The 86,126-nt window shown below is 71.9% G+C and carries 84 protein-coding genes, 1 tRNA gene and 6 pseudogenes; 51 read left to right on the top strand and 40 right to left on the bottom strand.

The genetic code is table 11. The features are described from left to right. Positions 1-149 precede the first annotated feature (149 nt). A complete protein-coding gene (locus ACIBEC_RS34985; RefSeq protein WP_360504361.1) occupies positions 150-707 on the bottom strand; it encodes a hypothetical protein in 558 nt (185 codons plus the stop codon). Positions 708-876: 169 nt separating this feature from the next. Continuing rightward, entirely contained in the window at positions 877-1,824 is a 948-nt protein-coding gene (locus ACIBEC_RS34980; protein WP_360504359.1) for an AraC family transcriptional regulator, read from the bottom strand. A gap of 148 nt (positions 1,825-1,972) precedes the next feature. On the opposite strand from ACIBEC_RS34980, the gene ACIBEC_RS34975 reads away from it, so the two are divergent. Beyond that, the gene (locus ACIBEC_RS34975) at positions 1,973-2,689 is read left to right on the top strand and encodes an SDR family oxidoreductase (protein WP_360504357.1); all 717 of its coding nucleotides are present in this window, start codon (positions 1,973-1,975) and stop codon (positions 2,687-2,689) included. 448 nt (positions 2,690-3,137) lie between these two features. Here the strand turns inward: ACIBEC_RS34975 and ACIBEC_RS34970 are convergent, their stop codons facing one another. Continuing rightward, positions 3,138-3,707, bottom strand: a complete 570-nt coding sequence (locus ACIBEC_RS34970; RefSeq protein WP_360504355.1) for a hypothetical protein — start codon at positions 3,705-3,707, stop codon at positions 3,138-3,140. A gap of 861 nt (positions 3,708-4,568) precedes the next feature. Between ACIBEC_RS34970 and ACIBEC_RS34965 the strand changes: the two genes are divergently transcribed. Continuing rightward, positions 4,569-4,868, top strand: coding sequence for a DUF4193 domain-containing protein (locus tag ACIBEC_RS34965; RefSeq protein WP_360268914.1), 300 nt, complete (start codon positions 4,569-4,571; stop codon positions 4,866-4,868). A gap of 133 nt (positions 4,869-5,001) precedes the next feature. On the opposite strand, the gene ACIBEC_RS34960 is transcribed toward ACIBEC_RS34965, so the two are convergent. Next, complete coding sequence (locus tag ACIBEC_RS34960) at positions 5,002-5,715, bottom strand: hypothetical protein (protein WP_360504353.1); 714 nt, start codon at positions 5,713-5,715, stop codon at positions 5,002-5,004. Positions 5,716-6,088: 373 nt separating this feature from the next. Between ACIBEC_RS34960 and ACIBEC_RS34955 the strand changes: the two genes are divergently transcribed. Beyond that, the gene (locus tag ACIBEC_RS34955) at positions 6,089-6,613 is read left to right on the top strand and encodes a MepB family protein (RefSeq protein ID WP_360504351.1); all 525 of its coding nucleotides are present in this window, start codon (positions 6,089-6,091) and stop codon (positions 6,611-6,613) included. A gap of 200 nt (positions 6,614-6,813) precedes the next feature. Here ACIBEC_RS34955 and ACIBEC_RS34950 read toward each other — a convergent pair. Continuing rightward, positions 6,814-6,890, bottom strand: a tRNA-Met gene (locus ACIBEC_RS34950). Positions 6,891-7,588: 698 nt separating this feature from the next. Between ACIBEC_RS34950 and ACIBEC_RS34945 the strand changes: the two are divergent. From ACIBEC_RS34945 to ACIBEC_RS34935, 3 genes and pseudogenes are all read left to right on the top strand, one after another. Next, positions 7,589-7,786, top strand: a pseudogene (locus ACIBEC_RS34945) (serine hydrolase); the annotation flags it as partial. 43 nt (positions 7,787-7,829) lie between these two features. After that, entirely contained in the window at positions 7,830-8,093 is a 264-nt protein-coding gene (locus ACIBEC_RS34940; RefSeq protein ID WP_360510170.1) for a hypothetical protein, read from the top strand. Positions 8,094-8,737: 644 nt separating this feature from the next. Then, positions 8,738-9,493, top strand: a complete 756-nt coding sequence (locus ACIBEC_RS34935; RefSeq protein WP_360510168.1) for a DUF4232 domain-containing protein — start codon at positions 8,738-8,740, stop codon at positions 9,491-9,493. Between the two features lie 146 nt (positions 9,494-9,639). Here ACIBEC_RS34935 and ACIBEC_RS34930 read toward each other — a convergent pair whose 3' ends face one another. Beyond that, positions 9,640-10,080, bottom strand: a complete 441-nt coding sequence (locus ACIBEC_RS34930; protein ID WP_360510166.1) for a VOC family protein — start codon at positions 10,078-10,080, stop codon at positions 9,640-9,642. A gap of 192 nt (positions 10,081-10,272) precedes the next feature. Here ACIBEC_RS34930 and ACIBEC_RS34925 point away from each other — a divergent pair, with 192 nt between their 5' ends. Continuing rightward, a complete protein-coding gene (locus tag ACIBEC_RS34925) occupies positions 10,273-10,782 on the top strand; it encodes a hypothetical protein (RefSeq protein ID WP_360510164.1) in 510 nt (169 codons plus the stop codon). Positions 10,783-11,053: 271 nt separating this feature from the next. On the opposite strand, the gene ACIBEC_RS34920 is transcribed toward ACIBEC_RS34925, so the two are convergent. After that, positions 11,054-11,698: a dihydrofolate reductase family protein gene (locus ACIBEC_RS34920; protein ID WP_396289737.1), complete on the bottom strand. Its 645-nt coding sequence runs from the start codon at positions 11,696-11,698 to the stop codon at positions 11,054-11,056. 440 nt (positions 11,699-12,138) lie between these two features. Here ACIBEC_RS34920 and ACIBEC_RS34915 point away from each other — a divergent pair, with 440 nt between their 5' ends. Beyond that, complete coding sequence (locus tag ACIBEC_RS34915) at positions 12,139-12,774, top strand: RNA polymerase sigma factor (protein ID WP_396289746.1); 636 nt, start codon at positions 12,139-12,141, stop codon at positions 12,772-12,774. Positions 12,775-15,147: 2,373 nt separating this feature from the next. Continuing rightward, positions 15,148-16,182, top strand: a complete 1,035-nt coding sequence (locus ACIBEC_RS34910; protein WP_360508995.1) for a DNA gyrase subunit B — start codon at positions 15,148-15,150, stop codon at positions 16,180-16,182. 31 nt (positions 16,183-16,213) lie between these two features. Here ACIBEC_RS34910 and ACIBEC_RS34905 read toward each other — a convergent pair whose 3' ends face one another. Then, on the bottom strand, positions 16,214-16,645 hold the full coding sequence (locus tag ACIBEC_RS34905; RefSeq protein WP_360508993.1) for a tautomerase family protein: 432 nt from the start codon (positions 16,643-16,645) through the stop codon (positions 16,214-16,216). Between the two features lie 181 nt (positions 16,646-16,826). Between ACIBEC_RS34905 and ACIBEC_RS34900 the strand changes: the two genes are divergently transcribed. Next, complete coding sequence (locus tag ACIBEC_RS34900; RefSeq protein WP_396289744.1) at positions 16,827-17,750, top strand: LysR family transcriptional regulator; 924 nt, start codon at positions 16,827-16,829, stop codon at positions 17,748-17,750. Between the two features lie 72 nt (positions 17,751-17,822). On the opposite strand, the gene ACIBEC_RS34895 is transcribed toward ACIBEC_RS34900, so the two are convergent. The 5 genes from ACIBEC_RS34895 to ACIBEC_RS34875 form a co-directional block, all read right to left on the bottom strand. Beyond that, on the bottom strand, positions 17,823-18,524 hold the full coding sequence (locus ACIBEC_RS34895; RefSeq protein ID WP_360508989.1) for an alpha/beta fold hydrolase: 702 nt from the start codon (positions 18,522-18,524) through the stop codon (positions 17,823-17,825). Positions 18,525-18,869: 345 nt separating this feature from the next. Beyond that, positions 18,870-19,334 carry a hypothetical protein gene (locus ACIBEC_RS34890; protein WP_360508987.1) on the bottom strand — a complete coding sequence of 155 codons (465 nt, stop codon included), beginning with the start codon at positions 19,332-19,334 and terminating at the stop codon, positions 18,870-18,872. 418 nt (positions 19,335-19,752) lie between these two features. After that, complete coding sequence (locus tag ACIBEC_RS34885; protein WP_360508985.1) at positions 19,753-21,642, bottom strand: sigma factor-like helix-turn-helix DNA-binding protein; 1,890 nt, start codon at positions 21,640-21,642, stop codon at positions 19,753-19,755. A 375-nt stretch (positions 21,643-22,017) separates the two neighbouring features. Next, positions 22,018-22,455: an SMI1/KNR4 family protein gene (locus tag ACIBEC_RS34880; RefSeq protein WP_360508983.1), complete on the bottom strand. Its 438-nt coding sequence runs from the start codon at positions 22,453-22,455 to the stop codon at positions 22,018-22,020. 73 nt (positions 22,456-22,528) lie between these two features. After that, complete coding sequence (locus ACIBEC_RS34875; RefSeq protein WP_360508981.1) at positions 22,529-23,110, bottom strand: TetR family transcriptional regulator; 582 nt, start codon at positions 23,108-23,110, stop codon at positions 22,529-22,531. A 279-nt stretch (positions 23,111-23,389) separates the two neighbouring features. Here ACIBEC_RS34875 and ACIBEC_RS34870 point away from each other — a divergent pair, with 279 nt between their 5' ends. The 3 genes from ACIBEC_RS34870 to thpR all read left to right on the top strand — a co-directional run bounded on the left by ACIBEC_RS34870 (position 23,390) and on the right by thpR (position 26,144). Further along, positions 23,390-24,373, top strand: coding sequence for an amidohydrolase family protein (locus tag ACIBEC_RS34870; RefSeq protein WP_360508979.1), 984 nt, complete (start codon positions 23,390-23,392; stop codon positions 24,371-24,373). Between the two features lie 497 nt (positions 24,374-24,870). Beyond that, entirely contained in the window at positions 24,871-25,233 is a 363-nt protein-coding gene (locus ACIBEC_RS34865; protein ID WP_360508977.1) for a hypothetical protein, read from the top strand. Between the two features lie 293 nt (positions 25,234-25,526). Then, positions 25,527-26,144, top strand: coding sequence for an RNA 2',3'-cyclic phosphodiesterase (thpR, locus tag ACIBEC_RS34860; RefSeq protein ID WP_360508975.1), 618 nt, complete (start codon positions 25,527-25,529; stop codon positions 26,142-26,144). Positions 26,145-26,322: 178 nt separating this feature from the next. On the opposite strand, the gene ACIBEC_RS34855 is transcribed toward thpR, so the two are convergent. Continuing rightward, complete coding sequence (locus ACIBEC_RS34855; RefSeq protein WP_360508973.1) at positions 26,323-26,640, bottom strand: hypothetical protein; 318 nt, start codon at positions 26,638-26,640, stop codon at positions 26,323-26,325. A gap of 275 nt (positions 26,641-26,915) precedes the next feature. Between ACIBEC_RS34855 and ACIBEC_RS34850 the strand changes: the two genes are divergently transcribed. The 5 genes from ACIBEC_RS34850 to ACIBEC_RS34830 all read left to right on the top strand — a co-directional run bounded on the left by ACIBEC_RS34850 (position 26,916) and on the right by ACIBEC_RS34830 (position 31,488). Beyond that, a complete protein-coding gene (locus ACIBEC_RS34850) occupies positions 26,916-27,467 on the top strand; it encodes a YceI family protein (RefSeq protein WP_360508971.1) in 552 nt (183 codons plus the stop codon). A 162-nt stretch (positions 27,468-27,629) separates the two neighbouring features. Continuing rightward, positions 27,630-28,214, top strand: a complete 585-nt coding sequence (locus ACIBEC_RS34845; RefSeq protein WP_360508969.1) for a TetR/AcrR family transcriptional regulator — start codon at positions 27,630-27,632, stop codon at positions 28,212-28,214. 90 nt (positions 28,215-28,304) lie between these two features. Next, entirely contained in the window at positions 28,305-29,285 is a 981-nt protein-coding gene (locus ACIBEC_RS34840) for a zinc-binding dehydrogenase (RefSeq protein ID WP_360508967.1), read from the top strand. A 219-nt stretch (positions 29,286-29,504) separates the two neighbouring features. After that, complete coding sequence (locus ACIBEC_RS34835; protein WP_360508965.1) at positions 29,505-30,734, top strand: hypothetical protein; 1,230 nt, start codon at positions 29,505-29,507, stop codon at positions 30,732-30,734. Beyond that, positions 30,718-31,488: an alpha-ketoglutarate-dependent dioxygenase AlkB gene (locus tag ACIBEC_RS34830; protein ID WP_360509000.1), complete on the top strand. Its 771-nt coding sequence runs from the start codon at positions 30,718-30,720 to the stop codon at positions 31,486-31,488. Before ACIBEC_RS34835 ends, ACIBEC_RS34830 begins: the two co-directional genes overlap by 17 nt. 183 nt (positions 31,489-31,671) lie before the next feature. On the opposite strand, the gene ACIBEC_RS34825 is transcribed toward ACIBEC_RS34830, so the two are convergent. Beyond that, positions 31,672-32,640 (bottom strand): DUF5937 family protein, encoded by a 969-nt coding sequence (locus ACIBEC_RS34825; protein ID WP_360508998.1) that lies wholly within the window; start codon positions 32,638-32,640, stop codon positions 31,672-31,674. A 73-nt stretch (positions 32,641-32,713) separates the two neighbouring features. Here ACIBEC_RS34825 and ACIBEC_RS34820 point away from each other — a divergent pair, with 73 nt between their 5' ends. Continuing rightward, the gene (locus ACIBEC_RS34820; protein WP_360508963.1) at positions 32,714-33,967 is read left to right on the top strand and encodes an MFS transporter; all 1,254 of its coding nucleotides are present in this window, start codon (positions 32,714-32,716) and stop codon (positions 33,965-33,967) included. A 25-nt stretch (positions 33,968-33,992) separates the two neighbouring features. Here the strand turns inward: ACIBEC_RS34820 and ACIBEC_RS34815 are convergent, their stop codons facing one another. Beyond that, positions 33,993-34,838, bottom strand: coding sequence for a DMT family transporter (locus ACIBEC_RS34815; protein ID WP_360508961.1), 846 nt, complete (start codon positions 34,836-34,838; stop codon positions 33,993-33,995). A gap of 336 nt (positions 34,839-35,174) precedes the next feature. On the opposite strand from ACIBEC_RS34815, the gene ACIBEC_RS34810 reads away from it, so the two are divergent. Beyond that, the gene (locus ACIBEC_RS34810) at positions 35,175-35,360 is read left to right on the top strand and encodes a KOW motif-containing protein (RefSeq protein WP_360508959.1); all 186 of its coding nucleotides are present in this window, start codon (positions 35,175-35,177) and stop codon (positions 35,358-35,360) included. A 111-nt stretch (positions 35,361-35,471) separates the two neighbouring features. Here ACIBEC_RS34810 and ACIBEC_RS34805 read toward each other — a convergent pair whose 3' ends face one another. Next, positions 35,472-36,014, bottom strand: coding sequence for a TetR-like C-terminal domain-containing protein (locus tag ACIBEC_RS34805; protein ID WP_360508957.1), 543 nt, complete (start codon positions 36,012-36,014; stop codon positions 35,472-35,474). A 223-nt stretch (positions 36,015-36,237) separates the two neighbouring features. On the opposite strand from ACIBEC_RS34805, the gene ACIBEC_RS34800 reads away from it, so the two are divergent. Beyond that, positions 36,238-37,455: an alpha/beta fold hydrolase gene (locus ACIBEC_RS34800; protein ID WP_360508955.1), complete on the top strand. Its 1,218-nt coding sequence runs from the start codon at positions 36,238-36,240 to the stop codon at positions 37,453-37,455. Here the strand turns inward: ACIBEC_RS34800 and ACIBEC_RS34795 are convergent. After that, on the bottom strand, positions 37,439-37,762 hold the full coding sequence (locus ACIBEC_RS34795) for a cupin domain-containing protein (protein ID WP_360508953.1): 324 nt from the start codon (positions 37,760-37,762) through the stop codon (positions 37,439-37,441). The two genes, ACIBEC_RS34800 and ACIBEC_RS34795, sit on opposite strands and share 17 nt — an antisense overlap. 547 nt (positions 37,763-38,309) lie before the next feature. On the opposite strand from ACIBEC_RS34795, the gene ACIBEC_RS34790 reads away from it, so the two are divergent. Continuing rightward, complete coding sequence (locus ACIBEC_RS34790; protein ID WP_360508951.1) at positions 38,310-38,780, top strand: hypothetical protein; 471 nt, start codon at positions 38,310-38,312, stop codon at positions 38,778-38,780. A gap of 184 nt (positions 38,781-38,964) precedes the next feature. On the opposite strand, the gene ACIBEC_RS34785 is transcribed toward ACIBEC_RS34790, so the two are convergent. Further along, positions 38,965-39,336, bottom strand: a complete 372-nt coding sequence (locus tag ACIBEC_RS34785) for a helix-turn-helix domain-containing protein (protein ID WP_360508949.1) — start codon at positions 39,334-39,336, stop codon at positions 38,965-38,967. A gap of 92 nt (positions 39,337-39,428) precedes the next feature. Between ACIBEC_RS34785 and ACIBEC_RS34780 the strand changes: the two genes are divergently transcribed. Then, complete coding sequence (locus tag ACIBEC_RS34780; protein WP_360508947.1) at positions 39,429-40,268, top strand: NAD(P)H-binding protein; 840 nt, start codon at positions 39,429-39,431, stop codon at positions 40,266-40,268. 6 nt (positions 40,269-40,274) lie between these two features. Here ACIBEC_RS34780 and ACIBEC_RS34775 read toward each other — a convergent pair whose 3' ends face one another. Further along, positions 40,275-40,415 (bottom strand): hypothetical protein, encoded by a 141-nt coding sequence (locus tag ACIBEC_RS34775; protein ID WP_360508945.1) that lies wholly within the window; start codon positions 40,413-40,415, stop codon positions 40,275-40,277. A 148-nt stretch (positions 40,416-40,563) separates the two neighbouring features. Between ACIBEC_RS34775 and ACIBEC_RS34770 the strand changes: the two genes are divergently transcribed. After that, positions 40,564-41,265 (top strand): hypothetical protein, encoded by a 702-nt coding sequence (locus ACIBEC_RS34770; RefSeq protein WP_360508943.1) that lies wholly within the window; start codon positions 40,564-40,566, stop codon positions 41,263-41,265. On the opposite strand, the gene ACIBEC_RS34765 is transcribed toward ACIBEC_RS34770, so the two are convergent. From ACIBEC_RS34765 to ACIBEC_RS34755, 3 genes and pseudogenes are all read right to left on the bottom strand, one after another. After that, on the bottom strand, positions 41,250-41,552 hold the full coding sequence (locus ACIBEC_RS34765) for a hypothetical protein (RefSeq protein WP_360508941.1): 303 nt from the start codon (positions 41,550-41,552) through the stop codon (positions 41,250-41,252). The genes ACIBEC_RS34770 and ACIBEC_RS34765 overlap by 16 nt on opposite strands. 10 nt (positions 41,553-41,562) lie before the next feature. Then, positions 41,563-42,404: pseudogene (locus ACIBEC_RS34760) on the bottom strand (alpha/beta fold hydrolase). A gap of 4 nt (positions 42,405-42,408) precedes the next feature. Then, a complete protein-coding gene (locus tag ACIBEC_RS34755; RefSeq protein ID WP_396289727.1) occupies positions 42,409-43,059 on the bottom strand; it encodes a dihydrofolate reductase family protein in 651 nt (216 codons plus the stop codon). A gap of 574 nt (positions 43,060-43,633) precedes the next feature. Between ACIBEC_RS34755 and ACIBEC_RS34750 the strand changes: the two genes are divergently transcribed. The 8 genes and pseudogenes from ACIBEC_RS34750 to ACIBEC_RS34715 form a co-directional block, all read left to right on the top strand. Next, entirely contained in the window at positions 43,634-44,941 is a 1,308-nt protein-coding gene (locus tag ACIBEC_RS34750) for a hypothetical protein (RefSeq protein ID WP_360506584.1), read from the top strand. 639 nt (positions 44,942-45,580) lie between these two features. Continuing rightward, on the top strand, positions 45,581-48,913 hold the full coding sequence (locus tag ACIBEC_RS34745) for a hypothetical protein (RefSeq protein WP_360506587.1): 3,333 nt from the start codon (positions 45,581-45,583) through the stop codon (positions 48,911-48,913). Positions 48,914-48,943: 30 nt separating this feature from the next. Further along, positions 48,944-49,099, top strand: a pseudogene (locus ACIBEC_RS34740) (IS630 family transposase); the annotation flags it as partial. Between the two features lie 457 nt (positions 49,100-49,556). Continuing rightward, positions 49,557-50,198, top strand: a complete 642-nt coding sequence (locus tag ACIBEC_RS34735) for a DedA family protein (RefSeq protein ID WP_360506590.1) — start codon at positions 49,557-49,559, stop codon at positions 50,196-50,198. Between the two features lie 199 nt (positions 50,199-50,397). Then, positions 50,398-52,689 carry a CRISPR-associated endonuclease Cas3'' gene (locus ACIBEC_RS34730; protein ID WP_360506593.1) on the top strand — a complete coding sequence of 764 codons (2,292 nt, stop codon included), beginning with the start codon at positions 50,398-50,400 and terminating at the stop codon, positions 52,687-52,689. 309 nt (positions 52,690-52,998) lie between these two features. Then, positions 52,999-53,790 carry a hypothetical protein gene (locus ACIBEC_RS34725; protein ID WP_360506596.1) on the top strand — a complete coding sequence of 264 codons (792 nt, stop codon included), beginning with the start codon at positions 52,999-53,001 and terminating at the stop codon, positions 53,788-53,790. 73 nt (positions 53,791-53,863) lie between these two features. Beyond that, the gene (locus ACIBEC_RS34720) at positions 53,864-54,214 is read left to right on the top strand and encodes a transcriptional regulator (RefSeq protein WP_360506599.1); all 351 of its coding nucleotides are present in this window, start codon (positions 53,864-53,866) and stop codon (positions 54,212-54,214) included. A gap of 38 nt (positions 54,215-54,252) precedes the next feature. Then, positions 54,253-54,672 (top strand): annotated as a pseudogene (locus ACIBEC_RS34715) (transposase); the annotation flags it as partial. A 70-nt stretch (positions 54,673-54,742) separates the two neighbouring features. Here the strand turns inward: ACIBEC_RS34715 and ACIBEC_RS34710 are convergent. After that, entirely contained in the window at positions 54,743-55,174 is a 432-nt protein-coding gene (locus ACIBEC_RS34710; protein WP_360506602.1) for a VOC family protein, read from the bottom strand. A gap of 251 nt (positions 55,175-55,425) precedes the next feature. On the opposite strand from ACIBEC_RS34710, the pseudogene ACIBEC_RS34705 reads away from it, so the two are divergent. The 3 genes and pseudogenes from ACIBEC_RS34705 to ACIBEC_RS34695 all read left to right on the top strand — a co-directional run. Further along, a pseudogene (locus ACIBEC_RS34705) lies at positions 55,426-55,589 on the top strand (IS630 family transposase); the annotation flags it as partial. 55 nt (positions 55,590-55,644) lie between these two features. Next, entirely contained in the window at positions 55,645-56,214 is a 570-nt protein-coding gene (locus ACIBEC_RS34700) for a maleylpyruvate isomerase N-terminal domain-containing protein (protein WP_360506605.1), read from the top strand. Positions 56,215-56,802: 588 nt separating this feature from the next. Next, positions 56,803-57,180 carry a nuclear transport factor 2 family protein gene (locus ACIBEC_RS34695; protein ID WP_360506611.1) on the top strand — a complete coding sequence of 126 codons (378 nt, stop codon included), beginning with the start codon at positions 56,803-56,805 and terminating at the stop codon, positions 57,178-57,180. Between the two features lie 314 nt (positions 57,181-57,494). Here the strand turns inward: ACIBEC_RS34695 and ACIBEC_RS34690 are convergent, their stop codons facing one another. Continuing rightward, complete coding sequence (locus ACIBEC_RS34690; protein WP_396289723.1) at positions 57,495-58,016, bottom strand: helix-turn-helix domain-containing protein; 522 nt, start codon at positions 58,014-58,016, stop codon at positions 57,495-57,497. A 48-nt stretch (positions 58,017-58,064) separates the two neighbouring features. Between ACIBEC_RS34690 and ACIBEC_RS34685 the strand changes: the two genes are divergently transcribed. Continuing rightward, positions 58,065-58,394: a hypothetical protein gene (locus ACIBEC_RS34685; protein WP_360506613.1), complete on the top strand. Its 330-nt coding sequence runs from the start codon at positions 58,065-58,067 to the stop codon at positions 58,392-58,394. 82 nt (positions 58,395-58,476) lie between these two features. Here ACIBEC_RS34685 and ACIBEC_RS34680 read toward each other — a convergent pair whose 3' ends face one another. After that, positions 58,477-58,845, bottom strand: coding sequence for a hypothetical protein (locus tag ACIBEC_RS34680; protein ID WP_360506616.1), 369 nt, complete (start codon positions 58,843-58,845; stop codon positions 58,477-58,479). A gap of 97 nt (positions 58,846-58,942) precedes the next feature. On the opposite strand from ACIBEC_RS34680, the gene ACIBEC_RS34675 reads away from it, so the two are divergent. The 3 genes from ACIBEC_RS34675 to ACIBEC_RS34665 all read left to right on the top strand — a co-directional run bounded on the left by ACIBEC_RS34675 (position 58,943) and on the right by ACIBEC_RS34665 (position 62,976). Beyond that, entirely contained in the window at positions 58,943-59,512 is a 570-nt protein-coding gene (locus ACIBEC_RS34675; protein WP_360506755.1) for a transposase, read from the top strand. Positions 59,513-59,522: 10 nt separating this feature from the next. Then, positions 59,523-60,725 (top strand): alpha/beta hydrolase family protein, encoded by a 1,203-nt coding sequence (locus ACIBEC_RS34670; protein ID WP_396289720.1) that lies wholly within the window; start codon positions 59,523-59,525, stop codon positions 60,723-60,725. Between the two features lie 592 nt (positions 60,726-61,317). Then, positions 61,318-62,976: an immunity 49 family protein gene (locus ACIBEC_RS34665; protein WP_360506622.1), complete on the top strand. Its 1,659-nt coding sequence runs from the start codon at positions 61,318-61,320 to the stop codon at positions 62,974-62,976. Positions 62,977-63,087: 111 nt separating this feature from the next. Here ACIBEC_RS34665 and ACIBEC_RS34660 read toward each other — a convergent pair whose 3' ends face one another. The 3 genes from ACIBEC_RS34660 to ACIBEC_RS34650 form a co-directional block, all read right to left on the bottom strand. Beyond that, positions 63,088-63,762: a hypothetical protein gene (locus ACIBEC_RS34660; RefSeq protein WP_396289718.1), complete on the bottom strand. Its 675-nt coding sequence runs from the start codon at positions 63,760-63,762 to the stop codon at positions 63,088-63,090. A gap of 165 nt (positions 63,763-63,927) precedes the next feature. Beyond that, positions 63,928-64,251 (bottom strand): hypothetical protein, encoded by a 324-nt coding sequence (locus tag ACIBEC_RS34655; RefSeq protein ID WP_360506628.1) that lies wholly within the window; start codon positions 64,249-64,251, stop codon positions 63,928-63,930. Positions 64,252-64,508: 257 nt separating this feature from the next. Beyond that, positions 64,509-65,444 (bottom strand): LysR family transcriptional regulator, encoded by a 936-nt coding sequence (locus ACIBEC_RS34650; RefSeq protein ID WP_360506631.1) that lies wholly within the window; start codon positions 65,442-65,444, stop codon positions 64,509-64,511. A 138-nt stretch (positions 65,445-65,582) separates the two neighbouring features. Between ACIBEC_RS34650 and ACIBEC_RS34645 the strand changes: the two genes are divergently transcribed. Next, on the top strand, positions 65,583-66,827 hold the full coding sequence (locus ACIBEC_RS34645; protein ID WP_360506634.1) for an MFS transporter: 1,245 nt from the start codon (positions 65,583-65,585) through the stop codon (positions 66,825-66,827). Between the two features lie 146 nt (positions 66,828-66,973). Continuing rightward, complete coding sequence (locus tag ACIBEC_RS34640; protein WP_360506637.1) at positions 66,974-67,582, top strand: cysteine hydrolase; 609 nt, start codon at positions 66,974-66,976, stop codon at positions 67,580-67,582. Positions 67,583-67,810: 228 nt separating this feature from the next. On the opposite strand, the gene ACIBEC_RS34635 is transcribed toward ACIBEC_RS34640, so the two are convergent. The 4 genes from ACIBEC_RS34635 to ACIBEC_RS34620 form a co-directional block, all read right to left on the bottom strand. Beyond that, the gene (locus ACIBEC_RS34635; protein ID WP_360506640.1) at positions 67,811-68,245 is read right to left on the bottom strand and encodes a hypothetical protein; all 435 of its coding nucleotides are present in this window, start codon (positions 68,243-68,245) and stop codon (positions 67,811-67,813) included. Positions 68,246-68,475: 230 nt separating this feature from the next. Further along, positions 68,476-69,174 carry a VC0807 family protein gene (locus ACIBEC_RS34630; RefSeq protein ID WP_360506643.1) on the bottom strand — a complete coding sequence of 233 codons (699 nt, stop codon included), beginning with the start codon at positions 69,172-69,174 and terminating at the stop codon, positions 68,476-68,478. Then, entirely contained in the window at positions 69,171-69,446 is a 276-nt protein-coding gene (locus tag ACIBEC_RS34625; RefSeq protein ID WP_360506646.1) for a hypothetical protein, read from the bottom strand. The genes ACIBEC_RS34630 and ACIBEC_RS34625 overlap by 4 nt, the downstream gene beginning before the upstream one ends. A 197-nt stretch (positions 69,447-69,643) precedes the next feature. Continuing rightward, entirely contained in the window at positions 69,644-70,864 is a 1,221-nt protein-coding gene (locus tag ACIBEC_RS34620; protein ID WP_360506649.1) for an alpha/beta fold hydrolase, read from the bottom strand. A gap of 101 nt (positions 70,865-70,965) precedes the next feature. Between ACIBEC_RS34620 and ACIBEC_RS34615 the strand changes: the two genes are divergently transcribed. Beyond that, positions 70,966-71,613 carry a TetR/AcrR family transcriptional regulator C-terminal ligand-binding domain-containing protein gene (locus ACIBEC_RS34615; protein ID WP_360506651.1) on the top strand — a complete coding sequence of 216 codons (648 nt, stop codon included), beginning with the start codon at positions 70,966-70,968 and terminating at the stop codon, positions 71,611-71,613. Positions 71,614-71,777: 164 nt separating this feature from the next. Here ACIBEC_RS34615 and ACIBEC_RS34610 read toward each other — a convergent pair whose 3' ends face one another. Then, positions 71,778-72,149, bottom strand: coding sequence for a hypothetical protein (locus tag ACIBEC_RS34610; protein WP_360506653.1), 372 nt, complete (start codon positions 72,147-72,149; stop codon positions 71,778-71,780). A gap of 130 nt (positions 72,150-72,279) precedes the next feature. Continuing rightward, positions 72,280-72,576, bottom strand: a complete 297-nt coding sequence (locus tag ACIBEC_RS34605) for a muconolactone Delta-isomerase family protein (protein WP_360506656.1) — start codon at positions 72,574-72,576, stop codon at positions 72,280-72,282. 194 nt (positions 72,577-72,770) lie between these two features. On the opposite strand from ACIBEC_RS34605, the gene ACIBEC_RS34600 reads away from it, so the two are divergent. From ACIBEC_RS34600 to ACIBEC_RS34590, 3 genes are all read left to right on the top strand, one after another. Next, the gene (locus tag ACIBEC_RS34600; RefSeq protein WP_360506659.1) at positions 72,771-73,175 is read left to right on the top strand and encodes a hypothetical protein; all 405 of its coding nucleotides are present in this window, start codon (positions 72,771-72,773) and stop codon (positions 73,173-73,175) included. A gap of 135 nt (positions 73,176-73,310) precedes the next feature. Further along, on the top strand, positions 73,311-74,963 hold the full coding sequence (locus tag ACIBEC_RS34595) for a hypothetical protein (protein ID WP_360506662.1): 1,653 nt from the start codon (positions 73,311-73,313) through the stop codon (positions 74,961-74,963). Between the two features lie 392 nt (positions 74,964-75,355). Beyond that, on the top strand, positions 75,356-76,183 hold the full coding sequence (locus tag ACIBEC_RS34590) for a hypothetical protein (RefSeq protein WP_360506665.1): 828 nt from the start codon (positions 75,356-75,358) through the stop codon (positions 76,181-76,183). Between the two features lie 220 nt (positions 76,184-76,403). On the opposite strand, the gene ACIBEC_RS34585 is transcribed toward ACIBEC_RS34590, so the two are convergent. Both ACIBEC_RS34585 and ACIBEC_RS34580 read right to left on the bottom strand, forming a co-directional pair. Continuing rightward, positions 76,404-76,898, bottom strand: coding sequence for a PH domain-containing protein (locus tag ACIBEC_RS34585; protein ID WP_360506668.1), 495 nt, complete (start codon positions 76,896-76,898; stop codon positions 76,404-76,406). A gap of 360 nt (positions 76,899-77,258) precedes the next feature. Then, a complete protein-coding gene (locus ACIBEC_RS34580; protein ID WP_360506670.1) occupies positions 77,259-78,503 on the bottom strand; it encodes an Ig-like domain-containing protein in 1,245 nt (414 codons plus the stop codon). A gap of 315 nt (positions 78,504-78,818) precedes the next feature. Here ACIBEC_RS34580 and ACIBEC_RS34575 point away from each other — a divergent pair. Then, a pseudogene (locus ACIBEC_RS34575) lies at positions 78,819-79,034 on the top strand (helix-turn-helix domain-containing protein); the annotation flags it as partial. 345 nt (positions 79,035-79,379) lie between these two features. Continuing rightward, positions 79,380-80,204, top strand: coding sequence for a hypothetical protein (locus ACIBEC_RS34570; protein WP_360506767.1), 825 nt, complete (start codon positions 79,380-79,382; stop codon positions 80,202-80,204). A 180-nt stretch (positions 80,205-80,384) separates the two neighbouring features. Here the strand turns inward: ACIBEC_RS34570 and ACIBEC_RS34565 are convergent, their stop codons facing one another. Further along, on the bottom strand, positions 80,385-81,374 hold the full coding sequence (locus tag ACIBEC_RS34565; RefSeq protein ID WP_360506673.1) for an aldo/keto reductase: 990 nt from the start codon (positions 81,372-81,374) through the stop codon (positions 80,385-80,387). Between the two features lie 263 nt (positions 81,375-81,637). On the opposite strand from ACIBEC_RS34565, the gene ACIBEC_RS34560 reads away from it, so the two are divergent. From ACIBEC_RS34560 to ACIBEC_RS34550, 3 genes are all read left to right on the top strand, one after another. Then, a complete protein-coding gene (locus ACIBEC_RS34560; RefSeq protein ID WP_360506676.1) occupies positions 81,638-82,108 on the top strand; it encodes a DUF6924 domain-containing protein in 471 nt (156 codons plus the stop codon). An 11-nt stretch (positions 82,109-82,119) separates the two neighbouring features. Next, complete coding sequence (locus tag ACIBEC_RS34555; RefSeq protein ID WP_360506679.1) at positions 82,120-82,251, top strand: hypothetical protein; 132 nt, start codon at positions 82,120-82,122, stop codon at positions 82,249-82,251. Positions 82,252-82,392: 141 nt separating this feature from the next. Then, positions 82,393-83,067, top strand: coding sequence for a hypothetical protein (locus tag ACIBEC_RS34550; RefSeq protein WP_360506682.1), 675 nt, complete (start codon positions 82,393-82,395; stop codon positions 83,065-83,067). A gap of 48 nt (positions 83,068-83,115) precedes the next feature. On the opposite strand, the gene ACIBEC_RS34545 is transcribed toward ACIBEC_RS34550, so the two are convergent. Further along, entirely contained in the window at positions 83,116-84,390 is a 1,275-nt protein-coding gene (locus ACIBEC_RS34545; protein ID WP_360506685.1) for a M23 family metallopeptidase, read from the bottom strand. Between the two features lie 384 nt (positions 84,391-84,774). On the opposite strand from ACIBEC_RS34545, the gene ACIBEC_RS34540 reads away from it, so the two are divergent. Beyond that, positions 84,775-85,368, top strand: a complete 594-nt coding sequence (locus tag ACIBEC_RS34540; protein WP_360506688.1) for a DinB family protein — start codon at positions 84,775-84,777, stop codon at positions 85,366-85,368. Between the two features lie 251 nt (positions 85,369-85,619). Here ACIBEC_RS34540 and ACIBEC_RS34535 read toward each other — a convergent pair whose 3' ends face one another. Continuing rightward, positions 85,620-86,069: a DUF1931 family protein gene (locus ACIBEC_RS34535; protein WP_396289714.1), complete on the bottom strand. Its 450-nt coding sequence runs from the start codon at positions 86,067-86,069 to the stop codon at positions 85,620-85,622. Positions 86,070-86,126 lie beyond the last annotated feature (57 nt).

The raw sequence follows: 86,126 nt of genomic DNA, 5'->3' as shown, positions 1-86,126 counted from the left end.
CACCCCCCCACCGTCCCGCCCCCCCCCCCGCGCCCCCCCCCCACCCCCCCCTCGCCCCCCCGGCGGGGCGGGGGTTTGCAAAACCCCCCCCCCCCCGGGGGCGGCCCCCCCCCCGGGGGCCCCCGGCCCCGATTGCGCGCTTGACGCGATCAGCCGAGCGTGACGCCGCGCTCGCGGGCCAGGGCCTCCAGACCGTACCGGGCCACGTGCTCCGGGCTGTTCAGGTCGATCGTCCGGATGCCCGCGGCGGCCAGCCGCTCGTTGATCTCGTCCAGGTGCTGCTGCACGAGCTGCTTCTCGGCGTCGGTGGTGCGGCCCTTGTGCGGCCGGCCGGCGTGCTCCAGGCTCGCGTAGTTGACCCGCTCCCTGGTGCCGGCCGGCGCCGCGGCCTGGCTCGGAATCGTCGGGGCCACCCGCTTGGCGCTGCGCAGTACCTCCGTCATCGGGGTGGCCGAGGCCAGCCGGTTGAACGCCTCGGCCTCCATGACGACCGTCTCCGGTCCGTCGGCGTCCGGGTAGTGCAGCTCGACCGTCACCAGGTCGAGCGCCAGTTCCTCCACCGCGGTCAGCTCACTGCCGAGCGCCTCGATCTCGACCGGGCCGTCCTCCAGGTCGGGGTGCTGGCGCACCACGATGCGCACCAGGTCGTCGTCGTTCTCCACGTGCGTGCCGGTCAGGTCCGAGAACCGGATGATCTTCTGGCCCATCTCTACCTCTCTTGGCGACTGCGATCAGGCGAGAGCCTACGCGGGAGGTGATCATCGCCGGTTGCCTCACCATCGCTCACCGGCAGTGGCCCAGCCATTCGAGAACCGGAGGGGGCGGCGAGCGGCCACCGCTTCCCAATCCGCTGCGGCGATGTCCTGGCCCTCGCCGTCACTCGTATCCGCGTGGTTCGTCGCCTGCCGTCCTGGCCTGCTTGCGGTAGGCCCCCGGCGGCGATCCGTAGTGTCGTTTGAAAGCTTTGGCGAAGGCGAACTCCGATGTGTACCCCGTGTGCTGCGCGATTGTGCTCAGCGGGGCCGGCGACTGGTGCAGCAACCGTGCCGCGGTGGCCATCCGCCAGTTGGTCAGGTAGGTCAACGGCGGCTCGCCGACCACCGAGGCGAAGCGGCGGGCGAACGCCGCGCGGGACAGTCCGGCGCGGGTGCCCAGCGACTCCACGGTCCAGGGATGGCCGGGATCGTCGTGGATCGCCTTCAGGGCCGGGGCGACTGCCGGGTCGGTCAGCGCGGCCGCCCACCCCCGGGTCCGCTCCTTCGGCAGTTCGGCGTACCACGACCGGAGGATGTACAGCAGCAGCAGATCGATGAGCGCCGTGACGACCGCGTCCGAGCCCGGCTGCGACGCGTGGAACTCGGCGCACAGCTGATCGACCGCCGAGCGCAGCACCGGGTGGCGGCCCGGAACCGCGGGGAGGTGGATGACCTCCGGTAGATCACTGAACAGCGGATGCGGGCGGTCAACGTCGATCGCGTACGCGCCGCACACCAGCACCGTGTGCGGCCCCGGTCCGTCCACGGTGACCTGGCCGATCGGCGAGGAACGGTCCACGCGGTCCGGTACGAAGTCCACCGGATCGCGGCCCGGCACATCGCACAGGGTGTGTCCGCTGCCGCGCTGCAGGAACACGATGTCGCCGGGTCCGAGCGCGAGCGGTTGGCCGTGCGGTGGCAGCAGGTAGCAGTGTCCTTCCACCACCACGTGGAAGCCGGCTCCTGAGATGGGTTGGAACTTCAGGGCCCACGGGGCGTGCGCGTCGGTGCGCGTCACCATCGGACGTCCCGTGCGCAGGACTTCGAGTGTGTCGCTCAGGATGTCCACAGCGCCACTCTAGCGCCTGCAGGGCGAGACGATATGACAGGGAATCGAGACTTCAAGGCATTCACCGTCTCGATGTGGAGGCGTACGTTCTTGCCATAGCGGTAGCCGAACCCCGGCACTGCATCGACGAAGGAACGGATCCCATCCCATGTCTCTGGCTGGCAAGAAGATCGTGATCATCGGTGGAACCTCCGGCATCGGCTTCGCGGTGGCCCGACAGGCCGCGGCGGCCGGCGCGGACGTCGTGGTCGCCTCCAGCAATCAGGACCGCGTGGACGCCGCGGCGAAGCGGCTGGGCGAGCCGGCCGAAGGCCGCTGCCTGGACGTCGCCGACGGCAACGCCATCCCCGCATTCTTCGAGCAGGTCGGGGAGTTCGACCACCTCGTCTACACCGCAGGCGAATCTCTGCTGATCAAGCCGTTGGCCGACACCACCCCGCAGGAGGCCAGGGCCGTCTTCGAGCGCCGGTTCTGGGGCGCGTTCCTCTCGGCCAAGTACGCCGCACCGCGACTGCGCGACGGCGGGTCGATCACTTTCAGCTCCGGCGTCCTGGCGATCCGCCCCCTGTCCGGAACCGCGCTCACGGCAGGCATCACCGGCGGCATCGAGGCCCTGTCCCGAGCACTCGCCGTCGAACTCGCCCCTCTGCGCGTCAACGTGATCCAGCCCGGTGTGATCCGCACCGAGCTGTGGGACGGCAGTGTCCCGGACCCGGAGGCTTTCCTCCAGGGCGCCGGGTCCGGGCTGCTCACGCGGCGTGTCGGCACTGCCGAGGAAGCCGCGGCGGCCTATCTCTTCGTCTTGTCCAACGCCTACGTCACCGGCACCACGCTCGCAGTAGACGGCGGCGCGGCGCTGGTGTGACACAGGCGCCACACACAACAGCCAACGGAGCGACGCCGCACCGACGCGAGGCGTTCCTTGCCGCGGCAGTCGACGACGAGAGGCCGACCAGACGTGCGAATCAGAGGGCCTACCGCTGCAAGGACCGCGAGTACCTGCGCGTTGCCCGAGTCGTCGACAGTGAGGATCTGCGCGGCAGGCTGGAGACCGCCGCTCGGCCTGACAACCCATGGGCGCGGCGGCACGCCGGCTATGTTCTTGGGCTCCTCGATCGCCCCGAGGTGCCCAACACCATCCACGTCTGGCAGAACTGGATTGCGGCCGAAGCCAGAGGTGATGCCTCCAACCCGCCCCCTCCGCAGGGCGGTTGCCGACTCGGCGTGCGGGTGGCTGGGGACATGCTCTGCCTGCGGGCGGACGGTGCGGCCCGCGGTCGGCGACCGTGGGCCGCACCGTCCTCGGGGGCGGGTCAGCGGCCGAACAGCCTTCGCAGGCCGCGGCGTTCGGGCTTGTCCCGCGGGGCGGGCGGGGCCGGGTGTGTGGCCGCGACGGGGCCGGGTTCCGACTCGGCCAGGAGTTCCACCACGGCGGTCAGGAAGCCGGACAGATCGGCTGCCGGGCCGGGGCCCAGGTTGAGGTGGCTGCCGTCCGCCCACTCTCCGAGCACCGTGTACGTCTCCCGGGTGAACGGGTTCGCCGCCAGCTCCAGGGTGAAGTACCGGCAGTGGTCGGCGCCGCCCGGCTGGACGACGGCGGTGTAGTACGCCTCCGCCGGTGCGGCGGGCCGTGGCAGTTCGACCACCAGCAACCGGTGCGGGCCCAGCGTGATCAGGTTCGCGTCCAGGCCGTCGCTCGGCAGCCGGTCCGCTGCGGGGAGCCGCTCGCCGAAGTCCTTCCAGAGGGAGACCAGTCCGGGGCCGAAGCCCTGCTCCGGTTCGCCGTCGAGCATCCGCGGCCCGAGGTCCCGGGCGAGGCCGGCGAGCACCTTGTGCGCGAAGCGGTAGTGGTGTGGCCGGGGGTCGTTGTCCACGATGTCCATGCGCGGAAGTATGCCGATCACACCGGGATCGTGGGAATTGCCTTCACGGCGTCAGTTCCGGGACAGCGCCGGTCGACCGGCAGCTTGATAGACAGCCGGGGTGCATAAGACTCCCGAGTTCCCGAGCTGCTCAAGCTGATCGACGAGCGGTCGTCCGTGTTCCGTGCCGTGGTGCAGTCCGCGCCCGATCTCGGCGTGCAGGTGCCGACCTGTCCGGGGTGGACGCTGCTGGATCTGGCCCGGCACCTGGGCGACGGGCGTACGCGTTCGCTCACATGCTGGGGTGTAGTGCGACTTGCAGTAGGGCTCGCCGCCGTGCCGAGCGCGGAAGGGCCGTTCGCATTCCGGGAGGCTGCAGCCGAGATCCGGGACGTCGGCGCTGATCTGATCCATCGAGTGATCGAAGCAGACCGGGTTGAGCCCTCGTGCCCGTTTCCGTGAATTTTTCGGTCCCCAACTCTCCGTGGCCGGCGAGATGCTCGGCTACAACTCCTTCCCACGCCGAGGGACGGCTGTTTATGCCGACCGGAGAGACCTGGAACCGCCAGACCCTCGGATGCTACTCACGGTGACATCTATGCCCACCACGCCGAGGAATACAGGCCAGACGATCACAGACTCCTACCAGTACTGGAGCCGCTGATCCTTCCACCGTGCCGGTTCACGGCCGGGATCCGGTGCAGTGCCTCAGGACGTCGGTGTCCTCCACAAGGCCGGGCGCGCGCCATCCGGCCCCGATAGGTGGGATGGTGGTGCACCACGGGCGGGATCGGAAACAAGCACGCGCCCGGCCCGCACTTCGCGGGCCGGCAGGCGGCACGACCGCCCGCCGGAAGCAACCCTTGAGGAGAAGACACCACCTTGGCAACCGACTACGACGCCCCGCGCGACACCGGCGACGAGAGCAGCGACGACAGCATCGAGGCACTGAAGAGCCAGCGCGACGACAAGCAGAGTTCCGCCGTCGACGTGGAGCCCGAGGCCGTCGAAGGTCTCGAGCTTCCGGGCGCCGACCTGTCCGGGGAGGAACTCACCGTCCGGGTCGTGCCCCTGCAGGCGGACGAGTTCACCTGCATGACCTGCTTCCTGGTCCACCACCGTGCCCAACTCGCGGGTGAGGACAAGAACGGTCAACCCATCTGCCGCGACTGCGCGTCCTGACGGCCGCGGGAGCGGCAGCGCGGCCGCTCCCGATCGGCGCGTGAGCGGGGCGGCCCGAACGGGTTCGAGCCGCCCCCGGCGCGGCGTCCGGACGTGACCCGGCGCCGGCGGTGTGCCCGGGGTGGCCTGCGCGTCAGCCGCCGGCGGCGGAGCGGTACGCCGTCACCGCGGCCGTGAGCACGGTCTCCGTGTCCGACGACGCCGTGTCCACGGCGGCATGCTGCACCATGAGGATCACATCGCCCACGCGGGCGAACGCGGTCACCTTGACGAACGTGGTTCCGTCCTCGGGGAAGGTCGACGTGAGGTGGAGCAGCAGGCTGTCGTCGGTCGGTACCTTGGCCGCCGTGACGGACGCGGTCTCCTGGAGCTGCGTACCGTCCACGAGCGTGCTGGTGTAGGAGGCGCAGCGCCCGGCGGCACCGCGAATGGCGTCCATGACCGCGGCCGCCTGCCCGGGCGCGTACCGGTCGAGCACCTCCTGGCCGAACCAGCCGAGGTCGTCGTCGCCGACCGGTGTCCGTTCCACCCCCACCGCGACATCCTTCGCGGGTGGGGCGTGGGTCGTCATGAAGGAGTCGACACCGAGTTCCTTGCACGGCATCGCCGCGATGGGGACCGTCGACGGGGTGTACGGAGGACGGGTCGTCGTCGAGTTGACCTCCTCGGTGTTCAGCCGGAATCCCTGGGGGAGCCGGTTCTGGGTCAGCAGGCCGTCCCGCAGCCGCTCCAGAGGCACCCGGCCGGAGGCCGCGCTGCCCGGGCGGGGCTGCGGGCCGGTCGAGCAGGCCGACAGGGCGAGAACCGCCAGAACGACCCCAGCCACCGCGCAGTGACGTGTGTGCATTGGTCCACCCCCAGGATTCATGATCGCGTCGTACTCTCCCACACAGGCCCTTCACCCGCTCCGATCCCCCGCTCCGACCGGAAGCGTCGCTCGCCCTCACACCGGGTGGGCCACGCGGGAACGACGTCGACGGCCTCGGACCGGTAACGGGCCGACTGCCGGGCGTCTGGCATCCGCGCCTGCCATCAGCTGCCTGGCCGCAGGTGGTGAGGTAGGCTCCGCGGCGGTGAGGTCGCCCGCACGGTAAAGGACGGGACCCGGGGTGCGGACAGGGTCGTTTGCCTCACCCCCCACGCCCCTCGCGCGAGCCGCCTTCCTGGTCGAGAACCGGCGCGGCGGCTGTGACCTCCGGGTGTGGTGGCAGGATGGGGCAATGGCGACGAACCGGCCGTGGGCGGGGCTTCACGGTGACCTCCTGGCGGCGAAGGCATCGGTGTACGACCCGAGTGGCTTTGCCTGCTCGCAGCCGGTGCCCGAAGCGGAGAGTGCCGAGTACGCGGCGCACGGGTTCACCCTTGACGGCCTCGCGGTTCGGTTCCGTGTGGCGAAGACCACCCCGACGAAGGTCGGCCAGTTCGTCACCGTGTGGCAGCGGTCCGAGGGCGGGCCGATCAGGCCCTTCGACGCCGATGACGGGGTTGACCTTGTCGTCGTCAGCAGCCGCGACAGTGGCCACTTCGGGCAGTTCGTGTTCCCGTGCGAGGTGCTGTGCGAGCGGGGCATCGTGTCCCGGGACCACGTGGGCGGGAAGCGGGGTTTCCGTGTCTACCCGCCGTGGGTGACCACGGCCAACCGTCAGGCACGTGCCACGCAGCTGTGGCAGGTGGGCTACTTCCTGCACCTTGACGGGGACGGGCCTGCCGACATGGCGCGTGCCCAGGCCCTCTACCACCCGTAGCAGCCCATCTCACTGCTCCCTGCCTACCGGCCAGGCCGCGAAGTCGGTCGCCTTGGACGCCCGCGACGCCCTCTTCGAGCCCGGCACCCCGGTCGACGCCGACCAACGGTGAGCACCCGCTCTCGGCAGCCTGGCCAACCGCCAACTGGCCTGACAGAAAAGGCCGGGTCGGCGCACACTGTGCGCCGACCCGGCCTTCGTGGTAGCGGGGACAGGATTTGAACCTGCGACCTCTGGGTTATGAGCCCAGCGAGCTACCGAGCTGCTCCACCCCGCGTCGGTGAACCCGACTCTACGCCATCAAGGTGGCTGAGGAGAAATGCATTGATCCGGGCGGCAGCGGCTGAATTTCTTGTCAGCGGTCTGCAGCCACTGGACAGTGCCGTACGTGGCGGGCCCGAAGGAGCTGTCCTGGTCGAGCTGTGCCGGAGCAGGCGGCCCCGGGTGCGCCGAACCGGCAATGAAGTTGAGCATCTTCTCCTGGACGCACCAGACGGGGGTCCCGTAGGTGACGTGGCCGTATCCGATGTACGCCGCGTTGGAGTTCGCGCGGCGTCAACGGTGGCGCACCCCACCGAATGTCACAGTCCGGGCGCTGGCTTCCGCTCCCGATCCGGCGAGTCGAGGCGGCAGCCTCGGCGGAGCGTTCATCATCATCCCATTGCAATGTAAAGGTAACTGTCATTGCGTTGGATTCAGAATCACTGCAACGATTTAAGCGCTCTGATCTGGGCTGATGTCACTTTTGCGCAATGAGTTGCTTGTTGGAAATTTGAAAGCAACGTAGCTTTTCTGTTGTCGGAAACGCGGAGCGCAAGCGCGGAAGAGGGGCCACGCGTCCCACTACGAGACGGGAATGATCATGAGCGAGTCCCTGCACACCGTCGGGAACAAACCGGTCCTACCGCCCGGAACTGCAGAAGGCCATCGAGGAGTTCGTGGCCGCCGGCTTCGCCGGGGTGCAGATGCGGGTGCATGACGAGCACGGCGAATGGGTCGGCAGCGCCGGGGTGCGCGAGCTGGGCGGGAGCGCCGAGCCGGCGACGGACGTTCTGGGCGGGCAGCGTCGTCAAGACCTTCACAGCGACCGCGGTGCTGCAGCTGGTGGCCGAGGAGAGGATCGGCCTGGACACCCCGGTGGCCGACCACCTGCCCGAGCTCGGGCTGGACGAGCGGATCACGGTGCGGATGCTGCTGCAGCACACCAGCGGGTTGTATGCGCACGCCGCACGGGGAACTCGGCTACGGCCTCGGGCTGTTCGTGCAGGACCTGGGTCCGGACGGCGGCACCGTCTACCACCACAACGGCGGCGCCCCGGGCGGCTACGGGGCACTGATGTACAGCACGCCCGACGGCAGCAGGACCCTGACCGCCGGACTGACCACCGGGGACGCCGAGGTGAACCCCGCGGAGGTGTTCCCGAAGGCGTTGGACGGGCTCGTCAAGGCGGTGCTCGGCAACGGGCGGAGCGCGGTCTGACGACGGGCCCGGACACCGCGGCCCCGGCGCCCCGCCGCCGGGCCGGCCCGGGTTGAGCAGGTCAGGGGGCGGCGACCCGGACGCACTCGACCCGAACGCCACGGCAGACGGCTGAGCCCCCGCAATGGCGCCGCTCATCAGCACGTCGGCGGTTGCACGCCGCCCACGGCTCGGCCATCGCGCGCGCGGCTTCGCGGACCGGGGGACCGCCTCCTGTAGGCGAAGTCGAGGAGGCGGCCATCCGGGTTTCCTCAGGGTGCGGCGAGCGTAACGCGGGGCACTGACAATGGCCCCGGCTCAGCCGTTCCGGAGCCACCGGCACGGGCCCCCGACCGGTCGCGCTCCCGGCGGGACCGGTCGGCCCGGCCCCCGGCCCCGGGCAGCCGACGCTTCCGGGATCCCATGGCCGACCGCGTCCGGATTCGACGGCGAGCCGCCGGCGGGCGGGGCGCGGTGGGATGCGGCGCGGAGGGGTTCAGCGCGAGGTGACGCGATGTCAAGTGCACTGTGTCCCACCGAATGTCACAGTCCGATCCCTGTCATGTCCTGACGATTGTGACGCTCCGGGTGCCACCGAATGCCGTCCGCCGACTGTCCTATGGGGTGTCCGAACAGTCAGCACGCATCGTCATCGGGGAGCCGCCATGTCCGTCCGTCACCGTCGTCGCCCGCTGCTCGTCTCCGTCGTCCTCGTCGTGGGGGCGGGGCTCGCGTTGACCGCGTGCGGGCCCGACAACACCGACTCGGCGGGCGGCTCGACGGCCCCCACAACCGCCGCCCCGGCCCCCGCGTCGGCCACCACGCCCTCGACACCGGGCGCCCCGGCGCCCGCTGCTCCCACGGCGAGCAAACCGGCCACCGCGGGGGCGCCGCACACCGCCACGCACGCGCCGTCCGGCGCGAGCCCGTCGGGCGGCACCCGGCCCGACGGTGGCGGTGCCGGCTCCGACGCCCGCCCGTGCGACATCCAGAACCTCGAGATCAACGCGACCGTACGCGCCGGGGCAGCCAACCAGTGGGTGATCGACGTGCACAACACCGGTACGACCGCCTGCTCCCTGAGTTCCTCCCCGGGGGTCGACCTGGGCAACTCCGTCTCCCCCGACCAGAGCAAGAACATCAAGCCGATCCTCGCCAGCGGCACCTTGCGGTTCCCGGTCCCGGCCGGCCAGCACGCCTACGCGGTGATCGACCTCGACCCGAGCGGCGCCACCACCGGCACCGCCCCCGGCATCGACGAACTCAACGTGCTCGTCGACGACGACGACACCAACATGCCCCTCGCCAACACCCGCAACTTCCCGCTCAACAGCGGTGCACGAGTCCTGAACCCGCAGATGGGCATCTACCGCCCCAGCGTGGCGGAGGCGGTCACCTCCATGAAGGCCGCCGGCAAGTAGCCCCGCACTTCGGCTCCCCGCAGGACGCGTCTGCGGCTGACCTCCAGCACCACCGACGGCCTCGCCCCCTCATGACGGGGGCGAGGCCGTCACGCCGTCCGCCTCCGCCGGCCCGAGCCTGAGCACTCACCCATGCGAGCGCGCCGTCAGCCGAGCTGCTCGGCGAGTCCGACGACGATGCCCTCGGGGCCGCGGACGTAGCAGAGCCGGTAGACGTTCTCGTACTGCACGATCTCGCCGACGAGTTCGGCACCGTGGGCCCGCAGGCGGGCGACGACGTCCTCGATGTCGTCGACGGTGAACATGACGCGACGGAGGCCGAGCGTGTTCGCCGGTGGGTCCTTCGGCTCGGCGGTGATGGCCTTCGGCCGGTGGAACTTCGCCAGCTCCACCCGCCCGTGGCCGTTCGGCACCCGCAGCATGGCGATGTCCTGGCGGACGTCCTCGAGCCCGATGACGCGCTCCGCCCCGCGCCATTCGAGGGGCCCCTTGCCCTCCAGCTCCATGCCGAGTTCGACGAAGAACGCAATGACGGCCTCAAGGTCGTCGACGACGATGAGGACGTTGTCCATTCGCTGGATCGCCATGCCGGGCCTCCTTCGTGGCACGGCCACGGTAGCCGCCTGTGCCCCTGCCTCGCTGTTCCGACCCGCCGCTGACCGCTCTCGCCGCGCACAGGGCGGCGGTCTCGCATGCGTTGACCGTTTGTCTACCCGCGCTGCCTAGCGTCCTTCCCCGTACCCGGCCCGACCCGGGCCGGCATCGAAGGGAGGACTCGCGTGTTACGCAAGACCCGTTCTCTGCTGACCGGTTCGGTCGCCGTCCTGGCCCTCAGCCTCACCTCGACCACCTTCACCGCCAATGCCGCCGGCGACCAGAGCGGCATCGACGCCTGTGCCCGTGAGGCCCAGTTGGCGGGCTTCGCGAAGGACAAGTCCGGCGAGGGCCGCAACGACGACGCGATCTACGCCGTGGCGATCGCCATGGCCGAGTCCGGCTGCAACCGTCTGGCCGTCCACACCAACCTTCCCACCGATCCCGACCCGGGCACCAAGGACCTCGGCGCCTGGCAGATCAACGAGCGCTGGTACCCGGAGGTCCACTATCACGACGCGGAGGTCGTCACTGCCGAGAACTGGCAGGACATGGGCTGGTCGGCCCGCAAGGCCTTCAGGATCGACAACGACGGCACCGGCCGGGGCTGGGCCTCCTGGGCGGCCTGGAACCTGGGCACCTACCAGCAGTACCTCGGCCAGGCGCGCGACGCCGTCTACCGCGTCTGGCAGTGACGCGCCGCCGCAGGTGACCGCCTCGGACGGTCGTGAACGGTCCGCGAACGCGAGCGAGGCCCGGCACCCGAGTGGGTGCCGGGCCTCTCCCGACCGTGGAGCGCCAGGCCCGGGTCGCACGGACTCTTCCTACTGAAAGTAGGACGTGCTCTGGTAGCACCGCTGACGCCTGACGAGGAATCATCTCCCTCGCGACGAGAAGAATATTAGCAGGTCAGCGGCACGGCGTCGAAATTGCTCACCCGTGGTCCTCGCCGTCCGGGGGCGGGTGTCAGCTGTCGTGCCCGAGACCGCGGTCGGGCGCGCTCATGTCGCCCGTGGCGGGTGTGCCGTCGGCGAGCCCGTAGCGCAGGAACACGGTGCCCTGCGGGCCGGCGGCCGGCGGTTGGAGGAGCGTGAGGTTGGTGGGCACCGCGCCCTCATCGAACACCTTCTTTCCGACGCCGAGGGTGATCGGGTGGACCCAGAGGTCGAGTTGGTCGAAGAGCTTGTCGCGCAGGAGGGTCTGGACGAGGTCCAGGCTCCCGACGACCTTCACGTGTTCGTGCCGGTCGCGGAGCTCGCGTACCGCGGCGGGCAGGTCCGGGCCGAGCTGCGTGGACCCGGCCCACGGGAGCTCGGGCGTGCCCCGGGAGGCCACGTACTTGGGGACACGGTTGAAGAGCTCGGCGATCGCGTTGTCCGGCCCGCCCTTCTGGTGCGGCCAGTAGGCGGCGAAGATGTCGTACGTGCGCCTGCCGAGCAGGAGGGCGTCCGTGTCCTCGTACGCGGCGAGGATCTGTGCCCCGGTGACCTGATCGATCAGGGGCGCCTGCCAGCCGCCGTACGGGAACCCGACCGGGTCCTCGTCGGGGCCGCCGGGCGCCTGCCCGACGAGGTCGAGGGTGGTGAACAGTTCGATGTGGATGAGGCCCATGCCTTACTCCAGACTCCTCGCAGAGCACACGCCGACCGGTCGTGAGGCGCGCAGCACGGTGCCCGGCGGACGCCTCCTGGCCGGGACGCCGCACCGGCACTCCCGCTCACGATAGGTCACGGGACCCGTCCGGCCCGGCCGATCGGCCCGCGCCGCGCGTCGGCCGGGCTGTCACAGAATCCTCGGACCGGTTAACGCTTCCGCCTTCTCAGGCCTCCTGGTTGTAGAAGTGTTGAACGAGAGCAGGGGAGTGCGAACGGTGGATCCCGTCGTGGGTTCGGTTGCGGCAGCTGTGCTGGGACTGGTGGGGGCCTTGGCCACTCTCGTGGGGCAGTTACGGTCACGCCAACAGGACCGGCCTCAGTCGTCTCCGCCACCTCTGCCGCCCCAGTCGTCTCCGCCTCCTACGGTCGTGGTCGTCCTGGCGCTGCGTGCGCGCGATGCCGACGACGCCGGCCAGGGGCAGCCGGCACAGCAGGAGAAGCGGGGTCACGACGCGCATGAGTGAAACCGGTCCGGACGGGGAGGCCGCCTCGGCGGCGTCCCTCGGGCACCTGCCGGCCTCCGCCTCCGACAGCGGGAGCGAAACCGGTTCCCGAGACGGGGAGTTCGCGTACTTCTATCGCACGTGCATCCGCAGGCTGGTGGCGTTCCTGATGTGGCAGGGGGCCCCGGCCGCCCTGGCCGCGGACTTGGCCCAGGACACGATGGTCAAGGCGTACGAGCGGTGGGACCGAATCCAGTCGCCGGAAGCGTGGAGCCGAAGAGTTGCGTCCCGGGAGCTGGTGCGGGCCTTCAGCCAGGTCGAGGAGAGCATCGACGAACTCGCGCTCGAACCGACCTCGCTGTTGCCGGTGCCGGACGAGGCCGCCGAATGGGAGGGACAGCAGGAGGTGTTGCACCTGCTGCGTGACCTGCCCGCCCGCCAGCGACAGGTTCTGGCATGGACGCTGGACGGCTACAAACCGACGGAGATCGCGGCCGAGTTGGGGCTCAAGGCGGCGGCAGTCCGGGCCAGCCTGTTCAAGGCGCGCTTGGCCGTGTCCAGCAGGATGACCGATCGAGAGGGGGATTGATGGGCGAGCATTCTGTTCCCGAGCGGCGCACCCGTGAATTCTCGGACTGGCTGACAGCTGTGCAGACGGCGTTCCTGACGGGGCTTGACCGTCACCTGCACGTGGAGGCCGGGCTGCGCGAGGTGATGCTGAGTGCCGACCACAAGGATCTGGCCGAGGGCCTGGACGCGGTGTTGGACGTCGAGGCCGGACTGGTGTCCATCATGTCCCGGACCACGGCCAGGACCGAGTTCGAGGAGACGGCCGCGCCCCTCTACGACGTCGGCCTGATGCACCAGCGCTTCGAGCTGATCGGTCCCGAGCAACGGCTGGAGCTGCGGGAGCATCCGCTGGTCACGTCGGCGATCCTCGCCGATCTCCTGATCCGGACGGTCGTCCTGGCGCAGGACCTCACCTTCGGACTCGGGTTCGGCCGGTATCACGGGATGCCGTTGAAAAGGGCCGTGTTCGCCGCTCAGGGGATTGCCCAGGGTATCGCCCACGGATTGGACGGGCGGGCCGCCCTCGGGTGGGAACTACGGGACATGGCTCACGAAATCGTGGCGCTGCTCGAACCCCATTACCCGGCGATCGACCAGGCGGGCAGGGTCGGACAGGTCCTTGTCCGAGAAATGGCGGGGACGATCGACCAACGCGTGAGAAGCGCGGAGCATCCGGCGATCGCAGAATTCCTGCGGGCCTGCCAGGTGTTCCTGTACGCGGTGCGCGGCGGAGAACTGACCCGTGCCGTACAGGAGGTGGAGTACCTCACCCGGGCGCTGGCCGCGCAGGTCGGAGAACTGCTCGGGCTCGGCGAACCGGAAACCCTCGACCTGGAATTCCTCTCGGAAATCCTGGACGACTTCACCACCGCGGACCTGAGCACCGCCGACCTCACGCACGTCGACCTCGCAGGAGTGCGCTGGTCCGAGCTGCGCACCCGGTGGCCGGCCGAGATCAGCGTCGACCAGCTCCGGGAGGACTCACGGGAGACGCTGCCCGGGTCCGGGATCTACGTCATCCGGCCGGGCACCGGAGCGCGGGACGTGACCAGGGTCTGACCTGCCGGTCCACCGGTTCGCCCTGGTGTCGGACAGCGGTCCGGTCGACGCCGGCGCCGCACTCGCAAGCACTGTCACGTACTTGCAGGCAATGCCAAGCACTGCCGAGCACTTGCAAGCAACGCACGGAGAAAGGCACGAGGAAGGTGTCAGGTGAGGTTTCCCGTCACTGAGCAACTGATCGACTGCACGGCCCTGGGCGACCGGACCCGGTGGGACCGCTCCCTGCCGGCGGTGGCCGTCGAGGGCGCGGCGGCCCTGCGGCGGCACGGGTTCGTCGTCTTCCGGATCGGGGCGCTGCGCTGGGGCGAGGAGGACAGCCGTGACGTGGCGCACCGCCTCGCGGCGCAGCTGCGCGAGCGGCTGGTGCGGGACGGAGCGCCCGAGCAGCTGCGTCCGCTCGCGGCTGCCGCCAAGGAGCTTTTCCCGCTGCTGCGTTTGCTCAGCACGCGGTGCCCCTGCGGGGACTGCGAGGGAGAGGTGCGGTGGGTGTCCTGCCACGTCACGACCCTGGGGGCCGGGCTCAACTGGCGCCGGTTCCGGGAGCGTTACGAGAGCCTGGCGCCCAGCGAGCGCTTCGACCTGCTGATCGGCGACAACCTGACGATGCACCACGGCGGGCTCGCCGGCGGTCCGGGTCCTGGGCATCGAGCACACCCGGACCGGTACACCGGTGCTGGTCTCGGCCTTCGCGGACTCCGACGCCCGGGCGTCGGACTGGTCCGAGGTCGGGGCGCTGTTCGCCGCTCTGCACGCCAAGCCGGTCCCGGACATCGCGCCCGTCGTCCAGTACGGCCCGGCCGGTTGCCGAACTGGTCGCGCAGCGACTGCCCGACCGGTTCGCCCGGCTGCTGGCCCTGCGCCCGGGCCTGGGCGAGCGTCATCCTGACCGCTCGGTTGCCGCCTGGCGGCAACCGAGCGCACGTCACGACACGGGGTGGACGGTTCCGCGCGTCGTTCACGACCGCACCGGGGCGACTCGAAGAATTCCTGAAATTGGTGGCCCCGCGGCCGTCCGGAACACGGCCGCAGGCGGCCTCCGGAGGGCCGCGGCGGCAGTGCGGCGACAGTGCGCACCCCGGACGGCCGGGCGCTCGCGATCGCCCCTCAGGAGCCCGTCCACAGCCTCGCCAAACCGGCTGTGACCTGGTGTTTTCTCGGAATTCCCCTAGGCTGGCGGAGTTCTGTCGGACACCCTCGGAGGGGGCATTATGAGCGAGGAATCCACGGCGTACGTCGCCGGCGCGATCGTGGTTCTGCAGGGCCTGGAGGCCGTTCGCAAGCGGCCCGGGAGGTACATCGGATCGGCGGTGAACGCGGCCTGCACCACCTGGTGTTCGAGGTCGCCGAGCCGGCGCTGGACGAGATCCTCGGCGGCACCGCGAGCCGTGTCGAGATCACCCTCACCGCCGACGGCGGCGTCCGCGTCACCGACGACGGCACGGGCCTGCCGGTCGAGCCCGACGGCCACGGCCACGGCCACGGCCCTCCGCTGGAGACCCGGCTGACCGTGCTCTCCTGCGGGGCACTGCCTGTCAACCGGCGCTCGCTGTTCGGCGGCTACTTCGGCGCGGGGCTGGCCGTCGTCAACGCACTGTCGGACCGTCTCACGGCCGAAGTGCGACGCGACGGCGCCCGCTGGGTATTGGAGTACGAGCGGGGCGTGGCCGTCGCGCCGCCCGCCCGCACCGGACCGGCCGACGGCAGCGGAACCGCGATCACCTTCCGGCCCGATGCCGAGATCTTCGAGACGCTGGAGTCCTCCTTCGACACGCTGGCCGCACGCCTCAGGGAACTGGCCTTCCTGAACCGGGAGTTGGACATCACCCTGACCGATGACCGCGACCCCGCGGCGCCCCGGACCGTCCGCCTGCGCTTCCCGGGCGGCCTGCGGGACCACATCGCGGAGCAGGGCACCCCCCTCCACCCGGACGTGATCGGCTTCGAACGCGAGTACTCCGAGATGGGAGGAACCGTCGAGGTGGCCCTGTGCTGGTGCGACTCCCGCGAGGAGCGGGTCGCGAGCTACGCCAGCAGCCTGCCGACCACCGCCGGCGGCACGCACGAGCTCGGCTTTCGCGACGGCCTGGCGGCCGCGGTCAACGCCTACGCCCGGGAGCAACGGCTGCTCACCCCGTCCGACCCCGACTTCACCCCCACCCAGCTCGGCGCCGGCCTGACGGCGGTCGTGTCGGTGAAGCTCGACCGCCCCGAGTTCGAGGGGGCCACCCGCGACCGACTGGGCAACAAGCCCGTCCGCGCCTGTGTCGCCGAGGCCGTCCGCGAACACCTCACCGCCTGGCTCCACGCCGACCCGGCGCAGGCGACGGCCGTCCTCGCCCGGATCTCGATGCCCGCCCGCCCCTGACAGCGCCACTCGAAGGCGGACCGCGCCGGCCTCAGCTCGTCGCCTCGGCACCTGTGGGGACGTCGTTCATGCGCTCGTCGTAGCCGGTGGTGGGGTTGACGACGCGGCCGGCGGCCCACCAGTTCTCCTTGGCTGTTTCGACGATCGTCATCAGGATGTCCTCCTCGGGGACGTCGGCGAACAGCCGGAGGTTGTTGACGACCGCCTGGAACAGCTCGGCCTTCTGCTCGGCGGTGCGCTGGTTGAAGGACATCTGGATGAACATGGCGCGCTCACTGCGGCGCAGGCCGAACACGACCGGCTGCATCTGGAAGTTGTCGGGCAGGACCTCGTGGAAGACGTGGAACTGGTCGTCCTGGGGGACCTTCAGCACGTCGACCATGGCCTTGTGGAGGCCCAGGGAGACGTTCCGGCGGTACTCGGAGGGGGTCCCCTGGCGCAGGTAGATGTTGATCAGAGGCATGAACTGTCGCCTTCCTTGTCTTTCCCGGGCGTTGAACGGGCCGATGAACCGTCCACCGGACAGGGCGGCCGGGTAGCCGGCCTCCTGTTCATGTCCTCCACGCTAGGAACGCGGAGGGGCATTCCGCCAACGAATGTTCGGCATGGTGGATATGCTGATCGCTCATGGAGACCCCATGGAGATGACGCTGCTCGGGCTGCGGATCCTGCGCGAGGTAGCGGAGCGGGGCACCTTCACGGCCGCGGCAGAAGCGCTCGGGTACACGCAGTCGGCCGTCTCCCGGCAGATGGCCGCGCTGGAACAGGCGACCGGAGCCCGGCTCTTCGACCGCCACCCCGGCGGTGTCCGGCTGACCGGCTCAGGCCGTGCCCTGCTGCGCAACGCCGTCGTCGCCCTGGCCGCCCTTGAGGCTGCCGAACGGGAGTTGCGCGGAGCGGAGAAGGTCGAGGGGGGCCGCGTCCGGCTCGGCTTCTTCCCCACCGCCGGTGCGGTGATCGTGCCCCGAGCCCTCGCGATGCTGTGCCAGGAGCACCCGCACCTCCAGGTGACGACGCGTGAGGGGACCACTCCCTCGCTGGTGCGCGCGCTGCGCGCCGGCACCCTGGACCTCGCCCTCCTCTCCTCCCGGCCACCGCATCGCTCGCCCGACACGGACGATCCGCCCCTGAGCGTCGAGCCGCTGCTGGAAGTGCACCTGGCCGTGGCGGTGCCGGCAGGCGGCCCGTTCGCCGAACGGGGCAGCGTCAGCGTCGAGGAGATCGCGGGCGCACCGTGGATCGCCAGTCCCGGCACCGCGAACGAGCCACTGCTCGGCGTCTGGCCTGGTCTGCCCGGGCGGCCCACGGTCCGCCACACCGCCCGCGACTGGCTGACCAAGCTCCACCTGGTCGCGGCCGGCGCCGGCATCACCACGGCCACGCCGACGCTGCTGCCCGTCGTCCCGCCCGGCGTACGCTTCGTGCCCGTCGAACGCGTCGCGGAGGAGGTACGACGCGTCAGCCTGGTGCGCATGCCGGGTCCCCTCAAGGCACCCGCGCAGGCGCTGGCACGCGCCCTGCGCCGGCAAGCCGCCGACCTCGCGGACGTCGAGGACCTCGAGGACTGACCGTCCCGGACCGCTCGAGGATGGGGCCGGTGTCCGGGACGTGGCCGGCACCTGGTCGCGTTGACGTCGCGGCTACGCGGGCTCCGTGCGCAGCAGCGCGTCGGCCAGCTCCCGGGGGCGGCTGAGGGCGGCCAGGTGGCCGCCGGGGATCTCCTCGATCTCCAGGCCCAGCCGTTCGCGGGCGATCCTGCGCTGGAACTCCAGGGGCAGGAAACGGTCGTCCCGTCCCTGGAGGAACCGGGTCGGCACCTGCGGCCAGTGCGTCAGTGGCCAGGGCTGTGCGAACAGTGCGGAGGGCGGCGGCGAGCCGCCGATGGAGAGCGCCTCCTCGGTCACCTCGGCCGGGACGTCGTGGAAGAAGTCGGCCCGCAGGTCGAACTCGGGATCGGCGCCGCGCCCGGTGGCGGCCGCGTAGTCGGACCGGGCCTTGGCCTGGCCGGTGTTCTCCCACCACTGCCCGGCAGTCTCGCCGGGCGCCGGGACCATGGCGTTGAGCAACACCAGCTCGGCGACGGGCACAGGCAGCCGCCCGCACACCAGCGGGGCCGAGAAACCCGCGAGCGACTGCGCCACCAGCACCAGCGGCCCGGTGAGGTCGGTGCGCTGTTCCACCGCTGCAACGACGGCCTGCGCGAACTCCTCCAGACCCGCGTGATCGTCGCTCGGCAGGTCCATCGTGACCACGTCGTGCCCCCGGGCCCGTAGCTCGGGCACCAGCCGGTGCCAGAACCAGGCCCGACCGTCGGCACCGGGAACGAGCGTGAAGGTCGCCATCCTCGTCCTCCCTCTACGGACTGCCGCCCACGTGGCACCGCGGCTTTCATTCCTCTCCGAAGCTACCGGGTGGCACTGACACTCGGCCGCCGGAAGTCACGGCGCGGCGCCGGGGAAGACCGATTCCCCACGCCCGCGACCCGCGCGGCCTGGTCACGTGGACTACCCGACGCCGAGGAGCGGCTCGCCTCCCTCACCCGGCTGCGCCACCCCGACGCAACCGAGCGGATTCACGCCCTGCCGGCCTGGGCCGGGGTCCCCGCCCGGGAGACCACCGGCGGCCTGAAGAGGCGGTAGGGGTGTCGGGCATACCCGCGCCTCGCGCTCCTGTCGCGGTCCGCCGGCTCAGTAGTGCTGCAGCCAGGTGGCCGTCTCCGCCATGATCCCGGCCGCCTGCGCGCTGGCCGTCTGAGGCCCGGCGGCGGGCTGCGGGCTTGCGATCGTGGCGCCGGTCTGCGGGTCGACGGCGGTGAGACCGGTCTCCTCCGTGACGAGGGCGGCCAGCCGGTAGGCGAGGGCCATGAACGTGTCGGCCTGCTCGCCCTCGTGCCCGTACGGAATCTGCATCGACACGTCCCCGCCGTACACCGACAGCTGGAGGCCGGACCCGGCGTGCCGGATCTCGCGCCACCGCTCGGTCTCCTCGGCCTGCGCCTCCCCGAGTATCTCCAGGGCCCGGGGCACGATGCGCCGCCATGCCCGGGCCAACTCGTCCGGCACTCCCGGATCCTGCACGCCCTCGTGGGCGGTCATCGCCGCCGTCCAGTCCGAGTGGTGGCGCAGGTCGACGAAGAAGATTTCATAGCTCATGCGGGCCACCGTAGGGCCGACCCCTGACACCGGCATCAAGGTGCGCCGGGCCCGGGGCCCTGCCGGCCGCGAACTGCTGACCGGCGTCGTCCTGGCTCGCAAGGGGCCGTGAACGCGGACGAGGTCCGGTACCCGTGTGGGTACCGGACCTCGTCCGACAGTGGAGCGCCAGGCCCGGGTTGCACGGACTCTCCCTACTGAAAGTAGGGCGTGCTCTGGTAGCACCGCTGACGCCTGACGAGGAATCGTCTCCCTCGCGACGAGAAGAATACTAGCAGGTCAGCGGCCCCGGCACCGAAGTCGATCACGACGGTCTCGGGCGCACCGGCCGCCGTGATCGACTTCGGTGCCTCCACCGGTTGTCGAGTGGCGCCGACGCGTAGTCCTGGGCCTGCGGAACGCGGACGCTGACCGGCTGTCAGGTCCGGGCGGAGTGTGCCTGGTCGATCAGCCGCTTCTTCCAGCCCTTGGGGGGAGGCCAGGGCACGCCCCATGCCGCGAGCTGGTCGCGACGCCATCCGCCGGCCGGGGTGCGGGCCGCCTCGATGTCCTCGGCGGTGGGGCGCACCGGCGCTGCCGGGGGTGGCGTTGGGTCGGCTTGCGGCAGCATGGCCTGGCCGGCTTCCACAGCGGCTGTCGCGTCGGGCCCGGGCACGGCCGCGCCGGCGCTCAGCCGGAACGGCCGGGTGCGCCAGTCCCATCCGCGGCTGAGGACCAGGGCCGCGAAGTCCATCCAGTCGGGGCGTTGACCGCCGGCCGCGGACACGACCTGCGGCCACCCCAGGACCGTCCCGTCGTCCAGCAACGGCTCGATGAGGTCGGCGAGTCGGGGGTCGGGCCGGTGTTCCTCCAGCAGGGCGCGGGTGCGGTGCCCGTCGGTGATCAGCAGGCCCCAGCCGCGTTCGCGGCACAGCTGTTCCAGGGCGCGGCACTTGGCGAGGTTGACGGCGGTGGCCATCTCGAAGAGTGCCTTGACCTCGACCAGGACGCAGCGCCCGTCGGTGGTGGCGACGAGCAGGTCGGGGAAGTAGGTGCGGGTGTGCCCGTCGAACTCATAGCCGATGGCCAGTGGCTGTTCCTGGTAGTACGCGATCTGCGGGGCGAACGACAGGAGCTGGATCAGGTGGCGCTCGGTCTCCGACTCGTACGCCACCGGGCGGCCGAGTTTGGGACAGTGCCACGATCCGGAGCGGGGGTCGTCGTCCTCGGCCTCGCGTAGCGCGGTCAGTTCGCCGCGCGGCGGAGCGTTCTCGGGTGTGCCGAACCAGGTGATCCGGTCCGCCAGGCGCTGCCACCTGGCGGTGGCCCGCTCGACGCGGCCCTGCCGGGAGGCCTCGCGGCGCTCCGCGTCCTGGCGCAGCGTACGGATCGTCATGGCCTGCGCGGCGAGGTTGTCGGCGGGCACCTTGCCCACACCGGCGAGGGCGGCGAGCAGGGTCACTGCCTGGCGTGGTGCCACGGCCGGCAGCAGGACCTGGGCCAGGTCGAGCAGCCGCTCGGCGCTGGACGGTCCTTCGTCGCCCGACGGGGAGCCGTCGAGTCGCCCGAGTTCGGACACGAGCGCGCGGAGCCTGCCGGTGGCGGGCGAACCGGCGCGGGCCATCGCGCGCACGGCCCTGTTCTGCAGCTGGCGGATGCGTTCGCGGGAGAGCCCGAAGGCGTCGGCGATCTTCTCCTGGGTCTGTGCGTCATGGTCGCCCACGCCGAACCGGAGGCTCACGATCCGGCGGTCGCGCTCACCGGGTATCTCGTCGACGGCCGCGGCCAGGAGCTCGCGCAGGACCATCGCGGTGTCGTCGTCGCGCTCGGCGATGGCGTTCCACGACGGGGCGAGCGTGCGGGCGCCCGGGCAGCGGCATTCCAGCGCCCAGTCGTCCAGGAGCAGTTGCTGGGTCTCCTGCCACAGGCGCCGTCCCGTGTCCCGGCGTACCGCACAGTCCACGGCGGCGAGCGCGCCGACCGCGGGGCGGGCGAGGAAGACCGGCTGCCGCTCGGCGCCGAGGGTGTGCCCGGTCAGCTGCTGCCAGTCGGCGAGGACACCGGCCGCGCCGGGAGCGGGCGTGGCCGGGGCCGGTGCCGTGGGGGTGTAGCCGGGGTCCGGATCGGGAGCCTCAGCGCCGCCGCCGGGCGGGAGGCAGGACCTCACCCACCGCAGCAGGTCCTCGTCGGTGGCATCGGTGGGGTTGGTGGCGTCGGTGAGCGGAACGTGCCGGGCCAGGCGCACACGGATCGCGCCGACGGAACGGCCGTGCCGGACGGCGAGTTCGTCGAGGCCCAGGTTCTGTCGTACGCCCTCCAGCAGCCGCACGTCCTCGGCGTCGGCCCAAGCCAGACCTGACCTCGGAGCGGACGAATGACCCTGCACAATTCCCCCCACGGTTCGTGACAACAGGGTGGAGTATGCCCGCACCGCGTCACGCGAAGCGGCAGGTCCGTGCCGACCGCACCTGCGGCGGCACCGCCGGCACCCGGAACGGCACCGTGACCGGCGCGACGATCCACCGCCAGGCGGTCACGCCCCACCCCAGCGGAGTCGTTCCCCCACCCCCCATGTCACGGACGCTGACCGGCGGCCCGGTCGGGCCGCTGCCCGGGGTCGTCCGCCGCGCTGCGGTCCGCAGAACGACTCTGGCCGGAGTCCGTGCGAGGCCAGGTCTTCAGCCTGCCGGGCGGGTCGCTTCGGCTACAGCCGGTACCAGTCGTCTCCGCCGACGCGCAGCGAACGGCCGAGGTAGTCGCGCAGGTTGTTGGCCACCCACCTGCGGCTGTCGCTCTCGTGCTCCCAGACGAACACGTCCGGGCGCTGCGGCTTCTGCACGAAGGCGAACTGGTCGCCGCCGCCGTTGTCGCCGAAGAACATGAGGGCATCGAAGGACATGTAGAGCTGGGCGAAGCTTTCGTCGGACCAGAAGAGGAGGTTCCGCTCGACGATCTGATCGATGGTCCAGACCGTGTGCACATGCGTGTGGCCGAGCACCCCGTTGCTCTCCGACAGCAACTGCCTGAGGTCCGTCGGCAGGGCTCGCCCCAGCCGCCTCTCGGCCTCGACGATCTCGGACGCCTCGACCGGCTCCCGAATCCCTGCACCAGGAAAGACTTCCTGCACCGACTGTCTCCACATGACCGCGAGCTTAGCCAGTGGTGACGTCATTCCTGGTGAACGTCCGCAGCACCCGCAAGCTCCGGCGTGAGGCTTACTGGGCCTGGGTGGATGCGGGAGGCGGTGGCGAGGCCGGTTCGATCCCGGTGGTGACCCAGGGTCGGGCCGCGCGGGCGATCTCGGCGTCCGAGGCTGCGGTGAACGCGTCGAGCTTGAGGAAGTGCCGGGCGATGGTGAGCCCGAGGATGCTGCTGACGATCAGTGCGGCCCGCAGCTCGGTGTCCTCGCCGGTCATGTTGCGGCTCAGGTTGGCGATCCGCTCGTTGAGGAACGCGCTCATCTGCTCGGTGGCTTCCGGCGCGGTGAGCATGGACCGGACCAGGGCCCTGGTCTCCGGTGGCAGGTCCGCGAGCCTGACGTTCAGGACGTCGTGCAGGTGGGTCTCGATCTCGTCCTGGTCCGCGTCCTTCATCTGGATGGCGATGGCGAACAGGGCGGCCTTCGAACCGTAGTGCTGCATGACCAGCGACGGATCCACCTGCGCCCGCTGGGCGATGCGGCGGATCGTGGTTGCTTCGAGGCCGCGCTCCCCGAACTCCACCCGCGCGGCGTCAAGGATGCGTTGGGCGGTGGCCGCCCGCTTGGCTGCTCTGCTCGTCGGCTCGCTCTCACTCACAAATACACTCTACCGCTGTTGAGCGAAAGGTGTACGGTTGGCTCACCAAGCGATGAGCGAAGACGGAGGGCCGGATGCCTCGGCCCTCTCCCCGGTTTGGTCGACACGATCGAGGCCCGGACCGGCAAGGGCGCACTGCATGACCCGGACTACCAGGACCCCCCGGACTGCCCGGACCACCCAGAGCACCCGGCCCTGCCCGGACTGCCGCGGCCGGACCAGCGACTGACAGCCCGCCCGAAGTCCACCCCTGACGACTGACAACCCGAAAGGGCCACCATGAAGATCATCGCCATCGAGGAGCACTGGAACAGCGCCGCCATCCGCGAAGCCCTCGACCGCCTGCCCGACGGTGCGCGCGACGAGAGCGTCGCCTTCAACACCATGGGCGACAACCAGGCACGGTTGGAGGACATCGCCCAGGGCCGGATCGAGGCGATGGACGCGGCCGGCATCGACATCGCGATCCTGTCCGTCGTCACCCCCGCCACACAGCCGCTCCCACCCAAGGACGCCGTCGCGCTGGCCAGGGACGCGAACGACGAGGCCACCGCCGCCGTCGCCGCGAATCCGACCCGCTTCCGCGCGTTCGCGACCCTCCCGACCGGCGACCCGCAGGCCGCCGCCGCCGAACTCGAACGCTGCGCCACCCGCCTGGGACACGTCGGCGCCATGGTGCACGGGCGCACCGGCTCCCGCCCACTGGACGACCCCGCCTACGACGAGATGTTCGCCACCGCCGCCCGACTGCGCCAGCCCGTCTTCATCCACCCGCAGATCGCCTCCGACGAACTGCGCGACGCCTCCTACCGGGGCCTGGACCCGCTGGTCGACCTCGGCCTTGCGACGTTCGGCTGGGGCTGGCACCTGGAGGCCGGCCTGTCGGCCCTGCGGCTGATCCTGCGCGGCACCTTCGACCGCCACCCCGACCTCCAACTCGTGCTCGGCCACTGGGGAGAGATGCTGCTGTTCTGGATGGACCGGGTCGACAGCCTTTCCGGCGTCGCCAAGCACCTGGACCGCCGCATCTCGGACTACCTCAAGACCAACATCCACATCACCAGCAGCGGCATGCTCCAGGAGCGCCTGCTCCGCCACACCCTCGACTTCACCAGCCCCGACCAGGTCCTGTTCTCCACCGACTACCCCTTCCACCGGCCCGACGCGGCAGCGGTCGAGCAGTTCCTCAAGGCCATCCCCGACCCGGCAGACCGAGCCAAGATCGCCTACGGCAACGCCGAAGCCCTCTTCCACCTGACCTGACCTGACCACTCCCGCCCCGGGCCGACCAAGGCAGCTCGGCCACGGCCGGCGCGGACCGAGCCCGACACCGGCCGCCCGCACCGGGGCCGGCGCAGACGGTGGGCGTCCGTCCGTGACGATCCGTCACCGTCCGACGGGGAAGGGAACTCCCGCAGGTCCCGTCGCCATGGCCTGCCCGGATTCGTGAGACGTCTCAACCCCCAGGTCAGAGGCGCGTGAACAACTGAGACGTTGAGACAGCGGATCAAGGTTGCCGCCGTCGTGCACCGCCCGACAGAGTGGGTGCCGCACCCCCTGGCCGCATGTGTCACTTCACACCCGCGAGCGACGCCCGACGACGGCGAACCCCCGCACGCGGGAGGGGCATCATGCATCGCCCGACACGCCTGCACAGCAAGCGCGGCGGCGCTCACGGTGCTCGGCAGCACCGCCATCACCCGGGGGATCCCTTGCGCCGACGCGGCGGACGGACGCCCATGGAGAAGAAGAGGAAAACCATGCGAAACGTACTCAAGAAGCTGGCAGCGACCGGCGTCGTCGCCGCCTCCGCGCTCGCCATGTCGATGGTCGGGGCCACGAGCGCCGAGGCCAACAGCCAGTACGGATGCCCGTACCCGTACGTGTGCATCTACGGCGGCGGAGGCTCGTCCTACCCGATCGTCGCGGAGTTCAAGGACGTCACCGACTACTTCCAGAACACCAACCACGGGGACGTCTGGTGGGTCGTCAACACCCGGAACCAGGACTACACCCACATCCAGCGGTCCGACGGCTTCGTCTTCTGTGTCCCGCCGAACGGCAACCTCGGTGGAGGAGGCACCATCACCGGGATCATGATCAGCAACGGCGGCTCGTGCTGACCCGGCTCTGACGCCACCGCCCCGGCCGGCGGGCCCCGGCCGGCGGCGCCGACCGTCGAGGCGTCGCGCCGCCAGGCACTCACCGGGTGCTGCTGACCCGCAGCGGTACCCCACATGGCGAAGCCCCGCCTGCCCGCCGCCCGCCGCCCGCCGCCCGCCTGCCCGCCCGCCGACCCGTCGGGCGGGCGGGTGCGTTTCGGCCGGCGCGGCTGTGCCGGGGCGGCCTGGGCCCCGGTCGGTGGTCCGCACACCGGTGGGCGCAGGCGACCTGGCCTCGGCTAACCTCCCCCCTCGTGGACGATTCCCCCGAGCCCTCGACCCTGCGCGTCTTCGTGGCACTGGCGCCGCCCGACGACGCCAAGGACGAACTGGCCCGTGCCTTGCAGCCCGCCTACGCCAGGTACCCGCGGCTGCGGTGGAACCGGATCGAGGACTGGCACATCACCTTGGCCTTCCTCGGTGAACTGCCCTCCACGGCCCTGCCGTTGCTGCGGTCGGTGCTGGCCGGTTCGGCCGCGTCGCGCCCCGCCCTGCAGCTGGGCCTGCGCGGGGGCGGCCACTTCGACGAGCGACTGCTGTGGAGCGGGATCGACGGGGACCTGGAGGGACTGCACCTGCTCGCCAGCGACGTCCGGGAGCTGGTCAGGTCCTGCGGGATCGAGTTCAGGGACCGCCCGCTGCGGCCCCATCTGACCCTGGCACGGTCCCGTCGCGACGATTCCACCAGTGTGCCGCTGGCCGCGGCCGGGCTCACCGGGTTCGTGGGCCGGCCGTGGCGGACCGAGCGTCTTCACCTGGTCGGCAGCAACATCGGCCGCGGCCCCGGGCCGATCCGCTATCGCGACATCGAGGCGTGGCGATTCGCCGCCGCCGTCCGGACCGGGGGCGACGGCGCTCCCACCGAGCCGTAGCCGGCAGGCGGGCGCCCGCTGGGTCGAAGGTGACGGGCAGGGGGCGACGGAACCGTGCCCGGCTTGCTCCGGCCCGCCACCACCGGCCCGCCACCACCGGCTCGTCGACGGCGCCGGACTGCCGACGAGCGCCCCCGCGGTGTTCGCGCCCCGGCGGTGTTCGCGCCCTGGCGGGGTTTCAGGGGATGCGGCTCGGGGAGGGCGTGAACGGAGCCCCGACGGCCCCGGGGACGAGCGGGCTGCCGGCTGCGGCGCTCTGGCACGTGCTGCAGGTGGTGCAGGTGTACCGGCCCGGCCGGCTGGGCGGGTACGGGGCGATGGTCATGTCGGAGGTGGCCAGGCCGCAGAAGGTGAGGGGGCTGCAGGCACCGGAGGGTTCCGCGGGGGCCTGGTGCGCGCGGCGCACGGCGTTCTCGGGGTCTGCCGGTGTGCGGTCGGGCTGAAGGGCCCGAACGTTGGTCGGCGTATTCATTTCCAGCACGACGACGATGTCCATCTCCCTACGGTGGCCGCGGATGCGGCGAGCCGCACCCGTACGGTGGCATCCGGATGGACGGCGGCGTCGCCGCAGCCCTGCGCACCGGAGGCCGGGACCCTGTGCGAGGAAGGCGGGCAGCGGCCGGCCGGTGGCCCGTGTTCGCCGGCCGGAGTGCATTGTGCGGGCGCCTCGGTGCGTCCGGCCGACGGGGGAATCGGCGCGCCCTAGCGTGGGGCCCGGAACGATCCGGCCGTACCGGCGCCGCGATCCTGGTCTTTCGGAGGCACCTCACTGTGACTGCCACAATCTCTGAGCTCACCGGGGACTACGTCCTCGACCCCGCCCACACCCGGATCGGCTTCGTCGCCCGTCACGCGATGGTGACCAAGGTCCGCGGCGCATTCCACCGGTTCGAGGGCACCGCCCACCTGGACGGCACCGCGCCGGCCCGCTCCACTGCCGAGGTCGTGATCAAGGCGGAGAGCATCGACACCGGCGTCGAACAGCGCGACCAGCATCTGCGCACCAACGACTTCCTGGACGCTCCCAACTTCCCCGACATCACCTTCCGCAGCACCTCGGTCGAGCCGCGCTCCGATACCGAGTACCGCGTCACCGGTGATCTGACCATCAAGGACACCACCCGCCCGGTCACCATCGACTTCGAGTACACCGGCAACGTCGTCGACCCCTCCGGCGACCTGCGGGTCGGGCTGGAGGGAGCGGTGACCATCTCCCGCAAGGAGTTCGGCGTGACCTGGAACGCGGCCTTGGAAGGCGGCGGCGTGCTGGTCGGCGACAAGATCGTCCTGGAGTTCGACATCTCCGCGATCAAGAAGGGTTAGCAACGACCGGCCCGCGGACCGGACCAGCGAGCGGACCAGCGAGCGCATGCTGCCCGGCGGCCGGGTCGTGCGGACGGCCCCGTGCCGGCCCGGCCGCCCGTCCGGCAGGTTCGACGCAGTGACGGCATTGTTCTTGAATGGCCATTCATGTATCTTCGTCCCATGCCCAGGCCTCGCGAGTTCGAACCCGACGCCGTACTGAACGGAGCCATGCTGCGCTTCTGGAAGCGCGGCTACCGGGCCACCTCGATCGAGGACCTGGTGAAGGCGACCGGCGTGAAGCCGGGCAGCATCTACAGCGTCTTCCCCGGTGGCAAGCGGGCACTGTTCCTGAAGTCGCTGGAGCGCTACTCCCGGTTGGTCGTGCCGCAGAAGCTCGGCGAGCTGGAGGCGGCCGGCGCGGGCCTGGCGGAGCTGCGGGGCTACTTCGACGGACTGGTGCGGGACCTGCTCAGCCCGGAGGGGCGGCAGGGGTGCCTCCTGGTGAACACCGCGATCGAGGACGCAGTCGAGGACGACGAGGCCGCGGCCGTCGTCCGCGGTCACCTGGCCCGACTGGAGCGCTGCATGACCACGGCGCTGGAGAACGCCCGCCGTCGCGGGGAGGTCCGCGAAGCGGTGGACCCGGCCGGCAGTGCCAAGCTGCTGGTCGCGACGTGCCAGGGGTTGATGGTCGTCGGCAAGGCCAACCCGGACGAGGCGCTGCTGCGGGCCATCACGGACAACGCCTTCGCCGCCCTCGTCTGAGGGGCGGGCTGAGCGGACAAGGGCCACCGGACAGGGTGGCCCTTCCTTCGGCCCGATAGTTGAATTACCATTCAAGAACAGGAAGCGATCATGAAGGCCATCACCATCTCCGCCTACGGCGGCCCCGAGGTCCTCACCGTCACCGAACTGCCCGACCCCGTGCCCGCCGCCGGCGAGGTGCTGATCCGCGTCAAGGCCATCGGCCTCAACCACGCCGAGGCGTACATGCGCGCGGGCGCCTGGGGTGAGGTCGCGCCCGTCACCGGGATCGAGTGCGCCGGAACCGTCGAATCCGACCCTTCCGGCGAACTCCCCACCGGCACCACGGTCGTGGCGATCCTCGGCGGCATGGGCCGCACCCGCAACGGCAGCTACGCGGAGCTCGTCACCGTACCCGCGACCAACGTGGTACCGGTCCGCTCCACCCTCGGCTGGGCCGACCTGGCAGCCGTCCCCGAGGTCTACGCGACCGCCTGGAGCGCCCTGTTCGGCACCCTGGAACTGCGCCCCGACGAGACGGTCCTGGTCCGCGGCGCCACCTCCTCGCTCGGCCAGGCCGCCGTGGACCTCGCCGTCGACCAGGGCGCCCGCGTCCTCGCCACCACCCGCAACCCCGCCCACGCCCCCCTGCTCAGGGACCTCGGAGCCGAAGACGTACTCATCGACGACGGCCGCCTGAGCACCCGGGTCCGGGACCGCGGCATCCTCGTGGACGCCGTCCTCGACGTCGTCGGCAACAGCGTCCTGCGCGACTCGCTCGCCAGCGTCCGACCCCGCGGTCGGGTCTGCCAGGTCGGCTTCCTCGGCGGCTTCGCACCGGTAGCCGACTTCGACCCCATCGCCGACCTTCCCAGCGGCGTCCGGCTCAGCTTCTTCGGCAGCGCCTTCGTCCTCGGCAGCCCCGAATTCCCGCTCTCCGACATCCCGTTCGACGCCATCTACGCCAAGGTCGAGGCGGGTGCCCTGCGCGGCCGCCCGACCCGGACCTTCCGCTTCGAGGAGATCGTCGAGGCCCACCGCGTGATGGAGAGCGGTCAGGCCCTCGGCAAGATGACCGTCACCGTCGACTGACCGCACCGCATCGCATCGTTGGGCTGCCGGCCGGCCGGCCGGCTGGGTGGGTGGGTGGCAGAACCCGTTGCCCGCTGTCGAGCCCCCGTGAGAGCATCAAGGTTCAATGGTCCGTCTCCTTTCGTTACGCCTTGCCGCGCAAATGAAAGAGTGCGGGCCGTTGCCATGTCCACGATTTTGAGCAATCCACCAAGATCTGCGAATGGCAGGTACGGTTTGATGTACACGGCAGGGCCGGCAGAAGCCCGCATCGAGGATGCGAGCAACATCCTGGTTGCGCCTTCGGCGTTGCAGGACCATGACGTGGTCGGGGAATTCTTCGGGTCCACAATCACGCCGGAGGACCTTGCTTCCGGTTCGCCCGACCTCGCGCAGAAGACCGTCTACCTGTGTGGCGACATATCCGGGATCAGCGGCCGCCGACTGCGTGCGGCTGCCCGGGTGTTCGTCATCCGGGAGCTGTCGCACGGTTACCGCGAGGGCCTCGACGAACCTTGGACCTTCGTCGACCTCGGCCGGGTCCCCGTCCGCGTACACGGCGTCGGCGTGTACTACCGCCGCTTTTTCGGACTCGGCGCCGATCACTTCGGACGGATCCGTGCGGAGCACGCGTTCCAGTCCCTGACGGAGTCCACGAAGCCCGGAACGGCCCATCGCAGCGGAATCTATCTGACGCCCGTCACACGGAACGGCGACGAACTGCATTTCCGCCTGCTCCGGTGCTCCACGAATCTCTCGGGGCCGACCGAGGGCTTTCGCCCGACCGACGCGCACATCGTCGAGGCTCTGAACCGCGAGGCCGCCGCCGTCTTCCGGGGGCAGGCGCCGCTGAATCACGTCCTCGCTCAGATCTACCACAACACCCTTGCCACGGCCGAGCGCAAGCAGTCCAAGGCCAAGATCTCGGCGCATGCCGACAAGACCAAGGACATGCCCGACAACGGCATCATGGCCTTCTGCACCTTCTATGACGGGCTCGACAAGCTGCAGCCCCTGGCCGAAGACGTCTTCGACCACGGTGTGAAGGGCGCCAGCGGGCTGACCAAACTCCACTTCCGCCTCAAGGAGCCGACCGAAGGCCGCGACGGGGTCGCGCTCCCCCCACAGTTCACCCTGACCCTCTATCCCGGCTCCGTGTTCTTCATGCCGCTGTCCACCAATCGCCTGTACACGCATGAAATCCGGCCCTCGGCGTTGGACGCCGAGCTGCTCCCGACCCGCCTGGGGTACGTGGTGCGCTGTTCGAGCGCCGAAGCCGTTCACAAGAACGGCCACACGTTCCTCAAAGTGGCCGGGGATCTGGTGCAGCTGGGCCCACCCACACCGGCGGGAATGGACGAGCTGCGCAGGCTGTACGCCGAGGAGAACAGGACCTCGTCCTTCATCGACTACGGCGACGAATTCCTCTTCAGTATGAACACGGGAGACTATGTTGCCCCCCAGGTCTAGGATCTCGGACGAGATCCTCTCGTACGCTTTGCCGACCGAGGACAATCTCTTTGCGGAACTGTCGGCGTCGGCTCGACTGGAAGACGTAGGAAAAGGCCGGCGGGGCGCCGTACTCACCAAGATCGACGAGGCGGGTGGTGTGCCTCTCGTACGGACGACCACTCGGTACGGCAGTCCGACGCAGCGTTTTCTGGCAGTGCACGAGCGGCTGGCGCAACGGATCCGGGAACGCGCGGCACTCTCGGCCGGCTTCAACAACGCTCTCATCGAGAGCTACACGAACGCCTACACGACCATGGGCAGCCATTCCGACCAGGCCCTCGATCTGGCCGACGAGTCGTTTATCGCCGTCTTCTCCTGTTACCGGCGTCCCGAAGCGGGCCCGCCGAGGAAGCTGGTCTTCGAATCGAAGGGGTCCGATGGCGAGAAGTTCGAGATCCCCCTCGCCCACCACAGTGTCGTCGCGTTTTCTGTCGACTTGAATCGGCGGCTCAGGCATAAAGTCGTATTGGACGCGCCCGCCCATGCGGCGGACAACCAGTGGCTGGGTGTAACCTTTCGAACGTCAAAGACCTTCGTTCGGTTTCGCGACGGACACGCATACCTCCCGCAGGGTGCGCACCTCATGTCGGCCGACGAGGAGCAGAGGCGCGAATTCTACCGACTACGGCGCCGTGAGAACACCGAAACGGACTTCGTTTATCCCCCGCTGACGTACACCATCAGCGAGAGCGATCTGATGCCGCCCGTCTGACCCTGTGCTCTTGTGAACAACCCTCGTTGTCGGCGGCACGGTGCGGCCCTCGTTCCGGCTTCCGCTCCGAATTGACGCTCCGTCAGGGCGAGGCCGACCCCGGCAGGGGGGGCGGGGTCCAACGGGGCCAAGGGGTCCAAGGCGTCCAACGGGTCCAAGGCGACAGGCCGTTCGTGCAGCCGGTCACGGCCCCAGCAGGAGCTCCGCCGCCTCGGTGCGCAGGTACAGGACCGTGCGGCCGGTGCGGTGGCGGGCGAGGAGGCCCGCGTCGTGCAGGGCGCTCAGATGGTGGGACACGTTCGGGGCGGACAGGTCGGTGCGGGCGGCGAGTTCGCTGGTGGAGGCGGGGGAGTCCAGCTCGGCCAGCAGCAGGGCGCGGGTGCGGCCGAGCACCCGGGCCAGGCCCTCCGGCACCGGCGTGGCCGCCGCCTCCCACAGCGTGGCCACCCCGCGCGGCGGATAGACCAGGCCCGGCTGCCACGGCGGGTTCTGCTGCGAGAACACCCCCGGCCAGGCGAAGACCGTCGGCACCAGGATCAGGCCGCGTTCGCCGTCCAGACGGCGGTGCACCTCGACCCGGGAGTGGCCGATCCGCAGGGTGTCGCGCTCCCAGGACACCAACGGGTGCAGGTCGGCGAAGAGCTCCGCCGGCCCGGCCGCCGACATCTGCCGGGCACGCCGCAGGATCTCGCCCTCGGTCAGCCGCAGCATCCGCGGCCAGTGCGGGGCGATCGCGGCCTCCCAGTACGCCCTCACCTCGGCCGCGAGCCGGGCCAGTCCGGCCTCCGGATCGTGCGCCAACCCAGCCACCAGCGGGTGGAGTTCGCCCTGGATCCGGGCGATGTCCCGGCGCACCACGGCCGGATCGGTGGCGGCCAGCGCGGCCGTCTGCTGCCCGATCGTCAGGTCCGGGCCCTCCGGGACCGGCGTCAGGAAGTCCACCACGTACACCGTCGGCAGCCGGACCAGCGCCGACAGCAACTCCCAGCCCACCCCCTCCAGCCGCTTCCGCGCCTGCCGCACCCAGGGCAGGTGCGCGGCCTGCCGGCCCGGATCCTTGAGCACCTCGACGCTCGTCGTGACCTCGCTCAGCGGGGACCGGGCGAAGCGCGTCCGGGCCAGGTCCTGTGCCGAGAACTCCCAGGTCAACACGGGCACCTCCGGTGAGCATTCGATCCTGATGGAATCAATGGGCGGCGATGATCATCCCAGGCAGCCTCGGACCATGACCACCGCCACCCCGCCCCTGCTGCGTGACCGCCTCGGCCTCCCCGCCACCACCGGACACGCCCGCCTGATCGGCGCCCACGTCGTCGACAGCCTCGGCACCGGGCTGATCCTCGCCTTCACCCTCGTCTACTTCGCCGACACCACCGGCCTGTCCGTCGCCGCCGTCGGCGCCGCCGTCTCCGCCGCTCGCTTGCTCGCCCTGCCCACCGCCGTCGCCGTCGGCCCGCTGCTCGACCGCTACGGCGCCCGGCCCGTCGCCACCGCCGGCAACTCGCTCTCCGCGCTCGCCTACGGCGGCTTCCTGCTCGCCCACCAGGCCTGGCAGATCGTGCTGGTCTGCCTGCTCGCCCAGATCGGCCAGGCCGCCTACTGGACCAGCAGCACCGGGCTGGTCGTCCTCGCCGCCGACGAGGGGGAGCGGCCGCGCTGGTTCGCCCTCGTGCAGACCCTGCGCAACGCCGGGCTCGGCCTCGGCGGGGCGCTCGCCGCCGTCCTGGCGGCCGGCGGTGGCACCGGGGCGCTGCGGCTGCTCGTCGCCCTCAACGCGGTCAGCTACGCCCTCGCCGCGGCCCTGCTGGGCACCTGGCGGCCCGCGGGGACGGCTGACGCGGCGCGGACCCGGACCGAGGCACCAGCCGGCGGCCCCGTCACCCCCGACGGCCCCGGCGGCTACCGGGCGGTGCTGCGCGACCGGCGCTACCTGCTGCTGATCGCGATCAACCTGACCTTCGTCTTCGCCTCGATGATCCTGAGCATGCTGCTCGCCGTCTACCTCACCGAGGGCCTGCACCGCGACGCCTGGACGGCCGGCGCCCTGCTCGTCCTCAACGGCGTCCAGGTGGTGCTCACCCAGAGCGCCGTCGCCCGCCGGCTCGAACGCTTCCGTCCCACCCGGGTCGTCGCCGCCGGCGGCCTGCTCAACGCAGTCGCCTTCGCCCTGTTCGCCCTCGTCGCCGCCGCCCCCGGCTGGGCCGTCCTCGGCGGGCTGTTCACCGCCATGGCCGTCTACAACCTCGCCGAGACCGTCGCCACCCCCTTCCGCGAGGACCTCAGCGTCTCCCTCGCCGACCCGCACCGGCGCGGCCGCTACCTCGCCCTCTACCAACTCTCCTGGAACGTCGGCCAGGCCGTCGCCCCGGGACTGCTCACCTTGCTGCTCACCCGGGCCGCCGTCCTGCCCTGGCTGTTCCTGCTGCTCCTGAGCATCGCCGCGGTGCCCGCCCTGGTACGGCTGGAACGCACCGCCTGACGGGCCGTTGTCCGCGGGCGAAAGCTCACGCCCGGGTGAGCTCCAGGACGGCGATCCCGCCGAGGACGGTGAGCGCGGCCGTCAGCCGCAGCCGTCCGAGGCGCTCGCGGAACACCACGGTGGCGATCAGCGCGGCGATCACGATGCTGGTCTCGCGAAGCGCCGCCACCGCCGCCAGGTTGCCCCGGGACTGCGCCCAGACCACCAGACCGTACGCCGTCAGCGAGAGCACCCCGCCGAGGATCCCGACCGGCAGCACCTTGCGCACCCCGGTGAACAGGGTGCGGCCGCGCCGGGCCCAGACGACCGCGACGAGCGTCGGCCCCTGGAGCAGGAACAGCCAGGCCACGTAACCGCCGACGGTGTCGGCGTGCCGAACGCCGCTGCCGTCCAGCACCGTGTAGCCGGCGATCATCGTCCCGGTACCGGCGGCGGCCGCGAGAGCGGGCAGCTGCGCCCGCCCGGGTATGCCCTGGGCGACGGCCAGCCCGATCAGCCCGCAGGAGATCACCACCACACCCACCAGCTCGCCCGCCCCCAGGTGCTGGCCGAGCACCGTCACCGACAGCAGCGCGACCAGCAGCGGCGCCGAGCCGCGGGCGATCGGGTACATCTGCCCGAAGTCGCCCAGCTGGTACGCCCGCAGCAGCAGGACCGTCGAGATCGTCTGGACTACCGTGGAGGCCAGCAGGTACGGCCAGGCCGCGGCGGCCGGCAGCGGGTTGACCGCGACCAGCACCAGGGCGCAGGCGGTGTAGGTCAGGTTGATCAGCGCGAAGCCGACCATCTTGTCCGGGATCCGGTGCGCCAGCCCGTTCCACACGGCGTGCAGCACGGCGGCCGTGAGCACGACCAGAGTTACGGCCGTCATTTGACTGCTGGGTGTGTATACGTATGTCAGCTTCGAGGATCGGAGGTGACGGCTCGGTGACGGCTCGGAGCAACTCGGAGTGAACCCGGCACGTGAGACACCCGTACTGCGCATGCCCTCGGGCTCGCCGCCGCCCGGCTACGGCCCACCCCTGCAACGCCTCGTCGTCGCGCCGCCGCCCGGGGAACCCGTCGGAACTCCACTGGCCAGGGAGCCCGGTGCGTGCGGTCGGCTGATCACGCAGCTCGGCTGGGGCCCTTCGGTATCGAGCAAGTCCCAGGGTAGGTTCACTCCCGCCGGCGGTGGCCGGCGGTAACAACGGTGCGAGGGAGTGGAATGCCGCACGAGTCGGATGTTCAGGAAGGTGATGACGTGCGGGTTACCGGGGGCCCGTTTGCGGACTTCACGGGTCCCGTGTTGGCCGTCGACCACGCCCGGGGCCGCGTTCAGTTGACGGTGGACATCCTCGGCGATGTGACCAGGATCGACATACCCCTGTCGGATGTTGTGAGAGTCGCCTGAGCCTGTCGCTTCACCGCATTTCGGACGGTCGGCCTGCCGGTCACTTGTCCGGGTGTCCCGCGGCCGACCGACCGCCCGCCCGTCCGCGCCCGTCCGCCGCCCGTCAGGCCGTCAGGCGGAGAAGGCGGCGATGAGCTTGTCGGTGAGGCGGTCGAGGTAGTCGGGGGCGGTCGGGGTGTGGGTGACGGCGAGGCGCCAGTAGAGCGGGCCGGCGAGGAGGTCGAGTGCGAGTTCGCGGTCCACGTCGGCGGGGAGTTCGCCGCGCTCGATCGCCCGTTCCAGGATCCGCGTGGCCTTGGTGCGGCGGGTGTCGCGGACGGTGGTGAAGAGCGCCTCGGCCAGCTCGGGGCTGCGTCCGCCCTCGGCGATCAGGTCGGGGATGATCCTCGCGGGAAGTCGTTGGTTCAGCGCGTCGGCGACGTCCGTGAGGAAGGCGAGGACGTCGCCGCGCAGGGTTCCGGTGTCGGTGGTCCCGGAGGCGTCGACGGCGACGGCGGAGACCAGGTCGACGGTCATGTCCAGCTTGGACGTCCAGCGGCGGTAGATGGCGGCCTTGCCCGCGCCGGCGCGCTTGGCGACGGCCTCCAGGGACAGCCGCGCGTAGCCGGCCGACGCCAGTTCCTCGAAGAAGGCGGCGGCGATCGCCTCGGTCACCGAGTCCTGGAGTACGGGTCCGCCGGGGAGTCGGCGCCCGGGGGCAGGGGCAGGGGCAGGGGTAGGGGCAGGCGTCGCGGAGGGCGGCTGTGGTGCGGGAGAGCTGGACATGTCCCGAATCTACACGAGACGGAACGGTTGCGTCTCGACTCGGTGCGGCCTATCGTCGATCCCGAAGCCGAGACGGAACCGTTCCGTCTCGATAAGCGGTCTGGGGTGCACCATGCGATTCCTGTACGAGGACGAGTCGTTCTCCTTCGAGGCCCTGCGTGCGGCCGGCTTCGCCAACGACGGCGGCGCCGACCTGGGCGAGGTCCTGACCACCCTGCGCAACGTCGCCGAGGGCGACGAGGAGGCCTGGCTGCGCGAGTGGACGAACACCGCCCGGCGCGTCCACGCCATCGGCACCCGCGCCCTGACGGCCGGCCACAAGGTCAGCGCCCGCGAAGCCCTGCTGCGCGCGTCGAACTACTACCGCACCGCCGAGTTCTACCGCCGCGACGACCCCGCCCACGACCCCGAGGTCAAGACCCTCTCCGCACTGTCCCGCGAGACCTTCGCGACCGCCGCGGCGCTGATGGACACTCCCGTCGAGGCCGTCCGCATCCCCTACGAGGACACCACCCTGCCCGGCTACCTCTTCCTCGTCGACGACTCCGGCGCCCCCCGCCCGACCGTCATCTTCACCAGCGGCTTCGACTCCACCCTGGAAGAGGCCTACTTCGTCATCGGCGCCGCCGCGCTGCGCCGCGGCTACAACGTGCTGGCCTACGACGGGCCCGGCCAGGGCGCGGCGCTGCGCGAGCAAGGGCTCGTCTTCCGTCCGGACTGGGAGGCCGTGGTCACCCCGGTGGTCGACCACGCGCTCACCCGGCCCGAGATCGCCCCCGACCGGCTCGCGCTGCTGGGCTACAGCCTCGGCGGCTACCTCACCGCCCGCGCCGCCGCCCACGAACACCGCCTGGCCGCCCTGGTCCTGGACGACGGGCTCTACGACTACCACGACGCCCACACCCGGCTCATGCCCCCGTTCCTGCGGGAATGGATCGAGGCCGGCCGCGACGACCTCGCCGACCCCGTCGCGAGCCTGCTCATGCAGGGCAGCACCCAGCTCCGCTGGGCCCTGCGCAACGGCGTGTGGGCGTTCGGCGCCGACTCCGTCGCGGACTACATCCGCCGCACCGCCGACTACACCCTCGACGGCGTCGCCCACCTCATCGACTGCCCGACCCTCATCCTGGACGCCGAGGACGACCAGTTCTTCCACGGCCAGCCCCAGCGCGTCCGGGCCGCACTGACCTGCCCCCACACGCTGGTCACCCTCCCCGAGGCCGAAGGCGCGGGCGAGCACTGCCACATGGGGGCGATGTCCCGCTTCCAGCAGGTCACCTTCGACTGGCTCGACACCACGCTGGCCCCGACCGTCAGGCCCGCCGCCTGACGACAGCAGGTGGGGCCAGGCGGTGCGGGTCATGGTGCCCGAAGAGGACGAGGAGTTCGACGCTCCGGTCGCCGTCCGGGCCGAGCCGGTGCGGTACGCGGGTGTCGAACTCGGCGGCCTCGCCCGCCGTGAGGACCACGCTCCCGTCACCCAGCAGCAGGCGCAGGCGGCCGGAGAGCACGTAGACCCACTCGAACCCCTCATGGGTCTCCAGCCGGGAGAGGGTGCTCTCGTCGATCCCGGTCAGCTCGGCGAGTTCCGCCGGCGTCATCCCGCGCCGGCGGCGCATCTCCGCGGATTGCGTCATGCGTGGCGACCGCCATCAGAACAGCCGCCGGACAGCCGCGGCGCGCACAATCGGTCGTCCCACAGGCGGCCACCCAACCGCGAGCGGCGCCGGCGAGCCGGTACCCCACAGTGGTGGCGGCGGACGGTTCGGGGCGCGGGGACGGGGCCGAGCGGGCCACTCCCTGTGACCGTCACCCGGCCGCCGTGGGACCCCGGCCCTGGACGCGGCGGCGACGCGGCGTGCCGATACGATCCCCCTCGCCGCGCACGCAGGTGCGAGGTCGGGGGGCTGGGGCACGGCGCGCCCGCGCGGTGCCCTCGTCCGCGCCCGGTGCCCGCCGAGGACCGCTCGGATCGGGGCAGGCGGCCCAACCCCTCCCGCTAGGAAAGCAGTTCATGGTTTTCGTGCTCATCGCCGTGCTCGTGGTCGTCGCGGGCAAGGTCATCGTCTCGCGGGTCTCCCGGGAACGCCGCAGCCGCAGGGAGACCGAGCTGCGGCAGGGGCTGGTGCCGCGCGAGCAACTGGTGCTGCAGGGCGACGAGACTTCCGTGAGCTCTGGGCCGCGGTGGTGGCCCGTGATCCGCACCACCTGCGGGCGCACGAGGGCGCGCTGCAGTACTGGTGCGCCAAGTGGCACGGCAGCCACGAGCTGATGCACGCCTTCGTCGACGCCGCGCTCGCGGACGCGCCGGCCGGCGGCCTGCTGACCAACCTGAGGGTGCAGGCGCTGTTCGAACAGAACACCCGTGACAAGGCACCGGCGGCCGCCTACCGGACGCCGGAGTTCACCGCCGCCGTGGACGCCCTGCTCGCCGACCTGGCGCAGGCCGATCCGGCGCATCCGCAGCTCCAGGGCGCCCGGGGCTGGGCCGCCTGGTCACTGGTCATGAACGCCCGGGTGGCGCCGGCACTGGAGCTGTTCCGGGTGATGGGTCACGAGGTGGCCGGCCCCTGGCTCTCCTACGACGACCCGCAGACGGCCTTCGACCGGATGCGCGAGATCGCCGTCCGGGCGATCGCCCGGGCGAAGGCCTGACAAACGCCCGGCGCGGTCCGGTGGCCGAAGCACCGGCCCGGTACGTCGAGCGGGCCGCCGCGGGTGCCGGCCCCGCCCTCGGAGCGCCGGTGGCAGGCCGTCGACGTCCTGACCGCCCGGGGCCACGACGTGCCGTGCCGCGAAGGTGCACCGGCGACCGCCGCGCTATCCGGCGACCACCGCGCTATCCCGCGCCGCGTGGCGACAGCCGCCGGGTGATCCGGTCGAACAGCTCCGTCAGCGGCTCGCCGACGTCCCGTCCGAACTCGGTCAGCCCGTAGGTGACCTGAGGCGGCGTCGTCGGCTCGACCTTCCGCCAGACCAGGCCGTCCTGGACCAGCGCGCGCAGGGTTTGGGCGAGCATCTTCTCGCTGATGCCCTGGATGCTCTCGCGCAGCTCGAAGAACCGAAGGTCGTTGCTCCGCAAGGAGATCAGCACCCAGACGCCCCACCTGCTGGTGACGTGGTCGACCACATCCCGCGCGAGGCAGTCGGTGTGAAACACGTCATACCGCTTCCCCGCCTCGACCTGTCCGGGCTGCACACCTTCTGCCATGTCATGAGCTTACGTCAAGGTATGTCCTTACCAGGAGTAAGCCCGGGCTCCTAGCGTGCAGGCCACGGAAGACATCCGACAAGGAGCTGATCATGATCGTGGTGACCGGGGCTACCGGAAACATCGGCCGGCCGTTGACGCAGGCCCTGGCCGAGGCGGGCCGGCCGGTGACGGCAGTGTCACGGCGCGCGGCAGCGGTGCCCAACGGCGTCCGCCACGTGGCAGCCGACCTGGCCGAGCCGGCCGGCCTCAAGCCCGCGCTGGCCGGGGCGGAGGCGCTGTTCCTGCTGCTGTCCGGTGACCTGCACGCCGCCGGAGCCGACCCCGCCGGCATCATCGGCGAGGCTGCGGCCGGCGGCGTCCGCCGGGTCGTCCTGCTGTCCACACAGGGCGTGGCGACCAGGCCCTTCGGCCCGACACGGATCGCGATGCGCGCACTGGAGGACACGCTGCGGCAGTCCGGCCTGGAGTGGGCCGTCCTGCGGCCGGGCGGCTTCGCCTCCAATGCCCTGTGGTGGGCCGAATCCGTGCGCGCGCACCAGGTCGTCGCCGCGCCCTTCGGCGACGTCGGCGTGCCGATCATCGACCCGGCGGACATCGCCGCCGTCGCGGCGGCCTGCCTGCTGGACGACCGGCACACCGGTGCCGTGTACGAGCTGACCGGCCCGGAGATGATCACCCCGCGTCGGCAGACGGAGGCCATCGCCGCCGTGCTGGGCTCGCCGGTGAGGTTCCACGAGCTCACCCGCGACGAGGCCAAGGCCGCCATGACCCGCAGCATGCCGGCGGAGCTAGCCGACGACACCCTGGACATCCTCGGCTCCCCGAACCCGGCCGAGCTGCGCGTCAGCCCGGACGTCCAACGAGTCCTCGGCCGTGCCCCGCGCCCCTTCGCGCACTGGGCCGCCCGCAACGTGGCCGCGTTCCGCTGAGACCCCTCAGCGCCGCCGGAACCGCGTCCAGCTCAACCCACCCTGCCCGGTGGTGAGTTCGATCACGGCCGGGTCGGCGCCGTAGCCGTCCGGGGCCGCGAGGTGGTCGGCGTCGCCGACCAGGGTCACCTCCGGTACCCGGTCCACCGGTGCTCGGCCGGCAGGGCGTCGACGGTCGGCCGCCCAGGGCTTCGACGGCGGTGGCCGATGCCGCGCCGCTGTTCTCGGGACCCGCAGGACCGGGCGAGTGCGGTCGGACGCGGCGGACTGTCAGTCCCGGTCGGCAGGATGGGTGGTGACGCAGCAGCCCGTACCGAGGAGCACCGTGACCGCCGCCACCGAACCGACCCACCGCCCCGCCTTCCAGGCACTCTGGTGCGCCACCGACCTCGGTCCGCACCGCCCGTGCGGCGGTACGTACGAGTGGTACGACCCCGAGGCGCTGCCGCCGCTGGACCCGGCCCGCTTCGACGGCGGGTTCGGGTGGCTCGGCGGCACGGGCCCGGTGGTCCCGGAGATCGCCGGGCACCTCGACGCCGTTGCCGCCAAGCTGGCGGGCGCCGGGATGGTGCTGCCCGCCGACTTCACGGCTTTCCAGACCGGCGCCGACAGCCACCGGGCCCTGGACGCGGTGTCGGCCACGGCCTGCTGGACGGACGTCTCCTCGCCGATACCGAGCCCGGTGGAGCCAGGAGCCTTCCTGGTCCGCTTCCTGCGCGACCAGCAGGACTGCGTGCACTGGTACCTCTACCTCCGCCCCAGCGGGGAGGCCTTCGTGGTGGCCTCCCCGCTGGACCTCGCGGAAGCGCCCGGCCGGGACGAACCGGGCGTGCCGGTGGACTGGTTCGGGGCCATCGCCCGGTGCGCTTCCTCGTTCGAGGAGTTCGCGTACCGGTTCTGGGTGGAGAACCGCCTGTGGTGCGCGCTGCACGGGTACGGAGAGGAGAGCATGGACGACGAACTCGCCGGGTACCTCGCGCACTACGAGCGGGCCTGATACCCCTGCCCGGGGCAGCGGGCTGCCACACGAGGGCGACACGTGGTGCTTCGCGCCAGCCGTCGACGCTCCCGCCGCTGCCGGAGCCGCCGCCCGCCGCCCTCCTCCGCCAACTCCTGGTACCACGTGTTCGACGCACGCAGGTCGCGCTGCTCCTGGCGGTCGTTCGTCCTCGCGGCGGCCTCGGCCTTCAGCGCGCCCTGCGAGTCGACGCCGCCGAGCAGGGCGCCGCCCTGCGGCCACTCGTGCTGTGCGCCACCGGCCCGAAGGCCGGACCCGCGCGGCACCCTGCGTCCCTTATCCAAGCGTGAGCATCGCCTCGGTGACCTCGCCGACCGCCGCATCGGGGATCGCGGTGGCGGCCTCCTCGAGGACGAGCAGCCGTGCCCCGGGGATCTCGCGCGCGATCGCCTCGCCGTTGCCGACGGGGAAGAACCGGTTGCGGCGGCCGTGGACGACGAGCGTGGGGATCCCGATCCCGGCAGGCGTTCGCGCCAGCGGGGTTCGCAGTCGAGCCTGGAGAACACCAGGCCCATCTGGTTGGCCATCCGGACCGGGGGTGCGGTGCCGGGCGTGCGGTCCCAGATGCGCGCGGCGGTTGTGCGCGCGGTGGCGGGGTCGTCGCCGAGGATCCGTGCGCCGGCGGCGGCGAACTCCGCAACCGCCTCGCGGTCGTTCCAGTCGGGCATCGGGCGGGTGAACAGGCGGCTCATCGTCGCCTGGTCGTGGTCGGGGAGGTCGTCGTCGGGCGGGCCGGGGGCGACCGCGCGGGTGCCGACCAGGGTGAGCGCGGAGAACGCGCCCGCGTGGTCGAGCACGGCCACCTGGGCGACCATCCCGCTGACGCCGATCCCCACGAGGTGCGCGGGCGCCCCGCCGAGCGCCGCGGCGAGGGCCGCGGCGTCGGTGGCGAGGTCGCGCAGGGTGTAGGCGGGTGCCCGCGGATCCGTCGTCGTCGACTCCCCGCTGTCGCGCAGGTCGTAGCGCACCACACGGCGGCCGCCGGCGGCGAGGCGCTCGCAGAGCGCGTCGGGCCAGGAGAGCATCGTCGGCCCGCCCGCGAGCAGGACGAGTGGCGCGTCGCCGTCACCGAACGACTCGATGCCCAAGGCGATCCCGTTGGCATGGACGGTGGTCATCGGATCACCGGGATTCGTCGTGCCCGAGACCGTGGTCGGGCGCGCTCATGTCGCCCGTGGCGGGTGTGCCGTCGGCGAGCCCGTAGCGTAGGAACACCGTGCCCTGCGGACCGGCCACCGGCGGTTCGAGGAGCGTGACGTTCGTGGGCACCGCGCCGCCGTCGAACACCTTCTTCCCGACGCCGAGCACGACCGGGTGCACCCAGAGGTCGAGTTGGTCGAAGAGCTTGTCGCGCAGGAGGGTCTGGACGAGGTCCAGGCTCCCGACGACCTTCACGTGTTCGTGCCGGTCGCGGAGCTCGCGTACCGCGGCGGGCAGGTCCGGGCCGAGCTGCGTGGACCCGGCCCACGGGAGCTCGGGCGTGCCCCGGGAGGCCACGTACTTGGGGACACGGTTGAAGAGCTCGGCGATCGCGTTGTCCGGCCCGCCCTTCTGGTGCGGCCAGTAGGCGGCGAAGATGTCGTACGTGCGCCTGCCGAGCAGGAGGGCGTCCGTGTCCTCGTACGCGGCGAGGATCTGTGCCCCGGTGACCTGATCGATCAGGGGCGCCTGCCAGCCGCCGTACGGGAACCCCACCGGGTCCTCGTCGGGGCCGCCGGGCGCCTGCCCGACGAGGTCGAGGGTCGCGAACAGCTCGATGTGGATGAGTCCCATGTCTGTACTCCGATGAGTCGGTCGTTCCGGGCCGTCCCGGTCAAGATGTAGACCGGTCGGCGCCCGAAAACTCATCGCCGCGCCGCCACCCGATTTCCGCCGCCGCCGTCCGTCTGCACCTGCGGCCGCCGCTGCCGGTCCCCCCTCGCCGGCGGTCACACCCACACGGAGCGTCCTGGCCGGATCGGCATCGACGCACCGGTTCGGCGGCTGCCGGACGGACAATCGGCTTGCGGCGGGCAGCGGCGTTCGGACATGATCCTCCCCATGCGTGACCTCGGCAGGAAGGGCGGCCCCCGCCCGAGCAGGTGAGCCCCACCCGCCGCCGACGAACGGCGGCCGGCCCCGTGCCACCCCTCACCGGACGCCCGCACCCGGCTCCGCCGCCACGGTCGGGCCGCCCCCTCGGTTCCGCTCCGCCACGATCCACCGCCACGGCCACCACCGCGACCGCGCGCGAGCGCACACCCGCCGTCGGCGCACCGGTGCCGTGATCCCCGCCGCCCGCACACCCGCGGCCCACGCCGCTGCCGCCTTCGTTCCCCGACGACAACGACCCCCCGGAGGAAACCCTGTGACGACGACCTCGCTGGACACCGCCTGGAGCCTCATGGAGTCCGGCGACCCGGGCGCCGCCATGCGCGAACTGCGCTCGGTCGCACGTGACCTGCCGGCCGCGCAGGTGGCCCCGCTGGTCGAGCGGCTGGCCGCCGACGGCGGCTTCGACGACCTCGTCGATGCCGCCCGCGCCCTGGCCGCCAAACCCACCCACCCCGACGCGCTCTACCGGTACGGCTACGCCTGCGTCGGGCGTGGCGCCTCCTTCCTCGCCGTCCCCGCCCTCACCGAGGCCCTGCGCGCCGCCGAAGCCCCGCGGCGCGGCCTGCTCGCCAAGGTCCGCAGCCGCGCCGACCAGCGACTTCCGATCATCGCCGAACTCGCCACCGCCCTCGAGGACGAGGAGCACCACGCCGAGGCCGTCGCCCTGCTGCGCGACCACGACGCGCTGCTCCGCGACTGGCCCGAGCGCTACCTGCTCGCCTACAACACCCTGATGGCCGGCGACGCCGTCGCGGCCCGCACCGCCTTCGACCGCCTGCCGGCCGAGGCCGGCCGGTGGCAGCCCGCCGCCGACCGGCTGCGTCGCTCCCTCGACCGCGCCGCGGCTGTCGCCGCCGCGCAGCCCGACGGCCCCGACCCGCTCCACCACCAGGCCCTGCGCGCCTGGCACTTCACCCTCACCGGCGGCCTGCTCGCCACCCTGTCCCCGTACGGGTGGGACGCGGGCATGACCGGCCGCTACGCCCTCCTACAGGACAGCTACGCGCTGTGCCGCGAAGGCCTGGAACGGCTGCGGTTGATCCTGGAGACGACCGGGACGCGCCCGCACTCGGTCTCCCTGCTGCCGGGCCGCGCGGACCGCGCGCTCGGCCTGGCCGCCGCGGGCCTGCTCGGTCTGCCCGCCCAGCCCTACCGGCCGGGCACGGCGAACACCGTGGTGGTGGCCTACGACCTGAGCGAGGCGGACGCCGACCTGGTCTCCCGCCTGAACGAGCGCGCACCGGGCGAGGTGCTGTACGAGCACGCGACCTGCTGGACCGAGCCGCCCGGCGTCGCTGCCGACGTCTGCGGCCTGCTCGGCCAGACGATCCTCGCGCCCTGGGAGCCGCTCGGCGGCGAGCCGGACGAGCGGACCGCCGAGGAACTGGCAGCCGACATCCGCTCCGCCGACCCGACCCCTGACCCCGGCGACGGTGAGACCCCGGCCGACCCGGACGAGGCACTGGCCGTCCTCGCCCGTGCGGTCGCCCCGCACTGGCTGACCGGTCCGCGCGACCGCTGCCGCTCCGCCGGCCCGGTGCGCAGCTCCCGCTTCGCCTGAGCCACGGGACGGAACATCACGCCGCCGGGCTGACACGCCGCTTCACGACGTCGATGCCGGACCCGCATCAGGCGGTCGGCGGAGGGCAGGTCCTCGTCCAGGGCGCCTGTCCCACCCCTGGACCCCCTGCTCCTGCGTGGGAAGTCGGGCCCGCCGACTTCCCACGCGGCGCATCGCGCCTCCAACCGGCCCGGAACGCCTCCAGCCGCTCGGCCGGCCCCTGCGGGTGGCCCAGCATCGGGAGGTGGTCGCCGGGCATCTCGTCCGGCCGGAAGCCGAGCCGCTCCTCGACGTGGCGCCGCAGGAACGCGGGAGGGAGGAATCGGCCGGGCCGGTGGCCGGCAGCTACCTGGTCGGGTACCTCCGGCCGGCCACCCAACGGCCACGGCGTCCCGAGCGGGCTCTCGGACCGTTCCTCCTGCTCAGCGCAGCTGCTCGGCCAGTCCGACGATGATGCCCGCCGGGCCCGCCCGGTACCCGCGCTCCCCGGCGGCCAGGGCCCCTACCTGCACCTGGGTGCGTGAGCCGGCCCGGGCCCCGCGCCACCGGGAGCCCGCCGGGCAACGGCCACCGGCGGCCACGGAAGGCCCGACGAAAATCGGGTGCGGGGCGGATGCCCGGGCGCCAGAATCGGCGGCGATGCTTCAGATCACCGCCGATCGGCTGCTGGCCGATGTCGAGTCCCTGCCCCACGCCCTGCGCCTGCGCGAGATCGCCCGCGCCGCCCACCGCCTCGCGGAAGGGGGCCGACTTGCCGCCCTTCTCGACGAGTTGGCCACCGGTGGCCCGTACGAGCAGCGGGTCGCCGCGCTCGCTGCCCTGGCCGGTAAACAACTCCCGTACCTGTCGGGAAGGTTGACCGACCCCGATCCGGTGGTACGCCGCTACGCCCACCGGGCGGTGCGTGAACTCCCGATGCCGGACGAGGTGGTGGAGCAGGCCATCCGCACCGCCCCGACCGCGGTCCGGGACGAGCTGATCCGCGCCGTCCTGAAGGCCGGCCGGACGGCGGTGGCCGAGCACCTGGTGCCCGTCGCCCGGCAGCGGTGGGGATGCGCCGAGGCGGGGCGGCTGCTGCCGGTCTGCTCACCGGCGTTCGTGGCCCGCGAACTGTCCGATCCGGCCCACGCCGTCACCTTCACCCGGTCGCTCGGCGAGCGTCACCCGGCAGCGGTGCTGGACGAGGCGGACCGTCGGCTCACCGAACTGCCCCGCGCGGAGCGGGCGTGGTTCTGGCGGCAGAACGCCGTCGGGCTGGGCGCCGCCGCCGGCCGGCTGCCCGGGAAGGCACTGGACCTGCTGGAGCGTCACCCCGCCGCCCAGTACCGGCCGACCTTTCCCGCGCCGTTGCGCGACAGGTTCGCGGCCCTGGCCGCTCACGACCCGGAGCGGACCGCCCGGCTGCTGGTGGCCGCCGGTCGGCACCGGCACGATCCGGTGCTGCGTCCCGCGCTCGCCCGCCGGCTGGTGGCGGCTCCGCTGCCGCTCCTCACCGAACTGGCCCACCGCAGCGCCGCCGACCACGCGGCGCTGTCGCGCCGACTGCCGCCGGCCGCCCGGCCGGCCCTGCACGACGCGGTGGTGGCCGTGTCGAAGGTCCACCCCCGTGGGTACTCCGGAGAGGTGCTGGCCACCCTGCCCGCGCCGGAACGGATCGCCCGGGCCCGGGCCCGGCTGGCCGAGGAGCCCGAGGCGCTGGACCTGCTCGTCCACCTCCCGGCCGCCGAGGCGCTGCCCCGGCTGCTGGCGGAGACCAGGACGGCGGAGTCCTGGGAGCGGGGCTACGCCTGGGGCCAGGTGGTGGTGCACGCCGGACTGTCCGGTGCGGCGAGCGCGGTCCGGGAAGCCCTGGTCCTGCTCCAGCGCCTGCGCAACGAACAGGACCCGGTGCGGGCCGAAGCCCTGGCAGCGGTCGCCGCCGTACCGCCGAAGCTCTTCGAGGCCGACGCGGCCGCACTCCTGGCGCGCCTCACCGAGGACGCGCTGACCGCGCGCGACTGCTCGCCGTACACCCGGACCCAACTCACCCGGCTGGCCTGCTCCGTGCTGGCCGAGCACGCCGGCGGCACCGCCCGGGACCTGGTCGACTGGGCCGTCCGCACGATCGAAAGGGTCGTGCCGGTCGTGCCGACCTCGCCGACCGCTCCAGCGCCGGCCGCGCCGGCCTTCCCACGGGAGCGGCAGGCCGCGGTGGCGGCCGAGCTGCGGCCGGCGCTGGAGCGGTCGACCTCACTGCTGCTCGCGTTCGTCGACGGACTGCACCCTGCCTCCCGTCGGCTTCCCTCGGTGGTCGGTCTGTTGGAGCGCGTGCCGGCCGATGACCGGGAGTACGGACGGGCGGTGACCCACCTGCTCGCAGACCGCGCCACCCGCGGGCAACGGGTGGTCCGCCTGATCGAGGCCGAGCCCGCCGCTGCCGCGCTCCCGGCCGTGCGGACGGTGCTGACCCGGGACCGCACCGATCTGCTTGCCCCGCTGCTCGCCCCCCTGCTCGTCACCGGGAGCAGTACGCCGGGCGGGCCCGCCCGGGTGCCGCGCGACCTCGCCGCCGCCGACCGCTGGACGGACCGGCAGGTACGGTCCGCCGCCGCATGGGTGGCCCGGACGGTGGACGACACCACGGCGACGCCCGAGCAGCGGACCACCGCCCTGCGGGCCGCCGCGCACCTGCCCGGCCACGGCCGGGAACTGCTGCTCCGGTACGTCGATTCGACCGACGTGGTGCTCTCCGAGGCCGCCCTCGCCGCGCTGCCGTGGACGGCCCGGCCCGCCGAGGCGCTGCCCGTGCTGCTCGGGTTCGCCGGCGACGAGCGCGCCCGGGTCGCGGTGTACGCGGCCGGCCGCGCCGCCCGGTTCACCCCGGCGGACGAGCTCGGCCCGGCCCTGACCCGGATCGTGACCGACCCGACGACCAAGGTGACCAGCCGCAAGCAGGCCGTCCGGCTCGCCGCCGCCCACCTGCCACTGCCCGAGGCGACCGCGCTGCTGGAAGCGGCCTACCGGGCCCCGGAGCAGCACCAGGACGTGCGGCGGGTAGTGGTGGAGCAGGTGGCGGCCCGGCCCGCCGACCTCCCGCTCTGGGACGTGCTGACGGAGATCGCCGAGGGCACCTCCGAGCTGCGGACGGTGCTCGCCGGGGACCTCCGCCCGTACGCACTGCCGGTGGACGACCGCCGCCGCTACGCGGAACTGGTCGGCCGGCTGGCCCTCGCCGAGGACACACTGGTCTCGGCCATGGGCGCGGGGAAGCTCGCGGTGTGGGGGCGGTACGCCCCGGAGGCGGTGGCCGCGATGGTCCCCGTGGTCACGGACCTGGCCGAACGGGAGCGGTGGCGGTCGGCCGCACTGGCGGTGGGCGCGATCGCCCGGTCGGACGCGCCGCACCCGTTCGGCGGCGTCGCCCCGGGGAGCCTGCTGGAGCAGACCCTGAGCCGCCTGATCGAGGCCGTCCGCGCCGGCGGGCCGGCGGACGACGAGGGCCGGGACGAGGCGGCCCGGCAGCGGATCGAGCAGTTCAGCAGCCGGCACTTCTACCGCGTGGAAGCGACGGCCGGCGGCCGCGCGAGGGACCGCGCCGTGGCCGCCCTGCTGATGACCGAGCCGTCCCTGGTCCCGCAGGCCGCCCCCCGGCTGTGCCGCGCCATCGACCTGGACTCCGCGACCCTCGGCGACGACCTCATCGAGCTGGCAGCCGTGTTGACGGATCGCCCGCTCCTCGCCGGCACGGTGGCCGAGGAACTGCGTCCGGACGACCACCGGACACCGCCGGGGGAGCACACGGCGGCGGCCGTCCGTCGGTTGACGGAGGACGGCGGCCTGGCCGCCGGGCTGTTCGCGGCCAGACTGGTGGCCCTGTACGGCCCCGGCCGGCAGTGGTCGGCGCCGTGGCGGGCGGCCCTGCTCGCCCTGCGCCGGCATCCGCAGCCCGATGTCCGCGACCGCGCCTTGAGCACCTGGACCGCGCAGGAGTGACGGTCCGCCAGGCCCGCCACGTCCGACTGCGCCGCCAGGAAGGCCCGTGTCGAGCACCCTGATGCGATGGCCGACGGCGAGGTCATACCCGAAGACGGCGGGCCCGAAGTCGTCCTGTGCCTGGGCGAGTTCGGCCCGCCCGACCTCCGGCCCCACCCGGGACGGCAGTGGGCCGAACGCGGCGGCCCGGCGGCGCTCCGACCCCCAAGGCCGGCGACTGCGTCGCCCGCTGGTGCGGTGATCGGGATGGTGGATTCGCCTCGACGGCGCACGATGCTGATGAATGAGCCGGGATGTGCAGCACCACCAGGCTGTCCCCGTCTCACACGCTTCCCGGCGTCGAACTCGTCCCGCCGACCTGCGACGGGGCCGGCTGCGGGGCAACCCGGGCGGGACGGGACGCCACCGCGCCGGGCCGCGCGCACGGTGTTCGGCCGGACCAGTCGCGGGCCGACGCCGCGAACGCCGCACCGGCACCCGGGGCCGGCAGGAGATCCGGGTCGACCAGGTCCGGCGCGGCCAGCGTGCCGGCCGGCCCGCCCGTCCCGGAACGTGCCGTCCGCTGCCCGCCTGACGGGGCCGGCATGGGGACAAGCGTTACATTGGGGCAGAAAGGGGCCCGATTGCCGACGGGGTGTGGCCGATGCACTCGATCATCGACTGGTTGCGCGGCCTGTCCGGCCCGGTCGTGTACGCGGTCGTCGGCGGCATGGTCTTCACCGAGGACGCCCTGTTCTTCAGCTTCTTCATCCCCGGCGAGACCGCTGCCGTCCTCGGCGGCTTCCTCGCCCACCAGGGCAGGGCCTCCCTGGGCTGGATGGTCCTGGTCGTGGTCTGCGCGGCGATCCTCGGCGACTCCGCCGGCTATGAGATCGGCCGGCACCTCGGTCCGGCGATCCTTCGCACCCGCCCGCTGCGACGCCATGCCAAGCAGGTCGGCACGGCGAAGGACCTGATCCGCCGGCGCGGGCCGGCCGCCGTCTTCGTCGGCCGTTTCATCGCCTTCTTCCGCCCGCTGGTGCCCTCGCTGGCCGGGATGTCCCGCATGCCGTACCGCCGGTTCCTGTTCTACAACGCCCTCGGCGGGCTCGCCTGGGGCGTCGGCTTCACCCTCCTCGGCTACTTCGCCGGAGCCGCCTACACCAGGGTGGAGGGCACCGTCGGCCGGGTCGCCGCCATCGCGATCGCCGTGATCATCGCCATCGCCCTGCTGGTCTGGCACCTGCGGCGGCACCGCTCCCGGGGGCATGAGCAGTCGGACGACAGCGACGGACAGAATCCCTGAACCGGGCGGCCCCGACCTGCCGCCCGCTTCTCCGCTCCGGCCGCCGACGTCTTCGGCCGGGTGCGGGCCGGCGGCGACCGGTGAGCGGCTGGCCCGTACAGCCGGGCCAGTGCGGTCCCGCTGCGCCCGGCCCGCTTGCCCGGCCCGTCGGCCGCTCCCCGTCCTACCCACCGGGCCCGCCGGGCCGTAGGTTGGGCCGATGACGGCCGAGTTCGAGACCTTCGCGCGCACCGCCACCGGATTCACCCCCCACTCCTACCAGTCGGCGCTGGCCGCCGAGGGCCTGCCCACGCTGCTCGAGGCGCCCACCGGGGCCGGCAAGACCGTTGCCGCCGTGCTGCCGTGGCTGTACCGGCGGCTGGTCGCCGCGCCGGGGGCCACGCCGCGTCGGCTGGTGTTCGTGCTGCCCCGGCACAGCCTCGCCGGCCAGGCCTTCGGCCGGATCGGGGAGTGGTTGGAGCGCCTGGGCCTCACGGGCGAGGTGGGGCTGCACCTGCTCGCGGGCGCCGCGGCGCAGGAGGGCGGCTGGCGGCGGCGCCCCGAGCGCAGCGCGATCCTGGTCGGTACCCACGACATGGTGCTCAGCCGGGCGTTGATGCGCGGCTACGCGGACGCGCGGACGATGGCGCCGGTCTCGTACGCGCTGCTGCACGCCGACGCCCAGTGGGTGTTCGACGAGGCGCACCTGCTCGGGCCGGGCCTGTCCACCGGCAGGCAACTCCAGCTCCTGCGGGATGAGTTGGGAACGGCTTCGGCGACCGGGACGATGTGGATGTCGTCGGTGCGGGGGCCGGGCGGTCTCGGCGGGAGAACGGTGCGCGCGCCGGACACGACCGGGACGGTGCGGCGCATCGGCCGTCTCGACCTCCCGCCCGGGCGTTACATCGCCGCCCTCGCCGAGGCCGTCACCGCCGCCCACGTGCCGGGCACCCGGACCGTCGTGGTGCTCAACTCCCCGGAACGGGCGCGGGCCGTGCATGCCGGCCTGGCCGCCCGGGGGAGCGAGGCACTGCTGCTGCACCCGCACTTCCGCGCCGCCGACCTCGCCCGTGTCCTGGCCGCCGCCGAGGGCGGGCACGGCCTCGTCCTCGTCGCCACCCCCGCCCTGGAGACCGGGCTGGACATCTCCGGCCGCACCCTGGTCACCGAACTCGCGCCCTGGGCCTCGCTCGTGCAGCGCGCCGGACGCTGCAACCGCCACGGCGAGCACCCGGACGGCGGCGACCTGCTGTGGTGCACGCCCCCCGAAGGCGGCGACGCGGCCACCGCGCGCTGGCTGACCGCCCACGAGGGCCGGGCCGTCACCCCCGGCGAACTGCTGACGGCCCGCGTCGACACGCCGCCGGCACCGGCCGGGCCGGGGCGCGAGGACGTCCTGGCCCTCTTCGACTCACCCGCCGACGACTCACCCGCCGACGACTCACCCGCCGCTGACACCGCCGCCGGTGTGGACCACTGGATCTGCGACCCGGCGGAGGCCGCCTCGCTCCCGGCGCTGGTCGCCTGGCGCGCCTTGGAGTGTGCCGGGCAGGGCGAGGACAAGTCGGGTGAGGACGGACCGGGCGAGGACGGGCCCGGCGAGGACGAGCCGGATCCGACCGGCGCCGAACTCTGCCCGGTGCCGCTCGGCGAGCTCCGGCGGCTGCCCGCCGGGCGGGCCTGGCTGCGCGACGCCCTGGACCGCCGGTGGCGCCCCGCGCGGCCGGAGGACCTGCGGCCCGGCGTCCGGCTGCTCCTGGACGCCCGCACCGGCGGCTACCTCCCGGACCGGGGCTGGACCCCGGACAGTCCGGCCCCCGTCGCGTGCGAGGCCGCTGCCTCCGGGCACCCGGCCTACGGCTGCACCGCCTGGGTCGGCCTCGACCAGCACCTCCAGGAGACCGCGCAGGAGGCGCAGGCGCTGCTCGCCGCGCTGCCCGCCCTGCCCACCGACCTGTGGGAGGCCGTCGTCGAGGCGGCCCGCTTCCACGACCTCGGCAAGTGCCACGACGCCTTTCAGGAGAAACTGCGGGCCGGCCGCACCGACCCGCCCGGCGGCCTGCTCGCCAAGTCCAAGAACGGCGTCGGCGCCGACCCCCTGCCGCCCTACCGCTCGCCGCGCCCCCACCTGCGGCACGAGCTCGTCAGCGCCCTCCTGCTCTGGCAGGGCGGCCACCACCCGCTCGTGACCTACCTCGCCGCCGCCCACCACGGCCACGTCCGGCTCACCGTGCGCCCGCGCGGCGACGAGGCCCCGCTGCTGCTCGGCGTCGCGGACGGGGACCGCACCCCGCCCATCCGGCTGTCCACCGGCGAGTACTTCCCCGCCCGGACCCTGCACACCGCCGCCTTCCCGGCGGCCTGGACCGAACGTGCCCTGTCCCTGCGCGACACTCCCGGCCTCGGCCCGTTCCGCCTGGCCTTCCTCGAAACCCTGGTCCGCGTCGCCGACTGGCGTGCCAGCGCCCGCCATGACGGGACCCTGGCCCCGACGACGGCCCCGGCAGGCTAGGAGGAACGGGCGGCGAAGCCGGCCGAGTCGCGGTCAGCTCCGCCGGCGCCCTGACGTCCCTGGCGCCCTGGCCGCCCTGGTCGCCGGGTGGGTCCGGGACGCCCTGGCGGCAAGGATCGGCCCGTCCCGACGACCCGCGCACGGGCCGAGCCACGCGAGGCGGTGCTCAGGGCCCACCCCGCTGTCCACCACACCACCTTCTTGCCAAGGGGGTTCGCCTCCGCCCCACTTCGTGCTCCCGCGAACTCTTGACCGCAATGTACTTTGCGTTGCAAAGTTGATGCCCGACAAAGCCATTCAGGGGGGATCATGGGAACACCGAACCAAGGCAGCCCGGCCGAGTTGCTGGCCGCCACCGACGGGTTACGGGCAGGGGCCCGGAGCCGACTGCGCGGGGCAGGGGTCCCGCTACTCGGCTTCGGCCTGCTCGCCCTGGCAGCCGTACCGATCGCCGGACAGGCCTTCAACTTCGGCGCCAACGGGCGGGACGTCACCTCGTACCCCGCCTTCGCCTACGCCCAGCTGACCGGCCTGTGCGTGCCGCACGCACCCGACGCCGCCTGCGAGCGGGGCGAGTTCGACGGGGCGGTGCTCCGCTTCCTGGCCTGGGGGATCTGGTACGTGCTGCTCCCGCTGGCCTGGTTCGCCCTGGCCCGCTGGTACCGGCGCCGCGGCGAGGCCCGCGGGATCGTGCCGCGCCGCGCCGTCTGGCTCACCACCACGGCCGTCGTCGGCGCCGTCGCCACTGCCGTCGTCATCGCCCTGGTCCTCGACACCAGCCGGCACTTCGACCTCCAACTGCTGGCCAACCGCTACGCCTCGCCCTGGTACGTCCTGGGTGCCGGGCTGCTCGTCCTCGGCCTGGTCGAACGCAGCCCGCTGGTGGCCGGCGCCGGTCTCGCCCACGCGGTGCTGCTCACCGCCTACCTCTCGGCGCCCTGGGAGAGCGGCTGGCTGCCGTGGTCCGACCGGTCCGGCGGCTGGACCGACGGCCCCGCCGTGAAGGCCCTCCTGCTGGCGGCGATCCCCCTGGCCGCCGGTCTGGCGCGGTGGACCGCCGAGCGTCACCCGCCGACGGCATCCCGTACGGTCACCCCATGAGCGAGCGCAGTGAGCGGATCATCGGCAGGTGCCCGTGGGCGAACGCCCGCGCCGAGCAGGACGAGGCCGACGCATGAGCGCTGCCGACGGAGCCGGCGAGCAGCACCCGACCCTGGCCCTGGACGACACCGTCCACCAGCGGGTCCGGCTCGGGATCCTGACCATCGCCCGCGAGGCAGACCGGGTCGAGTTCGGCTTCCTCAAGGAACAACTCGGCGCCACCGACGGCAATCTGTCCCGCCACCTCAAGGTCCTCGAGGACTCCGGCCTGATCGCCGTCACCAAGGGCTACGCCGGCCGCCGCCCCCGCACCTGGCTCTCCCTCACCCCGCTCGGTGCCGAAGCGCTCGACCGTGAACTGCGCGCCCTCCGCGAACTCGTCCGCCGCCTCGACGCGGCGGCCGCGGGCGGACGACAGGAGTAGGGAGCAGGAAGTCGGCCCGGCCGACTTCCTGCTCCGGCCACAAGGTCGCCGAGCAGTCGAAGCACTATCGCTACTCGACGAACCACCAGGTGGTCGTCGACGCCGAAACCCGCCTGGTTGTGGTGGTCGGCCGGCCCCTGCCCGGCAACCGCAACGACTGCAGGGCATGGGAGGAATCCGGAGCCAAGGCCGCCGTCGGCCGGACAACCACGATCGCCGACGGCGGCTACCCCGGAACCGGCCTCGTCATCCCGCACCGCCGACCCCGAGACGGCGAACTGACCGACTGGCAGGCCGAACACGACCACGACCACAAACGGGTTCGCGCCCGCGTCGAGCACGCCTTCGCCCGGATGAAGACCTGGAAGATCCTGCGCGACTGCTGCCTGAGAGGCGACGGTGTGCGCCACGCGATGCACGGCGTTGCCCGCCTACACAACCTCGCTCTCACGGAATGACTCCCGCCGTATGCGGGACCTGAGAGCCCCCCGGGAGACTGCCCCCCCACCTCGCAGTCTCGGAGGAGAATCAGGCGAGGCAGAACTCGTTGCCCTCGATGTCCTGCATCGTGATGCACGACTCGTTGACGCCATCGGCGCGCTGCGTCAGCACGTGTTTCGCGCCGAGCGCCATCAGCCGTGCGCATTCGGCCTCGAGTGTGGCCAGGCGCTCATCACCCACGAGCCCTGTGCCGACCCGCACATCAAGATGCACGCGGTTCTTGACGACCTTGCCCTCGGGAACTCGCTGGAAGAGCAGGCGCGGGGCCACACCCGAGGGATCAGTACACGCGAAGTAGATCTCGTCCTCGGGCGGCAGCGAGCGGTGGTGCTCCTCCCACGTGGCAAAGCCCTCCGGGACCGGCGGCACGACGTACCCCAGTACCTCGCACCAGAAGACGGCGATGCGCGCAGGTTCCGCGCAGTCGAAGGTCACTTGGAACTGTTTGATCGTTGACATCGGCGCACAATAACAGGGGCCCTGCTCATATCCCCAGGTCGGGAGGTCCGCAGTCATCGGGAGGAGGTACCTCCTGCTACCCGCTGCCGTGTCGTGCGGTCGCAGGGGTGCACCGAGGTCAGCGCCTCCCCAAAGGGAACCTGGGATAGGATCCCGGCCAGCCACTCTCGTGCTGCCAAAGATCAGTTACGGGACAACCCTTGGTGCTGTGACCGAGAAGGTTCACCGGGTTGGCGCTGGCGTAGCCTCAGCCGAACCACACGGTCCGGACCCGCGCGCTGCACGCCTACCTGCGGTGGCGGGCGTGAACGCCCGCCACTCCGACGTCCTCGCGGCCCAGCGCAAGGAGCGGGCCGGCATCCGCAGCGAGAAGGGCGTCCGATGGGGAGGGCATCCCAGAACCCAAGCAGCGTAACCGGGTTCGCACCCACATCTCAGTCGCACAGCACGAACCTCGCGAGGAGCTCCGCATGGACTATCAGGACGTCGACACGGCCGTGGCGGAGATGCTGAGGGTGCTCGATCCCCACACCGCCGAGGACTGGACGGTACCGGCAGGGTCGCTGGAGTGGAGTTGCCGGGAGACAGCGGCGCACGTCGGGCACGACCTCCTGGCCTACGCAGGGCAAGTGGCATCGGGTGCCGCCGGCGCTTACCTCCCCTTCGACCTGAACGTCCGACGCACCGCCTCACCGACCGAGGTACTCCAGACGGTCAATGCCTGCGGCCGGCTCCTCAGCATCGCGTTGGCCACAGCCAGCCCCACCTTGCGGGCCTGGCACTGGGGTCGGTGCGACCCCGAGGGCTTCGCGGCAATGGGCGTGGCCGAAACCTTGCTCCACACCCACGACATCACGCAGGGACTGGCCGTGGACTGGCTGCCCCCGGCACTGCTGTGCGCGGCTGTGCTCGACCGTCTGTTCCCCGACGCCCCACTCGGAGACCCTGTCGAGGTGCTTCTCTGGTGCACCGGCCGCCGGGAACTGGACGGCCTTCCCCGCCGGACATCGTGGACGTGGAAAGCGGCCCTATCCGACTGAGAGCACTCAATGGGTGAACGTTCTCGGGCAGAGCAGTAGCGAGGGGTTATGGATGCCCCACCCATCGCATCAGGCCCCTCCTGGACAGGAGAGGGGCGCCCGCTGGCGAAGCATGTGCAGATCGTCGCGGATGGCCCAGCGCTCGGCGATGCGTCCGTTGACCGGATGATGCCCCGCGCAGTCCGGCGCGCCGGACCGCGCGGGATGCCCGGCAGGAGTCAGGCTTGCCGACATGACCGCGGAAGACGTCCGGCAAGGACGAACTCGGCCTGCTCCGCGGTCAAGAGCCAACTGCTCGCAGGCGTCCAGCAGTCGGTCGAACCGCGCGGCGCACCCCGTCCCCGGCCGGACAGCACCGAACTTGACGAAGCAGACGTCGGGGCGGGCCTCCGAACCGGCGCCGCAGTGGCAGACGGCGAAGCCGTCGAGGCCACCGTCGCCGGGCAGCAGCACTGTGTCGCCCAGCTGGTTGGCGTGCAGTGCGGCGATCTCGTGCGTCAGATCGAGCCCCTCGTACACGGCCTCAGCAAGGTCGCGGCACTCGCCCGTGGGGTCGAGCGCACGCGAAACGGCTGGTATTACTGGGGCATGCAGGAAGAGACCGCACGCTCCGCGATCGACACGTTCATCTCCGCGTTCAATGCCACGGAGGACAGCTATGTGACTGCCCTGCTCTCCCAGGCCCTGACTTCAGACGTGGTCTTCTGGGGACCGTTGGGCCGCAGCGAAGGAATCGCGGCGGTCGAGCGGTTCGTGCTGGACATCCGGCGCCACCCGGCGGGGCCCGGCACGATGGTGCGCTGCTCAGCGGTGGACATGCCTGACGAATGGGCCCGGTACCAGTGGGTCTTCACCACGCCTGATGGAGGCCCCCGCCTGGCGGGAACGGACGTCGTCCATCTGCGACGGAGCCTCATCGACCAGTTCATCGTCTTCGCGGGGGAGATCGGGCCGTCCGCCTCCTGAGTCATCCTGCTGTCGCTGTCCTACTCCTGAACTTGCCCTGCGGTGTTGAGGGGGCGTCGGCCCCAGCGGATGCCCGCGGGTCAGCGCGGAGAAGACGAGTTCGACCTGGTTGAGCCAGGAGGCATGTGGCGGGGTCCAGCGGACGTGCCAGCGCGGGTGGGCGGCGAGCCAGGCGTTGGTGTGCTGGGCGGTGTGGGGGGAGCCGTTTCGAGGATCACGTGGATGTCCTTGTCGCGGGGCATGAGCCGGTCGAGCCGGCCAAGGAAGGCGGCGAAGGTCGCGGCGTCGTTGCGCTGGATGGTGTCGGTCAGGGTCTACCCGGTGGAGACGTCGAGCGCGGCGACGATCGAGGCGGTGCCGTGGCGGGTGAGCCAGCCGCGCACCTTGTGCGGTTTCAGGTCCAAGTCAGCCAGAATCCGGCCGACTTGGGAGGAGGAGATCGGCGCGAACGCCGTGTCCGCGACCTGGTCGGCGATCGCCGCGTGGGTCCAGGTCGCGGCGGGGCCGATCGGGATGCCGGTGGCCGCGGCGACCACCGCGACGCGTACCAGGTCGTCGTAGCGGCGCGGCCGCCCCGAGCGTGCGGCGTCTTTCAAGGCCTCCAGCCCACGCTCGGCGAACCGGCCACGCCACTTGCGGACCGTGTTCACGCTCACCGCCAGTCGGCGGGCGATCCCCGCGTTGCCCGCCCCGTCGGCCGCAGCCAGCACGATCCGGGCCCGGAGTACCTGTCTGACCTGCGCCTTCGCTGACGACGCGATCCGCTGCAGCACGCCGCGCGTCTCTTCGTCCACGACCACGGCCGCCGCCGCGTCCCGCCCCGAACCCTCCGCCATGAACAGTGATCATGGCGGAGGGGTGGGCCGGGACGGCAGGACGGCGCCGTGCCGAAGAACCCGCCAGAGTCCATGCAGCACCACCGGCGCCAGCGGCTGAACACCCGCGCCGCCGAGCGCTGGCCGCAGCCGGCCCGGGTCCACGTCCGCTTTCGCGCAGGATTCGCCTACGTGGAAGGTGAGTTGAGGAACGGCGAACGCCTGCCGCTATGTCGCCTCCGCTTCGCCGGAGGCCTGCACACCTGGGGCTTCGCGCTCTACCCCGCCAGCCGAGGCGGCTACGAGGGCAACGTGCTCCCCAGCGGCCTACCCGTCGGCGCCCCCGAAGAATGCCTGAACTGCGCCTGCGGCCTCTACCTCGACAGCCCGGCGGCCTGACCGCTCCACGAACTTGCACGGAGCAGCACTAGATCAACAAGCAGAGGGGCAGGGCGGCTGGGCCGCAGCCGGAGTCGCCGGATCAGGAGACGCGCTTCAGCTGCCAGGCGTTGTCGTTGAAGCTCGGGTTCGACCAGGCGACGCAGCTGCTGCTGTAGTACGAGCCGGTCTGGACCCAGCCCGCGGGCGGGTAGGTGGTGCCGCAGGCCTGGACCACGGTGCCGACGGGAAGTCCGGTGAGCTGCTTTATCTGCTTGATGTTCGGGCTGAAGCTCTGCGTACCGCAACTGCTGCTGTAACCCCAACTCACGTCGACGTAGCCGGTCGGAGTGAGCGTGCTTCCGCACACGGTCGTGACGTCGCCCGGGGCGGCCTGGGCGGGCGCCGCGGTCAGGGCGAACATGGCAGCGGTGCCGGCGATGGCCATACAGGTGGTGCGGAGGCGAATCATGGGTGATGGCTCCTTCGATCGGGGGTGGCCCGTCAGGCCGTGGAGCCATTCCTATGGTCTGATCACCGGTTTCGGATAGCGACTTTCAGGCCTAAAGATCCACCGTGCAGATCTCCTCTTCCGCCGGCACGGCACCGCCTCGATCGTCGCCGCCCTCGACGTGCGGACCGGCGAGGTGCTCACCGATCCCATCGCCCGCAACAACGCGGCCACCTTCACCGTCTTCCTCGACCGACTCAACGCGGTGATCGCCCCTGACAAGGAGATCCACGTGGTGCTCGACAACGGCTCCTCACACACCGCCAAACACGCCAAGGCATGGTTCGCCTCCCATCCGAGCTGGCACGTCCCCTGGACGCCGCCGCACGCCTCCTGGCTCAACCAAGTCGAGCTGTTCCTCTCCGCGCTGACCCGCCGCGTGCTCCGCCACGGAGACTTCGCCAACCGCGACGACCTGATCGACACGATGGACACCTACGTCCTCGGGCACAACAAGGCCGCTCGTCGTAGCTCAGGACGAAGGTGGCGCTCGACGAGGTCGGCGAAGGGAATCCCGCGCCGCACGACATACTCCCGGCGGATTACTCCGGTACCTCGCGGGGGCTACGAACGACACCAGAATGTTTGCATCCACCGGCCGACGCGACAGAGGAGCTACGGAACCTAGCGTCGATCCCATGAAACGCAATCGCCGTATCAGCGCTGTCGCGGTGCTGGCGCTCGCCGCCCTCGTCACCGGAACCGGCGCCGGGTTCGCCGCCACGACCACACCGTCGGCCACACCGGTGGCCACGCACGCGTTCGACACCGCACCGGCCACGGCCACCGCGCCCACGCGGTCCTTCCAAGGCACGCTCCCCGCGCCGACCGGCCCCTACGCCGCCGGCGAGGACGTCATCCACCTCACCGACGCGAGCCGTCCCGACCCGTGGGTGCCGTCATCCGGCCCCCGCCAACTGACCGTCACGATGGTCTACCCGGCCGTCCCCGGGACCGGGACGCCGGCCCCTTACATGACCCTCGCCGAGGCAGCCGGACACATCCAGCGCGCGAAGATACCGGCGAGCTCCGGCATCACCCCGCAGAACCTTGCCGGCGTCACCACTCACGCCTTCGACCGCGCGCGGCCGCAGAGGGGCAAGTATCCGCTGGTGGTCCTCTCACCCGGGTTCGGGGACCCGCGCATGGTGCTCACCGCGCTCGCGACCGACCTGGCCAGTCACGGTTACGTTGTCGCGCTCGTCGGCCACACCCACGAGGACAGCGGCGAGACGCTGGCGAACGGCGAGACGCCGCCGTGCGCGATCTGCGATGACCCGAACCTCGACATGGACACGGTCACCGCCAGCCGCGCGCTGGATGTGTCCTTCGTGATCGAGCAGTTGACGCATGGCAATACCGCGTGGCGCCTGGCACACATCGTCGACAAGCACGAGATCGGCATGGCCGGACACTCCATCGGCGGAGCGTCGGCCGCCGCCACGATGATCGCCGACCCGCGAGTACGGGCCGGGGTGAACATGGACGGCACCTTTTTCCCGGCCCCGTTGCCCGGCCGGATCAACCGGCCGTTCCTCATGCTGGGTGCGGCCGCCTATCACTCGGCCGGCGGTGGCGACAACTGGGGGCAGGCCTGGGCCGCCCTAGGCGGCTACAAGAAGTGGCTGGCGGTCACCGGCGCCAACCACCCCAGCTTCACCGACGTGGACCTGCTCGAGGAGCAGGCCGGGTTCCCGACGCCGCCCCTCGACCCCGAACGTGGAATCGTGATCACGCGTGAGTACGTGACGGCGTTCTTCGACCAGACGCTGAAGGGGATCCGCAGTCCGCTGCTGGACGGCCCCTCGCCGAACAATCCGGAAGTACTCTTCCAGCACTAGTGCAGCGCCGCGTTGATCCTGCGGGGGTTCAAGCGGCTTTGAGTGGGCTAGGTGGCGATGGCCGCGGCCGGTTCGTCGCGGGAGGCGAACTGGCCGCGGCGTAGTAGACGTCGGGTCAGGGTGGAGAAGACCAGCTCGACTTGGGTTGAGCCGGCTGGCGTGTTCGGGGGACGGTGTCCACGTGCCGCCCGGCCGCGCGGGCCGTGGCGGCGTTCGACCTTCCCTCGGCCAGTGCCAGGACCACCGAAGCCCGCTGCACCTGCCCGAACGGCGCGGTGCGCGAGTCTGCCAGGCGTTCAAGCACCTCACGCTCGGCCTGGGTCAGTTCGATCGTGAACGCTGCAACTGTGCAGGCTCAAGGACACCGGCCACCCCGAGATGTGGGGCTTCGCTCTGTTCACCTACAGCAATGAACGCTACGAGGACAACATCCTGCCCACGGGCCTGTCCTTCGGGAGCCCCGAAGACGCCCTCGACTGCGCCGTCGGCCTCTACCCGGCGACCCCGCCAGCTGACCGGCAACCCCCGAAGGATCAACGCGGCGCTGCACTAGGCTGGCCGGGGTCAAGTCGATGATCAAGGGGGCAGGACTGTGCGGATCGAACGTCACCAGGTGGACGGGGCGCGGGTGACGAAGGCCCGCGAGGACTTCGTGAACCGGATCGGGAGGCAGGTCCACTCCTACTCCCGCGCCGGCCTGATGACCACCACCGAGTGGCAGCTGATCGCCGACTCCTTCCTCGACTACCTCGGCGCCCTCTCCACCACTCGGCCCGACCTCGACACCCCCGAGGCCGAGGCCGTCCTCAAGGACGCCACCGAGGCCGCCGCCGGCGCCGTCTCCTTCGCCGCCTACTACCCGCACGACGGCTTCCACGTCTTCCTCGACTACCCCAACTTCGGAATGCGCTACGACCGCGAGGACGGGCAGGACCGCGACCCCCGCCACCGGGTCACCGCCCGGGAGTGGCTCGACGCCTTCTGCCTCGCGATCGTCTCCGACAAGGTCTCCGCCCACGGCGAGGCCTTCTGCTGGGCCCGGCAGTTGATGCCCGACGAGCCGGTCACGCCCACCCTGGAGCTGGTCGACGGCTTCTCGGCCCACTTCTTCGAGGAGGTCGACTTCCCCACCCCTGCCGAGCCGCAGCCCGGCCTGCGCGCTCTGCGCGCCCTCGCCGACGGGGACCGCGAGGCCTTCGACGCCGCTCTGCTCGCCCTCCTCCAGGACGGCCCGCACGGCACCGGACCGGCCGGCCTCCTGCCGCTGGTCCCGATCGCCCTCGCCGCCCTCGCGTACCGCACCTACGGCTGGACGCCGGCGGTCGACACCGACTACCTCCCCCACGCCCTGGTCACCGGCTTCGAGACCCCAGGCCCGCGCGTCCACGGCCTCGGCCGCGACCCACGTCCCGACGCCGTCGCCCACCTCGCCGGCGGACCCGTCGACCTCGACCGGCCGAGCCCGGCCCGCCCCCTCAGCCCGGACAGCGAGGCCCGGTTCGAGCGACGCACCCTGGAGGCCGTCACGCCCAAGGACGGCGAGCCGCTGGACGCGTGGGAGCTCACGCGCGCCCTGCGCTACCAGAGCTACCTTCTCGCGGCGCGCGCCTCGCAGTCCTGCGACGCCACCGACGCCCAGCTCGACAACCTGCGGCTCGCCTCCCGGCTGGGGGCCGCCGTGTTCCGGGTCGCCCTCGCCGAGCCGGGTACCGAGGCCGAGGTGACGATCGACGGCCGGAGCCTGCGCTTCCCCGCCTGCCGGGACACGGATTTCGGCCCGGCCTTCTGGGAGACGGCCCTCTCCTACGCCCTGATCACCGGCGACTCGGAGGACCTCGAGCCGCTCGTCCTGGCCGGCCCCACGATCGCCGCCGAGGACCGCTCGCCGTTCGCCTCCTACCGCGCTGCCCTGCACGACCACCTCCGCGGCGCCGACCCGCGGCCGGCCACCGAGCGGGCCCTGAAGGAGGTGGAACGCACCAGGGACCAGGGCTTCCTCCCACCCCCGGTCGTCCTCTTCTCCCAGCTCGTCGAGGGCGACGAGACCACCTTCAACCTGGCCCTGCTGGACGCCCTGGAAGCCCACCGCGACCACTACTGCGTCGCCGACCGCGCCACCGACACCGACGCCGCACTCAGCCTCGACATCCTCGCCCTCGCCTGCCACGCCCGCCGCAGCCGAGGCTGGACCGTCCACGTCCGCTCGCCCTACCTCCCGCCCCGCCTGCTCGAAGCGGCCGGGCACGCCTGACGCGCAGGCCGGTCCCGGCAAGCGCACCGCCGCCGCCGTCGCCGCTGGCACCGCGAAGGCCCCCCGCGCCACCGCGCAGGTGCCGGCCTGCCCACTCCGCAGGCAGTGGGGCTACCGGGTCTTCGGCTTCTCGTAGTACGTGGCGGTGAGGGTCCAGGCGATGAGGGGGCCGTGTGCCTCCCGCACCTGTTCCAGGGTCAGGCCGTCCGGGTCGGACGACACCTGCCGGCGCAGCGTGTGCCGGTCCTTCCGGGGCAGTACCCACGCGGTCATCAGACGGTCGCCCGGAATGTCCCAGTCCACGGTGACGTGGTCCTGCCCGTCGAGGGTGGAGTGCGGGCCGGGGCTGTCGGGCTCCGGCTTGGGAGCGAGGCAGTCCGCGTACTGCAGCCGGGGCGGCAGGCGCTCGATCAGCTCGGGAATCGCCCGTTCCACGGGCGCCGACGGTGCGAAGTAGGCGACGATCTGCAGGTGCCCCGTCATTGCGGGCCCGACCAGGGAGTGGCCGGGGAGGAGGTCGACCCGTGAGGCCCGCCAGCAGTCGTCGATCGTCTGACTGAAGACGGGCCGCAGCCCGTACGTCCGCGCGATCGCCGCCAGCCGCGCCCGCAGCTGCTCCTCGGCGTCCTCGCAGGCCTGCCGGACAGGCTTGGAGCGGGCGAGCCGCCGCAGCCGCCAGGTGGCGGGCACGCCGGAGCGGAACGTTTGCAGAGCGACGATCGCGATGACGCCGACGCCGCCCAGAAACTGCTTCACCTTCGCCGTCCTGCGGCGCCCCTGGCTCATCCGCCCATGCTCGCCCAACTGTCCGGCCCCGCACCTGAGTACGCGTACTCAGATACGCGACGCCGTCCGTCCGCCGTCAGGGTGCGCCGGCACCGCTGCGCCCGCTTTCGGCCTCCACCCGGCCGGTCCCGTCCGCTCGCTTGGCCGGAGGCCGCACGCCTCGACTCAGGTGAAGGCAAGGGCGAGCACGACGGTCGCCAGCAGGAGGACAACCGTCAACACCGGCGCACCGCTGCGCCCGCCGGGTTCGGAGGTGACGGCGATCCACGAGACGAGGGGGACCGCGAGCGAGAGGACGACCGCCAACCACCCCACGGTGCCCATGGGAACCCCGGCGACCTCGGCCCCCCAGACGGTCGTGGCCATCACCGCCAGCCAGGCCGTCGCGGTCAACACCGCCCACGCCGCGCGGGCGGTCCACCGCTCGACCCGGTCGGCCGCGCGGAAGTTGGTGCGGGTCATCGTCAGGATCCGGGTCAACTTCGCCATCGGAGCATCCTGTCGAACAACACCGCCGGGTACCAGGGCCGGACGCGCATCGCCGGAGGCGGTTCCCGTTGCCCGACTCCCGTTGCCCGACTCCCGTTTCCCGACTCCTGCTTCCCGACTCCCGCTTCCCGGTCCGGCCACCGATCCCCGCCGCCGTCCGCGCGAGCTCACTTCCCGTCGAGGGCCGCCTCCGGCCTCAACGCCTTTGTCAGTGGCCGAAGGTGGTCGGCGAGCAGCCCGGGCGGGTCCACTCGGCGTCAGACCGGCGGAATCACCCAGTCCGGGGTCCAGGTCCCGGCGTCGTGGCCGGCCGCTGTGGCGGCGAGGTGGGTGCGGAGGGTGGTCAGCGCCGGGTGGGGGTTGTCGCGGTGCCACAGGAGCGAGTGCGGGTAGACGGGTGTCGGGTCGGTCACCGGGATGCGGCGCAGGCCGTGGCCGGCGGGCCAGACGAGGCGGGTGTGCTCGCTCATGAAGGTGGCCAGGGCCGGGGTGTCGGCGATGGTGTCGAGGAGCGCGTCGGAGCCGAAGTTGGGGCCGGTCGCCTCGATGGTGAGGCCGAACGCGGCGACGAGGTCGTCGTAGTAGGCGGCCCACTCGCTGCCGGGGAGGATGCCGGGCATCCAGATCCGGTGTCCGGCGAGCTGGGCGAGTGTCACGGACTGGGCGGCGGCCAGCGCGTGGGCGGGGCCGGTGAGGAGCTGGAGCGGTTCGTCGAGCACCCGGACGGACTCGATGTCCTCGGGAAGGGGCCGGCCGGGCGCGGCGACGGCGCGGAAGGACGCGTCGATCGCACCGGACCGGATGGAGGAGACAGCCGTCTCGATGTCGAGCAGCATCAGCACGTCGAGGTCGATCTCGGGGTGCGCGTGGTGGAAGCCGCGCATCAGGCCCGAGGCCGCGCCGCGGGAGTTGATCACGTCGACGCGCAGTGGGCGGCGGCCGGCGCGCACGGACGCGACCGCGCGCTCGGCGGCGCGCAGCAGCTCGCGCGCGTGGGGCAGGAACGCCTGCCCGTCGATGGTGAGCTCGGCGCCGCGCGGCGTGCGGGTGAACAGCCGCACGCCGAGCTCGCGCTCCAGCGCCGCGATGCGCTTGGAGACGGCCTGCTGGGTGATCGACAGGTCGGCGGCGGCTTTCTGGAACTGGCCGGCTTCCGCGATGGCGGCGAAGGTGCGTACGGCTTCGAGGTCCATGCCGACCCACCTTAGTGAACAACGGATGGTTGTGGAGGGACGCCAGGGCAGTTGTTTGACCTGTGCTTGTGTGGCTCGCTTAGCTCTCACCGGTCAACGTCGGTTTGTTCGAGTGGGTCGTCGAGGGGTGCGCTGGGCATGATGGGCAGGAGAGCGTTGGGCCGGCAGTTCGGCTGGCTGTGGGCGGCGTACGCGGTGAGCGCGTACGGGTCCGGGCTGGGGTTCGGGGCACTGCCACTGGTTGCCGTGCTGGGGTTGCATGCCGGCCCCGCCGAGGTGTCCGCGCTGTCCGCGGTGGGGCCTGCGGTGGGCGCGCTGATCGCGGTGCCGCTCGCGCCGTGGGTGGAGTTCCGGCGCAAGCGCCCGGTCATGATCGCGATGGACCTGACCCGGTTCGCGGCCATGGCGACGATCCCGGTCGCCTACGCCTTCGACCGGCTCGGTTTCGTCCAGCTGCTCGTGGTGTCGGCCGTGGTCGCCGCAGCCAAGATCGCGTTCAACGCGGCCAGTGGCGCCTACCTCAAGGCCCTGGTCCGGCCGGAGGACCTGCTCGTGGCCAACGCGCGGTTCGAGTCCACGAACTGGAGTTCCATCGCGGTCGGGCCACCGCTGGGCGGGGCGGCGATCGGCCTGTTCGGGCCGGTCACCACCGTGGTGGCCGACGCGCTCAGCTACCTGCTCTCGGCGCTGGGCATCACCGCGATCCGCGGCCGGGAGGAAGCGCCGCAGGCAAGCGGCAAGAGCCCGGTCCGGGCGGGCGCACTGCTCGACGGCTGGCGGCACATCATGGGCGATCCCGGTCTGCGGGCGCTCTACCTGAACAACATGCTCGTCTCCGGCCTGATCATGGCCACCGAGCCGTTGCTCGCGGTGCTCCTCCTGGGCCGGCTCGGCTTCCCGCCCTGGCAGTACGCCCTCGCCTTCGCCGCCCCCTGCCTCGGCGGACTCGTCGGCTCCCGGCTGGCGCAGCGGGTCGTGGGCCGCTACGGACGGCACCGGGTCTTCCGGGTCGTCGGGACCCTGCGCGCCGTCTGGCTGATCGGCCTGGTCTTCGTCCGTCCCGGCGTCGTCGGCCTCGTCACCGTGATGGCCGTCGAGCTGGCGATCATCATCAACATGAGCCTGTACACCCCGGTGCTCGCCACCTACCGGCTCGAACGCACGCCCGGACACCTCGTCGCCCGCACCCTGACGGCCTGGTCGATCGGCCAGCAGGCGTCCATCGCCGTCTGCACCGCGCTCGGCGGGCTGCTCGCCGACGTCACCGGCCCACGCACCGCCCTCGCGGCCGCGGGACTGCTCATCCTGGCCACCCCGCTCCTGCTACCCCGCCGCGACCAGACGCCGCAGCACGAGCCGGAAGCGTCCCTCAGCCGCACATGACACACCGCGACAACCCGACACCCAGGCCCGCGGCCGCGTCAGGCCACATCCGGTACGCCAGGCCGCAGCTGGACCGCCAGTGCGCGTCCGGGCGGACCGGGCCGACCGCGCCGACCGGGCACACCACCAGCCAGGAGGACACCCGCATGAGCACCGCCCCCGCCGCGCCCGCACTCGACCCCGCGCACACCGCTCTCCTCGTCCTGGACTGCCAGCCCGCGGTCCTGGCCGCCCTCCCCGAAGACCGGGACCGCGAGGCCCTGCTCGGCCGCCTGGCAGGGGCCATCGCCGACGTCCGGGCGATGGGCGGCATCATCGCCTACGTACGCGTCGGCTTCACCGAGGCCGACTGGGACGCGATCCCGGCCGTCAACAAGTCCTTCGGCCCGCTGGCCCGGCACCGTGCCCTGCACCACGAGGACCCCGCCACCGCCGTCCACCAGCGCCTGGCTCCCCAGGGCGGCGACATCAGCGTGCGCAAGACCCGCTACGGCGGCATGTCCACCACCGACCTCGACCGGCAGCTGCGCGAACGCGGCATCACCACTCTGGTCGTCTCCGGCATCAGCACCAGCGGCGCCGTCCTGTCCACCGTCATCGACGCGGCCGACCGTGACTACCAGCTCTACGTCCTGTCCGACGGCGTCGCCGACCCGGACCCCGAGGCGCACCACGCCCTGCTCCGTCACGTCCTCCCCGCACGGGCCCGCCTCATCGACACCGCCGAACTGCCCACCCTGCGCCGGGCCGACTGACCCGAACCACGCACCGGGCCCACCCACGGCCGCCGCACTCGCACCCGGTGCGGCGGCAGCGGCGCCGACCCGGCAACAGCCCGGAGCTCTCACCCGCTGCCACGCGCGCCGCCCGGGTCACGGCACGCCCGGCCGGTACGTCCGGCACGGCACTGCCGGTAAGGATCGCCGGCGCCGCTTCCGCGCCCGGCCCCGGGCGTCTGCCGGGGTTGCCCGTCGCAGGGCGTGCTACCGGTCAGCCGTCTCCAGCACCTGCGTGACCAGGGAGACGTCGGCCTCGGGTATCACGATCACGTGCTGCTCGTCGTTTGCCGCCAGGTCGAAGCGGGCCATCTTCGGGTGCGGGGTCTTCTGCTCTGACGGCGACAGACGGAACGGACCCCGGAGGACGACGTTCTCGCGGGTGCGCTGGTTGCGCCAGGTCACCGTGCCGGCCGCGAGGTGGAGGTGGCCGGACGACGCGTGCGGGATGGTGCGTCCCTTGCCGACCGACAGCATCTTGACCGTGCCCAGCGTCGGGCTCGAGCAGAACACCTGCAAGGTGGTGCCCGCTCGAAGGTCGGCCAGGTCCTTCTCCGTGCTCAGCCGCCGGATGCCGAACATCGAAAGCAGGGTGTCGGAGAGCGTTCTGGTTCCCGCGGAGCGGCGGATGTCGGTCGTCATGGCGCAGATCATCCCAGGAGCAGCCGGAAGGCTCGTGACCAGGGGGTCTCCGGGGAGAGCGGCGCACCTGGGTGTACGGCAACCGCGGGTGGAACCGCCGACCTGTCCACCGGCCAGGACGTGCGGCGCCCGGCCGACGCGGACCCTGCCCGGCGGCTCGGTGCCCGGCGCCCCGGCGAGGCCACGCGGTTGGTTCCTCCGCCTGGTCTTCGTGGCCCCGCGTCGGTTGCTCAGGTGCCCGGCGAGCGCGTGGTCGTGCCGGCGGTCAGCCGCCAGAGCCCGGCCACTTCGTAGTAGATGCCGTTCACCACCTGCAACAGCACCAGGGTGACCGGCCAGAGCAGCGCGCCGAGGCCGGGCACCAGGTCCACCGGCAGGGTGTAGGCCATCACGACCCGTGCGGCGGCGTCGAGCAGCATCGCCACGCCCCAGATCGCGGTCGAGACCCGCCAGATCCGCCGGAAGGCCGGCTCGCGGTCCCACAGCACGTCCCAGGAGGTGCCGTCGGAGCGGAACCGCCCCTCCAGCAGGGGTCGGCCGCCGTGGAAGAGCAGCGGGCGCCTGGCCCTGATCGAGATCAGGAACCAGAGCCCGGCGACGCCGGTCAGCCAACCGTCCTTGGCCAGCAGGAACCGGGGGCTGCCGCTGACCAGTGCGGCTGCGACGCCCAGCACCATGGTCCCGGCGATGAATCCCGCCATGCCCTCCAGGCTGCGGGTGCGCAGCCACTGCACCGCTGTGGTGAGCGCCGGCAGGAAGGCGCCCGCCAGCAGCGCGACGAAGACGCTGACGCCGGCGGCGCGCAGGCCGTAGTACACCGCGATCGGGACCGCGATATCCCACACGAGACCGAGCAGCAGGCGTCGCCCGCTCGGCCGCGGCGGCGGCGCCTCGGGGGTCGTCACCGCCGGCACATCGGGCGTGGTCATGGCGTCCTTCGGGTCGCGAGAAGGGCCGGGGTGGTGATCTCACGGACGCGGTCGTCCACGCTCAGGTGGGGCGGCTGCGTCATCCGCACGATGGCGGCGTCGATCGCGGACTTCAGGGTGAGTGCCGTCAGGGTGGTGTCGAACTCCCGGAATTCCTCGAAGGCAGTCCGTCCGTACCCGCTCTCGGCCAGGACCCGGACGGTGGCCGCGATGGTCTGGCCGCGCCGCCCGGTCGAGCTGGGCGATCGCCGCCCGCCTCGTGTTACCTGCACGGGTGACTTCTTCCTTGGCGGGACAACGGCCAAACCCGAGGCCTTTTCCGGCTGTTCACGGGCCCTGCGCCGGCCCCGCACCGCGACGGTCCCGCCGCCCGCGCCCGCCTCTCCTGCTCACCGACGGTACGCGGTGGCGTCGCGGGCAGGGTCTCGTCGCGGGCAGGGCTCCGTCGCGGTGTCGGGTCGTCAGCTCTTCAGGCGGTCGCCTTGAGGGTGTCGTCGAGCCAGTCGTAGATGCGGGCCTGGGTCAGGCGTATGGCGCCGGGGTGGCAGTGGGCGCCGGCGCCTTCCTCGGCGGTGAAGACCATCAGGGTCTTGGGGCAGGTGAGGTGGTCGTAGAGCTGTTCGGGCTGGCCCTTGAAATACATGTCGTCTTCGGCATCGCAGACGAGGGTGGGGCACTGGATCCGTTCGGCGATGCCGCCGGCAAGGGTGTAGTCGAGGTAGGAGGCGTTGAAGGCCCGGGGGGTGTCGACACCCATGACGTACATGCCGTGGTTGAACGCCCAGCAGGCGATCGGGTCCTTGGTCATGATCTGCTCGAGGGCGGCGTCGAGTTCGGGAGCGGACTGTGCACGCAGGAGCCGCTCGGCCTCCTCGCGGGTGCCGGGGATGTTGCGGACGGAGGTCTGGCCGAGGTCGTAGAGGCCGTCGACGGCTATCAGCGCGGCCAGGCGGTGCTCGAACGCCGCGGCCCTGGGGGCGAGGACGCCGCCCATGCTGAGGCCGAGGAGCGCGATACGGCTGTTGTCGACGTCCGGGAGGGTCTCGGCGAAATCCACGACGGGGGTGATGACGTTCTCCCAGTCGGGGCGGAAGACCAGACCCTCGTGGTGGCGCGGCCCGGGCATGCCGGGGCCGTCGAAGACCAGCACGGTGTAGCCGCGCTCGACACCGGCCATCGCCCCGAAGAAGTGCATCTCCTCGGCGGTGCCGTCGAAGCCGTTGTGCATGATCAGCGTCGGCCGCGGTGTCCCGGAGTCGTCGACCCGGTACAGGTAACCCGGCAGGGTGGTGTCCTCGTACGGGATGGCGACCGGCTCGATGACCGGGGTGAACAGCGGCGCCGCCGCCCGGAAGCAGGCCACGCTGCGGTCGTAGGCGTGGTCGTGGCGGGGGTCGCAGGGGTGGCCGTGCAGGAAGAACTCGGCCGACCGGTAGTAGTTCGACGCCCGCAGGAACCCGTCCCGGGCACTCACCCGGTGACCGGCCGCCAGTGCCTTCTCGGCCTCCCCGGACACCCGGTCGGCGGTGGCCAGCCACTCGGTGTACCAGCTGGTGTAGTCGCCCTCGGTGATCCGCTCACCGGTCGAGACGACCTCGCCGAAGTCCGCGCCGCCGTAGGCGATGTGGCTCATCGACCGCAGGGTCTCGTACCAGAACTGGATGTTGTTCGGGAACAGCAGCTGCTTCATCGCGCACTCTCCTTCACCATTAAGCACAGATGTGTGCTTGCGAGTGAGACTGTAGACCCTTCGGGTCCTCGGAAGCAAATATTTGTGCTTACGATGGGGGCATGACCCAGAAAGAAGCGTCCGCCCGAGTCCGCAGGAGCCCCGAACAGGTCCGCGCGGCCGTCCACCAGGCGGTCGTCGACCTGCTCTCCGACCCGGAGGGCGAGGAGATCAACATCCCCGCGATCGCGCAACGCGCCGGCGTCAACCACACCAGCGTCTACCGGCGCTGGGGCAGCCTCGACGCACTCCTGGCCGACATGGTCACCACCCGCCTCGAACGCGACTCACCGCTGAACGACACCGGCACCCTGCGCGGCGACCTCCTCGCCTGGGCCGAAGCCAGCGTCGCGAGCATGCGCACACCCGAAGGCCGCGCCCTCGTGCGCGCCGTCGTCCTGTCCATGCCGAACAGCGCCCACGCCAAGGCCGAGCGTGCGCAGCACTTCCAGCGCCGGATGCACTCCATCGAGCAGATCCGCCGACGGGCCACGGCCCGAGGCGAGAACCCACCGACCCTGGAACAGATCCTCGACCAGCTCATCGCGCCGTTCTACATCCGGGTGATCTTCGGTATCGACCCGCCGGCCGGCGGCTACCCCGAGCTCCTCGTCGACCGACTGCTCGGCAACGGAAGTGCGCCCTGCTCAGGCAGTGCGTCCACGGCGAACCAGGACCGTATCGGGTGGCGAGGCCCCGCCGTTCCTTGATCTTGTCGATGCAGCGTTCCACAGTGTTGCGGTCGCGGTGGAGGTCCGCGTCGTGGGAGAGGGGCGGCCGCCCTTGCTGCCCTTCTTCCTGCGGTTCGCGGCCCGGTCGGTCTTCTCCGGGATCACGGCCGTGATCCGACGTCGGCGCAGGTGGGTCGCGGACCTCAGTCGATGCGGGAGACCTGGTAGTGGCTGATGTACCAGTCGTCGTGCGCGCGCTGTACCAGCACGCTGAGATTGACGCCCAGTGTCGGCCGGTCGGTGAACGAGAAGTCGACACTCAGGTAACCGAGCACGAGGTCGTCGGCGAGCTGCCTGGTTTCGAGAATGCGATATGCGGCCGTCATTCCGAGGGGCTGGGAATCGTAGTAGTCGGCGACGCCCTGCCGGCCGACGCTGTACGGGTGCAGTCCCTGGAAGATCGCGTCCTGGGTGAAGCGGGAGGCGACCAGCTGCGGTTCGTGCGCGTCGACGGCCGCTTTCCACTGGTCGAGGACGCCGCGCAGGATCGCTTCGGCTTCTGTCGTGCTGTTCATCGGGATTCTCCTCGGGTGCGATCGGGGATCAGAGCTGCCAGGGCCCGCAGATGTGCACGCTCGAGGCTCCCGAACGTCTGGGTGACGACACCGCCCGGCTGCCCACCACCGATCCGCGCAACCGGGACCGCTACTCCTGGAGCCCGGGGTCATTCGGGTGCGGGGACAGCGCAGTTACCGTGTCGTGCCGCCACACTCGCAGTGGCATCGACGCAAGCACCTGCTCCAAGTGCTCCGCGTCGTCCGCGCTGAACAGGCCCCAGGTGCGCCATTCGCCGGGGGCGAGCGGCGGACGCCACAGCCGCAGCAGGCTTCCCTGAGCGGCCAGTTCCCGCGCCCGGGCCGCCTCTCTGGCTCGGATCTCCGCCACGGCCTCCTCGGAAGTGCCCTCCGGCACACTGGTCACCATGTCGACCAGGAACTCCATGGGTGGCTCTCCTTATGACGTCGTGCCCGACACCGGACGACACTAACGTCGGCCCGGCGTGGCGGTGATCATGTGCGGGCGCGGCGCGCCGAGAGGCACCGGACGTCCGGCCGGCCGCGAGGCCCCCTCGGCTCGGACGCCGTCTAGAATCTGGCCCCACGGCCGAAGAGGGGCGCGACCACGGGGGGGGCGGCGTGACGGAGTCCGCAGGTTTCGGGTGTGCGGCGTGCTGTGCCGAGGACGCCTCGGTGGCGCGGGCGCACCACCAGAGTTACACCGGGGTCCGGGTCGAGAAGATGATCCAGGACGACTCGCACTTCATCGTCTCCGTCCAGCGCTGTGGCCTCTGCGCGCAGGCATTCGTGAGCGTCTTCACCGAGTACGTCGACTGGGTCGCCTCGCGGGACGCGCAGTACCGGACCGTGCTGCCGATCACGGACGCCGAGGCAGGCGATCTGACGGCGGGGCGGTTGAGCCCGCACCGGGTCGGGGCCCTCGGGCGCGGTCGCCGCCACCTGCAGAGCGACTGGCCGAGCGAGGCCGACGAGCCGTCCGTGTACTGGGACAGCGGCGTGTTCGAGGTGCGGGAGGGGTACTGACCCGGCCGGCTCCGCGCGCCGCCCCCGCCCCCACCGAGGACGGAGCGGCGGTCCGGCCGTCGGACTATCGTGTCGGTCCAGGCGGCGGTCGTCTCGCGCGGTGCGAGGAGCAGTCGCCGGCGAGGGGGATCGCGCATGCCGAAGGGGCTGGCCCAGTTGGGCCCAGCGCTCTACGTGACGAGGGCTGGGGACCAGCGCCTGGGCCCGGCTCCGCCGAGCAGCGGCGACCGGGGCCTGCTGCGCAGCGGGTCCGTTCCCTGCCTGCTGACGGTCCTGCGGGTGGCGGCGCACCAGGAAGCGGACAGGGGCGCCGGCATGGACCTGGCGGTGGCGCTGGTGCGTGCCGGTCATCTCGCCCGGGCGGTCGAGCTGGTTCGGACGGGCGCGGGCCGGTCCGGTCCGGAGAAGGACCTCGTCCGTCTGGTGCGGACGGCGGGCGAGGCCGGAGACCTGAACGGTGCGCGGGCGCTCGCCGAGTCGTTGACCGACCGCTCGCTGCGGGACTGCGCCCTGGTCGCCCACATCCCGGCGGTGGCGCGCGCCGGTGAACGCGGGCGCGCCGTCGGCCTGGTGGAGACGGTCCGCTATCCGCACAACTGGCCGCGGGCGTGGGCCGGGTTGGCGAAGGCGGTGGCCGACAGCGGCGACTTCCCCGCCGCGCTCGGGTACGCCGCCAGAGCCGCCGAGTGCGCGGGCGGCGCGGAGATGGGGCGGGCGCTCGTCACGGGCATGGAGATCGCACTCGCCGCCGGGGACCGCGTCCTGGCCGGCACGTTCGCCGACCGGGTGGAGGACCTCGTGCGGTGCGAGAGCCGCAATGGTGTCGGACAGCGCGCGCTCCTCGTCGCGGTGCTGGCCTTGGAGGCCTGCAGCGGTGACCTGGACCGGCTCGACGCCGTGCTGCGCAGCCTGGTCCGTGCCGCCGCCGCGAAGGCTGCCGAGGCGGCGGCGGCCGAGGCGGCGGCGGCAGGTTCGCCGGAGAGCGACGCCGACTCCGATGCCCTGTGTCTCACGATCCTCGCCCGGCCCCGCCCGCCCTTCGACGCCCGGATCGTGCCCGAGCTGCTGGAGGCGGTCGCCGACACCGCCGACCGGGAGGTGGCCCTCGCCCTGGCGGGCCGGGCCGAGGCACTGCTCCGCTCCGACGCGGGCCTCGACGGCCTCGGGCTGCGGGAGGCCGTGACCTTGCTGCTGGCCAGGCACGGGCAGGTCGAGCGGGCCATGGCGATCGCCGACCGGATCGTCGAGCCCGATCTGCGGGCGGCGCGCAAGGCCGAGATCGTCGAGGCGCTGGCCTGGTCCGGGGACACGGACCAGGCCGAGGACCTCGCCCGCGCCTTCGCGGACCGATGGGCGCGGAGCCGGGCCTTGATGGCCGTCGTCGGCGAGCTGGCCCGGCGCGGCGAGACGGCCCGGGCCGAGGCCCTCGTCCCCGCGATCCCCGACCGCTGGGGGCGGGACGAGGCGCTCATCGACGTCGTCGGCGCGTTGGCCCGCCAGGGCGAGCCGGAGCGGGCCGAGGACCTCGCCCACACGATCCGCCACGGCCGGACGCGGGCCCGTGCACTGGCCGCCCTGGTGGAGGTGTCGGAGCCCGCCCGCGCCCGCAGGCTGGCCGCCCGGGCCGTGTTCCTCGGCGGCTGGGCGATGGTCCTCGAAGACCTGGAGGAGATCGCCCCCGGCGGGGCACTGGCCATCGCCGCTGAGCTGATGGCCCGGCAGGAGCACGCACCCCCCACCACGCAGGAGGCGCGACGACGAGGACGGCTCCCGGGCCGGCGGCCGTGACACGAGGCTGAGAACGGCGCGGGAGCGCACGAGCCGGACCGACTCCCGTGAGGGAGCGGGCCTGCTTCGCCGCCCTCGGACGCGACCCGGCGGCGATGCCGTGGGCGTCGATGCGGATTCTCGACCGCGTGTTCCGTGGTGTCAGCGACCGGTGCGATGCCGCCGGGAGAAGGGGGAGCTCGTGAACGGTGGGGGAGACCGGGTCCGTGCTGGGGGTCTCCCCGGGTCTGTTGCCCCCGCCGGCTGTCCTGCTGCTCGCTGCTCCCGTGGGTGGCCGGCCTGCCGGCTTCGCGTCCGGGCCGGGGCGGCGTCAGGTGTGTATGCCGGCAACAGGATTGACCGGGGAGCCGCCACACCATATTTTGAACGCGTTCAATCTGATGGAAGGGGGCATGGACATGCTTCAGCACGTCGGGCCGGGGGCGGCTGCGGAAGGCGCAGGACCGGTCGGGGGAGCATCCGCCGCGTCCCCGGCGACGATGCGCGCCGGTGGCGGCAGCGGCGGCAGCGGGCGGCGTCGGCCGCAGCCGGGCGTGAGGAGCCAGCCGGACAGGAGGAGGCAGCGCGGTCTCTGCTACGCCACCGTCCACTCCTTCACCGTCGCCCTGCTCGTCCTGCTGCCCGCGGCCTACCTGACCGTGTTCGAGCTGTCCGACGGCTACCCCGGCGCAGACCCGGTGATGTACCTCCTGCTCGTGCTGCCGCTCCTACTCCTCCCGTTCGCCATCGGCACCCGCACCTCGGCCGGTCACCGGCGGGCAGCCCTGCGCTGGTTCGGGCGCGCCGTCGCGTACTACGTCGCCTGCTTCCTGGCCCCGCTCGTCCTGCTCCTCGCACTGGCCTCGCTGGCCTTCACCGCGGCCCTCGGCGGCACCTGGACGTCGGAGTCACTGCTGCTGGAGGGGCTCGAATACATCGGCCTGGCCGCCCTGCTGTTCGGCGGCTCCGTCGTCGTCGCGCTGTTCATGGTGGCGCCATGGGCGGCGCGAGGCCTGGACGCCCGCCCCGTCCTCGCCGTCCTCGCCAACGTCATGCCGACTCTCGTGGTCATGATCGGCGCCATTCCCGCCGTGATCGTCATCGCCGTCCACCTGGTCTTCACCTACCGGGTGATGCCTGCCGCCACCCTGTGGCGGCGCTCCCACCCGGGCGCGAGAGCCGCAGGGCAGCGGCAGGCGGACTCCGCCCCCACCAGCGGCGGTACCGGTGACCGGCCCTGACGGGCCGTCCTGACCGACCGTCCTGACGGACCGCCCCGCGGGTGGTGAGGGGTCGGAGCATGCGAGCGTCGGCGGACGTCGGCGCGTGGTCCTCCGCGCTGATCCTGGAGGAATCGGCCGAGCCGTTCACGTTCGTCGTCGATGCCGGCGGTGTGAGGAGCCGTTGTCGTACCGACCACGCTGAGCATGAGTTCGAGTGTGACGGTGGGGTCGGGCCGAACTACTCGGTCGTGGCACCGGGTTGGGCTGCGGCCCACGCGGCCCGCAGCTCCGAGAGGCGCGACCGGACTTCCGGGTCGTCGGCGCTCGATGCGACCAGGCCTGGCAGGACGACCGGCCGCCCCTTGTGCCGGCGCACCTCGAGGAGGCAGTGATCGATGCCGCGGTTGACCTCCGGTGAGAACCCGAACGACCGCACCTGCGGCCAGGGGACCACACGCGTCCTCAGCAGGGTCCGCGTGGTGAGGCCCGTGGTACTCACCGTGGTACTGCCGCAGAAGGGGCCCACGAAGGAGGCCGCGATGACGTAGGCGACGATCAGGCCGGCCGTGAAGAGTGCGATCATCGCGGGATCCCGGCCCTTGGCCGCTGCGGCGAGGACGAAGGCAAGGGCGCAGGCCAGAGCGGTCGGGAAGAGGACCAAGGTCCTCCGGCCCGTCCGCCGGAACCGGATCGGCGCCTTGAAGTAGCGCTGCCCGTCGCGCCGATCGCTCATGGATCCCCCGCTCGCTGTGCCGCCGACCGTCATTGTCCTGGAAGTCCTGGGCGCCAGCCAAACTTCTGACACGGCCGACTTCCCCGGTCGCCCCTGCGGGCATGACCGGTTCAGACGAAGAGCGGGATGGGGTTGAGGTCCGCGCGACCCTCGCCAGGTGCGCGCCCTGGAGCGCCGGCACCTCCCGCTCGGAGAGCAGGTAGGTGGCCTCGCCCGCGACCACCCCGGCGTGCAGGTGGCGCTTGAATCCGATGAACCATGTCACGCCGCGACGACTCCGGTGTCGGCGGGCCGGTCGAGGTTCTCGACGACGAGGACCGGCTGCTCGGCGGCGGAGGACGGCTCCTCGGCGGGCGGGTGCTACCAGGTGGGCCAGGGGAGGTTCCAGCCGCTGAGGCCGTTGTCGGGGGCGACGGTCTTCTCCTTGGTGTTCACGACCGTGACGACGTCGCCGATCAGCGAGCTGTTGAAGAACGACCCCGCGGGGGAGGTGTCGCTGCCGCCCTCCACGTCCTTGAGCGCGACGCAGCCGTGGCTGGTGTTGGCCTTGCCGAACGGGTCTCCCTTGTACCAGTAGTTCCCGTGGAGGTAGGTACCGCTCCTCGTCAGCCGCATCGCGTGCGGGACGTCAGGGATGTTGTACTCACTGCCCAGCCCGACGGTCTGGGAGTTCATGTGGGTGACGTTCTCCTTGGACATGATGACCATGGTTCCGCCCCAGGAGGGGTGCTGCTCGTCGCCGAGGGTGGCGGGCACGGTGGTGGACTTGCCGTCCCGCACGATCGTCATCAGGTGCGTGGCGGCGTCCGCGGTGGAGACCTGGGAGCGGCCGATGGTGAACGGTTCGTCCTTGTCGATGTCGCCCCAGACGCCGGGGGCGACTTCGACGTTCTTCAGCCGGTAGTGGATGGTGACCTTGGTGTTCGGCTTCCAGTACTCCGCCGGGCGGAAGTCGATCCGGTTGTCGCCGAACCAGTGGCCCTTCACCTCGGTGCCGTTGTCCGTCTCGAAGGTGATGCCCTTGGCGACGGCGTCCTTGTTCACGATCTTGCTGCTGAAGTCCACCTTGACGATCATGCCCACGCCGTAGGTCTGGCCGTCGGCGATGTTGTCGTTGGTGGATACCTGCTTGCCGGGCGAGACGGTGGTGAAGGCACTGGTGGCCGCGGAGACCAGACCATCGGCGTCCTTCGCCTGGGCGTTGACCGTGTACGTCGTGCCGGGGGCGAGCGCGACAGCGGGCTTCCAGCCGGTGCCGTCCGGGGTGATCGAGCCCTGGACGGGCTTGCCGTCCTTGTCGGTCACGTCGACGGCGGTGAGCTTGCCGTGGGAGACGGACACCTGGAGCGCGGTCGGTGCCACTCCCTGGGCCCCGTCCTTCGGCTCCATGTCCAGCACCGCGGTCGACGTCCTCGGCGTCGTGGGGGCGGCCGCCGCGGCCGCCCCGCCGGGGGTGCCGGAGGCGGCGGCGTCAGTGCCCTTGCCCTGGCCGTCGCCGCAGGCCGCGGACATCAGCAGGACCCCGCCCATCGCCAGTGCCACCGCACCGCGGTGGAAACGGTCGTTGGTGCGTATCGCGGCCCGGGCCGCCCGAACAGTGCTCACAGTTGCTCCCTCTCGGTGTTCGACGTCAGCTTGTGCGCCGGTTCGTCCCAGCCGCAACGGTGGGCCGGCGATCAGGGATGCGGGGACGCCTTTACCCGGTTTGAGCTGGGAGGACGTAACCTTCCTGGGACGCGCTCGCGGGGCGCTGGGACGGCACGGCCGGTGCCGGCGGCGGTCTCGGGGAACCGTGGGACGGTCTGCGGCGTGCTTGTCTGCCGGGGCTCACGTCGGCCCGCGTCCCGGTGATCCGGCTGTCGGCGACGACCGGAGCCGGGGGCGTGATCACCGGGAGGTTCACGCGCGGGTGGAGGATCAGTGTCAGAGGGGATCGGGGAGTTGAGGGAGTCGGACGAGGTTGCGCGGCTGCTTCAGGAGCTGAAGAGCCGGTCGGGGCTCAGTTACGGTGCGCTGGCGAAGCGGCTGCACGTGAGCACGTCGGCCCTGCACCGTTACTGCAACGGCGATGTGATGCCGGTGGAGTTCGCCCCGCTGGAGCGCCTCGCGCGGCTGTGCCGGGCGACACCGGAGGAGCGCACCGAGCTCTACCGGCTGTGGGTCACCGCCCACGCGGCACGGGGGAACCGGCAGGCGTCCGCACCCGCCCCCGCGGCGAAGGCTCCGTCAGCGGCTGCGCTGACTGCGACGGCTGCGCTGACTCCGACGGCTGAGGGGGGTTCTGCGGCTCCGGGGCCTGCGACACCGGAGACCCCTGCGGAAGCGGCACCGGAACCGGAGGCGGAAGCGGCGCCGGAACCGGAGGCGGCACCGGAACTGCGACCGGCCGCGGGAGGCGCCGCGGAGGACGGGACGGCCGCCCCGACGCGCACCCCCGCCGTTCCGCCACAGCGGCGAGTGCGCCGGGGTGTACTCGCCGCCGTGACGGCTGCCGCGGTGCTCGCCACCATCGGGGCCGTCGCCACCGGTCTCAAGAGCCACACGGGCGGTGACCCCGCCTCGGCTCCCGCCCCGGCGGCGCACGCCGCGCCGTCCGCCGGGCCGTCCGCCGGATCGCCGGCCCCGCTCCCGACCCCTGGCGCCACGCCGGTCGCCGCCGGCGCGACCCCGTCGGGGCCGACCGGCGCCGCCGACCAGGGTGCGAGCGCCCCGATCACCGTCGCGGTCCGCCCGTCCCGCTGGGATGCCGAGTGCAACCGGTACGTCGTCGACCGCCCGCCGTCGCAAGTCCCCCGGCCGCCTGCGGTGGTGGACGTCCCCGCCTGGGTCTCCAAGGTCGGGGCGGTCCCCGGCCATTACCAGTCCATCGAGCTCACGGTGCAGGGCACCGGCAGCGAGACCGTGGTGCTGACCGCGCTCAACGTCCGCATCGCCCGGATCGCGGCCCCGCTGGCCTGGAACGCCTACGCCATGGCCGACGGCTGCGGCGGCGGAGTCGGCGTCCACTCCTACGACCTCGACCTGGACGCGGCCCGCCCCCGTCCGGTCGTGAGCGAGGGCAGAACCGGCCTGCCGGTCAAGGTGAGCGAGCGGGACCCGGAGGTCATCGAGGTCAGTGCCGAGACCACCTCCCACGACGTCAGCTGGTACCTGGAACTGGAGTGGTCCAGCGGCAACCGCAAGGGCACGCTGTCCATCGGCCTCGGCGACGGCACGCCGTTCCGCACCAGCGCGGTCAAAGGTCGGCCGCTGTACAGCTACCCGATCGGCGGGAAGGCCTGGGAGCCGAGCCCCTTCCAGGAGTGACGAGCGCGCGGGGACCGATGCTTTTCGACGTGCGCCGGTCGATATCGCGGACGGGCGCAGTCGGGCGCCGACGCCGCAACTGCCCGCCCGGGTCGCTTCAGTCGCTCGGTCCCTCCCCGCTCCCGGCTGCCCTGCGTTCCCAGGGCCCGGGTGCGGGCGCAGCCGGTCAGCGGCGGCTGCTCAGCGGTTCACCGCCCGCATCCCGTTCTCGTCGTAGCGCTCGCCCGCCGCCCGGGGCAGCTCGGCGTCGATGCGGGCCAGGTCCTCGTCGGTCAGCTCGACGTCGACGGCGCCCGCGTTCTGCTCCAGGTAGGTGCGGCGCTTGGTGCCCGGGATCGGGACGAGGTCCTCGCCGCGGGCCAGGACCCAGGCGATGGCCAGCTGGGCGGGGGTGATGTCCTTCTCCGCGGCGATCTCCTTCACCTTGTCGGCGAGCCGGAGGTTGGCCGCCAGGTTGGCCTCGGTGAAGCGGGGGTTGCTGCGGCGGAAGTCGTCCCGGTCGAGCTCGTCGGGGGAGCTGAAGCGGCCCGCGAGGAAGCCGCGGCCGAGCGGGGAGTACGGCACGAAGCCGATTCCGAGTTCCCGGCAGGTGGGAAGTACCTCGGCTTCCACGTCCCGGGTCCAGAGCGAGTACTCGGTCTGGACGGCGGTGACCGGGTGGACGGCGTGGGCGCGGCGGATGGTCTCCGCGCTCGCTTCGCTCAGCCCGATGTGGCGCACCTTGCCCTCGGCGACCAGTTCGCCGAGCGCGCCGACGGTCTCCTCGATGGGCACGGCCGGGTCGACCCGGTGCTGGTAGTACAGGTCGATGCGGTCGGTCCCGAGCCGCGCGAGCGAACCGTGGACGGAACTGCGGACGTGCTCGGCGGAGCCGTCCTGGCGGCCCACCGTCGACATGTCGCCCGGAACGGCGCCGTCCATCCGGTAGTTGAACTTCGTGGCGATCACGTACTCGTCACGGTGTCCCCGGACGGCCTCGCCGACCAGGGACTCGTTGGTGAGCGGTCCGTAGACCTGAGCCGTGTCGAGGAAGGTGATGCCGAGATCCAGGGCGCGCCGGATGGTCGCGGTGGCCTCGTCCTGGTCGGCCGTGCCGTAGAAGGCGGACATCCCCATGCAGCCGAGGCCGATGGCCGACACCTGGAGGTCCCGCAGACTGCGCTGTTGCATGTGACGTGCCAGCCCTTCGTCTCGTCTTCCCGTAGCCCGGCGCCCCTCCGGCGCTCCGGTCCGGCCGACCGGGCGGGCCTCGTGTCCTCGGAGAGGACCTTACGGTGCCGGTGCCGTCCGGTGACGGACCGGCACCCCTGACGCAGTCGCCGTCGCCGCCGGTCGGGTCGCGGAACGGGGGGAGGTCGGAGTGTGGCCCACTGTCGGCGGCGGCTGGCAGGGTGTGCGCGTACGTACACTCCCGTGGAGATCGGAGCCCGAGAATGCTGCCCGCCATTGCCGACCGCGACGAGTTCGCCGCACTGGTCATCAGAACCGACTTCGGTGACGACGAGGCCTGGCAGGCCGTGCTGACGGAGCTCTCGAAGCCGTGGGAGTTCGACGGTAGTGACGATGTCGATCCCTACCTCCACATCCTGGACGATCCGGCCTGGTCGGGAGCGACGCCCGATGACGTGGTCGCCGCACTCTCCGGCGACCGGGAACTGAGCATCGTGTACCTGGCAGACCGCGTCACGATGAAGGACCACGAGCACACCTTGCTGGCGGTGTCCGTGCCGACCCGGGAGGAGTACGCGAGCGACGAGGAGTTCGAGGCACACGGCGGCGCCGTTCGGACCGTACCCGCTGGTATCGGTGACATCCACGCGAACCTGTCGATCGCCAATCTGGATTTCGCGGACGTCGTCGAAGCCGCGCGGATCGATCCCGCCGGTATCTTCCGGTCCTTTTGAGAACTCGCCACGTGAGCCGGTCGAACGCGCTGGGCGCGGACTCCTTCGCCGCGGCCTACGAAGAAGGCCGGGGGCTGGACCGCGCGACGGCCGCGACCGAGGTCGACCCCGCCTCGATGTCCGGAGACCAACGGACGCACTGATCGAAGCCCGGCGGCCGAGCGGCGCGCGGGCCGGGGCAGGTCGCCGTGCTTGTCGGAGTCGGTCGACCTCGTGGGCGGTCCTGTCGGCGGCGGACCGTATCGTGGGCGGAGATCACCATCCGAACGCACACGGGGGCACATATGACCGTTCACCGGCCCGGACTGCCGGAGGACCTTCCGCCGGCCGAGGAGCTGTGGGCACGCTGGGCGCTGCTCGCCGCCCTTGAGGCGACCACCGAGGACGAGGAGCGTCCGCCGCGCTACCGGACCGGCCGGTGGATCGATGACGAGGGTTTGCACTGGGACGACTGCGGTTGCACCTGGTGGGTCATGTCCAAGGGGGGCGAGGGCCGGTTCGTGCTCTACGGCGAGGACGAGGCGAGCGACGTCAAGTGGTACGAGCCGGCGATCGACGTGCTGGCGGGCGGCCCGGACTGGCTGCCCTACGAGGCACTGCGGCACCGGCTCGCAGGGCACGAGATCGGCTGCGTCTACTGGTACGAGAACGGCGCCTGGGCCCGGGCGCCGTACCCGGACGGCCTTGACGACGACGGCCTGGACTGCGGTATGAGCTCCTTCATCGACCGAAGCGAGGTGCTGGGCGATCTGACGAACCACCTGGACGACACGGTCGACGGGCAGAGCGCGGACAGCCTCCTGGCCGACGCGGAGGCGTACCGGCTGGAACCGCAGAGGCTGCTGGAACGCCTGGGGCAGACCAACGGCAACGACGACCCGCTGGACCGGCCGGCCATCGTCCGGGCGCTGGCCCGCGCGGGCCTGACAGGGGAGTTCGCGGCGACCGACACCGTCTGAGCCGCCTGATGCGTCCCCAGGCCGGAGCGGGATGCGGCCGGAGCCCGGTCAGAAGTCCAGGACCTCGCGGTCGAGCGGATACTGCGCACGGTGGAGGCCCTCGTACGGCGAGGGCGTGATCGGCAGGACGCCGGTCGGCTGCAGGCCCAGGTTGTCGTCCCAGATCCGGGGTTCGACCTGCCCGAGGACGCGGAACCGCTGGAAGGTGAACGGCGGGCTGTCGGTCGGGAAGAACTCGGCTGTGGTCGTCACCTGGAAGTGCAGGTGCGGTGTGGTGGAGTTGCCGCTGTTGCCGATCAGCCCGAGGACCTGGCCGGGTTCGACGCAGTCGCCCTCCCGGACGCGGAGCGAGCCGGCTTGCAGGTGGGCGTAGAGCAGATAGCGGCCCGGCGCGACCTCCACGGTGACGTGGTTGCCGACGGTGTCCTCGATCGGCGGGACGGGCGGCGTGACGGGCGGCGGGTTGTCCGGGATTCCGTCTTGGACCTCCACCACCCGGCCGCCGGCCGCCGCCACGACCGGCTGACGGTAGCTCAGGTAGCTGGTGAGCTGGGCAGGGTCGCCTTCCCAGGCCTGCCCCTGCTCGCCGACCCGGTACCAGTCGATCGCGAAGCGCTGCGGCACGCCGAAGCGGCCGTTGATCGGGGCGAGGCCGCGCCGGTGGTGGGTGTTGCCGCAGCACGACTCGCTGGCGTACCAGGTGCCGGGCAGGACCGGCGGGTTCAGGTTCAACGGCGCGGTGCGGGCGATCGGGGTGGCCTGCACCGTCTCCTCGAACGCGGAGGGGCCGGAGGCGGTCAGGATGGCACCCGAGAGATGGTGTTCGAGGACGTCGGGCGCCGGCTGACCGCGGTCGAGGGTCAGGTCGAGCCAGATGATCCACTGCTGCGATCCCTGGATGACGGTCGGCGTCGGCGCGGGCGGCGGTGGGGTGTACCCGTCCGCACCCGGCAGGGGGTCGCCCACCGGATTGGCGGCCTCGCTCAGCGCCTGCCCGCTCAGCGAGCCGATGACCTGGTGGGTCCGGGCGTCTCGGACCTCGACACGGTCGAGCCGCATCGGCGTGCTGCCGGACAGTGCGCTCGTGGTCAGCAGTTCGTACGAGAGGTGCGTCGTGCCGTCGGTGGCGTCGAACGGCGTCGGTTCGGTCAGCACCGCCGCCGTCAGCGGCGTGAACTGCGTACCGGGCGCCAGGGCGGCCGCGCCGGTCCCGTATCCGGGTCCCGCTGAGGCCGCCAGCACGGCGGCCGCGAGCACGGCAGCGGCGAGCCCGCGCAGGAGAGGGCTGCGGCTGGTGCGGTCGCGAGGGTCGCGCTCTGCCATGGTGCTCTTTCATCCGTCGGGTCCGGGTCCGTGATGGACGCCGGCACGCCCCGCGGCGAGACGCAGGCCCATGTAACCCGCCGGCGCGCCGCTTCGGGCGGAGGCCGCCGAAGCCAGGTGCCGAACTGCACCCGTCCAGCCGCATCGACCGCCGAGTCCTTGCCTCCCTGGCTCACAGGAAGGGGAACGGGTGCAGGGGGCGGGCAGCCGGGGCGAGGCCATCGCGGCGGCGCGGACGGCGGGCCTCGGGTACTCGTGGCGGAGCGAGGCCGGGGGAGAAGCCGTGGTGGAGGAGCCCTGCCGGCCAGGCCCTTGGCTGATGCATCCTGGGTGGCCGGCGAACTCACGCGACCGCTGTCGGTAGGTGATGCGAGACTCGGTCCCATGAAGCCCAATGACCCCAAAGACGATCTGCACCGCTACCTCAAAGCAGCCCGCGCAGCCCTCGTCTGGAAGCTGGACGGACTGTCCGAGTACGACATCCGCCGCCCCCTGACGCCGACCGGCACCAACCTCCTCGGCCTCGTCAAGCACCTCGCCAGCGTCGAACTCGGGTACTTCGGCCCGACCTTCGGCCGCCCGCACAACGAATCCCTCCCCTGGCACGAGGAGGGCGCCGAGCCCAACGCGGACATGTGGGCGCCCGCCGACGAGTCGCGCGAGGATGTTCTCGGCCTCTACCACCGCGCCTGGGCGCACGCGGACGCGACGATCGAGGCGCTACCGCTCGACGCCATGGGCCACGTCGCGTGGTGGGGCGACAGCGGAGACGTGACGCTTCAGCGGATCATGCTGCACATGACGGCCGAGACGAACCGGCACGCCGGCCACGCCGACATCGTCCGCGAGCTGATCGACGGCAAGGTCGGTATACGGGAGGACAACAGCAACATGGATGGCGGCGACGAGGCGTGGTACCAGGATCACTGGAACCGACTGGAGGCGTCCGCCAAGGAGGCTCAGGCCAAGCAGCGCTGAGGTCGTTCGGGGAGGTGTCTGCCTTGGCAGCCCGTGTTGTCGCCTGCCTGCCCTCCCCGCTCCCCTCACGCAAGGATGGCGTCGGTTCCGGACGTTGATGACGCAAGGAGCTGTGTCATGACGGCGTCGTCCCTGGCTGTTGTCGAGCGAAGCGGCACGTGACGCGCACGACGAGCCTGCCGGTGCGGTCAGCCGGATCACGGCGTCCCGTGATCCGGTCTTGGCGTCATCGCCGACTACCTCGCCCGCGCTCAGATCAGCAGATCGAAGAGTTCGAAGGCCTCGTCCCACTGGGCCGTGGAGGGTCGGCGGGTGTCGCGGGCAATGGTTTTGAGGGCGCGGGCGAGGGCGACGCTGAGGCCGCCGGCCAGGTCGGGCAGCAGCTGCTGGGTCTCCTCGGCTGCGTCCATGCCGAGGGTGGGGCGGGCGGCGAGCTGGTCGAGCAGCGGGCGCAGTTCGATGCCCTCGTCCAGCTTCTTGAAGGCGTGGATGCTCTCCTGCAGGCCTTTGGTGACCGGAAGGTCCTGTGGCTTGATGATGTCCCGGCCGTTGGCCTTGGCGGCGGCCGTGCCGATGAGGAAGAGGTCGTAGAGCTTGGCGTCCACGAAGTCGTTGTAGCGCTTGAGGTCGTTCTTGTTGACGTCGAGGCCGGCGGCTGCGCGGAAGAAGCGCTCGAACTTGGGAACTCCCATGACGGGCATGTCATTTCACCTTTCGCGGCGGTGGAGGGGCTGAGGTCGGTGGGCTGAGGTCGGCGG

The organism is Kitasatospora sp. NPDC051164 (assembly GCF_044455625.1).
GTDB lineage: Bacteria > Actinomycetota > Actinomycetes > Streptomycetales > Streptomycetaceae > Kitasatospora.
Note: the sequence above shows the minus strand (reverse complement) of the source record. Positions and strands in the feature narration are given on the sequence as shown.

Coding starts and splice junctions, on each gene's coding strand:
- ACIBEC_RS34985 (WP_360504361.1), bottom strand. CDS start 707: ATGGGCCAGAAGATCATCCGGTTCTCGGACCTGACCGGCACGCACGTG.
- ACIBEC_RS34975 (WP_360504357.1), top strand. CDS start 1,973: ATGTCTCTGGCTGGCAAGAAGATCGTGATCATCGGTGGAACCTCCGGC.
- ACIBEC_RS34970 (WP_360504355.1), bottom strand. CDS start 3,707: ATGGACATCGTGGACAACGACCCCCGGCCACACCACTACCGCTTCGCG.
- ACIBEC_RS34960 (WP_360504353.1), bottom strand. CDS start 5,715: ATGCACACACGTCACTGCGCGGTGGCTGGGGTCGTTCTGGCGGTTCTC.
- ACIBEC_RS34955 (WP_360504351.1), top strand. CDS start 6,089: ATGGCGACGAACCGGCCGTGGGCGGGGCTTCACGGTGACCTCCTGGCG.
- ACIBEC_RS34940 (WP_360510170.1), top strand. CDS start 7,830: ATGCGCACGCCGCACGGGGAACTCGGCTACGGCCTCGGGCTGTTCGTG.
- ACIBEC_RS34935 (WP_360510168.1), top strand. CDS start 8,738: ATGTCCGTCCGTCACCGTCGTCGCCCGCTGCTCGTCTCCGTCGTCCTC.
- ACIBEC_RS34930 (WP_360510166.1), bottom strand. CDS start 10,080: ATGGCGATCCAGCGAATGGACAACGTCCTCATCGTCGTCGACGACCTT.
- ACIBEC_RS34920 (WP_396289737.1), bottom strand. CDS start 11,698: ATGGGCCTCATCCACATCGAACTGTTCACCACCCTCGACCTCGTCGGG.
- ACIBEC_RS34915 (WP_396289746.1), top strand. CDS start 12,139: ATGCCGACGACGCCGGCCAGGGGCAGCCGGCACAGCAGGAGAAGCGGG.
- ACIBEC_RS34905 (WP_360508993.1), bottom strand. CDS start 16,645: ATGCCTCTGATCAACATCTACCTGCGCCAGGGGACCCCCTCCGAGTAC.
- ACIBEC_RS34900 (WP_396289744.1), top strand. CDS start 16,827: ATGACGCTGCTCGGGCTGCGGATCCTGCGCGAGGTAGCGGAGCGGGGC.
- ACIBEC_RS34895 (WP_360508989.1), bottom strand. CDS start 18,524: ATGGCGACCTTCACGCTCGTTCCCGGTGCCGACGGTCGGGCCTGGTTC.
- ACIBEC_RS34890 (WP_360508987.1), bottom strand. CDS start 19,334: ATGAGCTATGAAATCTTCTTCGTCGACCTGCGCCACCACTCGGACTGG.
- ACIBEC_RS34880 (WP_360508983.1), bottom strand. CDS start 22,455: ATGTGGAGACAGTCGGTGCAGGAAGTCTTTCCTGGTGCAGGGATTCGG.
- ACIBEC_RS34870 (WP_360508979.1), top strand. CDS start 23,390: ATGAAGATCATCGCCATCGAGGAGCACTGGAACAGCGCCGCCATCCGC.
- ACIBEC_RS34865 (WP_360508977.1), top strand. CDS start 24,871: ATGCGAAACGTACTCAAGAAGCTGGCAGCGACCGGCGTCGTCGCCGCC.
- ACIBEC_RS34855 (WP_360508973.1), bottom strand. CDS start 26,640: ATGGACATCGTCGTCGTGCTGGAAATGAATACGCCGACCAACGTTCGG.
- ACIBEC_RS34845 (WP_360508969.1), top strand. CDS start 27,630: ATGCCCAGGCCTCGCGAGTTCGAACCCGACGCCGTACTGAACGGAGCC.
- ACIBEC_RS34840 (WP_360508967.1), top strand. CDS start 28,305: ATGAAGGCCATCACCATCTCCGCCTACGGCGGCCCCGAGGTCCTCACC.
- ACIBEC_RS34835 (WP_360508965.1), top strand. CDS start 29,505: ATGTACACGGCAGGGCCGGCAGAAGCCCGCATCGAGGATGCGAGCAAC.
- ACIBEC_RS34820 (WP_360508963.1), top strand. CDS start 32,714: ATGACCACCGCCACCCCGCCCCTGCTGCGTGACCGCCTCGGCCTCCCC.
- ACIBEC_RS34815 (WP_360508961.1), bottom strand. CDS start 34,838: ATGACGGCCGTAACTCTGGTCGTGCTCACGGCCGCCGTGCTGCACGCC.
- ACIBEC_RS34810 (WP_360508959.1), top strand. CDS start 35,175: ATGCCGCACGAGTCGGATGTTCAGGAAGGTGATGACGTGCGGGTTACC.
- ACIBEC_RS34800 (WP_360508955.1), top strand. CDS start 36,238: ATGCGATTCCTGTACGAGGACGAGTCGTTCTCCTTCGAGGCCCTGCGT.
- ACIBEC_RS34795 (WP_360508953.1), bottom strand. CDS start 37,762: ATGACGCAATCCGCGGAGATGCGCCGCCGGCGCGGGATGACGCCGGCG.
- ACIBEC_RS34785 (WP_360508949.1), bottom strand. CDS start 39,336: ATGGCAGAAGGTGTGCAGCCCGGACAGGTCGAGGCGGGGAAGCGGTAT.
- ACIBEC_RS34780 (WP_360508947.1), top strand. CDS start 39,429: ATGATCGTGGTGACCGGGGCTACCGGAAACATCGGCCGGCCGTTGACG.
- ACIBEC_RS34755 (WP_396289727.1), bottom strand. CDS start 43,059: ATGGGACTCATCCACATCGAGCTGTTCGCGACCCTCGACCTCGTCGGG.
- ACIBEC_RS34745 (WP_360506587.1), top strand. CDS start 45,581: ATGCTTCAGATCACCGCCGATCGGCTGCTGGCCGATGTCGAGTCCCTG.
- ACIBEC_RS34735 (WP_360506590.1), top strand. CDS start 49,557: ATGCACTCGATCATCGACTGGTTGCGCGGCCTGTCCGGCCCGGTCGTG.
- ACIBEC_RS34730 (WP_360506593.1), top strand. CDS start 50,398: ATGACGGCCGAGTTCGAGACCTTCGCGCGCACCGCCACCGGATTCACC.
- ACIBEC_RS34725 (WP_360506596.1), top strand. CDS start 52,999: ATGGGAACACCGAACCAAGGCAGCCCGGCCGAGTTGCTGGCCGCCACC.
- ACIBEC_RS34720 (WP_360506599.1), top strand. CDS start 53,864: ATGAGCGCTGCCGACGGAGCCGGCGAGCAGCACCCGACCCTGGCCCTG.
- ACIBEC_RS34710 (WP_360506602.1), bottom strand. CDS start 55,174: ATGTCAACGATCAAACAGTTCCAAGTGACCTTCGACTGCGCGGAACCT.
- ACIBEC_RS34700 (WP_360506605.1), top strand. CDS start 55,645: ATGGACTATCAGGACGTCGACACGGCCGTGGCGGAGATGCTGAGGGTG.
- ACIBEC_RS34695 (WP_360506611.1), top strand. CDS start 56,803: ATGCAGGAAGAGACCGCACGCTCCGCGATCGACACGTTCATCTCCGCG.
- ACIBEC_RS34690 (WP_396289723.1), bottom strand. CDS start 58,016: ATGGCGGAGGGTTCGGGGCGGGACGCGGCGGCGGCCGTGGTCGTGGAC.
- ACIBEC_RS34680 (WP_360506616.1), bottom strand. CDS start 58,845: ATGATTCGCCTCCGCACCACCTGTATGGCCATCGCCGGCACCGCTGCC.
- ACIBEC_RS34670 (WP_396289720.1), top strand. CDS start 59,523: ATGAAACGCAATCGCCGTATCAGCGCTGTCGCGGTGCTGGCGCTCGCC.
- ACIBEC_RS34660 (WP_396289718.1), bottom strand. CDS start 63,762: ATGAGCCAGGGGCGCCGCAGGACGGCGAAGGTGAAGCAGTTTCTGGGC.
- ACIBEC_RS34655 (WP_360506628.1), bottom strand. CDS start 64,251: ATGGCGAAGTTGACCCGGATCCTGACGATGACCCGCACCAACTTCCGC.
- ACIBEC_RS34650 (WP_360506631.1), bottom strand. CDS start 65,444: ATGGACCTCGAAGCCGTACGCACCTTCGCCGCCATCGCGGAAGCCGGC.
- ACIBEC_RS34645 (WP_360506634.1), top strand. CDS start 65,583: ATGATGGGCAGGAGAGCGTTGGGCCGGCAGTTCGGCTGGCTGTGGGCG.
- ACIBEC_RS34640 (WP_360506637.1), top strand. CDS start 66,974: ATGAGCACCGCCCCCGCCGCGCCCGCACTCGACCCCGCGCACACCGCT.
- ACIBEC_RS34635 (WP_360506640.1), bottom strand. CDS start 68,245: ATGACGACCGACATCCGCCGCTCCGCGGGAACCAGAACGCTCTCCGAC.
- ACIBEC_RS34630 (WP_360506643.1), bottom strand. CDS start 69,174: ATGACCACGCCCGATGTGCCGGCGGTGACGACCCCCGAGGCGCCGCCG.
- ACIBEC_RS34620 (WP_360506649.1), bottom strand. CDS start 70,864: ATGAAGCAGCTGCTGTTCCCGAACAACATCCAGTTCTGGTACGAGACC.
- ACIBEC_RS34615 (WP_360506651.1), top strand. CDS start 70,966: ATGACCCAGAAAGAAGCGTCCGCCCGAGTCCGCAGGAGCCCCGAACAG.
- ACIBEC_RS34610 (WP_360506653.1), bottom strand. CDS start 72,149: ATGAACAGCACGACAGAAGCCGAAGCGATCCTGCGCGGCGTCCTCGAC.
- ACIBEC_RS34605 (WP_360506656.1), bottom strand. CDS start 72,576: ATGGAGTTCCTGGTCGACATGGTGACCAGTGTGCCGGAGGGCACTTCC.
- ACIBEC_RS34595 (WP_360506662.1), top strand. CDS start 73,311: ATGCCGAAGGGGCTGGCCCAGTTGGGCCCAGCGCTCTACGTGACGAGG.
- ACIBEC_RS34590 (WP_360506665.1), top strand. CDS start 75,356: ATGGACATGCTTCAGCACGTCGGGCCGGGGGCGGCTGCGGAAGGCGCA.
- ACIBEC_RS34585 (WP_360506668.1), bottom strand. CDS start 76,898: ATGAGCGATCGGCGCGACGGGCAGCGCTACTTCAAGGCGCCGATCCGG.
- ACIBEC_RS34565 (WP_360506673.1), bottom strand. CDS start 81,374: ATGCAACAGCGCAGTCTGCGGGACCTCCAGGTGTCGGCCATCGGCCTC.
- ACIBEC_RS34560 (WP_360506676.1), top strand. CDS start 81,638: ATGCTGCCCGCCATTGCCGACCGCGACGAGTTCGCCGCACTGGTCATC.
- ACIBEC_RS34550 (WP_360506682.1), top strand. CDS start 82,393: ATGACCGTTCACCGGCCCGGACTGCCGGAGGACCTTCCGCCGGCCGAG.
- ACIBEC_RS34545 (WP_360506685.1), bottom strand. CDS start 84,390: ATGGCAGAGCGCGACCCTCGCGACCGCACCAGCCGCAGCCCTCTCCTG.
- ACIBEC_RS34540 (WP_360506688.1), top strand. CDS start 84,775: ATGAAGCCCAATGACCCCAAAGACGATCTGCACCGCTACCTCAAAGCA.
- ACIBEC_RS34535 (WP_396289714.1), bottom strand. CDS start 86,069: ATGCCCGTCATGGGAGTTCCCAAGTTCGAGCGCTTCTTCCGCGCAGCC.